At 71.4% G+C, this 81,800-nt stretch carries 40 protein-coding genes; 23 read left to right on the top strand and 17 right to left on the bottom strand.

Features of this window, described 5'->3' with window-relative positions:
• The 4 genes from AB0D74_RS45595 to AB0D74_RS45580 form a co-directional block, all read right to left on the bottom strand.
• The coding region (locus AB0D74_RS45595; protein ID WP_362600753.1) for an amino acid adenylation domain-containing protein at positions 1-5,258 on the bottom strand (5,258 nt) is incomplete at its 3' end.
• Positions 5,255-21,571, bottom strand: a complete 16,317-nt coding sequence (locus AB0D74_RS45590; protein ID WP_362600750.1) for an amino acid adenylation domain-containing protein — start codon at positions 21,569-21,571, stop codon at positions 5,255-5,257. The genes AB0D74_RS45595 and AB0D74_RS45590, both read right to left, overlap by 4 nt.
• Entirely contained in the window at positions 21,568-38,523 is a 16,956-nt protein-coding gene (locus AB0D74_RS45585; RefSeq protein WP_362600747.1) for an amino acid adenylation domain-containing protein, read from the bottom strand. Before AB0D74_RS45585 ends, AB0D74_RS45590 begins: the two co-directional genes overlap by 4 nt.
• A 220-nt stretch (positions 38,524-38,743) precedes the next feature.
• Positions 38,744-38,959: an MbtH family protein gene (locus tag AB0D74_RS45580; protein WP_362600744.1), complete on the bottom strand. Its 216-nt coding sequence runs from the start codon at positions 38,957-38,959 to the stop codon at positions 38,744-38,746.
• 360 nt (positions 38,960-39,319) lie between these two features.
• On the opposite strand from AB0D74_RS45580, the gene AB0D74_RS45575 reads away from it, so the two are divergent.
• The 4 genes from AB0D74_RS45575 (at position 39,320) to AB0D74_RS45560 (ending at position 43,996) form a co-directional block, all read left to right on the top strand.
• Positions 39,320-40,054, top strand: a complete 735-nt coding sequence (locus AB0D74_RS45575; protein WP_362600741.1) for an alpha/beta hydrolase — start codon at positions 39,320-39,322, stop codon at positions 40,052-40,054.
• A gap of 32 nt (positions 40,055-40,086) precedes the next feature.
• A complete protein-coding gene (locus AB0D74_RS45570) occupies positions 40,087-42,024 on the top strand; it encodes an ABC transporter ATP-binding protein (RefSeq protein WP_362600739.1) in 1,938 nt (645 codons plus the stop codon).
• Positions 42,025-42,113: 89 nt separating this feature from the next.
• Positions 42,114-43,007: an ABC transporter ATP-binding protein gene (locus tag AB0D74_RS45565; RefSeq protein ID WP_362600737.1), complete on the top strand. Its 894-nt coding sequence runs from the start codon at positions 42,114-42,116 to the stop codon at positions 43,005-43,007.
• Complete coding sequence (locus AB0D74_RS45560) at positions 43,004-43,996, top strand: transporter (protein WP_362600735.1); 993 nt, start codon at positions 43,004-43,006, stop codon at positions 43,994-43,996. Before AB0D74_RS45565 ends, AB0D74_RS45560 begins: the two co-directional genes overlap by 4 nt.
• A 138-nt stretch (positions 43,997-44,134) precedes the next feature.
• On the opposite strand, the gene AB0D74_RS45555 is transcribed toward AB0D74_RS45560, so the two are convergent.
• Entirely contained in the window at positions 44,135-45,022 is an 888-nt protein-coding gene (locus AB0D74_RS45555; protein WP_362600732.1) for a transcriptional regulator, read from the bottom strand.
• Positions 45,023-45,916: 894 nt separating this feature from the next.
• Here AB0D74_RS45555 and AB0D74_RS45550 point away from each other — a divergent pair.
• The 7 genes from AB0D74_RS45550 to dpgC all read left to right on the top strand — a co-directional run bounded on the left by AB0D74_RS45550 (position 45,917) and on the right by dpgC (position 55,729).
• Entirely contained in the window at positions 45,917-46,999 is a 1,083-nt protein-coding gene (locus AB0D74_RS45550) for a prephenate dehydrogenase (protein WP_362600729.1), read from the top strand.
• Positions 47,000-47,496: 497 nt separating this feature from the next.
• Positions 47,497-49,080: an MBL fold metallo-hydrolase gene (locus tag AB0D74_RS45545; protein ID WP_362600726.1), complete on the top strand. Its 1,584-nt coding sequence runs from the start codon at positions 47,497-47,499 to the stop codon at positions 49,078-49,080.
• The gene (hppD, locus tag AB0D74_RS45540; protein WP_362600723.1) at positions 49,068-50,111 is read left to right on the top strand and encodes a 4-hydroxyphenylpyruvate dioxygenase; all 1,044 of its coding nucleotides are present in this window, start codon (positions 49,068-49,070) and stop codon (positions 50,109-50,111) included. The genes AB0D74_RS45545 and hppD overlap by 13 nt, the downstream gene beginning before the upstream one ends.
• Entirely contained in the window at positions 50,108-52,531 is a 2,424-nt protein-coding gene (locus AB0D74_RS45535) for an aminotransferase class I/II-fold pyridoxal phosphate-dependent enzyme (protein ID WP_362600720.1), read from the top strand. The genes hppD and AB0D74_RS45535 overlap by 4 nt, the downstream gene beginning before the upstream one ends.
• 72 nt (positions 52,532-52,603) lie before the next feature.
• Complete coding sequence (dpgA, locus tag AB0D74_RS45530; RefSeq protein ID WP_362600716.1) at positions 52,604-53,770, top strand: 3,5-dihydroxyphenylacetyl-CoA synthase DpgA; 1,167 nt, start codon at positions 52,604-52,606, stop codon at positions 53,768-53,770.
• A gap of 10 nt (positions 53,771-53,780) precedes the next feature.
• Positions 53,781-54,446, top strand: a complete 666-nt coding sequence (dpgB, locus tag AB0D74_RS45525) for an enoyl-CoA-hydratase DpgB (protein WP_362600713.1) — start codon at positions 53,781-53,783, stop codon at positions 54,444-54,446.
• Entirely contained in the window at positions 54,443-55,729 is a 1,287-nt protein-coding gene (gene dpgC / locus AB0D74_RS45520; protein WP_362600710.1) for a (3,5-dihydroxyphenyl)acetyl-CoA 1,2-dioxygenase DpgC, read from the top strand. Before dpgB ends, dpgC begins: the two co-directional genes overlap by 4 nt.
• Before the next feature lie 78 nt (positions 55,730-55,807).
• Here dpgC and AB0D74_RS45515 read toward each other — a convergent pair whose 3' ends face one another.
• Together AB0D74_RS45515 and AB0D74_RS45510 are read right to left on the bottom strand one after the other, a co-directional pair.
• A complete protein-coding gene (locus AB0D74_RS45515) occupies positions 55,808-58,450 on the bottom strand; it encodes an FtsX-like permease family protein (RefSeq protein WP_362600707.1) in 2,643 nt (880 codons plus the stop codon).
• A complete protein-coding gene (locus AB0D74_RS45510) occupies positions 58,447-59,148 on the bottom strand; it encodes an ABC transporter ATP-binding protein (protein ID WP_362600756.1) in 702 nt (233 codons plus the stop codon). The genes AB0D74_RS45515 and AB0D74_RS45510 overlap by 4 nt, the downstream gene beginning before the upstream one ends.
• Before the next feature lie 213 nt (positions 59,149-59,361).
• Here AB0D74_RS45510 and AB0D74_RS45505 point away from each other — a divergent pair, with 213 nt between their 5' ends.
• Together AB0D74_RS45505 and AB0D74_RS45500 are read left to right on the top strand one after the other, a co-directional pair.
• On the top strand, positions 59,362-60,765 hold the full coding sequence (locus tag AB0D74_RS45505) for a histidine kinase (protein WP_362600704.1): 1,404 nt from the start codon (positions 59,362-59,364) through the stop codon (positions 60,763-60,765).
• On the top strand, positions 60,762-61,484 hold the full coding sequence (locus AB0D74_RS45500; protein WP_362600701.1) for a response regulator transcription factor: 723 nt from the start codon (positions 60,762-60,764) through the stop codon (positions 61,482-61,484). Before AB0D74_RS45505 ends, AB0D74_RS45500 begins: the two co-directional genes overlap by 4 nt.
• A gap of 106 nt (positions 61,485-61,590) precedes the next feature.
• Here AB0D74_RS45500 and AB0D74_RS45495 read toward each other — a convergent pair whose 3' ends face one another.
• Positions 61,591-65,151 (bottom strand): choice-of-anchor D domain-containing protein, encoded by a 3,561-nt coding sequence (locus tag AB0D74_RS45495; protein ID WP_362600697.1) that lies wholly within the window; start codon positions 65,149-65,151, stop codon positions 61,591-61,593.
• Between the two features lie 460 nt (positions 65,152-65,611).
• On the opposite strand from AB0D74_RS45495, the gene AB0D74_RS45490 reads away from it, so the two are divergent.
• Together AB0D74_RS45490 and AB0D74_RS45485 are read left to right on the top strand one after the other, a co-directional pair.
• Positions 65,612-66,445: a PIG-L family deacetylase gene (locus AB0D74_RS45490; RefSeq protein ID WP_362600694.1), complete on the top strand. Its 834-nt coding sequence runs from the start codon at positions 65,612-65,614 to the stop codon at positions 66,443-66,445.
• 182 nt (positions 66,446-66,627) lie between these two features.
• On the top strand, positions 66,628-67,698 hold the full coding sequence (locus tag AB0D74_RS45485) for an acyl-CoA desaturase (RefSeq protein ID WP_362600691.1): 1,071 nt from the start codon (positions 66,628-66,630) through the stop codon (positions 67,696-67,698).
• Positions 67,699-67,878: 180 nt separating this feature from the next.
• Here the strand turns inward: AB0D74_RS45485 and AB0D74_RS45480 are convergent, their stop codons facing one another.
• The 4 genes from AB0D74_RS45480 to AB0D74_RS45465 form a co-directional block, all read right to left on the bottom strand.
• Positions 67,879-68,631, bottom strand: a complete 753-nt coding sequence (locus AB0D74_RS45480; RefSeq protein ID WP_362600688.1) for an alpha/beta hydrolase — start codon at positions 68,629-68,631, stop codon at positions 67,879-67,881.
• Between the two features lie 209 nt (positions 68,632-68,840).
• Complete coding sequence (locus AB0D74_RS45475; protein ID WP_362600685.1) at positions 68,841-69,800, bottom strand: aminoglycoside phosphotransferase family protein; 960 nt, start codon at positions 69,798-69,800, stop codon at positions 68,841-68,843.
• Between the two features lie 55 nt (positions 69,801-69,855).
• Positions 69,856-70,080, bottom strand: a complete 225-nt coding sequence (locus tag AB0D74_RS45470; protein ID WP_362600682.1) for a hypothetical protein — start codon at positions 70,078-70,080, stop codon at positions 69,856-69,858.
• The gene (locus AB0D74_RS45465; RefSeq protein WP_362600679.1) at positions 70,077-70,712 is read right to left on the bottom strand and encodes a ParA family protein; all 636 of its coding nucleotides are present in this window, start codon (positions 70,710-70,712) and stop codon (positions 70,077-70,079) included. The genes AB0D74_RS45470 and AB0D74_RS45465 overlap by 4 nt, the downstream gene beginning before the upstream one ends.
• A 208-nt stretch (positions 70,713-70,920) precedes the next feature.
• Here AB0D74_RS45465 and AB0D74_RS45460 point away from each other — a divergent pair, with 208 nt between their 5' ends.
• From AB0D74_RS45460 to AB0D74_RS45445, 4 genes are all read left to right on the top strand, one after another.
• On the top strand, positions 70,921-71,505 hold the full coding sequence (locus AB0D74_RS45460; protein WP_362600676.1) for a sigma-70 family RNA polymerase sigma factor: 585 nt from the start codon (positions 70,921-70,923) through the stop codon (positions 71,503-71,505).
• Positions 71,502-72,257 (top strand): anti-sigma factor, encoded by a 756-nt coding sequence (locus AB0D74_RS45455; protein ID WP_362600673.1) that lies wholly within the window; start codon positions 71,502-71,504, stop codon positions 72,255-72,257. Before AB0D74_RS45460 ends, AB0D74_RS45455 begins: the two co-directional genes overlap by 4 nt.
• 163 nt (positions 72,258-72,420) lie before the next feature.
• Positions 72,421-72,696 carry a hypothetical protein gene (locus AB0D74_RS45450; RefSeq protein WP_362600670.1) on the top strand — a complete coding sequence of 92 codons (276 nt, stop codon included), beginning with the start codon at positions 72,421-72,423 and terminating at the stop codon, positions 72,694-72,696.
• Complete coding sequence (locus tag AB0D74_RS45445) at positions 72,686-73,588, top strand: YihY/virulence factor BrkB family protein (protein ID WP_362600667.1); 903 nt, start codon at positions 72,686-72,688, stop codon at positions 73,586-73,588. Before AB0D74_RS45450 ends, AB0D74_RS45445 begins: the two co-directional genes overlap by 11 nt.
• A 53-nt stretch (positions 73,589-73,641) precedes the next feature.
• On the opposite strand, the gene AB0D74_RS45440 is transcribed toward AB0D74_RS45445, so the two are convergent.
• Genes AB0D74_RS45440 through AB0D74_RS45420 form a run of 5 tightly spaced genes read right to left on the bottom strand, consistent with a single transcriptional unit; the run spans position 73,642 to position 78,029 of the window.
• Positions 73,642-74,451, bottom strand: a complete 810-nt coding sequence (locus AB0D74_RS45440) for a DUF1295 domain-containing protein (RefSeq protein WP_362600663.1) — start codon at positions 74,449-74,451, stop codon at positions 73,642-73,644.
• Positions 74,448-74,609, bottom strand: coding sequence for a hypothetical protein (locus tag AB0D74_RS45435; protein ID WP_362600660.1), 162 nt, complete (start codon positions 74,607-74,609; stop codon positions 74,448-74,450). Before AB0D74_RS45435 ends, AB0D74_RS45440 begins: the two co-directional genes overlap by 4 nt.
• Entirely contained in the window at positions 74,606-75,988 is a 1,383-nt protein-coding gene (locus tag AB0D74_RS45430) for a class I SAM-dependent methyltransferase (protein ID WP_362600657.1), read from the bottom strand. The genes AB0D74_RS45435 and AB0D74_RS45430 overlap by 4 nt, the downstream gene beginning before the upstream one ends.
• Positions 75,985-76,719 (bottom strand): DUF1365 domain-containing protein, encoded by a 735-nt coding sequence (locus AB0D74_RS45425; RefSeq protein WP_362600654.1) that lies wholly within the window; start codon positions 76,717-76,719, stop codon positions 75,985-75,987. The genes AB0D74_RS45430 and AB0D74_RS45425 overlap by 4 nt, the downstream gene beginning before the upstream one ends.
• Positions 76,716-78,029 carry an FAD-dependent oxidoreductase gene (locus AB0D74_RS45420; RefSeq protein WP_362600651.1) on the bottom strand — a complete coding sequence of 438 codons (1,314 nt, stop codon included), beginning with the start codon at positions 78,027-78,029 and terminating at the stop codon, positions 76,716-76,718. Before AB0D74_RS45420 ends, AB0D74_RS45425 begins: the two co-directional genes overlap by 4 nt.
• Positions 78,030-78,381: 352 nt before the next feature.
• On the opposite strand from AB0D74_RS45420, the gene AB0D74_RS45415 reads away from it, so the two are divergent.
• From AB0D74_RS45415 to AB0D74_RS45400, 4 genes are all read left to right on the top strand, one after another.
• The gene (locus AB0D74_RS45415) at positions 78,382-79,584 is read left to right on the top strand and encodes an Ig-like domain-containing protein (protein ID WP_362600648.1); all 1,203 of its coding nucleotides are present in this window, start codon (positions 78,382-78,384) and stop codon (positions 79,582-79,584) included.
• A gap of 250 nt (positions 79,585-79,834) precedes the next feature.
• Positions 79,835-80,173 carry an antibiotic biosynthesis monooxygenase family protein gene (locus AB0D74_RS45410; protein WP_362600645.1) on the top strand — a complete coding sequence of 113 codons (339 nt, stop codon included), beginning with the start codon at positions 79,835-79,837 and terminating at the stop codon, positions 80,171-80,173.
• On the top strand, positions 80,170-81,057 hold the full coding sequence (locus AB0D74_RS45405) for an NAD(P)-dependent oxidoreductase (protein WP_362600643.1): 888 nt from the start codon (positions 80,170-80,172) through the stop codon (positions 81,055-81,057). The genes AB0D74_RS45410 and AB0D74_RS45405 overlap by 4 nt, the downstream gene beginning before the upstream one ends.
• Positions 81,054-81,746, top strand: coding sequence for an amidohydrolase family protein (locus tag AB0D74_RS45400; RefSeq protein ID WP_362600640.1), 693 nt, complete (start codon positions 81,054-81,056; stop codon positions 81,744-81,746). The genes AB0D74_RS45405 and AB0D74_RS45400 overlap by 4 nt, the downstream gene beginning before the upstream one ends.
• The last annotated feature ends 54 nt before the right edge of the window (positions 81,747-81,800 follow it).

The raw sequence follows: 81,800 nt of genomic DNA, 5'->3' as shown, positions 1-81,800 counted from the left end.
CCAGGACCCACACCCATCAACGGCCCAAAAACCCCCGCCAGATTCCGCACCGCACCATGCCCGACAGCCACACCCTTCGGCCGCCCCGTCGAACCAGACGTATAGATCACATACGCAAGCCCATCCACGTGCCGGACACCCTCCAGTGATGAGCAGTCCGGTCCCCCGGCATCCGAGGACACCTCTACGTCCTCCAGCCACACCACCCGGCCATCAGGCACCTCCGCCAGCACCGGGCCGGCAGCCTCGCGCTGCGCCAGCACACAGGCCGCCCCACTGTCCGCCAGCAGATAGGCCACCCGATCCGCCGGATACTCCGGATCCACCGGCACATACGCCGCCCCCGCCTTCCACACCCCCAACACCGCAGCGACCATGTCCACCCCACGCGGCAGACACAACCCCACCACGCACTCCGGCCCAACCCCCAACCCCCGCAAATACCCAGCAAGCCGATCCGCCCGGGCATTCAACTCCTCATACGACACCTCGACATCCCCACACACCACCGCCACCGCACCCGGCGACCGCCCCACCCACCCCTCGAACAACTCCAACACCGACTCATCCGTGAACTCGACCCCGTTGTCGTTCCACTCCCCGACAACCCGTCGCCACTCCGACTCCGCAAGCACCTCCACCGCATGGAGCCGCACCTCCGGCGCGGCCACCACCTGCTCCAGCACCCGCACCCAACGCTCGACCAGCACCGCAGCAGACCCCGCGTCGAACAGATCCGTCGCCGCGCGCAGTGCCGCGCGCAGGCCGGCTGGGTCGCCGTGCTCGTCGTGCAACTCGACAGCCGCCAGGTCGAGGTCGAACTTCGAAACGGCCGTCGCGGACTCGGAGAGGCCAACCACCGGCGCCTGCGCGCGCGGCAGAGCCACGTCCGCGTTTTCCAGAGTCTGAAGGGTGAGCATGACCTGGAACAGCGGATGCCTGGCCAGCGAACGGACCGGCGCCAGCTCCTCCACCAACCGCTCGAACGGCACATCCTGATGCGCCAACGCCCCGAGACTCCGCTCACGCACCCGCGCCAGCACATCACGGAACGTCGGATCGCCACCCAGGTCCGTGCGTACCACCAGCGTGTTGACCAGGCACCCGACGAGGTCGTCCAGGCCGTCGTCCGTGCGGCCCGCCACCGCCGTCCCGATCGGAATGTCCTCCCCCGCACCCAACCGCGACAACAGCACCGCCAGCGCGGCCTGCAACACCATGAACACCGTCACACCCTCGGCCCGCGCCACCTCCACCAACCGCGCATGCACAGCGGCCGAGACCTCAAAGGGCACGGTGTGCGCACGATGACCGGCAATCGCTGGTCGCGGCCGATCGGCGGGCAACTCCAGCTCCTCAGGAACGCCGGCCAGAGCCTCACGCCAGTAGGCCACCTGACGGGAGACCACGCTGTCGGGATCGTCTTCGTCACCGAGCAACTCCCGTTGCCACAGCGCGTAGTCCGCGTACTGCACCGGCAACGGCGCCCACTCCGGCGCCCGCCCCCCACACCGCGCCGCATACGCCAGCGACAGGTCGCGGCCGAGCGGTCCCTTTGACCAGCCGTCGGTGGCTATGTGGTGGATCACGAGCACCAGGACGCAGGCCTCGGCACCGATGTCCAGCCGCCAGCCGCGAATCGGCAGTTCGCGCGCCAGGTCGAAGGCGTACTGCCCCCGTTCCGCCACGGCCGCCGCCACTTCGTCCGCCGACGCCGTCGCGAGATCAACGGCCTCGACGTCCCACTCCATCTCCGTTTCCGGGACTATGCGTTGGTACGGCTCGCCGTCCACCGCCGGGAACGTCGTACGCAGCACCTCGTGCCGCCCGATGACATCCCGTAGCGCTGCGCTGAGCGCATCCCGGTCCACATCCCGCGCCAGTGGCAGAACCATCGGGATGTTGTACGTCGGGCTCGGACCCTCCAGCTGCGCCAGGAACCAGAGCCGTCGTTGCGCGTACGACAACGGCACCCGCTCGGGCCGCACACCCACCGTCAGCCGAGGCCGTGCGGAACCACCGTCCTGCTCCGCCAGGTACGCGGCGAGCCCGGCGGGGGTCGGGGTCTGGAACAACACCCGGATCTCCACCTCCGCCCCCAGGAAGGCACGGATACGGGAGATCAGCCGAACGGCAAGCAGGGAATGCCCGCCCAGAGCGAAGAAGTCGTCCTCGACCCCCACCGACTCCAACCCCAACACCTGCGCGAACGCAGCACACAACGCCTCTTCACGAGCATCCGCCGCCGGACGGCTCACCCCACCCGACGCCGCATACTCCGGAGCCGGCAGCGCCTTACGGTCCAACTTGCCGTTCGAGGTCAGAGGCAGCGCGTCCAGGAGAACGACGGCGCTCGGCACCATGTACTCGGGCAGCCGCCCGGCGACAAACTCCTTCAGCCGGCCGCCGTCGACTTCGCTCTCCGCATCGGCCGGAACCGCGTAGGCCACCAGGCGCGTGTCACCCGGAACATCCTCACGAGCCACGACCACGGCCCGCCCGACCTCGGGGTGCGCAGCAAGGACGGTCTCTATCTCACCCGGTTCGATCCGGAACCCACGGACCTTCACCTGCTGATCCGCCCGCCCGGTGAACACCAGCTTCCCGTCCGTGTTCCACCGGACCCGGTCCCCGGTGCGGTACATCCGCTCGCCCGAGCCGTTCAGCGGATACGGGCACGCCACGAACCGTTCCGAGGTCAGGGGACCGTTCCCCGCGTAGCCACGCGCCAGTTGAGCACCCGCGACATACAACTCGCCTGTCACTCCTGTGGGAACCGGCCGCATCCACTCGTCCAGCACGAACACCCGTGTGTTCGCGACGGGTGTACCGACCGGCACGCCATGCCCGGACACGGAGTGCCGATCCAGGTCGGTGGTCAGGACGCCGATCGTGGTCTCGGTCGGCCCGTAGTGGTTGAACACCGCACACCCACCGGCGTCCACGAGTTCCCGCACCCACTCCGGCGAAGCAGCCTCACCACCCAGCACCAACGACTTCCGCGGCAACACCGACCCGACACCGGCCTCAACCGACAACGCGGCCAGATGCGACGGCACGACCTTCAGATGATCAATCCCCTGACCACGCACGTACGCAGCCACAGCCCCGGGGTCCACCACCGACTCCGCATCGAGAATGTGCAGCTCGCCGCCGGTGGTCAGGCTGGTGAACACCACCGTGTTGCCGAGATCCGTCACCTGAGCCTGCAACAACCCGTACCGCTCCCCCGGCACCCCCCAACCCAGCCGGACCGGCACCGACCCCACATAGTTCGCCAGGCCACCATGTGTGACCAACACGCCCTTCGGCCTGCCCGTCGAACCCGACGTGTACATCACGTACGCAGCCTGCTCCGGCAGGATCGACACCCCCACCGGCGCCGACGGCTCCAGAGCATCGAGCTGCTTCACCGTCCAGGGGTCGTCGAGCGCCACCACCCGCACCCGACCAGCAGGCAGATCCCCGACCACGTCCCCCGAGCCCAACAACAACACCGCGCGACTGTCCGCCAGCATGAACGCGATCCGCTCCACCGGCAGACCCACATCCACCGGCACATACGCCGCCCCCGCCTTCCACACCCCCAACACCGCCGCGATCATCTCCACACCACGGTCCAGAGCCAGCGCCACCACCGACTCCGCACCCACACCCTGCGCAACAAGGAACTGGGCCAGTCGGTTCGCCCGCGCATCCAACTCCGCGTACGACACCCCCACACCACCGGCAACCACCGCCACGCCACCCGGCGACCGCCCCACCCACTCCTCGAACCACCCCAACACCGAACCACCCGACACCACACCACCCGTGTCGTTCCACTCCTCCACCACCCGCCGCAACTCCACATCGGACAACAACCCCACCGCATGCACAGCACCATCCGGAGCCACCGCGAGCTGTTCGACCGTGCGGGTCCAGCGTGCTGCCAGGGAGTTCACCGACGGCTGGTCGAAGAGGTCGGAGGCGGCGTTGACCGCGCCACGGATGCCGGCGGGGCGGCCGAGCTCGTCGCGCAGTTCGCGGACGAGGAGTTCCATGTCGAACTTCGCCGCGGCCGTGGGCGAACCGACCGCGTCGGATGGAGTGGGGTTGCCGGGGCGCGCGTCGGTTCGCTGTGCCTGGGCCGCCCGGGGCAGGTCGATGGTGGCCTGCTCGACGTTCTGGACGCTGAGCATGACCTGGAACAGCGGATACCGGGCAAGGGACCGGGTCGGGGCCAGTTCCTCGACGAGCCGCTCGAACGGCACGTCCTGGTGTTCCAGGGCTTCGAGACTGCGCTCCCGGACCCGTGCCAGTACTTCGCGGAACGTGGGATCGCCGCTCAGGTCCGTCCGCAGTACGAGCGTGTTGACGAAGAAGCCGACGAGGTCGTCCAGGCCCTCGTCCGTGCGGCCCGCCACCGACGAGCCGATCGGGATGTCGGTACCGGCGCCCAGGCGGGACAGCAGCACCGCGAGCGCGGCCTGCAACACCATGAACACCGTCACGCCCTCGGCCCGCGCCAGCTCCAGCAGCCGCGCGTGCACATCGGCCGACAGGTTGAAGGCACTCGACCGGCCGCGGTGCGAGGCGACGGCGGGGCGCGGGTGGTCGAACGGCAGCTCCAGCTCCTCCGGAATGCCGGCCAGTGCCTTACGCCAGTACTCCACCTGACGGTTCATCAAGCTGTCGGGGTCGGCTTCGTCGCCGAGCAACTCCCGCTGCCACAGCGCGTAGTCCGCGTACTGCACCGGCAACGGCACCCACTCCGGCTCTCGCCCCTCACACCGCGCCGCATAGGCCAGCGACAGGTCGCGGGCCAACGGGCGCTTCGACCAGCCGTCGCTGGCGATGTGGTGCACCACCAGCACCAGGACGCAGTCCCCGGCCCGGTCGGTCGCCGCGTTCTGACCGGTGAGCAGCAGCGAGGCCCGGATCGGTACCTCGTGCGCCAAGTCGAAGGCATGGTGGGTGCGTTCCGTCACGGCGTCGGCCACCTCGGCCTGTGAGGCCGCCACGAGGTCCACGACCTCCAGCTCCCAGTCCAGCTCGACGAGCGACCGGATGTGCTGGTACGGCTCGCCGTCCGTGGCGGGGAACGTCGTGCGCAGCACCTCGTGCCGGTCCATGACGTCACGCAACGCCGCCGCGAGTGCCGCCCGGTCGGCGTCGCCGGCCAGCCGCAGCACCATCGGGACGTTGTACGTCGGGCTCGGGCCCTCCAGCTGGGCCAGGAACCACAGCCGCCGTTGCGCGAAGGACAGGGGGATCATGAACGTGCCTCCCTACGCATCGGCCGCAGCGCCGGACGTTCCGGCTTGGGCCGCCTCGGGTTTCGGAGGCCGACCGCCAGGGCGGCCGGTGTGGGGTGCTGGAAGAGCATGCGGATGTCGACCTCGGCGCCAAGAGCCGTCCTGATCCGCGAGATGAGCCGGATGGCCAGGAGCGAGTGGCCGCCCAGGGCGAAGAAGTCGTCCTCGGCGCCGACCGCCTCCACTCCGAGCACCTGGGCGAAGGCGGCGCACAGCGCCTCTTCGCGGGCGTCGGCCGGAGCGCGGCTGACCGCGTCGCTCGTCACGCGTTCCGGCGACGGCAGTGCCCGGCGGTCCAGTTTGCCCGCGCCGGTCAGCGGCAGCGCGTCCAGGACGACGACGGCCGACGGGACCATGTGCTCCGGTAGCCGGGATCGGGCGAACCGCCTTATGGATGACGCGAGTTCCTCGGCGGACCGGTTGGCCTCCGCGCCGTCCGCCGATGGCGCGGCGGGTACGACGTACGCGACGAGCCGGGTCTCCCCCGCGCTGTCTTCGCGCGCCATCACCACGGCCTGGCGAATCTCCGGGTGAGCGGCGACAGAGGCCTGGACCTCGCCGGGTTCGATCCGGAAGCCGCGGATCTTGACCTGGTCGTCCGCGCGTCCGGCGAACACCAGCCGACCGTCGGGAGTCCAGCGGGCACGGTCCCCGGTGCGATACATCCGCTCACCGGCCCCGAACGGACGCGCCACAAAGCGCTCGGCGGACAAGGACGCATTGCCCACGTATCCGCGCGCCACCTGGGCACCGGCGACGTACAGCTCACCCGTCACACCCGGAGCCACCGGCCGCAACCACTGATCCAGCACAAACACCCGCGTGTTGGCGACAGGGGTACCGACCGGCACCACACCACCAGCGACGATCTCCTCGTCCAGGACGGTGGTCAGGACACCGATCGTGGTCTCGGTCGGCCCGTAGTGGTTGAACACCGTGCACTCACCGGCGTCCACGAGTTCCCGCACCCACTCCGGCGACGCCGCTTCACCACCCAGCACCAGGGACTTCCGCGGCAACACCGCCTCCGCACCCACCACCGACGACAAGGCCGCAAGATGCGACGGAACCGCCTTCACATGATCGATCCGGTGATCACGCAGATAGCGGGCAACGGCATCCGCGTCCACCACCGACTCCGCGTCGAGAATGTGCAGCTCGCCGCCGGTCGTCAGACTGGTGAACACCACCGTGTTCCCGAGATCCGTCACCTGCGCCTGCAACAACCCGTACCGCTCCCCCGGCGCCCCCCAACCCAGCCGGACCGGCACCGAGGCCACATAGTTCGCCAGGCCTCTGTGTGTGACTACGACACCCTTCGGCCGACCCGTGGAACCCGACGTATACATCACATACGCGGGATGGTCGGGCAGCGCCCTGGTTCCGCCGTCCTCCGGCCTCGGTGGGGTGCCTGGCAGCTCGGCCAGGCCGGCGGCGGTCGCCGGGTCGTCCATCACAAGTACCGGCACGGGGCTTCCAGGGCCGGATCCGGGGAGGGCACGGGACACAGAGCGGGTGGCCAGGACAGAGTGTGCCCCGCTGTCGGCGAGCAGGTGTCCGATTCGCTCGGCCGGCTGCTTCGGGTCGAGTGGCAGATACGCGGCTCCGGCCTTCCACGCCGCGAGCAGGGCGGCCGTCACGTCCATGCCTCGGTCGGCGAGGATGGCGACCACGGACTCGGGGCCCGCGCCCTGGCCGACGAGGTGGCGGGCCAGGCGGTTGGCGCGGGCGTCCAGTTCGGCGTACGAGGTCTCGGCGCCGTCGGCGACCACGGCCACCGCGTCCGGGGTCCGCCGCGCCTGCGCCTCGAACAGGTCCAGCACCGAGGCATCGGTGAGCTCGGCCGCGGTGTCGTTCCATCGGTCGATCACCTGCTCACGCCGAGCGGTGTCCATGACGTCCACGGAGGCGAGTTCGGGGTCCGGGCCTCCCGCCAAGGTGATCGTCAGGGCGGCGGAGACGTTGTCGATCGCGGTGTGCACCAGGTCCGCGACCAGTTCGGCGTCCGCCGGTGCCGTCGCGCCGACGCTGAGGGCGAAGCCTCGGTCGCCCAGGTCACTGACGGAGACGCTGAGCGGGAAGTTGTCGTGCTGCTCGGTGGAGACCGCCCGGATCCCGAGACTGTCGTCCGCGTAGTCGTCGATGTCCTGGGCGCGGTCGTTGTGGCGGTAGTTGAAGAGGGACGTGAACAACGGAGCGTCACCCGTGACACCGCTGGCCTGCTGCGCCACCGCCAACGGCGCATGCTCGTGCGCCACCAGCCCCGCCAACTGCGCCCGCATCCCCGCAACCGCCGCCCGCACCCCCACACCCCGCGTCCGCACCCGCGCAGGCAACGTATTCATGAACAACCCCAACGCCCGATCAACCCCCGCACCACCACCCATCCGCCCCAACAACACCGTTCCGAACACCACATCGTCACGACCCGACACCGCCGCCAACACCCGCGCCCACGCCACATGCCACACCGTCGCCGCGCTCACCCCCAACTCCCGCGCCACCCGGCGCACCCGCCCAGCCACCACATCAGCGACCCGACAGTGCGCCCGAACCACCTCCACCCCGTCCCCGCGCACATCCAACAACCCGAACGGCGCCGTCGGCTCCGACACATCACCCAGCAACTCCGCGAAGAACCGCTCGTGTTCAGTACCGGAGACCCCGGAACGGGCCTGCGCGACGTACTCCCGGAACGGCACCGGCGCCGGCAACTGCGCCTCCTCGCCGCGCATGAAGGCACGCACCTCCTGCAACAACAACGCCATACCCGTGTGGTCCTGAACCAAGTGGTGCATCCGCAGCAACACCAACTGGCGACCACCAGCCGTACGCGCGGTGTGTACGTCCATCAACGGCGCCCTGGACAGATCCATCGACCTGCCCACCACACCCACCAACGCCGCGACCGGATCCGCTGAATCCTCCAGGTCCAGGTCCACCGACTCGATCCGCAGCTCCGCACGACGCCACACCACCTGCACCGGCTCCGCAACGCCCTCCCACACCACACCCGTGCGATACACATCATGCCGATCCACCACCCGCTGCAACGCCGCCGCAAACGACTCCCACCGCGCCACACCGTCAAACTCCAACACCACCACCGTCACATACGCATCCACACCACCCCCCGCCAACAGATGATGAAACAGCAGCCCCTCCTGCAACGGCGCCAAGGGATAGATGTCCGCCACGTTCCCCACACCACCCGCAACCGACGACACCACCCGCCCGATCTCCGCCGCCGACAGCCCCGCCAACGGCACCATCTCCGGCGTCACCACCGACACCCCCACCGGAACCCCACCGGCCGACACCTCGGTGCTGACCGGACCGGCTTCGCCGACAACCTCCGCGAGACCGGCCGGGGTCGGCGTCTCGAACAGCGCGCCCACCGATACGACGAGCCCGCGTACCCGCAGCCGTTCCACCAGACGCACCGCGAGCAGCGAATGCCCGCCCAGCGCGAAGAAGCCGTCGTCGACACCGACCGAGTCCACGCCCAGGACCTCGGCGAAGACCTGGCACAGCAGTTCCTCGCGGGCGTTCGCGGGTGCCCGGGAGGGGGTGTCGGTGGTGAACTGCGGCGCAGGCAGCGCCCTGCGGTCCAGCTTGCCGTTGGACGTCAGCGGCAGCGCGTCCAGCACGATCACCGCGGACGGGACCATGTACTCCGGCAGCCGTGCGGCAAGAAACTCCACCAGCCTCGCGCCATCGCCATCGCCATCGGCACCAGCACCGGGTACGGGTACGACGTAGGCGACCAGTCGCGTGTCTCCCGGCGCCTCCTCCCGTGCCACCACTGCCGTCTGCTCCACCTCCGGGTGGGTCAGCAGGGTCGCTTCCACCTCGCCGGGCTCGACGCGGAACCCGCGGATCTTCACCTGGTCGTCGGCGCGACCCGCGAAGACCAGCTGGCCGTCCGTGTTCCACCGGGCCCGGTCGCCGGTGCGGTACATCCGCCTGCCGGCTTCCCACGGGCAGGCCACAAACCGGTCGGCGGTCAGACCGGGTCGGTCCACATATCCGCGTGCCACACCGGCTCCGGCGACATACAGGTCACCCACCACACCCTCGGGTACCGGGTTGAGCCACCCGTCGAGCACCAGGGCGCGCACTCCGTCCAGCGGCCGGCCGATCGGCAGCACCGAGCCCACCGGCGCCGACACCGGTGTCTGGGTGGCACACAGCGTCACCTCCGTCGGCCCGTACAGATGCCTCACCCGTGTCCCCGGGCAGGCCCGCAGCACCTGGTCAACCGCCGTCGCCGGTACCACGTCACCGCCGGTGAGCACCTCCGTCGTCCCGGCGAAGCACTCCGGGTCCTCGCCCGCCAGCACCCGGAACAGGCCGGCCGTCACATGTACATGGGACGCCCCGCTCGCACGGATCAGCGCCCCGTCGACCCGATTCGCCGGAGCGACGATCACGCGAGCACCTGCCACCAGCGGCGCCCACACCTCGTACACCGAGACATCGAAGACATGCGGCGCGTGGAACAGCACCGACGACTCCGGCGACAGCCCCCAGCACCGGTCCGACACCAGCGCCGCCACATCGCCGTGGGTGACGGCCACACCCTTCGGACGCCCGGTCGAGCCGGAGGTGTACATGATGTACGCCAGTCCGTCCGCCCTCCGGTCGGTGGGCGGTTCGAGCTCCGCGGACGGCGCGACGTCCGCCACCTGGACGACGGGCAGCCCGCCGGTCCGGGAGGCGTAGGCAGGTGAGGTGAGCACGGAACCGGCGGCGCTGTCGGCGAGCATGAACGCGATCCGCTCCGCCGGATAGCCGGGGTCGATCGGTACGAACGCCGCCCCCGTCTTCCACACCGCGAGCAGGGCCACGATCAGGTCGACGCCGCGGTCGAGCAGTACGGCCACCGTCGATTCGGCGCCCGCACCCAGTGCCCTCAGCCGCCCCGCCACGCCGTTCGCACGCGCGTCCAGCTCGGCATAGGTCAACTCGGTGCCGTCGCCGCCGACCACCGCGACCCGCCGCGGTGCACGCGCCGCCCAGCCTTCGAACCGGTCCGCCACCAGGTCGGCCGCGGGCTCCACCGCGGTGGGGTTCCGCTCTCCCGTCACCCGCCGGAGCTCCGCGTCCGACAACACCTCGAGCCGCCGTACCGGCTCCCCCGGCGTGGCCACCACCTGTTCCAGCACTCGTGCCAACCGTTGTGCGACGCCCTCCACCGAGGGCGCGTCGAAGAGGTCGGCCGCGCCGCTCACCGACAGCCGCAGCCCGTTCGGCCGCTGCCGGTCGTCGCGGGTCTCCCTGGCCACCACCTCCAGGTCGAACTTGGACACGGCGGCCACCTCGCCCGCTCCGCCGCCGGGCCCGTCCGCCACCGGCAGGCGCGCCGAAGAGGCGGAGGCCGAAGAGGCGGAGGCCGAGGCCGTGTGGTCGAGGTGGTCGAGGTTCTGCAGGGTGAGCATCGCCTGGAAGAGCGGATGGCGGGCCAGTGACCGGGCCGGCGCCAGTTCCTCCACCAGCCGTTCGAACGGCACGTCCTGGTGGTCCAGCGCCTCCAGGCTGCGTTCGCGCACCCGCGCCAGCACATCCCGGAACGTCGGGTCACCGCTCACGTCCGCCCGCAGCACGAGCGTGTTCACGAAGAAACCCACGAGGTCGTCAAGCGCCTCGTCCGTGCGCCCCGCCACCGCCGAGCCGATCGGAATGTCCGCACCCGCTCCGAGCCGGGACAGCAACACGGCGAGTGCGGCCTGGAGCACCATGAACACCGTCACACCCTCGGCCCTGGCCAACTCCACCAGTCCGGCGTGTGTTTCGGCGTCCAGGTCGAGCCGGACGTTGTGGGCGCGGTGGCCTGCCACGGCCGGTCGCGGCCGGTCGAACGGCAGCTCCAGCTCCTCGGGGGCACCGGCCAACGCCGCGCGCCAGTAGGTCACCTGACGGGACAGCATGCTCTCGGGGTCGTCGGTGTCGCCGAGCAACTCCCGTTGCCACAGCGCGTAGTCCGCGTACTGCACCGGCAACGGCAGCCATTCCGGCGCGCGCCCCTCGCACCGTGCCGCGTAGGCCAGCGACAGGTCACGCGCCAGCGGTCCCATGGACCAGCCGTCGCTCGCGATGTGGTGCACCACCAGTACGAGCAGGCACTCGTCCGCGTCGGTCAGCAGCAGCGACGCCCGGATCGGCACCTCGGTCGCGAGGTCGAACGCGTACCGGGCCCGCGCCGCCACCATCGCCGACACCTCGTCCCCGTGCGCCCCGACGAGGTCCACGACCTCCAGGCCCCAGTCACCCGCCCCACCCGCCGCACCCGCCGCACCCGTCTGTGCCACCTCAGTCGGCGACAGGACGCGTTGGTACGGCTCGCCGTCGACGGCCGGGAACACCGTCCGCAGTACCTCGTGCCGTCCGATCACGTCACGCAGCGCCGCGTCCAGTGCCGCCCGGTCCACCGCGCCCGAAAGCCGCAGCACGCTCGGGGTGTTGTAGGTGCCCGCGCTGCCTTCGAGTTGGGCGAGGAACCACAGGCGCTGCTGTGCGAAGGACAGCGGCACCCGCTCGGGGCGCCGGCGGGGCGCGGCCAGGAGCGGCCGGGCGTCGTCTGCCGCCGACCGCTCCGCCAGATGCGTCGCGAGCCCGGCCGGTGTCGGCGCCTCGAACAGGGCGCGGATCCCGACCTCGGCGCCCAGCAGCACCCGGATACGGGAGGTGAGCCGGACGGCCAGCAGCGAGTGCCCGCCGAGGGCGAAGAAGTCGTCGTCGACACCGACCGACTCCACCCCGAGCACCTGCGCGAACGCCGCACACAGCAGTTCCTCGCGGATGTCGGCCGGAGCGCGGCCGAGGCCGTCGGCGACGTGTTCGGGGGCCGGCAACGCGGCCCGGTCCACCTTGCCGTTGACGGTCAGCGGCAGTGCGTCCAGCACTACGACCGCCGAGGGCACCATGTACTCGGGCAGCCGTTCCCGTACCAGCGTCCGCACGCCCTCGGCCAGGTTCCGCCGTACCGTGTCGGAGCCGTCGACCGGTACGACGTACGCGACGAGGCGCAGTTCTTCGGAGGAGTCGCCCCGGGCCACCACGGCGGCCTGGCGGACCTCGGGGTGTGCGGCGACAACCGCCCGCACCTCGCCGGGTTCGATCCGGAATCCGCGGATCTTCACCTGGTCGTCCGCCCGGCCGGCGAACACCAGTCGGCCGTCGGAGGTCCGGCGCACCCGGTCACCGGTGCGGTACATGCGCTCGCCGGAGCCGTTCAGCGGGTACGGACAGGCGCTGAACCGCTCGGCGGTCAGCGGGCCGTTCCCCGCGTACCCGCGGGCGAGTTGCACACCCGCGACGTACAACTCGCCTGTCGTGCCGGGCGGGACGGGCTGCAGCCACTCGTCGAGCACGAACAGCCGGGTGTTGGCGATCGGTGTGCCGATGTCGAGGGCCGCCCCCGCTGCCGCCCCCGCTGCCGCGTCTGCCACGGCCAACGGCTCGGACATGGTGGCGCAGACGGTGGTCTCGGTCGGCCCGTAGGCGTTGACCAGTTCGCGGTCGTGGGCCCAGCGCTCGGCGACCTGTGCGTCCAGCGCCGACCCGGCCGACACGACCGTACGCAGGGAGGTGTAGTCCGTCGTCCGCTCGATCGCCAGCACGGCGGGCGGCAGCGTCGCGTGGCTGACCCGCCACCGGGCGACAACGTCCACGAGCCCCGCACCGGGCGCCAGTTCGTCGGCCGGCGCGACGACGAGGGCCGCGCCCGCGGTCAGCGCCATCAGCAGCTCGGAGGTGGCCGCGTCGAAGCCGACGCTGGCGAACTGCAGTACGCGGCTGCCCTGTTGGACGCCGAGTCGGCGCGCCTGGGCCCGGGCGAGGTTCACGGCGCCCGCGTGGGTGAGGACGACTCCCTTGGGCCGCCCTGTGGAACCGGAGGTGTAGATCACGTACGCGGCCCGCTGCGGCAGGACGGCCCCGCCGCGTTCGGCGTCGGTCAGCGGTGTCGCGTCCCGGCCGGTGATCCCGCTCGCCACCTGCGGATCGTCCACCACAACACGGACCATCGCCTCCGCCGCCACCGCTCCGTCCAGCAGACCGGCACGGGCCCGGGAGGTCACGACATGCCGGGCGCCGCTGTCGGCGAGCATGAAGGCGAGCCGCTCGGCCGGCTGACTCGGATCGACCGGCAGATAGGCCGCTCCCGCCTTCAGCACACCCAGCAGGGTCGCGATCAGGTCGGCGCCCCGGTCCAGGACCACCGCCACCACGGACTCGGGACCCACACCATGGCCGAGCAGATGGCGCGCCAGCCGATTCGCCCGCGCGTCCAGCTCGGCGTACGACACGTCGACACCGTCACCGAGCAGCGCGGGCGCCTCCGGCGTACGGGCCGCCTGCGCCGCGAACAACTCGACCACGGAGAGCGGGAGGTGCGATGAGGTGTCGTCCTCCACCCCGCTCCACTCGGCCACCGCCTGGCGCCGCTCCGCGTCGGAGAGCACCTGTACGTCGTGCAGGCGCCGTTCGGGAGCCACGGCCACCTGGTCGAGTACCCACGCCCACCGCTCGGCGAGCGCGGCCACCGACTCGGCGTCGAAGAGGTCCGCGGCACCGCTGAGTGAGCCGCGCAGCCCGCCCGGGCTGCCGTCGGGCGCCAGCAGCTCGCGGGCGACGACGTCCAGGTCGAACTTGGACACGGCGGTCAGCGCGCCGCCCGCCCCGGAGATCCCGGCGACGACGGGGAGCCGGACGTCGGGAAGGTCGGCCGGGTGCTGTTCGTCGAGGTTCTGGAGGGTGAGCATGACCTGGAAGAGCGGGTGCCGGGCCATGGAGCGCGCAGGCGCCAGCTCCTCCACCAACCGCTCGAACGGCACGTCCTGATGCGCCAGCGCCTCAAGGCTCCGCTCACGCACCCGCGCCAGCACGTCCCGGAACGTCGGGTCACCGGAGAGGTCGGTGCGGATGACCAGGGTGTTCACGAAGAACCCGACGAGATCGTCAAGCCCCTCGTCCGTACGCCCGGCCACCGCAGACCCGATCGGAATGTCGGTACCGGCACCGAGCCGGGACAGCAGCACCGCGAGCGCGGCCTGCAACACCATGAACACGGTCACGCCCTCGGCCCGCGCCACCTCCACCAGCCGCGCGTGCACATCGGCCGACACCGCGAACTCACTGGCGTACCCACGATGCGAGACCACAGCAGGCCGCGACCGGTCGACGGGAAGCTCAAGCTCCTCCGGCACACCAGCCAAAGCGGCACGCCAGTAGGTGACCTGCCGGCTGATCAGGCTCTCCGAGTCACGCTCCTCCCCCAACAACTCCCGCTGCCACAAGGCGTAGTCCGCGTACTGCGCGGTCAACTCCGCCCACTCGGGCTCCCGCCCCGCACAGCGAGCCGCGTAGGCCAGCGACAGGTCACGCGCCAACGGGCCCTTCGACCAGCCGTCACTGGCGATGTGATGCGCCACGAGCACCAACACGCACTCACGGCCGGCACCCAGTTCCAACAGCCACCCACGGAAGGGAAGTTCGACGCCCAGATCGAATGGACGCCGTACCCGCTCCTCGATCTCCGCCGTCAGCCCGTCGTCCGGAACACCGCCGAGGTCCACGACCTCCAACTCCCAGGCGGACGCCAGCTCCTCGACGGGAACGATGCGCTGGTACGGCTCACCGTCCACCGCCGGGAACGTCGTGCGCAGCACCTCGTGCCGCCCGACGACGTCCCGCAGAGCCGCCGCCAGCCCGGCGCGGTTTGTGTCACCGGCCAGCCGCAGCACCATCGGGACGTGGTACGTCGGGCTCGGCCCCTCCAACTGCGCCAGGAACCAGAGCCTGCGCTGGGCGAACGACAGCGGAACCAGCTCCGGCCGCTCAACGGCCGCCCTCAGCGCGGGCCTGGCGGGACCACTCTCCTGTGCCGCGAGATGTGCCTCGAGCCCGGCGGGGGTCGGGGTCTGGAACAGCACCCGGATCTCGACCTCCGCCCCCAGGAGGGCACGTATACGGGAGATCAGCCGGACAGCGAGCAGGGAATGCCCGCCAAGGGCGAAGAAGTCGTCCTCGACCCCCACCGACTCCAGCCCCAGCACCTGCGCGAACGCGGCACACAACGCCTCTTCGCGGGCGTTGGCCGGTGGCCGGCTGCGGCCCACACCGGTGACGTACTCCGGAGCGGGCAGCGCCTTGCGGTCCAGCTTGCCGTTGGACGTCAAGGGCAGCCCGTCCAGGAGAACGACCGCGCTCGGCACCATGTACTCAGGAAGCCGCCCCGCAGCGAACTCCCTCAACCGCTCACCATCGACCTCGCCCTCCGCGTCCACCGGGACGACATAGGCGACCAAGCGCACATCCTCGCCGGCATCCGAACGGGCAACGACAACCGCCTGCGCGACCTCCGGATGAACGGCAAGAACGGCCTCGACCTCACCCGGCTCAACACGGAAGCCACGGATCTTGACCTGGTCGTCCGCCCGGCCCGCGAAGACCAGCCGACCGTCGGGAGCCCAGCGGGCACGGTCCCCGGTGCGATACATCCGCTCACCGGCCCCGAACGGACACGCCACAAAGCGCTCGGCGGACAACGACGCATTGCCCACATACCCGCGCGCCACCTGCGCGCCGGACACATACAGCTCGCCGGTCACACCCACCGGCACCGGCGCCAGCCACTCGTCGAGGACGAACACCCGCGTGTTGGCGACAGGGGTACCGACCGGCACCACACCACCAGCGACGATCTCCTCGTCCAGGACGGTGGTCAGGACACCGATCGTGGTCTCGGTCGGCCCGTAGTGGTTGAACACCACACACCCACCGGCACCGGCACCGACATCCACGAGCTCCCGCACCCACTCCGGCGAAGCAGCCTCACCACCCAACACCAACGACTTCCGCGGCAACACCGACCCGACACCGGCCTCAACCGACAACGCAGCCAGATGCGACGGCACTGCCTTCACATGATCGATCCGATGCTCCGCGAGATAACCGGCGACGGCTCGCGGATCCACGACAACATCAGCATCAAGGATGTGCAGCTCACCGCCGGTGGTCAGGCTGGTGAACACCACCGTGTTACCGAGATCGGTCACCTGAGCCTGCAACAGGCCGTAGCGCTCCCCCGGCGCCCCCCAGCCCAGCCGGCCCGGCACCGACCCCACATAGTTCGCCAGCCCGCCGTGCGTGACCACCACGCCCTTCGGGCGGCCCGTCGAACCCGACGTATAGATCACGTACGCAGCCTGCTCCGGCAGGATCGACACCCCCACCGGCGCAGTCGGTTCCAAAGCATCGAGCTGCTTCACCGTCCAGGGGTCGTCGAGCGCCACCACCCGCACCCGACCAGCAGGCAGGTCTCCGACCACGTCCTCCGAGCCCAGCAGCAGCGACGCACGGCTGTCGGCCAGCATGAACGCGATCCGCTCCACCGGCAGACCCACATCCACCGGCACATACGCCGCCCCCGCCTTCCACACCCCCAACACCCCAACCACCATCTCCACACCACGATCCAGAGCCAACGCCACCACCGACTCCGCACCCACACCCTGCGCAACAAGAAAACGAGCCAGCCGGTTCACCCGCGCATCCAACTCCGCGTACGACACCCCGACTTCCCCATGCACCACCGCCACCGCACCCGGCGACCGCCCCACCCACTCCTCAAACCAACCCAACACCGAACCACCCGACACCACACCACCCGTGTCGTTCCACTCCTCCACCACCGTCCGACGCTCCGCATCGGACAACAACCCCACCGCATGCACAGCACCATCCGGAGCCATCGCCACCTGCTCCAGCAGCCGCAGCCAACGGGTGTTGATCGCCGCAAGTGACGCCGGTTCGAAGAGGTCGGCAGCGACGGTCATCGCGCCGCGCAGCCCCGCGGGGCGCCCCTGTTCGTCGTGGGTCTCCGCGACCATCACGTCCAGATCGAACTTCGCCCACCGCCGGGTCGCCGACACAGGTTCGACGTGGACACCATCCATGTCGAGGACGGCCTCGACGGTGTTCTGCTTGGTCAACACCACCTGGAAGAGCGGGTGTCGGGCCATAGAGCGCGACGGAGCCAGTTCCTCCACCAGCCGCTCGAACGGCACATCCTGATGGGCCAGCGCTTCGAGACTGCGCTCCCGCACCCGCGCCAGCACTTCCCTGAACGTGGGCTCGCCACTGAGATCGGTACGGATGACAAGGGTGTTCAGGAAGCAGCCGACGAGGTCGTCGAGGCCTTCGTCCGTACGGCCCGCCACCGCCGAACCGATCGGAATGTCCTCCCCGGCTCCCAGCCGCGACAGCAGTACCGCCAACGCCGCCTGCAACACCATGAACACCGTCACGCCCTCAGCCTTCGCCAGCTCGGCAAGCCTGCCGTGGACTTCGGCCGGCACACGAAGCGGCAGGCTGTGCGCGCGGTGCGTGGCGGTTACCGGACGCGGATGGTCGAAAGGCAGCTCCAGTTCCGCCGGAATGTCGCGCAGGGCCTCACGCCAGTACGCCATCTGACGGGACACGACGCTGTCCGGATCGCCCTCGTCACCCAGCAACTCCCTTTGCCACACGGTGTAGTCGGCGTACTGCACCGGCAACGGCGCCCACTCCGGCGGTCGACCGTCGCACCGGGCGGCATAGGCGAGTGACAGGTCGTGCGCCAGCGGGCTCATCGACCAGCCGTCGGTGGCTATGTGGTGCAGCAGGAGCACGAGTACGTACTCGTCCGCGCTGGTCTGGAAGAGAGTGGCTCGGACAGGAATGTCCTGCGCGAAGTCGAGAACGTGCCGGGCACGCTCGGCGACCGCACTCACGACGTCGTCCTGCGACGCGGAGGTGAGGTCGACGTACTCCAACTGCCAGTGCAGTTCCTCGGGCGCCACTATCCGCTGGTAAGGCTCACCGTCGGCGGCCGGGAACATCGTGCGCAGCGCCTCGTGCCGGCCGATGACGTCCCGCAACGCCGTGTCGAGCGCCTCGGCCTTCAACTCGCCGGTCAGCCGCAGGACTACGGGCAAGTTGTACGAGGGGTTGGGGCCTTCGAGTTGGGCCAGGAACCACAGCCTGCGCTGGGCGAACGACAGCGGAACCAGCTCCGGCCGCTCAACGGCCGCCCTCAGCGCGGGCCTGGCGGGACCACTCTCCTGTGCCGCGAGATGTGCCTCGAGCCCGGCGGGGGTCGGAGTCTGGAACAACACCCGGATCTCCACCTCGACGCCCAGGAGGGCACGGATACGGGAGATCAGCCGCACGGCGAGCAGGGAGTGCCCGCCCAGAGCGAAGAAGTCGTCCTCGACCCCCACCGACTCCAACCCCAGCACCTGCGCGAACGCAGCACACAACGCCTCTTCGCGGGCGTTGGCCGGTGGCCGGCTGCGGCCCACACCGGTGACGTACTCCGGAGCGGGCAACGCTTTACGGTCCAGCTTGCCGTTAGACGTCAAGGGCAGCGCGTCCAGGAGAACGACCGCACTCGGCACCATGTACTCAGGCAACCGCCCACCGACAAAGGCCTTCACACCCGCCTCGTCAGGAACAGCCTCCACATCCACCGGAACGACATAGGCGACCAGGCGCACATCCTCGCCGGCATCCGAACGGGGGACAACGACCGCCTGCGCGACCTCCGGATGAACGGCGAGAACGGCCTCGACCTCACCCGGCTCAACACGGAAGCCACGGATCTTGACCTGATCATCGACCCGTCCGGCAAACACCAGCCGGCCCTCCGTGGTCCAACGGGCTCGGTCCCCGGTGCGGTACATCCGCTCGCCGGCCCGGAACGGACACGCCACGAAACGCTCGGCGGACAGCGGCGCACTACCCACATACCCGCGCGCCACCTGGGCACCGGCGACATACAGCTCACCCGTCACACCCGGAGCCACCGGCCGCAACCACTGATCCAGCACAAACACCCGCGTGTTGGCGACAGGGGTACCGACCGGCACCACACCACCAGCGACCGTCCCCTCGTCCAGGACGGTGGTCAGGACACCGATCGTGGTCTCGGTCGGCCCGTAGTGGTTGAACACCGTGCACCCACCGGCACCGGCGTCCACGAGCTCCCGCACCCACTCCGGCGAAGCCGCCTCACCACCCAGCACCAACGACTTCCGCGGCAACACCGACCCGACACCGGCCTCAACCGACAACGCAGCCAGATGCGACGGCACTGCCTTCACATGATCGATCCGATGCTCCGCGAGATAACCGGCGACGGCTCGCGGATCCACGACAACATCAGCATCAAGGATGTGCAGCTCACCGCCGGTGGTCAGGCTGGTGAACACCACCGTGTTCCCGAGATCCGTCACCTGAGCCTGCAACAACCCGTACCGCTCCCCCGGCACCCCCCAACCCAGCCGGCCCGGCACCGACCCCACATAATTCGCCAGCCCGCCGTGCGTGACCACCACGCCCTTCGGACGGCCCGTCGAACCCGACGTATACATCACATACGCAGCCTGCTCCGGCAGGATCGACACCCCCACCGGCGCAGTCGGTTCCAAAGCATCGAGCTGCTTCACCGTCCAGGGGTCGTCGAGCGCCACCACCCGCACCCGACCAGCAGGCAGATCCCCGACCACGTCCTCCGAACCCAGCAGCAGCGACGCACGGCTGTCGGCCAGCATGAACGCGATCCGCTCCACCGGCAGACCCACATCCACCGGCACATACGCCGCCCCCGCCTTCCACACCCCCAACACCCCAACCACCATCTCCACACCACGATCCAGAGCCAGCGCCACCACCGACTCCGCACCCACACCCTGCGCAACAAGGAACTGGGCCAGTCGGTTCGCCCGCGCATCCAACTCCGCGTACGACACCCCGACTTCCCCATGCACCACCGCCACCGCACCCGGCGACCGCCCCACCCACTCCTCAAACCACCCCAACACCGAACCACCCGACACCACACCACCCGTGTCGTTCCACTCCTCCACCACCGTCCGACGCTCCGCGCCCGTCAGCAGTTGCGCGTCCCGAAGGCGTCGATCCGGTGCCGCGACGAGTTGGTGCAGTGTGCGTGCCCATCGATCCGCGATGTACGCGACCGTGGCGGGGTCGAAAAGGTCCGCCGCCGCGGTCACCGCGCCCCGCAGGCCGGCCGGGCGTCCTCGCGCGTCGCGGGTCTCCGCGACCATCACGTCCAGGTCGAACTTGGCCGCAGGACGGTCCACCGGCAGTAACTCGACCTCAAGACCGTCGAGTTGGAGAGTTGCCTCACCCATGGCGTGCGTGGTGAGCACGACCTGGAAGAGCGGGTGTCGGGCCATGGAGCGCGACGGAGCCAACTCCTCCACCAACCGCTCGAACGGCACATCCTGATGCGCCAACGCCTCCAGACTGCGCCCACGCACCCGCGCCAGCACATCCCGGAACGACGGATCACCGCCCACATCCGTCCGCACCACCAACGTATTCACAAAGCAACCCACAAGATCGTCCAGACCCTCGTCCGTACGACCCGCCACCGCCGAACCGATCGGAATATCCGTACCAGCACCCAACCGCGACAACAGCACCGCCAACGCCGCCTGCAACACCATGAACACCGTCACACCCTCAGCCCTCGCCAACTCCAGCACCCGGGCGTGCACGTCCGCGGGCACGGCGAAGTCGTGCGAGTGCCCGCGGTGCGAGGCCACTGGGGGGCGTGGCCGGTCGGCGGGCAGGGCGAGCTCGTCGGGGATGCCGGTCAGGGCTTCGCGCCAGTAGTCGACCTGCCGGGAGACCAGGCTCTCCGGATCGTCCTCGTCGCCGAGCACCTGCCGCTGCCACAGCGCGTAGTCCGCGTACTGCACCGGCAACGGCGCCCACTCCGGCGCCCGACCGCCGCGCCGGGCGGCATAGGCGGTCGAGATGTCCCGGGCGAGCGGTCCGAGCGACCAGCCGTCACTGGCAATGTGGTGCAGCACGAGCACCAGGACGTGCTCGTCCGGTGCCGTGCGCAGCAACCACGCCTGGATCGGCACGTCAGTGGACAGGTCGAACGCGTACCGCGTCCGCTCGTCGATCGCCGCGGTCAACTCCTCGGCCGTGGCAGCGGTCAGATCGACCGTCCGCAACTGCCAGTCGAGCGAGTCGGGCTGAAGTATGTGCTGGTACGGCTCGCCGTCCGTCTCGGGGAACGTGGTGCGCAACGACTCGTGCCGGCCGATGACATCCCGCAACGCGGCTGCGAGCGTGTCCGGTGCCAGTTCGCCGGTGACACGGGCCACGGCTGCGCTGTTGTACATCGGGTTCGGGCCCTCTAGCCGGCCGAGGAACCAGAGCCGACGCTGCGCGAACGACAACGGAATCATCGGTCTTCCTCCATACGCATCGGCCGCAGTGCCGGCCTTTCAGGCCGAGTCGGCTGTTGGTCGAGTTCGTCGGCGAGTCCGGCGGGGGTCGGGGTCTGGAACAGCACCCTGATCTCGACCTCCACGCCGAGGAGAGCGCGGATACGGGAGATCAGCCGGACGGCGAGCAGGGAGTGCCCGCCCAGGGCGAAGAAGTCGTCCTCGACCCCGACCGACTCCAACCCCAGCACCTGTGCGAACGCGGCGCACAACGCCTCTTCGCGGGCGTTGGCCGGTGGCCGGCTGCGGCCTGCACCGGTGACGTACTCCGGGGCAGGCAGCGCCTTGCGGTCCAGCTTGCCGTTCGAGGTCAGGGGCAGCGCGTCCAGAAACACGACCGCGCTCGGCACCATGTACTCAGGCAGCCGCCCGCCGACAAAGGCCTTCACGCGCGCCTCGTCAGGAGCGTCCGCCGCGTCCGCAGGGACCACGTAGGCCACCAGACGTACATCCCCGGCGGCATCATCGCGAGCCACTACCGCCGCCTGGGCGACCTCGGGATGAGCAGCGAGGACGGCTTCGACCTCACCCGGCTCGATCCGGAAGCCACGGATCTTCACCTGATCGTCCACCCGCCCGGCGAAGACCAGCCGACCGTCGGGAGTCCAGCGCACCCGGTCCCCGGTGCGGTACATGCGCTCGCCCGACCCGTTCAGAGGGTGGGGGCAGGCGATGAACCGCTCGGCGGTCAGTCGCCCGTTGCCCATGTATCCGCGCGCCAACTGGGCGCCGGACACGTAGAGTTCGCCGGTCACTCCGGCCGGCACCGGCGTCAGCCACTCGTCGAGGACGAACACCCGCGTGTTGGCGACAGGGGTACCGACCGGCACCACCCCACCGGCGACCGTCTCCTCGTCCAGGGCCATGGTCAGGACACCGATCGTGGTCTCGGTCGGCCCGTAGTGATTGAACACCGCACACCCACCGGCACCGGCACCGGCACCGGCACCGGCACCGACATCCACGAGCTCCCGCACCCACTCCGGCGAAGCCGCCTCACCACCCAACACCAACGACTTCCGCGGCAACACCGCCTCCACACCCACCACCGACGACAACGCGGCCAGATGCGACGGCACAACCTTCAGATGATCAATCCCCTGACCACGCACATACGCGGCCACCACTCCCGGGTCCACCACCGACTCCGCATCGAGAATGTGCAGCTCACCGCCAGTGGCCAGGCTGGTGAACACCACCGTGTTGCCGAGATCGGTCACCTGAGCCTGCAACAGGCCGTAGCGCTCCCCGGGCGCCCCCCAGCCCAACCGGTCCGGCACCGACCCCACATAATTCGCCAGCCCACCGTGCGTGACGGCCACGCCCTTCGGCCGGCCCGTCGAACCCGACGTATAGATCACATACGCCAGACCGTCAGCGGCAACCCCACCCACGGGCGGACTCGGATCGGCAGCCTCAAGCTGCCGCATCGTCGACGGATCGTCGAGCGCCACCACCCGCACCCGACCAGCAGGCAGATCCCCGACCACGTCCCCCGAACCCAACAACAACACCGCACGACTGTCCGCCAGCATGAACGCAATACGCTCCACCGGCAGACCCACATCCACCGGCACATACGCCGCCCCCGCCTTCCACACCCCCAACACCCCAACCACCATCTCCACACCACGATCCAGAGCCAACGCCACCACCGACTCCCGACCAACCCCCAGACCCCTCAAATACCGAGCCAGTCGGTTCGCCCGCGCATCCAACTCCGCGTACGACACCCCGACTTCCCCATGCACCACCGCCACCGCACCCGGCGACCGCCCCACCCACTCCTCAAACCACCCCAACACCGAACCACCCGACACCACACCACCCGTGTCGTTCCACTCCTCCACCACCCGCCGCAACTCCACATCGGACAACAACCCCACCGCATGCACAGCACCATCCGGAGCCACCGCCACCTGCTCCAGCAGCCGCACCCAACGAGCGGCGATCGACTCCACCGACGTGGGCTCGAACAGATCCGCGGCTACCGTCACGGAGCCTCGTAGCCCGGCTGGGCGCCCCAGCTCGTCATGGGTCTCGCCGACCATGACGTCCAGGTCGAACTTGGCTGCCGGGCGGTCGATGGGGAGGAGTTCGACGTCCAGGCCTTCGAGTTCGAGCATCGACTCGCCCATGGCGTCGGTGGTGAGGACGACCTGGAAGAGGGGATGCCGGGCCATCGACCGCGACGGAGCCAACTCCTCCACCAACCGCTCGAACGGCACATCCTGATGCGCCAACGCCTCCAGACTGCGCCCACGCACCCGCGCCAGCACATCCCGGAACGACGGATCACCGCCCACATCCGTCCGCACCACCAACGTATTCACAAAGCAACCCACAAGATCGTCCAGACCCTCGTCCGTACGACCCGCCACCGCCGAACCGATCGGAATGTCCGTACCGGCACCCAACCGCGACAACAGCACCGCCAACGCCGCCTGCAACACCATGAACACCGTCACACCCTCAGCCCTCGCCAACTCCACCAGGCCGGCATGCACGTCGGCCGGTACCCGCAGCGGCACGCTGTGCGCGCGGTGGCTCGCCGTGACGGGGCGCAGTCGGTCGAAGGGCAGGTCCAGTTCCTCGGGAGCGCCCGCCAACGCATCGCGCCAGTAGTCGACCTGCCGGGAGATCAGGCTCTCCTCGTCGCCGTCGTCCCCAAGCAGCTCCCTCTGCCACAGCGCGTAGTCCGCGTACTGCACCGGCAAGGGCGCCCAGTCCGGCCGTTGCCCACGTCGGCGGGCCGCGTACGCCAGCGACAGGTCGCCGGCGAGGGGGGTCATGGACCAGCCGTCACTGGCGATGTGGTGGACGACCAGCACCAGCTGGTGCTCACGGTCGTCGACCTTGATCAGCGTGGCCCGAATCGGCACCTCGGTGGCCAGCGCGAACGCATAGCGCGCACGCGCGGCGATCACGGCATCCCGTTCCGCCGCCGTACCGGCGGTCAGGTCGAGACATTCCATCTGCCAGACCAACTCGGCGACCTGAGTGACCTGTTGGTACGGCTCTCCGTCAACGGTGGGGAAGATCGTACGCAGTGATTCGTGCCGGCCGATCACATCACGCAGCGCCGTGCCCAGCGCATCGGCGTCGAGGTCGCCGGTGAGGCGGAGCACGTTGGGTGCGTTGTACGTGGCACTGTCGCCCTCAAGCTCGGCGAGGAACCAGAGTCGCCGTTGCGCGTACGACAACGGCACCCGCTCGGGCCGCACACCCACCATCAGCCGAGGCCGTGCGGAACCACCGGCCTGCTCCGCCAGGTACGCGGCGAGCCCGGCGGGGGTCGGGGTCTGGAACAACACCCGGATCTCCACCTCCACGCCCAGGAGGGCACGGATACGGGAGATCAGCCGAACGGCAAGCAGGGAATGCCCGCCCAGAGCGAAGAAGTCGTCCTCGACCCCCACCGACTCCAGCCCCAACACCTGCGCGAACGCAGCACACAACGCCTCTTCACGAGCATCCGCCGCCGGACGACTCCGGCCCACACCGGTGACGTACTCCGGGGCAGGCAACGCCTTACGGTCCAACTTGCCGTTGGACGTCAGGGGCAACGCGTCCAGGAATACGACCGCGCTCGGCACCATGTACTCAGGCAACCGCCCACCGACAAAGGCCTTCACACGCGCCTCCTCAGGAACATCCTCCGCGTCCACCGGGACGACATAGGCGACCAGGCGCGCATCCTCGCCGGCATCCGAACGGGGGACGACAACGGCCTGCGCGACCTCCGGATGCGCGGCGAGAACGGCCTCGATCTCGCCGGGTTCGATCCGGAAGCCACGGATCTTGACCTGGTCGTCCGCCCGGCCCGCGAAGACCAGCCGACCGTCGGGAGCCCAGCGGGCACGGTCCCCGGTGCGATACATCCGCTCACCGGCCCCGAACGGACACGCCACAAAGCGCTCGGCGGACAGCGGCGCATTACCCACATACCCGCGCGCCACCTGCGCGCCGGACACATACAGCTCGCCGGTCACACCCACCGGCACCGGCGCCAGCCACTCGTCGAGGACGAACACCCGCGTGTTGGCGACAGGGGTACCGACCGGCACCACACCACCAGCGACGATCTCCTCGTCCAGGACGGTGGTCAGGACACCGATCGTGGTCTCGGTCGGCCCGTAGTGGTTGAACACCACACACCCACCGGCACCGGCACCGACGTCCACGAGCTCCCGCACCCACTCCGGCGAAGCAGCCTCACCACCCAACACCAACGACTTCCGCGGCAACACCGCCTCCGCACCCACCACCGACGACAACGCGGCCAGATGCGACGGCACCGCCTTCACATGATCGATCCGGTGATCACGCACGTACGCAGCCACAGCCCCCGGGTCCACCACCGACTCCGCGTCCAGAATGTGCAACTCGCCGCCAGTCGCCAGACTGATGAACACCACCGTGTTCCCCAGGTCCGTCACCTGCGCCTGCAACAACCCGTACCGCTCCCCCGGCACCCCCCAACCCAGCCGGCCCGGCACCGACCCCACATAGTTCGCCAGGCCACCATGCGTGACCACCACGCCCTTCGGACGACCCGTCGAACCCGACGTATACATCACATACGCAGCCTGCTCCGGCAGCACCGACACCCCCACCGGCGCCGACGGCTCCAACGCACCGAGCTGCTTCACCGTCCACGGATCATCAAGCGCCACCACCCGCACCCGACCAGCAGGCAGATCCCCAACCACATCCTCCGAGCCCAACAACAACACCGCGCGACTGTCCGCCAGCATGAACGCGATCCGCTCCACCGGCAGACCCACATCCACCGGCACATACGCCGCCCCCGCCTTCCACACCCCCAACACCGCCGCGATCATCTCCACACCACGATCCAGAGCCAACGCCACCACCGACTCCGCACCCACACCCTGCGCAACAAGAAAACGAGCCAGCCGATTCGCCCGCGCATCCAACTCCTCGTACGACACCCCCACACCACCCGCAACCACCGCCACCCCACCCGGCGACCGCCCCACCCACTCCTCAAACCACCCCAACACCGAACCACCCGACACCACACCACCCGTGTCGTTCCACTCCTCCACCACCGTCCGACGCTCCGCCGCCGACGCCACAGCGACCTCGTGCAGTCGCCGGTCCGGGGTCGTGGCGAGTTGGTTCACCACTCGTTCCCAGCGCACCGCGATCGCCTCCGCCGTGGCGGGGTCGAAGAGGTCGGCAGCGGCGGTCATCGAGCCCTGCAGTCCCGCGGGCCGGCCGTGGGCGTCGTGTGTCTCGCGGATCATGACGTCGAGGTCGAACTTGGCCACGGGCCGGTCGACCGAGAGGAGTTCGACGGCCACGCCGGGGATGTCGAGGGTGGCGTCGACGGTGTTCTCCATGGTGAGGACGATCTGGAAGAGGGGATGCCGGGCCATGGAACGCGCAGGCGCCAGCTCCTCCACCAACCGCTCGAACGGCACATCCTGATGCGCCAACGCCTCCAGACTGCGTCCACGCACCCGCGCCAGCACATCCCGGAACGACGGATCACCGCCCACATCCGTCCGCACCACCAACGTATTCACAAAGCAACCCACAAGATCGTCCAGACCCTCGTCCGTACGACCCGCCACCGCCGAACCGATCGGAATGTCCGTACCGGCACCCAACCGCGACAACAGCACCGCCAACGCCGCCTGCAACACCATGAACACCGTCACACCCTCAGCCCTCGCCAGCTCCACCAGCGACCGGTGTGTCTCGGCGGGAATGCTCAGCGGCATGCTGTGGCCGCGGTGGGTGGCGGTGGTGGGGCGTGGGTGGTCGAAGGGCAGGGCCAGTTCTTCGGGGGCGCCGTCCAAAGCGTCGCGCCAGTAGTCGATCTGGCGGGACATCAGGCTCTCGGGGTCGCTCTCGTCGCCGAGCAACTCCCGCTGCCACAGCGCGTAGTCGGCGTACTGGACCCGCAGTGGCGTCCACTCCGGCGACCGGTGGGCTCGCCGTGCCGCGTAGGCCGTCGACAGGTCGGCGGCCAGTGGGCTCATGGACCAGCCGTCGCTGGCGATGTGGTGGGCGACCAGCATGAGGCCGTACTGGTCGGCGCCGGTGTGCAGCAGCCACGCCTTGAAGGGCACTTCGTGCTCCAGGTCGAAGGCGTGCCGGGCGCGCTGGCGTACCGCCTGGGCCACGTCGTCCGCGGAGGCGCCGACGAGGTCCACCGGCTGGAGCGTCCAGTCGAGTTCCTCCAGCGGGACGACGTGCTGGTACGGCTCGCCGTCCGTGGCCGGGAAGACCGTACGCAGCGATTCGTGCCGGCCTACGACGTCCCGCAGCGCGGCACCCAGCGCGTCGGTGTCGACCGGACCGGTCAGTTGGAGTACGCAGGGTGCGTTGTAGGTGGAGCTGCGCCCCTCGAGTTGGCCGAGGAACCACAGTCGGCGTTGTCCGAACGACAGCGGGATCCGGGCCGGGCGCTCCGGGCGCTCCGCGCCGCTCGTGAGCGCGGGGCGGCGGGCGGCACCGTCCTGCCGGCCCGCGAGGTGGGCGGCGATGCCGGCCGGGGTGGGGGCGTCGAACAGCACCCGGATCTCGACCTCGGCGCCGAGCAGGACGCGGATGCGGGACATGAGCCGGACGGCGAGCAGGGAGTGCCCGCCGAGGGCGAAGAAGTCGTCCTCGGCACCGACCGACTCCAGCCCCAGCACCTGCGCGAACGCGGCGCACAGGATCTCCTCGTGGGCGTTCGAGGGGCCGCGGTCGCCCGCGCCGGTCCCGGTGGTCCGGTCGGGTGCGGGCAGGGCCTTGCGGTCGAGTTTGCCGTTGACGGTGAGCGGCAGGCTGTCGAGCAGCACCAGTGCTGCGGGCACCATGTAGCCGGGGAGGCGCTGTTTGAGGTGCGTGCGCAGGTCGTCGACGAGCTGGTCCGGGGCGTGGCGGCGGGGCCGGTCCGAGGTCTGCGGCGGTGTCGTCCGGCCCGCGGCGACCGCGCCCGGGCGGACGGCGTAGACCATGTGCAGTCCGGTGCCGGCGACGTCCTCGGCGGTGTCGTGGCGGACGTCGAAGCCGCGGTCGCGGAGCATGCCGACGACGTCGGCGAGCCGTCCGTCGACCTCGTGCACCTCGGCCACGATCTGGCGGACGAGCGGCCAGTGCTCCTCCTCGATGCCGCGCAGGACCTCCAGCTCGCTCTTCTCCGCGTCGATCTTCAGGAGATCGATCGCCGGGATCCCCTGTTCGCGGATGAGGTCGGACAGGGTGCGCAGTTGCACCTCGACCTGTTCGCCGCGCAGGCGCTGCGCGAGCATCTCGCGCATGAGCGAGTCGTCGGCGTCCCTCATCTCGGCCGCGTGTTCGTTGCGCAGGAAGCGTTGCAGGGTCTCGCGTTCGGCGGCCTCGTCCGCGAAGCGGCCGGAGAGGATCGACATCTGGGGGTAGTACGTGAAGGTGGCCGTCTCCGCGTGCTCGCCGACACCGCAGTTGGTGACGACGGCATCGACGTCGTTGAGTTCGGCGTTGATCCGGTACAGCGCGGCGAGTTCGGGGATGGGTTCGAAGGCGTGGATGCGGCTGGATGGGGCGACCTCGTTGACGTACATCGAGAACATGCCGACGTGGCCGCCGACGTCGATGACGCAGGCGTTCTCCGGGAGTCGGACGCCGAACTTGAGGTACTCGTTCTGTTCGAAGATCTCCCGGTAGAGGAATTCGATGTTGGTGCGGTTGTGGCCGAGTACGGTCAGGCCGTTGGGCAGTTCGTGGCGTTCCGCGGCGTCCAGGGCTCCCTCGTCGCGCAGGCGCAGCCAGGTCGCGATCCGGTCGGCGTTCTCCTGGTCGGGCGTGACGTAGCCGACGAGCCGGGGGCCGCCGGGCTGGTCGCCGCGTGGGACCACGGCCGCCTGCGCGACGCCCGGGTGTGCGACCAGTGCCGCCTCGATCTCGCCCGGCTCGATGCGGAAGCCGCGGATCTTCACCTGTTCGTCGGCGCGGCCGAGGTACTCCAGGGAGCCGTCCGCGGTCCAGCGGGCCAGGTCGCCCGTGCGGTACATCCGCTCCCCGGCGCCGAAGGGGCAGGCCACGAAGCGCTGTGCGGACAGGTCCGCGCGCCGCAGGTATCCGCGCGCCAACTGGTCGCCTGCGACGTACAGTTCGCCGACGGCGCCGACGGGGACGGGCCGCAGCCCCGCGTCCAGCACATAGGTCCGCAGGCCCGGAAGGCCGCGGCCGACGGGGCTGCCACCGCCGCCCGCGGCGGACCCGGCGTCCGGCGCGGCGGAGCCCGCGTCCAGCGCGAGATGGGTGACGTGCACGGTGGTCTCGGTGATTCCGTACATGTTCACCAGTGCCGGCCCGTCGTCGGCCGGCCGGCGTGCGTACCACTCCGCCAGGCGGCTCGGTTCCAGCGCCTCGCCACCGAACACGACGTAGCGCAGGGCGAGTCGGGCTCCGATGTCCGGCCGTTCCGCCTCGGCGGCCGTCAACTGGTAGAAGGCGGACGGCGTCTGGCTCAGTACGGTCACCCGTTCGCGGGCCAGCAGTTCCAGGAACTCGCCCGGTGAGCGGGACACGGAGAAGCCGACCACTACCAGTCGGCCGCCGCGCAGCAACGCGCCCCACATCTCCCACACCGAGAAGTCGAAGGCGAACGAGTGGAAGCAGCTCCACACGTCGTCGGGTCCGATGTCGTACACCTGGTCGGCGGCGGCGAAGAGCTGCACCACATTGCGGTGCGTGACCACGACGCCCTTGGGCCGGCCTGTCGAGCCCGAGGTGTAGATCACGTATGCCGGATGGTCCGGGGACACCCGCACCGAGCCGTCCTGCAACGGGGACGGGGTACCGGGCAGCCCGGCCAGGTAGGCGGCGGTCGCCGGATCGTCGACGAACAGCAGCGGAACATCGCAGACCGGGCCGGACAGCACGTTCTCCACCGACCGGGACGCCACCACGCAGTCGGCTCCGCTGTCCACGAGCATGAACGCGAGTCGCTCCGGCGGCTGTTGCGGATCGACCGGCAGATACGCGGCCCCGGCCTTCACGATGCCCAGCAGCGCCGTGACCACGTCCACGCCGCGGTCCATCACCACGGCGACCACGCATTCCGGCCCCACGCCCTGGCCGGCGAGGTGGCGGGCCAGCCGGTTGGCGCGGGCGTCCAGCTCGGCGTACGAAACCTCGGTGCCGTCGGCGACGACGGCCACCGCGTCCGGGGTCCGGCGGGCCTGCGCCTCGAACAGCTCCGCGAGCGAGGTGTCCCGCGCCGCCACGGGCGGGGCGTTCCACTCGTCGACCAGCTGCCGTCGCTGCCCGGCGTCGAGGACGTCGATCGTGTCGAGGCTGACCTCCGGGCCGCCTTCGAGGGCTGTCTCCAGGGCGGTGGAGAGACGGTCCATGGCCATGTGGACCAGGTCGGCGACGAGTTGCGGGGAGACCGGGCTCACGGCGTCGACCGCGAGTTCGAAGCCGTGGTCGCCGAGGTCGTCGACGGAGACGTTGAGCGGGTAGTTGTCGCGCTCCTCGACATACCGGGTGGTGACGCCCTCAAGTCCGTCGTTGGACTCGTTGTTGACGTCGTCGACCCAGAGTCCGCGGTCGTTGTGGCGGTAGTTGAAGAGGGCGGTGAACAGGGGGGTGTCCCCCGCGACCCCGCTGGCCTGCTGCGCGATCGCCAACGGCGCGTGTTCGTGGGCCACAAGACCGGCCAGCTGTTCCCGCATCGCGGCCACCGCGGCGCCGACGCCGACACCACGTGTCCGCACCCGGGCGGGCAGGGTGTTCATGAACAGGCCCAACGCCCGGTCGGCACCGGCTCCGCCACTCATCCGGCCGAGCAGTACGGTCCCGAACACCACGTCGTCCCGGCCCGACACCGCCGCCAGCACCCGCGCCCACGCCACATGCCACACCGTCGCCGGGCTGACCCCCAGGCTCCGGGCCACGCGGCGGACCCGTTCGGCCACCACGTCCGTCACCGGACGGTGGGCGCGCACCACCTCGGCGCCGTTGCCGTGCACGTCCAACAGGCCGAAGGGCGCGGTCGGTTCGGTCACGTCTGCCAGCAGCTCACGGAAGAAACCGGCGTGATCGGCGGTGGCGATGTCGTTGCGCGCCTGGGCCACGAAGTCCCGGAACGGGGCGGGAGCGGGCAGCTGCGCCTCCTCGCCGCGCATGAACGCGCGCACTTCCTGCAGCAGCAGCGCCATGCCGGTGTGGTCCTGGATCAGGTGGTGCATCCGCAGCAGCGCCAGATGCCGGCCGTCTGCCGTACGAGCCCTGTGCACATCCATCAGCGGTGCCTGGGCGAGATCCATCGACCGGCCCACCGCGCCCACCAGCGCGGCCACCGGGTCGGCCGGTGCCGCCGCGTCCAGATCCACGGTGTGGGTCCGCAACTCCGCGTGGCGCCAGACGACTTGGACCGGTTCCGCGATGCCCTCCCAGACCACCCCGGTGCGATAGACGTCATGCCGGTCCACGACCCGCCGCAACGCCTCGACGAACGCGTCCAGCCGCGGGGACCCGTCGAACTCCAGGACCACGACCGTCACATAGGCGTCGACTCCGCCCTCCGCCAGGAGGTGGTGGAACAGCAGCCCCTCCTGGAGCGGCGCCAGCGGATAGACGTCCGCCACGTTGGCCGCGCCGCCCTCGACCGTCGACACCACCCGGTCGAGCTCCGCCGCCGTCCGCCCCGCCAGCGGGACCGACTCCGGTGTGATCACCGTCGTACCCAGCGGCACGCCGCCCGCCGCCCGGGAACCCTCCGGACCGGCGGTCGCCACCAGCGCCGCGAGCCCACCCGGGGTCGGGGCCTCGAACAGGGCGCGCACGGTCGCCGCCAGCCCGCGCACCCGGAGCCGCTCCACCAGACGCACTCCCAGCAGGGAATGCCCGCCCAGCGCGAAGAAGTCGTCCTCGACGCCGACCGCGTCCACCTCCAGCACCTCGGCGAAGGCGGCGCACACGGCTTCCTCGCGGGCGTTCGCCGGGCCACGGGTCGCACCGTCCGCTCCGTCCGCGGTGTGCGCGGGAGCGGGCAGGGCGTTGTGGTCGAGCTTCCCGTTGACGGTGAGCGGGAGCCGGTCGAGGAGGACGATGGCGGAGGGCACCATGTAGTACGGCAGCCGGGCCGCCGCGTACTCCCGCAGTTCCGCCGTTCCGGCGCTCTCGGCTGTCTCCGTGACGACGTAGGCGACCAGCCGTTTCTGTCCCGGCTCGTCCTCCCGCACCACCACCGCGGCCTGCTCCACGCCCGGCGCCGAGCCCAGCACCGCCCGCACCTCGCCCGGCTCGATCCGGAACCCCCGGATCTTCACCTGGTCGTCCGCACGCCCCGCGAACAGCAACTGCCCGCGCGCGTTCCACCGCACCCGGTCCCCGGTGCGGTACATCCGCTCGCCCGCGCCCCACGGGCAGGCCACGAACCGCTCCGCGCTGAGCGCGCCCCTGCCGACGTAGCCCCGGGCCAGACCGGCACCTGTCACATACAGCTCACCCGCGACCCCGACCGGGACCGGGCTCAGCCAGTCGTCGAGGACGACCACACCCGTCGCGGTGATCGGCGTACCGATCACCGGCTCGTCGCCGGGTACCAACGCCGGCGATATCGTCGCCGCCACCGTCGTCTCCGTCGGCCCGTACCCGTTGAACAGCCGACGCCCGGCACCCCAACGCTCCACAAGCCGAGCGTCCATCGCCTCACCCGCAGAGATCAGCACCCTTACCGAACCCGCATCCCGCGCCGGATCCAGCACCGCCAACACCGCCGGCGGCACCGTCGCATGCGTCACCCCGAACCGGTCCAGCACCTCCTCCAAACCCGCCCCCGGCACCAGCACCCCACCAGGCGCCACCACCAACACCCCACCCGAACACAGAGCCATCACCCACTCCGCCACCGCCCCGTCAAACCCGATCGACGCAAACTGCAACACCCGCGCATCCACACCCGCCCCCAGCCGCTCCCGCTGCGCAGCCACCAGCCGGGCCACCCCACCATGCGTCAACACCACACCCTTCGGCCGCCCCGTCGACCCCGACGTATACGTCACATACGCACCGGCCAACGGCAACACAGCCCCACCACGCTCACCGTCGGACACCGCACCACCGTCGAAGGCCACCAGTGCACCCGGTTCATCGACGAGCAGCACGGGCACGCCCAGCTCCCCCGGCACCGCCCCGGCGCACTCCCGGGACGTCACCACACACACGGCGCCGCAGTCCCCGAACACGAAGCCCATCCGCTCCGCCGGAACCCGCGGATCGACCGGCACGAACACCGCACCCGCCTTCCACACCCCCAGCAGGACCGCCGCCACGTCGATCCCCCGCTCCAGCACCACACCCACCGACGAACCGACCCCCACCCCGGCGTCGCGCAACCACCGAGCCACCCGATTCGCCCGCACATCCAACTCGCTGAACGAGACCTCGATCCCGTCACCCACCACCGCCGACGCACCACCGCGCAGCGCCACCTGCTCCTCGAACAACCCCAACCCCGAAACCAGCCCACCCGCACCGGAGCCCAGCCCACCCCACTCCGCCAACCGCCCCCGCTCCCCCGCCACCAACACATCGGTGCCGTGCAGTGCGTGGTCCGGGTGGGCGGTGAGTCCGTCGAGCAGGTGGGCCCAGCGTTCGGCGATCGTCCGGGCCGTGCCGGCCTCGAAGAGGTCGGCCGCGGCGGTGAGGCCGCCGCGCAGTCCGGCGGGGGATCCATCGGCGTCGTATGTCTCGGAGACGGTCAGTTCGAGGTCGAGCCTGGCGGCGAGCACCAGGGCGTCGGCGGGTACGGCACCGCCGGCCCGGACACCGGGCAGGTCCAGTGCGGCTCGCTCGACGTTCTGGAGGGTGAGCATGACCTGGAAGAGGGGGTGGCGGCTCATCGACCGGCTCGGCGCGAGCTCCTCGACCAGGCGCTCGAAGGGCACGTCCTGGTGGGCCAGCGCCTCGACGCTGCGTTCCCGCACGCGGGTGAGCACGTCGCGGAAGGTGGGGTCGCCGCTCAGGTCGGTACGGAGGACAAGGGTGTTGAGGAAGTAGCCGACGAGGTCGTCCAGGTTCTCGTCCGTGCGGCCGGCCACCGCCGAGCCGATGGGGATGTCCTCGCCCGCGCCGAGGCGGGAGAGCAGCACGGCGAGCGCGGCCTGGAGCACCATGAACACGGTCACGCCCTCGGCCCGGGCCAGTGCGACGATCCGTGCGTGCACGTCGGCCGGTACGGTCAGCGGCGCTATGTGGGCGGCATGGTCGGACACCGCCGGGCGGGTCCGGTCGAACGGCAGCTCCAGTTCCTCCGGTATGCCGTCCAGCGCCGCCCGCCAGTAGCCGACCTGCTGGGCGAGGATGCTGTCCTGGTCGTCCTCGGCGCCGAGCAGTTCGCGCTGCCACAGCGCGTAGTCCGCGTACTGGACCGGCAGGGGCGCCCACTGCGGCGCACGTCCCGCCCGCCGTTCCGCGTAGGCGAAGGACAGGTCGCGGGCGAGGGGACGCATGGACCAGCCGTCGCTGGCGATGTGGTGCACGACGAACAGCAGTACCGCCTGGTCCGTGCCGCTCTCGGGGGCGCCGGCAGCCGCCGGGCGGTCGTCGGCGCTGAGACGCAGTTCGCCGAGGCTCGTCTCGACGAGGTCCGCGGACACGTCGTCGCCGGGTTCCGCGTCGGTGGGTCCGGTCTCCAACAGCCAGGCGCGGATGGGGATTTCGCGGGAGAGGTCGAAGGCGTGGGCCGCCTTCTCGCGGACGGTCTCGACGAGGCCGGGGCCGTTCGCCGTCCGCAGGTCCACGGTTTCCAGGTCCCAGTCGAGGTCCCACAGGTTGACGACCTCCTGGTGGGGTTCGCCGTCGATGCTGGGGAAGACCGTACGGAGTGTCTCGTGCCGGCCGATGACGTCCCGCAGTGCGGCGGCGAGTGCGGCCCGGTCCAGGTCGCCGGTCAGGCGCAGGGCGACGGGCAGGTTGTAGGTGGGACGGGCGCCTTCGAGGCGGCCGAGGAACCACAGCCGCTGCTGTGCGAAGGACAGCGGTACGTGCGGCATGCGCCTGCCGGCGGTGAGGGCGAGCCGGGTCCGGCCGGCACCCTGCTGGTCGAGGTGGACCGCGAGCCCGGCCGGGGTCGGCGCCTCGAACAGCGCGCGCACCTGTACCTCGGCACCGAGGAGTACGCGGACGCGTGAGATGAGGCGGACCACCATCAGGGAGTGGCCGCCCAGGGCGAAGAAGTCGTCGTCGACGCCGACCGAGTCCACGCCCAGGACCTCGGCGAACGCCCGGCAGAGCAGGGCTTCACGGACATCGCCGGGCTGCCGGACGGACCTGTCGCGCAGAGCCTGTTCCGGTGAGGGCAGGGCCTGGTGGTCGAGTTTGCCGTTGACGGTGAGCGGGAGCCGGTCGAGCGGCACGATCGCGGAGGGCACCATGTAGTACGGCAGCCGCTCGGCCGCGTACTCCCGCAGCCCCGCCACAACCTCCGCCGTTCCCGGCGTCCCCGCCGTCCCCGCCGTCCCCGCCGTCCCCGCCGTCCTCGGCGTCTCCGTGACGACGTAGGCGACCAGCCGTTTCTGTCCCGGCTCGTCCTCCCGCACCACCACCGCGACCTGCTCCACCCCCGCGGCCGAGCCCAGCACCGCCCGCACCTCACCCGGCTCGATCCGGAACCCCCGGATCTTCACCTGCTCATCAACCCGCCCGGCGAACACCAACTGACCATCGGCGGTCCACCGCACCCGGTCACCCGTCCGATACATCCGCTCACCCGCGACGAACGGACAGGCGACAAACCGCTCCGCAGTCAGAGCGCTCCTACCGACATAACCCCGAGCCAGCCCGGCCCCCGTCACATACAGCTCCCCGACCCCACCCGCGGGCACCGGCCGCAGCCAGTCGTCGAGCACGACCACACCCGTCGCCGTGATCGGCGTACCGATCACCGGCTCGTCGCCGGGTACCAACGCCGGCGATATCGTCGCCGCCACCGTCGTCTCCGTCGGCCCGTACCCGTTGAACAGCCGACGCCCGACACCCCAACGCTCCACAAGCCGAGCGTCCATCGCCTCACCCGCAGAGATCAGCACCCTTACCGAAGACGCATCCCGCGCCGGATCCAGCACCGCCAACACCGCCGGCGGCACCGTCGCATGCGTCACCCCGAACCGGTCCAGCACCTCCTCCAGACCCGCCCCCGGCACCAGCACCCCACCCGGAGCCACCACCAACACCCCACCCGAACACAGAGCCATCACCCACTCCGCCACCGCCCCGTCAAACCCGATCGACGCAAACTGCAACACCCGCGCATCCACACCCGCCCCCAGCCGCTCCCGCTGCGCAGCCACCAGCCGAGCCACCCCACCATGCGTCAACACCACACCCTTCGGCCGCCCCGTCGACCCCGACGTATACGTCACATACGCACCGGCCAACGGCAACACAGCCCCACCACGCTCGGCATCGGACACCGCACCACCGTCGAACCCCGCCACCACACCCGGCTCGTCCACCACCAGCACCGGAACGCCCAGATCCCCCGGCACCGCCCCCACACATTCACCCGACGTCACCACACACATGACATCCGCGTCCCCGAACACGAACCGCATCCGCTCCGCCGGAACCCGCGGATCCACCGGAACAAACACCGCACCCGCCTTCCACACCCCCAACAGCACCACCGCCACATCAACCCCACGCCCCAACACCACACCCACCGACGAACCGACCCCCACCCCGGCGTCGCGCAACCACCGAGCCACCCGATTCGCCCGCACATCCAACTCACCGAAAGAAACCTCACCCCCCTCACCCACCACCGCCAACGCATCCCCGCCCAACCCCACCTGCTCCTCGAACAACCCCAACCCCGAAACCAGCCCACCACCCACGCCACACCCCAACCCGCCCCAACCCACCAACCGACCCCACTCCCCCGACACCAACACATCGGCGTGCGCGAGGGGTTCGTCGGCGGCGGCGCTGTTCAGCCACTCCAGCGCCCGGCGGTACCGCAGCTCGGTCTCCTCGTCGCGCTCGGTGGCGGGGACGTGGTGGACGGAGACGGCGCAGTCGCCGAAGCGGGGGGCCGGGTGCGCGGGGAGGAGCTCGGCCTCGATGTCGTGGAGGGGGGTGCCGGCGTCGAGGCCGAGGTCGCGCAGCATGTGGTCGTAGGGGAAGCGTCGGTGGCTCAGTGCGGAGCGCAGGGCGTCGACGCTCGCGCGGACGAGGTCCTGTGCGGTCATCAGCGGGGTGAGCCTGACGCGTACGGGCAGGACGTTCTGGGCTCCGGTGGCTGCCTGGATCCGGGGGAGGACACCGATGACGACGTCCTCGTCGCCGGTGAGCCGGTGCACGGTCAGGGCGACGGCCGCGAGGGCGGTCGCGTCGGTGCCGGCGGTCACTCGCAGCCGTCGTCCGGGGTCCGTGGGCTCGGTGAGGCCGGCGAGCGAGCGCGCCCAGTAGCGCCTGTCCTCCTCGTACGCGGGGGAGTTCGGGTAGTCGGCCGGGGTGTCCGGGCGGTGCCGTGGCTCGAAGGGCTCGGGGGGCTCTGTGTCCGTGGTGAGGGCGGCGTAGTGTGCGGCGACCCGGTCGCGGAGGCGTGCGGCGTCGCGCGCGTCCTCGACCAGGCGGTGGCTGCGCCGGTACCAGAGCACGTGGTCCGGGCCCAGGACGTAGAGGGTCTGGGCGGTGAGCGGGCGGCCGGTGCCGGCGGGCGGGGGCGGGGTCCGCAGGTCCTCGCGCATGTCGCGCTCGGCTGCCGCGCGCGGGTCGGGCTCGGTGCGCAGGTCCGTCAGGCGGACTGCGGCGGGGGTGTCGCCGGCGGGGTGGCTCCGGAGGCGGTCGGTGGCTTCCGCGGACGTGGTGCGCAGGGCCCGTAGCAGCAGGTCCGTGTCGAGGCTGCCGCGGATCTCGACGTATTCACCCGTGTTTCCGGTCGTGCGGTCCGCCATCCCGACTCGAGACACAACGATTCCCATCTCCCGATCGATTCACTGACTTGCACCACCGGACGCCACGGGTGGCGGAATTGGGCGGCCACCGGGCGGTGTGAAAGGCGGATCCGCGTGCACCGGCGGCTGTTGCGGACGGCTCGCCAGGCCGTCCGCCTCGCCTTGTGCGCGGTTCTGCTGCCCGCGGTTTTGTTACCCGCGGTTCTTCTCCGTCCGCGATTTACGCGCGGTCCTTCTCCATGGCCTCGATGAGGCTCTTCGGACGCAGGTCGGTCCAGTTCTTCTCGACATAGTCGAGGCATTCCTGGCGTCCGGCCGCGCCGAACGCCTTGGTCCATCCCTCGGGCACGTCTGCGAAGACCGGCCAGAGCGAGTGCTGTCCTTCCTCGTTGACCAGGATCAGATAGCTCGCGTCGGGATCTTCGAAGGGGTTCATGGCAAGCCTTCCTCTCGGACCGTGGTGACCAGTGGATTCGCGGCCCCGATGACGAGGGGACATCTCCCTGGCCGAATTGACCGGGCGACTCGATGCGCAACTCTCGTCGGCCGAAGCCAGGATGACAAGGGCGCTATCCACTGTCCAACAGGCCCTTCACCACGGCTGTTCAACTGGCGCAAGGCAGCGGTTGAACACCGTCGTTCTGTGTTCACCAGGTCGCTGGCATAGTGTGCGCGTGTCCCGACGACGGCATCTCCACAACGCGCGGATCGGGAGGCCATCTTGCCTTACCTCCAGAGCAACGGCATCCAACTCGCCTATTCGGTTTCGGGGTCCGGTGTCAATGTCCTGCTCATCATGGGATCGGGTGCGTCGGCGCGTGTCTGGGAGATGTACCAGACGCCTGCGCTGAACGCGGCCGGATATCGGACCTTCGCATTCGACAACAGGGGTGTGGCGCCTTCCGCGACACCGCCCGGGAAATACTCGCTCGACGATATGGTCGCGGACACCGCGGGTCTGATCCGGGCCCTTGAGCTCGGTCCGTGTCACCTCGTCGGGGTGTCCCTCGGCGCGTTGATCGCCCAGGAACTGGCGTTGTCGCAGCCCGAGTTGGTGCGGACCGCGGTGCTGGCCGCGACGAAGTCCCGTTCCGATCGAGCGCGTCGGGCGCAGGACGCGGCGGGCCGGGCGTTGCGGGAGAGCGGTCTCGAACTGCCGCGCGAGTACCGGGCGGTGAAGACGGTGTTCGACATGCTGTCGCCCGCGACCGTCGACGACGAGTCCGCCGTGGCGGCGTGGCTCGACCTGTTCGAGTACTCCGGCGACGGTGAGGCCGGCGGGCAGGCCTGGATCGACACCGGACGGGACCGGCGTGCGGAGTTGGCACGGGTCACGGTGCCGTGCCGGGTGATCACGTTCACCGATGACCGGATCAGTCCGCCGCATCTGGGCGCGGAGGTCGCCGAGGCCATCCCGGACTGCGACCTCGTGGAGCTGTCGGACTGCGGCCATCTCGGCTATCTGGAGCGCCCGGAGCCTTTCAACCAGGCGGTCATCGAGTTCCTCGACAAGCACAGTTCGCTCGGTTGACCGCAGCCGGGCCCCGATCGGAAGGAAGTCCCATGGCGATGATGGGCGGCCCGGAGCCCCTCGGTCCCCGGCGTATGAGGTTCAACGACGAGTCCATCACCCGGCAGCAGATCAAGCCGGGCACGGTGCGCAGGATCGTCCCGTACGCGCTGCGGCATCGCGGCGCGCTGACGGCGATGCTGCTCGCGACCGGGGTGGACGCGCTGATCACGGCGTCCAGTCCGGTGCTGCTGAAGCTGATCATCGACGAGGGCATCATGCACAAGCGCCTGTCGTTGGTGGTGGGCCTGTCGCTGGCGCTGGTGGGTCTGGCGCTGGTGGACGCCGGGGCGATCTACTGTCAGGCCCTGTTCTCGGGCCGGATCGGCCACGGCCTCGTGTACACGCTGCGTACCCAGGTGTTCCGGCACGTGCAGCGGCAGCCGGTGGCGTTCTTCACCAGGACCCAGACGGGGTCCCTGGTCAGCCGGCTCAACACGGACATCATCGGGGCCCAGCAGGTGGTCTCCTCGGTGCTGTCCCAGTCGGTGTCCATCGTGCTGACGATGGCGCTGGTGGTGTCGGCGATGTTCTATCTGTCCTGGCAGATATCGGCGGTCGCGCTGCTGATGATCCCGATCTTCTTCCTGCCCGCGAAGGTGTTCGGCAAGCGGGTGCAGCGGCTGGTGCGGGCGGCGATGGAGCAGGACGCGGCCATGGGCACGATCATGAACGAGCGTTTCAACGTGGCCGGCGCGATGCTCTCGAAGCTCTACGGCCGTCCGGTGCAGGAGGCCGAGGCCTTCGACGGCCGGGCGTCGAAGGTGCGCGACCTGCGGGTCACGCAGGACGTCTACGGCCGGATGTTCTTCATCGCCACCACGCTCCTCACCGCCTGCACGACGGCCCTGGTGTACGGGCTGGGCGGCAGCCTGGTCATCGACGGGGTGCTGCAGATCGGCACCCTGGTGGCGCTGACGACGCTGCTGTTCCGGCTGTACGGTCCGATCAACCAGCTGACCAGCATCCAGCGCAACATCATCTCGGCGGTGGTCAGTTTCGACCGGGTCTTCGAGGTGATGGACCTCAAGCCGCTGCTGGAGGAGCGGGCGGACGCCCGGGCGCTGCCCGCGGCCGGCGAGGTGGCCCCGGACATCGAGTTCGACGGGGTGTCGTTCCGCTATCCGACGGCGGAGCAGGTGTCGCTCAGGTCGCTGGAGTCGCTGGAGCGGCGCGTGCCGGAGAAGGCGGACGACTCGTGGATCCTCGACGACGTGTCGTTCCGTGCGCCGGCGGGTCAGCTCACCGCTCTGGTGGGCCCGTCGGGCGCGGGCAAGAGCACGATCACCCACCTGGTGCCGCGGTTGTACGACGCGTTGGAGGGGGCGGTCCGGATCGGCGGGCAGGACGTGCGGGAGCTGACGTTCGCGTCGCTGCGCGAGCAGATCGGCGTGGTGACGCAGGACGCCCATCTCTTCCACGACACGATCCGCACGAACCTGCTGTACGCCGATCCGGACGCCACGGACGCCGAGTTGGAGGAGGCGTGCCGGGCGGCGCGGATCTGGGAGGTGATCGACGCGCTGCCGAACGGCCTCGACACCGTGGTCGGCGACCGGGGTTACCGGCTCTCGGGCGGCGAGAAGCAGCGCATCGCGCTGGCCCGGGTGCTGCTCAAGTCGCCGCCGATCGTGGTGCTCGACGAGGCCACGGCGCATCTGGACTCGGAGTCGGAGGCGGCGATCCAGCAGGCGCTGGCGAACGCGCTGAGCGGCCGTACCTCGCTGGTGATCGCGCACCGGCTGTCCACGATCCGGCACGCGGACCAGATCCTGGTCGTCGACGCGGGCCGGGTGCGGGAGCGGGGCACGCACGACTCGCTGCTGGCGGCGGGCGGGCTGTACGCGCAGCTGTACCACACGCAGTTCTCCCGGCAGGCGCCGAACGGTGCGGGCCGCCGGCTCGAAGTGCCGCTGCCGGACCCGTCCTGACCGGCCCGCGCCGCCTGTTCGCCCCCACGTTTCCCCCATTCCCCCACGCGCAGTTCCCCCCACGGTTCCCCCACAGGAGAGGTGATCGGATGTCCCTTGCGATCGAGGCGGACGGCCTCGGGAAACGGTACGGCCGGCGGTCGGCGCTGTCCGGTGTCGACCTGCGGATACCGGCAGGCCGGGTGGTGGGCCTGGTCGGTCCGAACGGCGCGGGCAAGTCGACGCTGCTCGGGCTGACCTGCGGCCTGGTCGAGCCGTCCGAGGGCCGGATCTCGGTGCTCGGCAGGCGGCCCGGCAGCGGCGCGGAGCAACTGGCGCGCGTCGGGTTCGTGGCCCAGGACACCCCGGTCTACGGGAACCTGACGGTCGCGGAGCATCTGCGGCTGGGCGCGAAGCTCAATCCGCGCTGGGACCAGGAGCTGGCCGAGGGCCGGATCCGGCAGATCGGGCTCGACCCCGGTCAGCGGGCGGGCCGGCTCTCCGGAGGGCAGCGGGCGCAGCTCGCGCTGACCGTCGCCGCGGCCAAGCGCCCCGAACTGCTCGTGTGCGACGAGCCGGTGGCCTCGCTCGATCCGCTGGCGCGCCGCGGGTTCCTGGAGAACCTGATGGAGTTCGTCGCCGATCTCGGTGTCGGGGTGGTCCTGTCCTCGCATCTGCTGGGCGACCTGGAGAAGGTCTGCGACTACCTGGTAGTGCTGGCCGACGGCCGGGTCAGACTGACCGGCGAGGCCGACGACCTGGTCGCGATGCACTACCGGTTGTCGGGGGGCCGTGAGGAGCTGGCGGAGCTGCCGGCGACGGCGGAGGTCATCAGGGCCGAGGGTTCGGGCGACGAGAGCTCGCTGATCGTCCGTTCGCCCGGCCCGGTGCCGTACGCGGTGCGGGCGGAGCACCTGGATCTGGAGGACATCATCCTCGCGTACCTGGAGCGGGCCGCGAGCCCTTCCGCCGTCTCGTCGCAGCCCTCGGAGGTCCGGCCATGACGTGGCTCACCTGGCGTCAGTTCCGTGCCCAGGCCCTGACCGCCGGGGCGGCGCTCGCCGCCTTCGCGGTGGTGCTGGTGGTGCTCGGCCTGGAACTGCGCGACCGGTACGACGAGGTGGTGGCCGGCTGTGCGGCCCGGCACAGCTGCGCGACCGCCCGGGACGCGTTCCTCGGGCAGTACGACACGCTGGTGTTCCTCGTGAGTGTGGTGCTGCTGGCGGTGCCCGTGGTCATCGGGATCTTCTGGGGCGCTCCGTTGGTCACCAGGGAGCTGGAGGCGGGGACGCATCGTCTGGTGTGGAGCCAGAGCGTGACGCGCACGCGCTGGCTTGCGGTGAAGCTGGCGGTGCCGGCGCTGGCCGCGGTGGTGTTCACGGGCGCCTTCAGCCTGCTGCTGACCTGGGCGGCCAGTCCGTACGACGAGGTGGACGGCAACCGTTTCGCCGCTCTGTCGTTCGGCTCGCGCAACATCACGCCGCCGGCGTACGCGGTGTTCGCGTTCGTGCTGGCCACGCTCGTCGGGCTGCTGGTGCGCCGTACCCTGCCGGCGATGGCCGTCGCCCTGGCCGTGCTGGTGGCGGTCCAGGTGGCGGTGCCTTTCCTCGTCCGCCCGCAGCTGCGGGAGCCGGTGACGACGACGGAGGCGCTCAGCGCGCAGACGGCCGGGAACGGGCGGGTCGATCTCGGCGGGAAGCAGGTGCAGATCCTGGACTTCGTGATCGCGGGGGCGTGGGTGCTGGACTCGGCTCACACCCTGCTCGACGCGGCGGGCAAGCCGGTGCGGACCGATCAGGTCAAGAGCTGTATGACCGGGGACCGGGCCCGGGACGTGGCCTGTCTGGCGGGGAAGAACCTGCATTTCGAGGTGACGTATCAGCCGGCCGGGCGCTACTGGTCTTTCCAGTGGACGGAGTTCGCCGGTTACGCGGTGGCCGCGGGCGCGCTGGCCGCGTTCGGGCTGGTCTGGATCCGCAGGCCGATCCTGTGAGCGGGGGCGCGGGCCCGGTCCCGTGACGTGTACGTCGCACGGCGGGCAGCGGGCGGCAGTGGACGGACTTCGGCGCCTGCCCCGGTCGGTGGACCGGGGCAGGCGCCGTGTCGTGTGCGCGGCACCGGGTTGCGGTGCTCAGCCGCAGGCCGCCTCCCCGCATGCGGTCTCGCGGTTCAGGGAGCGTTCCCGCTCCTCCAGTTCCTTCGCGAATCCCTGCCAGGTCTCGGCGTACTGCCGGGCCAGCTCGGCCACGAGGTCACCGCAGTGCGGCGGCACCACGGAGCTGAGTTCGGACCACTCGGCGGGGCCGATGGCGTTCTGCTGGAGCAGGCGGAGCAGGTGACGGCCGCCTTCCTTGTGCCGTAAGGACGGGTCCCGCATCAGCTTGTCGAGCAGTGGCCCCGGCAGGCGTCGCTGCCGGGGCACCCGCGACATCCGGGGGCCCGGGAGGTCCTGCACCGCGGAGGTGTCAGCCGGGTCCGGTTCCTGGTCGGACTCCGACCCGTCCTCGGGCCACTCCGCGGGGTGCGGTACGGGTGGCAGGGGGGCCGGTGGCAGACCGGAGTTGAGGCGTTTGCGTACGTCGCCGGCCGTCGCGGGTGAGATTCCGGCCAGTCGTGCCACCTCGCGCAGCGATGTCTCCGGCCGTTCGGCCAGTACCGCCGCGGCCCGTAACCGGCCCTCCAGGCTGTTGAGCGGGCGGACCCTGCCGTCCCGGCCGACGCGGGCGTCCACCTGTGGCAGTGCGTCGGCGGAACGGCGTCGGATGGCCGCGACGGTCTTGGCGCCGAGGCCCGCGGACCGGGCGATGGCGCGGTCCGACAGGTGCGGGTGGGTGATCATGATTTTCGTGGCGGCGGCTCGCCGGTCGGCCTGGGAGAGGGGGAAGCCGTGTGTCACGTTGGCTTCGACGGCTCGCAGGAAGGCGTCTTCCTCGGTTCCCTCGAAGAACTCGACCTCGATGTCCTGCCGGCCCCGCCACAGGGTGGCGAGAATCCGGTGCATCCCGTCGATCACGCGCATGGTGCGCCGGTCGACGAGGATGGGTGGGAACGGCGTGTCGACCTCGGCGAGTCTGGCGATGTGCTCCTTGTCCTGCCCTTCCGTGCGCGGCGACTCTCCGGGGCGCAGGGACGAGATCGGGACGGTTTCCGTGTTTTTGCTCCAGATATTCGATCGTGTCTGGGACCTGACTCTCTCTGTTCCGTCAGAATTGACAGCCCGGGGTTCACCGATGTTTTTCGGTGGCCCAGCAATCAATGGATCCATGTATCCCCCGTATGGTTTCCGTTGAACAGCTGTGACCCGTGTGGCGCTGATCGTCGACCGGGCCGGCTGCCGGAATACCGAGCCGCGGGACAGGGCGCTCCGGCCGGGACGGAAACCGCGTCCGCGGCCCCTGTGCGTGCTCGGCACTCGTGGCGCTGCGGGCCCTCTGCAAGAGACCAGTCCCCATCTTCATCAGTCGCCACGGCACTGTCGAGACTCTCGACCGTAGCTGACAAAAGGTCTAGACACCTGCCGTCCGGCCCGGTCCGCACCGGCGTCTCGACACTTACCAGGTCCGCAGCCGGGGACGCGGGAACACCCTCGCCGACCGGGCCGCCGCACGACAGGGTCGGGACCCGAACCTTCACAGCGCATTCTCATTCGGATAAGCGGATGCTCTAATTCCATGCATGGGGTGCCGGGCGCCGGGAGTGAATGTGGACATGCCGAGGACGCCCGGCAACCATGGATACAGGACCATGAACCGGAGTTTGTGGTTCAGCTGAGGACGGTGTCATCCACGGAAATCGACGGCACTTCGGACTTTCGTCCCGGCTTCGTTCCGCCTTCGTTCCGGCTCGCGTTCCCCACGGAAACCGACGAACCGAACGGGCGCCGTCCCCCTTCCCGGAAACGGACACACTCGCCATGAAGACCGCCCTGGTGATCGGCACCGGCCTGATGGGCACCTCCGTCGCTCTCGCCCTGCGCGCGCACGGCGCGACCGTGCACCTGCGGGACACGGACGCCGGCGCCGCGCGAACCGCCGCCTCCCTCGGCGCCGGCACCGTCGCACCGCCCGGGGAGCCGGTCGAGCTCGCGGTGCTCGCGGTGCCTCCCGCCCTGGTCGCCGGTGTGCTCAGCGACGTGCAAGGCGAAGGGGTGGCACGGCACTTCACCGACGTGGCCAGCGTCAAGGCCGGGCCCCGCATGGACGCGCTCGCCCTCGACTGCGACACCGTCCGCTATCTCGGCGGCCATCCGATGGCGGGCGGCGAGCGCAGCGGCCCGCTGGGCGCCCGGGCCGACCTCTTCGAGGGCTGCACCTGGGTCCTGACCCCCACCCCGGACACCGGCACCGACACCCTCAACACCGTGCTGGAGCTGGTCTCGGCGTGCCGGGCGGTGCCGGTGGTGATGGCGGCGGACGCCCACGACCGGGCCGTGGGCCTGGTGTCGCACCTCCCGCACGTGGTGGCCGGTCTGGTCGCGGACCTGCTGGCCCGGGCGGAGGAGCGCGAGGTGCGGCTCGCCGGGCCCGGGGTGCGCGACCTCACCCGGATCGCAGCCGCCGACCCGGAGCTGTGGGTGGACATCCTCGGCGCCAACTCGGCCGTCGTGGCCGACCTGTTGGAGACCCTGACGGAAGGCCTGGCGGACGCCGTCGCCGGACTGCGTGCCATGGCCGCGACGGACGAGGCCAAACGTGCCGACGGCACCCGGGCCGTGGCGGGGCTGCTGCGCCGGGGAGTGGCCGGCCGGGCCAGGATCGCCGGCAAGCACGGCGTGCACCCGGCGCCGTACGAGACCGTGACGGTCCGTATCGGCGACCAACCGGGCGAACTGGCAAGGCTGTTCACCGATGCCGGCCGGGCCGGGGTGAACATCGAGGACGTCTCTCTGGAGCACTCGGCGGTGCAGCCGACCGGCCTGGTGCGGCTGAGCGTCGCCCAGGGGGCAGGGGCCGGGCTGGAGGAGTCGCTGCGTGCCCGCGGCTGGCCGCCGCACTGACACCGCCGCACCGACCTGGCGCGAGGTCTTTCCACGCGGGAGCGAATTGCCGATTCCCGAGGAGTACGTACGTTCCGCACCGGTCGTGGAATTCCGCTGCGCACACCGGGAGCCGCGCCGCGGTTCGCGCCGCCCGGGCGGGAACGGCTGCCCGAGAGGCGTCGGGCCGGGTTCCGAGTTCGTGCGGGTAACGGCCGGACGGCACGGAACCGCGGCGGGCCGCGGAAAAGATCCGCAGGCTCCGGGCGGCACCGCCGAAGTCCCGCGAGCGCCATGGCCGGACCGGTCGGCCGACCCCCGCGGACCGGCGGGAACAGTCCCGTCCGGCCCCTCCTCCTTTTCCTCGCCGAGCGGTGTTCAACTGTGTTTCCGCCGCAGTTGAACACCGCTCGGCGCGTCTTGTTCCCCGAGCCGTATGCGGGCCATAGTGCTGCGCAGAGAACACGGAATCACCGGCTGGGAATTCTGTTCCTTCTTTGCGGGAGGTAGGCACCTTCATGCCCGACGAGCAGCTGTTTCTGCGGTCGAAAGCAATAATCGAGCCGCTGGTCGACCGTTTCTACGGCTGGTTTCACACGGTGGCTCCTGTGCAGGCCGCGATGAATCTGGCCTTTCTTCAGGTACCCATGCTCGAATCCTATTTGCAGTCGCCGCAGGTGCATGTCGCGGCGAGCAGCAATCCCGAGCTGCGCGGCGGATTCTTCGTCAACATCCCGGAGGAGGCCAGCTCCCAGGTCGCGGAACTCCTCGACGAGATCAAGCGCGAGCGGGCCGGCATGCTGCGGTTCGCCGAGGCGATCGCGGAGGGCCAGGAGCTGCTGCGGACCAACGCCACCGGATACGACCTGACGCCGCTGTACCCGAAGCTGCCGCCGGAGCTGGGCGGCCTCGTGGAGCTGGCGTACGACACCGACAACCAGGCGGCGCTGCGGTTCATCGAACCGCTCGTCTACCAGAGCCCGGTCTACATGGAGGACCGGCAGTCGGTACAGCTCTCGCTGGAGCCCGGAGTCGAGCGGCCGTTCATCCTCAGCACACCGAGGCTGCCGTCGCCCGACGTACTGGAGCTGAAGATCCCCTTCCGCCACCCCGGCCTGGAGGAGCTGTTCCGGACCCGGGTCCGCCCGACCACCCTCGGGCACCTGCGCGAGGCGCTGGGGCTGGACGACGCGCAGGCCGCGCAGCTGTCCGGGCTGCTCGCCCCCGAGCCGAGCCTGGCACCGGACCGGCACATCGAGGCCGGCGGCCGGATCCGCTACCTCGGCCACGCCTGCCTGCTGCTCCAGACCCCCGGCGGCGCGGTCCTCACCGACCCGTTCATCAGCGCCGACGGGGACGCGGACGACCGCTACACCCTGGACGACCTGCCGGACTTCATCGACCTGGTGCTGATCACCCACGGCCACCAGGACCACATCGTGCTGGAGACACTGCTGCAACTGCGCGGCCGGGTCGGCACGGTCGTGGTGCCCCGCTCCTCGCGCGGCAACCTGGAGGACCCCTCGATCGGCCTGTACCTCAAGCACCTCGGGTTCCCGGTGTTGGAGGCGGACGACTACGACGAGTTCCCCTTCCCGGGCGGCAAGGTGGTGGCCACGCCGTTCCTCGGCGAGCACTGCGACCTCGACATCCGCAGCAAGTCGACCTACTGGGTGGACCTGGCGGGCCGGTCCGCGTTCGTCGGCGCCGACTCCTCCGGCATCGACCCCGCGCTGTACCGCTATGTGCGCCGCCACCTGGGTACCGCCGACTACGCCTTCCTCGGCATGGAGTGCGACGGCGCCCCGCTCACCTGGCTGTACCAGGCGCTGCTCACCAAGCCGGTGACGAAGAAGATGAGCAGCTCCCGCAAGCTGTCCGGCTCCAACGCCGAGCAGGCGGCGGCGATCATGACGGAGCTGGGCGCCGGCGAGGCGTACGTGTACGCGATGGGCGAGGAGCCCTGGCTCGGACACGTCATGGCCACCACGTACAACGAGGACACCTACCAGATCAAGCAGATCGAGGAGTTCATGACCTGGTGCGCGGACCACGGCATCAAGTCGGGGCACCTGTACGGTCAGCAGGAATGGCGTTGGTGACGATGGCCGGGACGGACATCGCGTACATCGAGCTCTACACCAGCAACAAGAAGGCGGTCGTCGACTATCTCGTCACCGCCCTGGGCTTCGTACGGACCGCCGACACGGTGGCCGTCGACCGCAGTTCCGCGCTGCTGCGGCAGGGCTCCGTGCAACTGGTCGTCACGACCGGTCCCGCGACCTGGGGTTTCCTGGACGCGCACGGCGACGGCGTCGCGGACATCGCGTTCGCCTGCGACGACGTGCCCGGGGCGGTACGGGCCGCGGTGGCCGCCGGGGCCCGGCGGTCCGCCTCGGCGGCGGGCGCCCCGGTGGTCTCCGGCTTCGGCGGGGTCGCCCACACCCTGCTGCCCGCGGACGCGCCCGGCGACGGACTGCCGCCGGGCCACAGCTGGGTCGCCGTACCGGACGCGGTGCCGGACCCGGCCGGGCGCGCCCGGCACATCCGGCTCCTGGACCATGTCGCGGTCTGCGTCGAGGGCGGCACCCTGGACACCTACGCGGACTTCTACCGGGACGCCTTCGGGTTCTCCCGCTACTCCTCCGAGTACGTGGACGTCGGGGCGCACGCGATGGACTCGATCGTGGTGCGCGATGCCTCCGGCCGGGTCACGTTCACCTTCGTCGCCCCGGACCTGTCGAAGGGCACCGGCCAGCTCGACGCCTTCCTCGAACGCAACGGCGGCCCCGGCGTCCAGCATCTGGCCTTCCTGGTCGACGACCTCATCCCGGCCGTGGCGGACTTCCGCACGCGTGGCATCGAGTTCCTGTCGGTCCCGGACACCTACTACGACGCGTTGCTGGAGCGCCTGCCCGGACTGCGCGACGAGATCGACGAGTTGCGTTCCGCGCAGGTGCTGGCGGACCGCGACGAGTGGGGCCACCTGCTCCAGCTGTTCAGCCGCTCCCCCTACGAACGCAACACGCTCTTCTACGAGTTGATCCAGCGCCGCGGCTCCCGTGGGTTCGGCAGCGCCAACATCCGCGCGCTGTACGAGGCCGTGGAACGCGACCGGCTGGCCACCGAATGACGTCGCCGGCCGGCGAGCCGGGGCCGCTCACCCTGGCCGACTACGCGAGGCGGGCCCAGAGCCGGATGGCCCCGGGCGTATGGGACTTCGTCACCGGTGGCGCCGGGGACGAGCGGACGCTGGCCGCGAACACGGCGGCGTTCGACCGGGTGCGGCTGCGTCCGCGTGTGCTCACGGGCGCGGGCCGGCCGGGTCCCGGCACCCGGGTGCTCGGCCGGGAGTGGGCGGCGCCGGTCGGCGTCGCCCCGATGGGCTATCACACCCTGGTGCACCCGGACGGTGAGGTCGCCACCGCGGCGGCGGCCGGGGCGGCGGGCGTGCCGCTGGTCGTCAGCACCTTCGCGGGGCGCACCTTCGAGGACATCGCCGCCGCCGCGGGGGCACCGCTGTGGCTGCAGCTGTACTGCTTCCGCGACCGTGCCACGATGCGGGCCCTGATCGAGCGGGCCGAACGGGCCGGCGTGGAGGCTCTGGTGCTGACGGCGGACACCCCGCGTCTCGGCCGGCGCCTGCGGGACCTGCGCGGCGGCTTCCGGCTGCCGCCGGAGATCACGCCGGCCAACCTGTCCGGCACCGGCTTCGCCTCCCCCGCCGACCACGCCCGCGAGGCCTTCGACCCGGGGCCGGACTGGACGGTCCTGTCCTGGCTGCGGTCCGTCAGCGCGCTGCCGGTGCTGGTCAAGGGCGTGCTCACCGCCGAGGACACCACGCGGGCACTGGCCGCCGGCGCGGCCGGGGTCGTGGTCTCCAACCACGGCGGCCGGCAGCTCGACGGCGCGCCCGCCGCCCTGGAGGCACTGCCGGAGGTCGCCGCGGCGGCGGCCGGCCGGGTCCCCGTGCTCCTCGACGGCGGCGTGCGGCGCGGCGCGGACGTGCTCGCGGCGCTCGCGCTGGGCGCGGACGCGGTGCTCCTGGGCCGCCCGGTGCTGCACGGCCTGGCCGTGGCCGGCCGGGACGGTGTCGCGGACGTCCTGGGCATCGTGGCCGAGGAGTTGGGCGACGCGATGGCGCTGACCGGCCTGGCGTCCGTGTCCGACGCGGGGCCGGACCTGGTCGCCGGGGGCGCTTCCGCGTCCGTACGGCGCCCGCGGTGCTCCGTGGCCGCTCCCCCGGCCCCGGCCGCGGACGTCGTGCTGGCGCGGGAGCACCTGCACGCCAGTGTCCGCGATCCGCTGCTGGACACCATGAACTTCCTCAACGAGATCACGCACCGCTATCCGCGGGCCGTCTCCTTCGCCCCCGGGCGCCCCTACGACGGTTTCTTCGATCCGGAGAGCATCTTCGGGTACATCCGGCGTTACATGCAGCACCTGGAGAAGGCGGGCTGGTCGGCCGAGCGGATCCGTGACGCGCTGTTCCAGTACGGGCCGACCGGCGGTCAGATCCGTGAGCTGGTGGCCGAGTCGCTCCGTCTCGACGAGCGGATCGACGTGCCGCCCGAGGCGATCGTCGTGACCGTGGGCTGCCAGGAGGCGATGCTGCTCGCGCTGCGCGCGCTCATCGCCGGACCCGAGGACGTGCTGCTGGTGTCCAGCCCCTGCTACGTGGGCATCACGGGCGCGGCACGGCTCCTGGACATCGAGACGGTCGCGGTCGAGGAGGGACCGGACGGGTTCCGCTGTGCCGACCTGGCGACCGCGATCGGGGCGGTGCGCGCCCGCGGTCGCCGTCCACGGGCCTTCTACGTCGTCCCCGACCACTCCAACCCGTCCGGCGCCACCATGCCGGCGGCCGAGCGGCGCGAACTGCTGCGGCTGGCGGCCTGCGAGGACATCCTGATCCTGGAGGACAGCCCGTACCGGTTGGTCAGTCCGGGTCCGCAGCAGCCCACGCTCAAGGCGCTGGACCGGCAGCGGCGGGTCGTCCAGCTCGGCTCCTTCGCCAAGTCCCTCTTCCCCGGCGCCCGCGTCGGCTACGTGGTCGCGGACCAGCCCGTCGTCGACCGGGACGGCGGCACCGGGCTGCTGGCCGACGAACTGATCCGGATCAAGAGCATGGTGACGGTGAACACCTCGGCGCTGAGCCAGGCCGCGGTCGCCGGCATGCTGCTGTCCGCGGGCGGGGGCGCCGCCGCCCTCAACACCGAGACCGCGGCGCACTACGGCGCGGCCATGCGGGCCACGCTCCGGCAGCTCGACGTCTGTCTCCCGGAGCCGCGGCGCACCGCGCTCGGCGTGCGCTGGAACCGGCCGAGCGGCGGGTTCTTCCTGACCGTCACCGTGCCCTTCGCCGCCGACAACGCGGCGCTGACGCGGTCGGCCGAGGAGTTCGGCGTCATCTGGACGCCCATGTCCTACTTCTATCCGCAGGGCGGCGGGGAGCACGTGCTCCGGCTGTCCGTCAGTTATCTCACCCACGCCGACATCCGTGAGGGAATCGCGCGACTGGCGCGGTTCATCACGGCCACGGCCCGCACCTGAAAGGACGACGAGAGTGACCGACGTCGTACGCCGTCCGCGCAGCAAGCCCCGTATGTGGGGGTGGACCTACCGATGACCACCACGAGTACCCCGCCCGACGCCCGGCCGGCGCCCGCGGCGGTGGAGCCGCACGGCAAGCACACCCTGACACCGGCCCGGATCATCGGCGCCGGCACCGCCGTCGCCGGGAACGCGTACGGGCAGCGCGAACTGCTCGGCCTCTTCGGCATCACCGACCCCCGGACCCGGTCGGTCTTCCTCAACAGCGCCATCGAGCGGCGCTTTCTCACCCTGCCCCCGCGCGACGGCACCGGGGCCTTCGGCACCGAGCCCCAGGGGCAGTTGCTGGCCAAGCACAAACGGCTGGCCCTCGACATGGGCGCCAGGGCCGTACGGCGGTGCCTGGACGACGCCGGTCTCGCCCTCGCGGACATCGACCACCTGTGCTGCGTCACCACCACCGGGCTGCTCACGCCCGGGGTCAGCGCGCACCTGATGCGGGAGACCGGCATCAGGGCCGGCACCAGCCGCATGGACGTGGTGGGCATGGGGTGCAACGCCGGGCTCAACGCCCTCAACGCCGTGGCCGCCTGGGCCACCGCCCATCCCGGCCGGGTGGCGGTGCTGCTGTGCGTGGAGGCGTGCTCGGCCGCCTACGTCATGGACGGCTCGATGCGCACCTCCGTCGTCAACAGCCTCTTCGGTGACGGGGCCGCCGCCATCGCGCTGAGCGCCGACCCGCCGGACGCCGCGGGACCGCCGTCCGGCGGTCTGCCGGCCGTGCCCGGCGCCTCGGCGGGACCCCGGCTGCTGGGCTTCGCCAGCCACCTCATCGACAGCGCGATCGACGCGATGCGCTACGACTGGGACGACGACCAGCACAAGTTCAGCTTCTACCTGGACCCGGACATCCCCTACGTGGTCGGCGCGAACGCCGAGCAGGTGGTGGACCGCCTGCTCGCGGGCGAGGGGCTGCGGCGCAGTGACATCGGGCACTGGCTGGTGCACTCGGGCGGGAAGAAGGTCATCGACGCCGTCCGGGTCAACCTCGGACTCACCCGGCACGACCTGCGGCACACCAGCGGCGTGCTGCGCGACTACGGCAACCTGTCGAGCGGTTCCTTCCTGTTCTCCTACGAGCGGCTGGTGCGCGAAGGCGTCGTGCGGGCGGGCGACTTCGGGGTGCTGATGACGATGGGACCCGGCTCCACGATCGAGACGGCACTGGTCCAGTGGTGAGGAGAATCCGGTGAACGACTATCTGAGGGTGCACATCGACGGCGGCCGGCCACCGGGCGCCGACACCGTCGCGGCGGTGGGCGCCGTGTGCGACGCGGCCGAGGACGGCGGGGCCCGGGGCCCGGTCGTCCTCGAACTGACCGGCACGCCCGGCTCCGGGTGGGCGCAGGGGATGACGGTCGGCCTCGTCAGCAAGTGGGAGCGCGTGCTGCGCCGGCTGGAACGGCTGCCCGCGGTCACGGTCGCCGTCGCCGACGGGGCCTGCGGGGGCGTCGCCCTGGACGCGCTGCTCGCCACCGACCTGCGGGTGGCGACCCGCTCGCTGCGGCTGCGGCTGCCCGCCCTGGACGGCGTGACCTGGCCGGGCATGGCGCTGCACCGGCTGGTCCAGCAGACGCCCGGGATCGCGGCGATCCGCCGGGCGGCGCTGTTCGGCACCCCGATCGACGCGGCGGAGGCGCTGGCCCTGCACCTGGTCGACGAGGTGACGGACGACGTGGCGGGCGCGGCGGCGGTCGCGGCAGGCCTGGCGGCCGGTGTACCCGGCCCCGAACTGGCGATCCGCCGCCAACTGCTCCTCGACGCGGGGACCGTACCGTTCGAGGAGGCTCTCGGCGCCCATCTGGCGGCCTGCGACCGGGCGTTGCGGCTCGCCGCGGCGGAGCCGACCGCATGACGACCGCCCGGGACGGCTCCGGCCCTCGGGCGGGCGGGGCCGCACTCGCCGCGGACCGTGCGGCGCTGCGCGGGCGGGCCCGGTCGGATCCGGCGCACGCCGACGAACGCCGGTCGGTCCGGGCCGAGTTCCTCGCCGTGCACGCCGGGGCCGTGTACGCCGAGGCCACCGCCGGGTACACCCGTCGGCTGCGGCCGGCCGAGCTGGCCGAGGCGGCCGGGGCGGCCTTTCCCGGGCTGCTGCCGACACCGGCCGAGCTGGCCGCGGACCGGCGGCTGCCGCAGGCGCTGAAGGAGGGCCACGAGATCGACCTCGGTATCTTCTTCAGCGCCGTCCTGCATGCGCCGGCCGCGGGCGGCCACCTGCTGGAGACGATGCTCCGGCCCACGCCCCGCGCGCTGGCTCTGCTGCCCGCGTACACGGCGTCGGGCACGGCCGACCTCGGCTCGGTGCGCGTCGAGCGCCGCGACGGCGTGGCCAGGCTGACCCTGTGCCGTGACGACTGCCTGAACGCCGAGGACGAACGCCAGGTCGACGACATGGAGACCGCCGTCGACCTCGCCCTGCTCGACCCCGCGGTGGACGTGTGCCTGCTGCGCGGCGGTGTCATGACGCACCCGCGCTACCGGGGCAGACGGGTGTTCAGCGCGGGCATCAACCTCAAGTCCCTGCACGCCGGGGACATTTCGCTCATGGGTTTCCTGCTCCGCCGTGAGCTGGGCTACCTCCGCAAGATCTGGGGCGGTCTGCACCCGGACGGGGACGGCCACTGGCCGCCGGCGGTGCGGGCGAAACCGTGGGTGGCGGCCGTCGACGGGTTCGCGATCGGCGGGGGCATGCAACTGCTCCTCGTCCTCGACCACGTGCTGGCCGCGTCGGACGCGTATCTCAGCCTCCCGGCGGCGCAGGAGGGCATCGTGCCGGGCGCCGCCAACTTCCGCCTCACCCGGTTCACGGGACCCCGGCTGGCCCGCCAGATCATTCTGGAGGGCCGTACGATCCACGCCACCGACCCGGAGGCGCGCCTGCTCGTGGACGAGGTGCACCCGCCCGGGGACCTGGACCGGGCCGTCGAGGACGCCCTCGACCGGTTCCGCGGCCAGGCGGTCGCCGCGAACCGCAGGATGCTGAACGCCGCCGAGGAGGACCCGGACGCGCTCCGCCGCTACCTCGCGGACTTCGCCCTGGAGCAGGCCCGGCGCCTGTACAGCACGGACGTACTGGCCAAGGTCGGCCGCTTCTCCGACCGGCGCGCGGACGACAGGTCCGGCCGGCAGGTCTGAGCCGCGCGTGAACGCCCGGGCGGTACCGGATGGATCCGGTACCGCCCGGGCGTTCGTGTGCCGGGTCCGCCCCGTGTCTCACTCCGTGCGCAGCGCCCGGGCCGTCCCCGTACGCGCCGCCCAGCCGGCCGGCAGCAGGGCGCCGGCCGCCGCGATGACGACGCCGCCCAGGGCGAGCAGCGCCAGCAGTCCCGGACCGTAGACGTCGATGTCGGCGGCCGGGATCTCGGCGCCGGTCGACCGGCCCATCGCCGGCATGACGAAGTGGTGCAGCGCCACGCCCAGCGGTACGCCGACGGCACCGGCCACCAGCCCGGTCGCCGTCACGGAGACGAGCACCATGGTGACGGTCTGCCGGGGTGTCATCCCCAGCGCCTTGAACACCCCGAGGTCGTGGACGCGTTCGCGGGTGTCGAGCACCACCGTGTTGAGCACGCACAGGCAGGCCACCACCACGAGCATCGCCGTCAGCATCGCGATCAGCGACTGCATCACCACGATGACGGTCGAGGAGCGGTCGTCGTCGCTGCTCGTGGCCACCCCGCCGATGGTCTTCAGCCTGGCGTTGAGCCCGTCCACGTAGTCGCCCTTGTCCGTGCCCGCGGCGAGCCTGACCGTGAAGTGGTCGGGCTTCACGTCGGGCACGAGCTGTGTCACCGACGCGGCGTCGGTGCGCACCGCCATGCCCTGGTCACCGAGGTCGAAGATCTCGCCGACCAGCTTCAGGCGCGCGCTGTGCCCCTGGTCGGTCAGCGTCACGGTGTCCCCGATCTTCGCCCCCGTGGCCTGGAGGAAACGGGCGGGTGCCACCGCCTCGCCGGGTGCGGAGAACCAGCGCCCCGACAGCATCCGCTGCCCGCTGTTCGCGGCGTCGCCCCGGTAGACCACCAGGGGTGAGCCACCCTTGACACCTGCGACGCTGACCTGCGTCTTGGCGGTGCTGAAGTACGACCCGGTGCCGGACTGCGCCCGGATCGCGGCGGCCACCTCGGCGGGGTCGGCGGGCTTCACCTGGGTCTGCGGACCGGTCGCGGACCCGGGGTCACCGCGGCCCCCCTGGTCGTCGCGGGCGGTGGGACCGGCGTCCGCACGGGAGCCGTCCTCGGTACGGGAGCCCGTCCCGGACGCCGTGCCCTCGGCACCGCGGGTGGGCGCCTCGCGGTCGCCGGCGCCCTGGCGGGCCGGGGCGCCGGGCCGTCCCACGGTGCTGACCGTCACGTCACCGACCGAGTCCGGGTTGCCGTCCGTCTGGATGGCGAACAGCGAACTGCTGAGGCCCACCGCGAAGGTGACCGCCAGCGCCCCGAAACCGACGGCGGCGGCGGTGGTCGCCGCCCGCGCGGGACGCGCGAACGGAGTGGCGAGGCCGAGGCTGACCGGGCGCGGCACCGGCAGCCGGGTCAGCAGCCGCCGGACGGTGCGCCCCCGTCCCTCCCGGGGGGTACGGCCGACGTTGATCGCCTCCGTGGTCCGCAGCCGGGCGGCCCGCAGCGCCGGTCCCAGCGCGGCGAGGACCACCAGCGCCAGCGCCGCCAGGGGCACCAGGACGTCGATCCACAGCGGGATGAGCAGGGAGGTCGTGTCGTACGCGGTCTCGACCTCGTTCAGCATCGGCACGGCCAGCAGGTTGCCCACGACCACGCCCAGCAGGGCTCCTGCCGAGGCCGGGATCAGGGCCTGTGCGACGTAGGCCCGGCCCACCTGTGCCGGGGTGAAGCCGATGGCCTTCAGGATGCCGATGCGCCGGGTGGCCGCCGCGACCGCGCCGCTGACCACGATGGAGATGATGAGGACGGACATCGCCAGGCCGATGAGCGCGAACGCGGTCACGAACGGCACGAACGCCGAGACGTTGTCGTCCGCGATCTGCTTGACGTCGAGCCAGGACTGCGCGCCGCGCAGGGCCCCGGCGGGCAGTCCCGCGGAGACGGCCTTCTTCCCCGCGGCGACCTCCGCCCTGCTGTCGGCGTGGTCGAAGCGGTACAGCATCTGGTAGCCCAGGCCCGTGCCGGAGCCGGCCAGTTCGCGCAGCTGGGCCGGCAGCGTCCAGGCGTCGGCGCTCTCGCCGACGGACTCGGCGATGCCGGACACGGTCAGCTCCGTCTTGCCGCCCGGCCCGGTGACCTCCAGCCGGCTGCCCACCGTCACGCCCGGGGTGCGCGCACTGGTGTCCAGGACGATCTCGCCGGACTTCGCGGCCCACGTGCCCTCGACGAGCGTCACCTTGTCCACCGGCTGGTCCGCCTGCGCGCGGCCGACCACGGTCAGCGGCGGCGGGGTGATGCCCAGGGCCCCGCCCGTGGCGCTCTGCACCCGCAGCGAGGCCATGGGGAACGGACCGGCCGCGGCCGCCACGCCGTCGGCGTTCCCGGTCGCCGCCAGCTGCGCCTGCGAGACCTTCGTCCCGTCGAACTCCGCGCTGAGATGGGCTCCCTGCTGTTTGCCGAACGCCTGGTCGAAGGGGCCCTGGGAGGCGACGAGCAGCCCGGCGCCGAGCACCGAGGCGGCCACCGCGAGCAGGGTCGTCAGCACCATCACGACGGTCTGCACCCGGCGCCGCCCCACACCGGCGCGCACCACTCTGCCGAGCGCACCGCCCCCGCGGGCGCCCCGGGCAGGCCCCGTTCCGCGGGACGGGCCGCCGCCGTCGGGCGCGGGCACGGCCGAGCCGGGTTCTTCGAGTCGGGTGCCCGCCCGGCCCGACGGCCACGGGGCGCTCATCGGCTCACCCGCGGAAGACCGTGCGTCGTGTCCCGGGCGACCTGTCCGTCGACCAGTTCGACGGTGCGGGTGGCGCAGGCCTTGGCCAGCGCCAGGTCATGGGTGACCAGCACGATCGTCAGCCCGTCGTCGTTGAGCTCGCGCAGCAGCGTCTGTACGTCCGCCCCGGACGCCGAGTCGAGTGCGCCGGTGGGTTCGTCGGCCAGCAGCAGTGCCGGACTGTTCATCAGCGCCCTGGCCACCGCGACCCGCTGCCGTTCACCGCCGGAGAGCCGGCCGGGGTAGGCGTGCGCGTGGCGGGCGATGCCGAGCTGGCCGAGCAGTTCGTCGGCGCGGGCGGCGGCCTGGGCCCGGGGCATGCCCGCGAGCTGGGCCGGCAGCAGCACGTTGTCGGCGACGGTCAGGTCGTCCAGCAGGTTGAAGAACTGGAAGATCATGCCGATCCACGTCCTGCGGTACTTCGCGGATCCGGCCTCGTTCAGCTGGTCCACCCGCACCCCGGCGACGGTCACACTGCCCTCGGTGGGCCGGTCGAGGCCGGCGACGAGGTTCAGCAGCGTCGACTTGCCGCTGCCGGACGGGCCCAGCACGGCGACGGCCTCGCCCGGCCGCACGTCCAGCGACAGCCCGGAGAGCGCGGGCGGGCCCTCGTCGTACGCCTTGCTCACGTCGCGCAGCTCGATGAGCGGGTCGGTCAGGTCCCTCACGGCTCCTCCAGGGTTGCCGGGTCTCTTGTCGTACCGACGAAGCTAGGTGCGGGGGGTCCGGTGCCGCGTCCGCCGCTGTGCCGAAGATTCCTACCGTGTCCGGGGGAGGTCCGGCCGTCTCAACCCAGCGGCCTAGTCCACAGGCTGAGTCGTCCCCGCACGCAGACGGATCCCGGGCCGGCGCCCGGTTGACACAATGGCCCGGTGAATGGAGCCAGGCGGATCGTCCGATGGTGGCCGGCCCTCGTGCGGGGGCTGCGCGCAGGCGTCGTCCAGTCGTCCCGAGGGGGCAGGTGGTGGCGTTCCGCCGGTGCGCTTCCCCGGCACTCGCGCTGGATCTGGATCGCGGATCTGCTGATCGCCGCGGTACTCGCGGTGGGCACGGTCTCCGCCGATCTCGACCGCTCCACCTACGACAACCGGCCGCAGGTGCCGCGCGTCTCGGCATCGGCCTCCGACACAGGCACAGGAACAGGGACAGGGACGGGCACGGGCACCGACACGGGCTCCGGTGCGCCGTCCCGGCCGGACCTGTCCGGCGACCAGAACCCCGAGCCGCGGCAGGGGACCGAGCGGAAGCTGCCTCCCGCCCGGCCGTGGGAGCTGGCCCTGGGCGTGCTCTGCGCGGCACCGCTGGCACTGCGCCGGCGGTATCCGCTGGCCGCCTTCTGGGCCGTGCTGGCCGCGACCTGGGGCTTCCACCAGGGCGACATCACCGAGGACGCGCAGGTGTTCGCCTTCGCGAGCGCGCTGATCGCGGCGTACAGCGCGGCGATGTACAGCCCGTACCGCGCACCGGCACTGGCGAGCCTGGCGCTGGGCGGCACCGCGTTCGGTGTCCTGTCGCTGATGCCGGAGATAGACCGTGGCCTGATCCCGGTCCTGGTGCTGCTGCCGGTGGCGCTCGCCGCCAACGCGGTGCACGTGTGGCAGCAGCGGGGCCGCGCCCAGCAGGAGGCGACCCGGCAGGCCGTGGAGCGGGAACGCGCCCGCATCGCACGCGAGTTGCACGACGTCGTCACCCACAACGTCAGCATGATGACCATTCAGGCCGGTGCGGCGCGCAAGACCCTCGACGTCTCCCCCGACCAGGCCCGCGAGGCGCTCAAGGCCGTCGAGGCGGGCGGCCGGGCCGCGCTGGCGGAGCTGCGGCACGTCATGGGTCTGCTGACGATGGCCTCCGACGGACCGCAGCCGGCCGCGACCGCGGATCTGGCGCCCCAGCCGGGCCTCGGCCAGCTGGCCGAACTGACCGGGCGGGTGCGCGACACGGGCACCCGGGTCGAGGTGTCCGTCACCGGCACCCCGGCCGCGCTTCCCGCGGGGGTGGATCTCGCCGCGTACCGGGTGGTGCAGGAGGGGCTGACCAACGCCGTCAGACACGCCGCGGGTGCCACGGTCACCGTGCGCGTGGAGCACGCCCCGGGCGAGGTACGGGTGGCGGTCGAGGACACCGGCGGGCAGCGCGGCTCACGGATCGCGGGCAGCGGCCGTGGCCTGATCGGACTGCGCGAACGGCTCGCGGTCTACGGCGGTACGCTGTCCGCCGGCAGCCGCCCGCACGGAGGCTTCGCGGTCCTGGCGGTCATCCCGGTGGAGGTCGAGTGAGTACCGAGACGCAGCGCGCCGCCGACGGTGCGGGACCGCCCCGGGTGGTGATCGCCGACGACCAGGCGCTGGTCCGCACCGGCTTCCGGATGATCCTGGCCGCGGACGGCATCGAGGTCGTCGGCGAGGCGGCCGACGGCGACGAGGCCGTGGCCACCGTCCGGCGGACGCTCCCCGACGTCGTCCTGATGGACATCCGCATGCCGGGTACGGACGGCCTGGAGGCCACCCGCCGCATTCTCGGCCCGGAGGCGCCGCCCAGCCCGCCCCGGATCATCATCCTCACCACGTACGACCTCGACCAGTACGTCTACGGGGCGCTCGCCGTGGGCGCCAGCGGGTTCCTGCTCAAGGACGTCACCCCGGAGTACCTGGCCGCGGCCGTGCGCCTGGTCCGCTCCGGGGACGCGCTGCTCGCGCCGTCCATCACCCGCCGTCTGGTGGAGCGCTTCGCCCAGCCCGCGGGGCGTACCACCACGCTGCACCGCGACCTGTCCACGCTCACCCGCAGGGAGCTCGAGGTCCTGGAGTCCCTGGCCCGCGGCCTGACCAACGCGGAGCTGGCCGCCCGTCTGCACCTGAGCGAGGCGACGGTGAAGACCCACGTGACGCACGTCCTCGCCAAGCTCCAGCTCCGCGACCGCGCCCAGGCGGTCATCGCCGCGTACGAGACGGGGCTGGTCACACCGGGTTCCATGGACCTTCCGCCGTCGAACTGACCGACCGCCGCCCGGAGCCGGTGGGCGCTCCTCCGGTCGGGTCGCCTTCGGTGGTCGGTGCCGCCGGGCGCGCTGACGATCGCGCCCGGCGGCACCGTGGGGTGGATCAGGTGTTCCACACCTGGAACTCGGAGATCTGGCCGGCGGGCCAGCCGTCGTTCGCCGTGATGTTCACCCGGAAGTACCGCTGGGTGGTCGCGGCGAAGGTGAGGGTGACGGTGTTGGCGGTGGTGGGGTCGAAGGTGTATGTGGCCGACGGCTTGACGGTGGTGAAGGAGGAGCCGTCGGTGCTGCCCGACAGGGACAGCGTCTGGTTGCGGGCGCCCCACGTCGCGGGGAGCTGGAGGACGACGCGGCTCGCGCTCTGCGCGGAACCGAGGTCCACCTGCACCCACTGCGGGAAGGCGTTGCCGGCGCTCTCCCAGTAGGTGCCCTGGTTGCCGTCCGTCGCGTTCGACGACGGGTAGACGTCGGTGTGGCTGGACTCGGTGGTGGCCGCTCCGGCCGCCAGGTTCCTGCTGGCCGTGCCGGCGCCGGTGCCGGTCAGCGCGACCGTGGTCGTGCCGTTCGACGCGTTGCTGGCCATGCTCAGATCGCCGGTGCGGGTGCCGGACGCGGTGGGTGTGAAGGTGACGGCCACCGTGCAGGAGGCCCCGGCCGCGATCGACGTCCCGCAGGTGTTGGTCTGCGAGAAGTCGCCGGTGACGGTGACGCCGGAGACCGTCGCGGCGGCGGTTCCGGTGTTGGTCACCGTGACCGTCTGCGCGCTGCTCGCGGTGTTGAGGGCCTGGGTGGGATACGTCAGTGCCGCGGGGCTCGCCGACAGGGTCGCCGGGGAGGAGCCGCCGCCGCTGGGGAACACCTCGAACTCCGACAACTGGGCCGCGTTCCAGCCGGTGTTGGCGGTGATGTTCACCCGCACGTAGCGCGCCGTGGCGGCGCTGAACGTGATGGTCGCGGTGTTGCCGTTGGCGTTCGGGTCGAAGGTGTACCCGGCCGACGCCTTGATCGTGGAGAAGCTGGAGCCGTCCGTGGATCCCTGCACCGACAGCGTCTGGGTGCGGGCCGACCAGGCGGTCGCGGGCGGGAGCTTGAGCACCACCTTGCCGACGCCGTAGTTCTGGCCGAGGTCGACCTGGGCCCACTGCGGGAACGAACCGTTCGTGCCCTCCCAGTACGTCGAGGCGTCCGGGTCGGTGAGGTTGGAGGCGACGTACGGGCCGTTGCTCGAACTCGCCGTCGCCGGACGCCCGGCGGCGATGTCGGTGGTGCTGTCGATGCCGCTGCCGGACAGGGCGACGACGGTCGGGCTGTTGTTGGCGTTGCCGGTGACGGTCAGGTTGCCGGTGCGCGAGCCTCCCGTGGTGGGCCTGAAGCCGACGGTCACCGTGCAGGACGCGCCGACCGCGAGGGAGGAGCAGTTGTTGGTCTGGCTGAAGTCACCGGTCGCCGTGACGCCGGAGACGGTCGCCGAGGTGGTGCCCGAGTTGGTCACCTTCACCGTCTGGGTGGCGGCCGGGGAGCCGACCACCGTGGCGGCGAAGGCGAGGCTCGCCGGGTCGGTGTTCAGCACGGGCCCCGGCGCGGTGCCCGTGCCGGAGAGGGTGACGGTGTCGGTGACCCCGCCCGCGTTGACGGTCAGGGAGCCGCTCCGGCTGCCGGTGGCCGTCGGGGCGAACTTCACGCCGACGGTGCACGAGCCGTTCGCCGCGATCGACGAGCCGCAGGTGTTGGTCTGGGAGTAGTCGCCGCTGGTGGAGATCGACGAGACGGACGCGGCGGAGTTGGTCGGGTTGGAGACCGTCACGGTCTGCGCGTCGCTGGTCGAACCGGTGGGCACCGAACCGAAGTTGAGCGCACCCGGGGTGGCCGTGACGCCTTCGGACGGGTACGGCGGGTAGACCGGGGCCGGCCACCCTCCACAGTACGGGGTGCCGCTGATACCGGAGTTGCCGCCGCCGTCGGTCACCGTGAAGCTGCCGGCCGAGCAGCTGTACACCGGCGAGGTGTAACCGACGCCGGTCGCCGTGACGTTGGTGAACCTGGCCGCGCCGCCGGTCTGTTCCTGGAGCGCGAAGGTTCCGGTGCCGGCGATGGTCACGTTGGTGAGGTTGACCCCGCTGATGGTGCCCTCGACCCACTGGACCGCTTCGTAAGGGCTCTGCTGGATCAGCGCGTTGGTCACGTTGACGGGGCCGGTGATCGCGCCCTGGCTGCCGTCGAACCACAGCGCGCCCACGCCGAACTGCCAGTTCGGGTCGAGGCTGCCGTCCCGGACCATGGTGTTGTCGGAGAGGGTGGTGGTGCCGACCGGTGTCGACGAGAAGCGCTGCCCCACGTGGATGCCGCCGCCCTGGGTGATGCCGGAGTCCACCACCCGGTTGCCGCTGACGGTGTTGTCGTGACCGCCGTAGATCGCGATGCCGTTGGCGAGGATCTGCAGGGACACGGTGTTGTCGGAGACGGTGTCGTTGGCGTCGGCGCCGACGGCGGAGTCCGCCCAGGTGGCGATTCCGTCGTCGCCGGTGTTGCGGATGTCGCTGTTGGTCACCTTGGAGTTGGTGACGGCGCCGTGGAAGTTGATGCCGTCCGCGGTGGTGTCGCGGATGCGCATGCCGCTGAACGTCAGCCCGTCCATCGGCCCGTCCATCCAGGCGCCGACCTTCATGTGGTCGATCCACAGGTTGGCGACGGTCGAGTTGCTCATCGCGCCGCCGATGCCGTTGACCTGGGCGCTGTCGTCGCGCTCCTGCACGTTGCCGAAGATCGCGAAGTTCTGCAGGTGCACGCCGGTGCTGGCCGAGGGCGCGGAGTTGCCGTAGAAGCCGGGTGCCGTGCCGGTGACGGTCGAGTACCACATGCCGGCGCCGGCGACGGTGACGTTGTTGACGCTGATGTGGCCGGGGATGTCGTAGGTGCCCGGCGGGATCCACACCGTGCCGCCCGGTCCTGCCGCGCTGATCGCGGCGTTGAACGCGCCGGTCGCGTCGGTCGCTCCGGTCGGGTCGGCGCCCTTGCTGGTCACCGACACCGCTCCCGAGGGTGCGGTCAGGGCGGCGCCGACCTGCTCGAAGTCGGCGAAGTCGATCGTGTACGAGGAGGCGGTGTCCCCCGCGTCGACCTGGAGCTTGAAGGTCGTACCCGCCGGATAGGTGGTGGAGAAGAGCCGGTGGGCCTCGTCGTAGAAGTGGTGCGGGTTGCTGCCCGGGGTGTTGGTGAACGGGTAGCTGCCGTAGTACCAGCTGTAGGCGTTGGTCAGGGTGAAGTCGGGCTGCTTGACGCCGTTGACGTACAGGGACAGCGCGGCGGTGTAGACCGAGCCGCCCGAGGTGTCGGGGATGCTGTACCGGAAGTTGATCGAGTTGGTCGCCACCGGCGTGGTGAAGGTGACGTACTGGCCGGTGCCCTGGAGGGTCGTCGCCTTGCGGTACGACGCCTCGTCGGCCAGCTGGCCCTGGGTGTAGCTCGGCCCGATGTTCGTGCCGTTGGTGGCGGAGTTCTCCGCCTGCACCTCGACGTACGGCAGGCTCGCGCCGCTGCCGCCGGTGGCGGCGGTCGCCGCCGCGGCCGGCTGGACGGCCAGCGCGAAGACGCAGCCGACCGCCAGCATCGCGGTGCTGACCGCCCAGACGAGGGCTCGTCTCAGCTCTCTGACGGAATGGAACACGTACCACTCCTTTCATCGCGGAATGCCCGAACTGTTCCGCCGACACCGCCAGGGGCGGGAGGGGAGACGGAGGGTGGTGATGACGCACGGGGGACCGTAATGACGTCGACATCCTCGCGCAATAACCCGACAGAAGATTGCAACAATAAAAATTTGGCATGCAAGATCTCGTGAGACTCCTGCCAAGGTGGACAATGCGCAGCTCAGTGCCCTCGAACGCCCGGTGGTCACGAGGTGGTGCCCTGGGCGGCGGGAACAGCCTGCCCGGCCGGTGCTGTTGCACCGGCCGGGGGACCGGCACCGCACGGGTGGGGAGACGCAGACCAGAGAGGCGTCCGCGCCTGCGTGACCCGGTGCCCTCGGATCCGCGGCACATCCGGTGATCTGCTATTCAGGGACGCCTGCCCAGGCACCCGCCGCGGACTCGCGCCGAGACCTTGTCACACAGGAGGAAAGTTTCATGAACGACCGGCCCTTGACGCTGATGGCGGTACACGCCCACCCCGACGACGAGGCCACCGGCACCGGAGGCGTCCTCGCGCGGTACGCGGCGGAGGGCATGCGCACGGTCCTCGTGACCTGTACCGACGGCGGTTGCGGCGACGGGCCGGGAGGTGTCAAGCCGGGGGAGCCCGGCCACGACCCGGCGGCCGTCGCCTCGATGCGGCGCCGGGAACTGGAGGCGAGCTGCGAGATCCTGAAGATCAGCCACCTGGAGACGCTGGACTACGCGGACTCCGGAATGATGGGCTGGCCGGCGAACGACGCCCCCGGATCCTTCTGGCGGACACCCGTGGAGGAGGGCGCCGCCCGGCTCGCGGAGCTCCTGCGGCGCTACCGGCCCGATGTGGTCGTCACCTACGACGAGAACGGCTTCTACGGCCACCCCGACCACATCCAGGCCCACCGCATCACGATGGCGGCGCTGGCGATGACCGAGCCGACCCCGAAGGTGTACTGGACGACGGCTCCGCGTTCGATGATGCAGCGGTTCGGGGAGGCCATGCGCGAGTTCGGTGCGGACGTACCGGAGCCGGACCCCGAGGAGGCCGCCGCGATGGCGGAGATCGGACTCCCCGACGACGAGATCAGCACCTGGGTGGACACCACCGCGTTCGGCGGCCAGAAGTTCGACGCGCTGGCCGCGCACGCCAGCCAGGGCGAGAACATCTTCTTCCTCGGGATGGGCCGGGAGAAGTTCACCGAGCTGATGGGCGTGGAGACCTTCGTCCGGGTCCAGGACACCACCGGCGCGGCCCTCCCCGAGAACGACCTCTTCGCCGGACTGCGCTGACCCGCCCGCCCGCGGGTCCTTCGTGCCGCACCGGCCCCGCACCGGCCCCGGAGCGGCACGAAGGGCCAGGTCAGCGGTGCGGAAAGGGGTGGTAACCCCCCGGAGCGCCGGAGGCGGTCCCCCTGCGGATCCGGTGGCTGGCCAGCTGTCGGCGCGCAGCGGCCGTGCCCAGACTCGGCGGCATGACGTTCTCCATCGACGCTCCCGTCGCGGCCGGGACGGCCGCCGCCCCTGCGCCGGCCTCCGGTCCCGGCAGCGACTTCGCCAGGCTCTCCCGACGCATCGGCGAAGCGGGCCTGCTGGACCGGCGCCCGGGCTACTACACCGTGCGGCTCGGCCTGGTGGTCGCGGCACTGCTGGGTGGCGCGGCGGCCTTCCTCGCGCTCGGCGACACCTGGTGGCAGCTGGCCCTCGCCGCCGCCATGGCCCTCGTCTTCGGCCAGGTGGCGCTCGTGGCACACGACCTGGCCCACCGCCAGGTCTTCCGCAGGCGCCGCCCGAGCGAGACCTGGGGCCGGCTCTTCGGCAACCTCGCCATCGGCATGAGCTACGGGTGGTGGATGAACAAGCACACCCGTCACCACGCCAACCCCAACCACGAGGAACTCGACCCGGACGTCGCGCCGGACATCCTGGTGTGGTCCACCGACCAGGCGCGCACCAGCAGCGGCCTCGCCCGGCTCGTCGGCGGCCACCAGGCCTTCCTGTTCTTCCCGCTGCTGACCCTGGAGGGTTTCAACCTGCATGTGTCGAGCGTGCGGGCGCTGCGCTCGCCGTCCATGAAGAACCGGGTGGCGGAGGGCGTGCTGCTCCTCCTGCACTTCGCGGCCTACCTGTCGGCGCTGTTCCTGGTCCTCTCCCCCGGCAAGGCCGTGGCGTTCCTCGCCGTGCACCAGTGTCTGTTCGGCGTCTACCTCGGCTGCACGTTCGCCCCGAACCACAAGGGCATGCCCACCTTCACCGGCGACGAGCGGCCCGACTTCCTGCGGCGCCAGGTGCTCACCTCCCGCAACGTGCGGGGCGGCCGGTGCACGGACGTGCTGCTCGGCGGGCTCAACTACCAGATCGAACACCACCTGTTCCCGAGCATGCCCACCCCTCACCTGCGCCGCGCCCAGGTGATCGTGCGGGAGTACTGCGCGGAGATCGGTGTGCCGTACCACGAGACCGGGCTGCTGCGGTCCTACCGCGAGGCGCTCGCCCACCTGCACCGGGTGGGAGAACCCATCCGGCGCGGGCGCAAGGCGTCCTGACGGTGCGGACGCGGGGACGGGCGGCCGGGTACCGCCCGTCGAGGAGGCCGGGGCCTGTCCTCGACGAGCGGCATCCCGGCCGGCACCGCCTGCCTGCCGCCCGCCTACCGCCCGCCTACCGTCTGTCTATCGCCTGCCTGCCGCCCGCTCAGCGTCTGCGGCCGGCCCGACGGCCCGGCCTCACCGCAGGTGCCGGGCGAAGAACCGGTTCCCGTCCTCCAGCTCGAACCACGGGGTGCCGGTGTGCCCGCCGAGATTGGCGTGCAGTGTCTTCTCCTTGCTGCCGAAGGCGTCGAACAGGTCGAGCGCCCGCTGCCGGGGGTTGCCCTCGTCGTCCCACTGGAGCAGGAGCAGCAGGGGCACGGTGACCTGGCGGGCCTCCGCGCGCTGGGCGCGGGGCACGTATCCCCCGGCGAAGAGCCCGGCGGCGGCGATGCGCGGCTCGACCGCCGCGAGGCGGATGCCGACGGCTGTCCACCCGGAGTACCCGACCGGGCCGGCGATCTCGGGCAGCGCGAGGAGGGCGTCCAGAGCGGTCCGCCATTCCGGGACCGCGTTCTCGACCAGCGGGCCGACGAACGACTCGAAGATCTCGTCGGCCGGCTCGCCGGCCTTCATCGCGCGGCGGAGGTCGGCGCGGGCCTGCTCGGCGGCGGCGGAACGGGGCCGGTCGCCGCACCCGGCGGCGTCGATGGAGGCCACCGCGTAGCCGTACGCCGCGGTCTTGCGGGCCCGGGCCACCAGCCGGGGCTCGTTCCTGGGCAGGCCGTTGTTGTGGGCCATCAGGACCAGCGGGGCCGGTGTGGCGGATTCCGGTGTGTCCGATTCCGGTGTGGCGGACTCCGGGGTCCACAGGGTGCCGGGGATCTCGCCGAGGGTGAATGCGCGTTCGAGGACGCCGTCGTCGAGACGCTGTTCGGAAGTGAAATGCATGGTCGTGCCTTTCGGGAGTGCGCTGGAACGGCGCTCCCGGACGACCTATCGCCCGACCGCGACCCCGGAGGGGAGCACCCATGTCGATACAGCGTTCACGGGTACCACCTCCTCGTCTCTGGCACGGCCTCCGGAAAGGTAGCAGCGGTCGCCGCGGCCCGCCAACGGGTTTTCGCGGCGCACGGGGGGGGCCGCGCTCCGGCCCCGGCTCAGCCCAGGGTGTCCAGCAGGGCGGCGACGTAGGCGTCCAGCCGCCCCTCCACCGTCCGCGTCGTCAGTTCCGTCCTGCCCGCCTCCTGCCACGGCCGCGCCACCCACCGCACCTGCCCAGCGAACCCCAGAGCGTCCAGCAGCCGCCAGTACAGCCGTTCCCTCGCGGTCGCGGCCGGCACCCCGCCGGCCTCCTCGTACGCCTCGGCGAACCGCAGGCCCCACGCCGGGCCGTGCAGCATCGCGAGATTGGTGGAGCAGTGCGCCACGTCGAGATCCGCCGGACCCCAGCAGGTCTGCACCCAGTCGACGACCCCGGTGATCCGGGGACCGGCCAGGCCCAGCGGCACGTCGAACAGCACGTTGCCGGGGTGGAAGTCCCGGTGCAGGAACCGCCCTTCGTAGGGTGGCGGCGGCTCGCGGATCACGTCCGTCGCCGCGGCCCAGGCCGCCGCGTCGGCGCCGTCCGGCGGGACGACGGCGTCGGCGGTCGTCCACGCCCGGTACTCCCGGGGACGCCGGGCGGGCCGCAACGCGTGGATCGCCACGAGTTGTCGGGCCAGCAGGGGGACGCGCGCCTCCAGGCCCCGGTCGTCGAGGACCGTCCGACCCGGCAGATGCGTCATCAGGAGTGACGGGTACTCGCAGTGCGCGGCGGTCGCGTCGACCGCGACCGGTCCCGGGGCCGGCACGCCCGTCCCCGCGAGCAGGGCGAGGGCGCCGGCCTCGCGGTGCAGCAGGTCCTCGGCGAGCGTTACGAACGACGGGTCGACGAAGGTCCGCAGCACCAGGTCACGGGTGTCCCCGTCCCGGGTGCCGATGGTCAGCCGGCGCATCTCGGCGGTGATGCCCCCGTGCAGTGCGCCGGTCGCGACGACCCGTTCACCGGCCGCCAGATGCCGGCCCACCCAGGCCAGGGCCAACGGCCGGACCGCCCCTGCTTCGTCATGGTCGGACACCGTGCCACCCCATCATCCGGGCGGCGGCACCGGCAAAGGGTTTCCGCGCCGGGGCCTACGGTTCGCTTCTCGCGGGCCGCAGGGCGGCGGCGCCCGCCCGCACCATCGCGGCCAGCGGTGACCTCGCCCTTTGCACGAGGTCACGCGGCAGAGCGGTGTCGAGCTCGACGGTCACCCGGACGTACCGGGTGTGCAGCCGGGTGACCTCGACGAGACGCGGTACGACCGCCTCCGGGCCGCGCTGCAACGCGGCACGGTAGGTGTCCTTGCGCTGGTTCATGCCGTGTCCTGTCGCTTGACGAGTTCTTCTGCGAGGTCCATGTACGCCGAGCCCTTGGCCGCCACCGGGCTGCCGAACGACTGGGCGTAGAGGTCGAGCCGCGGGATGTGGGTGGACAGCACGTCGAAACCCCGCTCGGTGAGCGCTTCCCGGGCGTCGGCGTCGGGACCCGTGCGCGTGGCGTCGGCCCGGTTGGTCCGGTTCAGCAGAACGGCGGCGTGGGCCGGCTGGGCGCGCAGGGACTGCACGTCGCCCATCTCGCCCCCGATGGGTGCCATGCGGTCCAGCTCGATGGGGGCCGGAGTGACCGGCACGATCCATTCGCCCGCGTATCTCATGATGCTGCGGGCGATGTGCGCGTGGTCCTCCATCTGCGGGGCGTCGAACACGACGGCCCGCCGCTCGCCCAGGAAGTCGTTCACGCGCCGGTGCACATCGCCCACCGGAAGGGCGACCACGGGAAACGGGAAGCCGCCCGCCAGTTCGCTCCAGCGCAGCGCGGAGGACGCGGGGTCACTGTCGACCAGCAGCGGTGGGATGCCCGACTCGTGCAGCGCGTGGGCCAACCAGACCGCGCTGGTCGTCTTTCCCACCCCGGGCTTCAGGTTCACGAAGGCGTAGCTCAGCGACACACGGGCCAACGTAGGGGCGCGAGCGACCGCCGACCGTCGACTCGGGGCACAGCGTGCCGTCGTTCACCCTGCGGCGCCGGTGAATCATTCGGATGGGCCAGTACGGATCTCCTGCCGCCATCTGTGGGTTTCGTCGTCAGCGCAACCAATCCACGGTCCCGACGAGAACGGATTACGCCCGGACAAGTCCCGACCGTGGAGGCCCTCGGTGAAAGAAGCGGTGAATATCGGCTCGAACCCCTCGAACCGGCCTGGCCTGGAGGAGTTGGTGGGCCGGGTGGCGCTCGGGGACGAGGAGGCGTTCGCCGGTGTCTACGACTCGGTGGCGGGTCCGGTCCTGGGTGTCGTGCGTGCCGTGCTGCGTGACCGGGCGCAGTCGGAGGAGGTGGCTCAGGAGGTCCTGGTGGAGGTGTGGCGGACCGCTCCCCGCTACCGGTCCGACCGCGGCACGGTCATCAACTGGATCCTCACGCTGGCGCACCGCCGGGCGGTGGACCGGGTGCGCTCGGTGGACGCCGCGGTCGCCCGGGACCACAGGGCCGCGCTGCTGGCGCGGGTGCCCGAGTTCGACGAGGTGGCCGAGCACGTCGAGGCGCGGCTGGAGCGGGAGCAGCTGCGCCGCTGCCTGCGCACCCTGACCGAGCTCCAGCGCCAGGCCGTCACCCTGGCGTACTACCGGGGGCTGACCTACCGAGAGGTGGCGGAGGCGCTGGCGCTTCCGCTGGGCACCGTGAAGACCCGGCTGCGCGACGGGCTCATCCGGCTGCGCGACTGCCTGGGGGTGACCGCGTGACGACCACCACCGATCCGCACCGGCTGACGGGCGCCTACGCCCTGCACGCCCTGTCCGACGAGGAGAGCGCGGCGTTCGAGCGCCACCTGGAGGGCTGCGAGACGTGCCCGCAGGAGACGGCCGAACTGTGCGCGACCGCGGCCCGCCTGGGACTCGCCGTCGCCGTGGCGCCCGCTCCGGCCATGCGTGAACAGGTGCTGCGCCGCATCACCGCCGTCCGGCAGGAGACGCCCGGCAGAGTTGCCCAGTCCCTGTCCGTCCGGTCCGGCCCGCGGGCCCGGGCCCTGTCCAGGTGGGCGCTCGCCGCCTGCCTCGCGGCGGTCGCGGCGCTCGGCGGGACCGCCGTGTGGCAGCACCAGCAGGCCGTGGAGGCCCGTGACCGGGCGCGGCACGCCACAGAGGCGACGGACGCGATCGCCGCCGTACTGGCCGCGCCGGACGCGGAGACCCGGGCCGCCGTCCTCACGGGTGGCGCCACCGGCACCGTCGTCGTCTCCCGCGGTCAGGACCGGGCCGTGTTCGCCGTCTCGGGGATGGCCCGTCCGCCCGGCGGAAAGGTCTACCAGCTGTGGTTCGACGACGACGGGACCATGCGGTCCGCGGGCCTGATGGACCCCGGTCGCAGCGACCAGGCCGTCCTGCTGCGCGGTGCCGTCGACGGAGCGTCGGGCGTGGGCGTCACCGTCGAACCCGCCGGCGGCTCCGAGCGGCCCACGTCTGCCCCGCTCGCCCTGCTGGCCTTCCCGGGCTGAACCGGAGCCTCGGACGCGGCGGACCACGTGCACGGCCCTCTCCCGCCGGAGCCCGCCGACGAGGAGTCCGCGGCCCCGGCCGAGGCCCGGGTGGAGTAGCGCGTCCCGGCACGGGCAGAAGCGGATCCGAACGAGAGGTGGACGGGTAGCGGTGGACGGGTACATGAGCACGCCGTTCGTAGGCATGATCGCGGGCACGGCCCTGGCGTTCGCCGGCCGGTTCGGCAGGTTCGGAGCCTTCCTGCCGGTGGGCGCGCCGAGCCGGTGGGCCGAGGGCGGCGGGTGGACGCCCCCCGCCGTCACCGCGTCGATCGCGCTGACCGTGCTGCCCGCCCCGCACGGGATGATGGCGGAAGCCACGAGTGCGGCAGAGCCGTACACGACACACGCAAGGATCCGTCTGAGTGCCGCCTCGCACCGCACGCCGCATGTCCGCTGAGCCGTACACCGGCCGAAGCCGCCGCACCGCCGCCTGGTGGCCGCCCGCCACGTGGTGGCCGGCGCTGCGGCGCACGCCGGTGTCGCTGTGGAACGACGACATCACGGACTACGCGGCGGCGCTGACGTACTACGCGATCCTGACCGTGCTCCCCGCCCTGCTGGCGACGGTGCTCGCCTTCGGTCTGATCAGCCCGGACACGGCCGAGGAGTTCATCAGCCACGTCACCGCCTACGCCCCGGCCGACTCCGGTGCCGACCTGCACACCGCGCTCGCCCACGCGCTGGACACGGACGGGACGGCCTGGCCGCTGCTCGTGACCGGCACGGCCAGCGCACTGTGGTCGGCCTCCAGCTATCTCGCCGTGTTCCGCCGGGCCCTGCACCGCATGCACCGCGTCGAGGACCGCCGCTCGACCTGGCGCAAGGCACCCCGCATCGTGCTGACCGCGCTCCTGCTGCTCGGTCTGCTCCTCGTCGGCTCGCTCGCCCTGCTGCTGACCGGCCCGCTCGCGGAGGCCGTCGGCCGTTCCTTCGGCATGGACACCACCGTGGCGTGGGCGTGGAGTCTGCTGCGCTGGCCGGTGCTGCTGTGTCTGGTCGCCCTGCTGGTCGTGGTCGTCTTCCACACCGGTCCGGCCGCCGCGCGCCCGCGCCGGCACAGCCTGCCCGGCGGCGTCCTGGCCGCCACGCTGTGGCTGGCCGTCTCCGCGGGCTTCTCGACCTACGCCACCACGCTTGGCGCCTACAGCAGGCTGTACGGCTCGCTCTCGGGCATCGTCGTCTTCCTCGTCTGGCTCTGGCTGTCCAACCTGGCCCTGCTCACCGGAGCCCAGTTCGCCGCGGAACTCGCCGCTCCGGACGGTGCGGGGCGCCCGCCGCGGAGGCCGTAGCGGACCCCGACTGGTCAGCCGCGCCGCGGGCGCCGGACGGGTCAGCCGCGCCGTCAGGACCGGGTGCCTCGCGGCGGGCGGGGGAAGAAGCCGCTGGTGCGGGCCCGGTAGGCGGCGTACCCGGGCCGGTCGGCCATGTGCCGTTCCAGCAGCCGTTTTCCGCTCCCCCTGGTCAGCAGCAGGCTCATCACCACCGGCGACACCACGGACACCGCGACCGCCGCCGGGGAGTCGCAGGCGAGCAGGAACAGGCCCCACCACACGCAGAAGTCCCCGAAGTAGTTGGGGTGCCGGGTCCAGGCCCACAACCCCTGGTCCATGATCCTTCCCCGGTTGGCGGGGTCGGCCCGGAAGCGGGCCAGCTGGGCGTCCCCCACCGCCTCGAAGCCGATCCCGACCGCCCACAGCGCCGTACCGGCCCAAGTGAGGGCGGCGGGCGGGCCGGGCACGTACTGCGCGGCCTGGACGGGCAGGGAGACCAGCCATACGAGGGCGCCCTGGAGCAGGTAGACCATGCGGAACGCGTACGCGTTCCGGCTGCCGGGCGCCTTCGCCAGCAGCGCCTCGTACCGCGGGTCCTCGCCGTGGCCCCGGCCCCGGCGGGCGATGTGCACCGCGAGCCGCAGCCCCCAGAGCGCCGTCAGCGACGTCGCCAGCAGGCGTCGTACGGCGTCCCCGTGCCCGGCGGAGGCGGCCAGGGTGACCACGGCCACCGCGGTGAACCCGATGCCCCACGCCACGTCCACGATCCGGTGGACGCCCGTGCGCAGTGCGACGGCGAAGGTGACGAGCATGACCGCGAGGGCCGCGGCAGCGGCCCAGGCGAGGTTGAGCGCGAACGCGCTCCACGGGAACCCGCTCACGGCCGGTCCAGCCCTTCGTACCAGGCGGGCGTGGGCACCGGCGGCCCGCCGTCACCGCCGGGGCCTGGCCGTACGCCCGGGATCCGGTCCACGCCCGTCCGGCGTCTGCTGCGCCGGCACCCGGCCGCGCGGCCGGACGGTCCGGTGTCGGTGGTCATGGGGCGGGGTCCTCCTTGCTGAACAGGTACTGCTGTACGTCGAGGTAGCCGGCCCGGAACCCGGCCTCGGAGTAGGCCAGGTAGAAGGTCCACAGCCTGCGGAAGACGTCGTCGAAGCCGAGCGCCGTGACCTCGTCGGCGCGCTCGGTGAACCGCTCGCGCCACAGCCGCAGCGTCTCCGCGTAGTGGGCGCCGAAGGCGTCGCGGCGGGCCGGGCGCAGCGCGGTGTGGTCGCGGACGGTCTCCTCGATCGCCCGGGTGGACGGGATGAGGCCGCCGGGGAAGACGTACTTGTGGATCCAGGTGAAGGTGGAGCGGCTGGCGAGCATCCGCTCGTGCGGCATGGTGATGGCCTGGAGTGCCACCCGTCCGCCCGGTGCCAGCCGCTTGTCCAGGGTGCGGAAGTACACCGGCCAGAACTCCGCGCCGACGGCCTCGATCATCTCCACGCTGACGATCGCGTCGTACTCCCCGCGAGCCTCGCGGTAGTCGCACAGTTCGACGGCGACCCGCTCGGCGAGACCGGCCTCGTGCACCCGCCGCCGGGCCAGGTCCCGCTGTTCCCTGGAGAGGGTGAGCGAGGTGACCCGGGCGCCGCGCGCGGCGGCCCGCAGGGCCAGTTCGCCCCAGCCGGTGCCGATCTCCAGCAGCCGGGTGCCCGCGCCCACGCCGGCCAGGTCGAGCAGCCGGTCGATCTTGCGGTGCTGGGCTGCGGCGAGCCGGTCCCGGCTCGCCGGGAAGCCCCGGAAGAGGGCGGCGGAGTAGGTGAGGGTGTCGTCGAGGAAGAGGGCGAACAGGTCGTTGGACAGGTCGTAGTGGCGGCTGATGTTGGCGCGGGAGCCGTCGGGGGTGTTGCGCTCGGCGGGGGGATGGCGCGGTGCCCACAGGCCGCGCAGCCGTTGCAGCGGGGCCGGGACCAGTTGGGCTGCGTGCCCGGCGAGGACGGTGAGGACGGCCACCAGGTCGGGGGCGTCCCACTCGCCGGCCAGATAGGACTCGCCGAACCCGACCAGGCCGCCGGTGCCGATCCGGGCGTGGAAGGCGGCCGGGTCGCGCACCTCGATCAGCGGCCCGCCCAGCCCGGCGTCCGCGGCACCGGCGAACCGGGCCCGCAGCGGCAGCCGGCCGAGGGCCCGCCGGACGAGGGCCGCGGTGACGGCGGTACGGGCCCGGGAGGCGGCCGGTACGGCGGCGACGTCGGGCCAGTGGGCGGCATCGACGGCGGCGGTGACGGGGTGCTCGGCCGGGGTGACCGGGGATCCTTCAGAGGTGACCGCGGATCCGTCAGGGGTGACCGGGGGTCCATCGGGGGTGACCGGGGGTCCGCCAGGGGTGACCGGGTGCTCGTCGGGGGAAGTGCGGGACTCTGCTGTCCTCATGTCGCTTTCTCCGGGGTGCGGTGTCCGTGGCGGGGCTGGACGGGCAGTCCCCGCAGGTAGAGGCGGATGCCGTGGACGCGGATCGCGGCCGACACGGCGAGGGTGGACCAGGGGTGGCGCAGCGCCAGCCGCAGCAGGGCCGCAGGGGTGGCCGCCGCACGGCGAGTGCCGCGGACGGTCGCGGTGAAGGCCCGGCCGTCCTCGCGGTCGAGGTGCACGGTCAGGCTGAGCCGCTCCCCGGGCGTCGGCAGCCGCATGCGGTAGCGGCCGTCGACGGGGAAGAACGGCGAGACGTAGAACTCCTTCCCGGTGCGTGCGGTCCCGGACGCGTCCGGCCGCAGCAGGTAGCAGTGCCGTCCGCCGTAGGTGTTGTGCACCTCCGCGACCACGCAGCGCGGTTCCCCGCCGGGGCCGTGACACCAGTACAGGGTCAGCGGGTTGAACACGTACCCGAAGACCCGCGCGTGGGTGAGCATCAGGACCCGGCCGCCGTCCAGGTCCATGCCGTGACCGGCGAGGAAGTCGTCCAGACCGCCCCGGATCGAGGGGTGGTCGCCGGCGAAGTGGTCGCGCGGGTCGAAACGGGCCAACGGCCTCAGGAGGAGCGGCAGTCGGGGCGGATGCTCCGGATCGATGAGCCACATGTAGGTGCGGTGCCGCAGCCCGTACCGCAGGGGGGTCGTGCGCGTGTGCGCGATCCGGCAGGTGTAGAGGGCGGGTACGGCGTTCACCAGCGCACCCCCAGCGCCTCGGCCGCTTCGACGCCGGAGCGGCAGCCGTCCTCGTGGAACCCCCAGCCGTGGTAGGCGCCCGCGAACGCACAGACAGCGCTGGTCAGTTCGGGCAGACGCTGTTGCGCGGCCACCGACTCCGGGGTGTAGACGGGGTGTTCGTAGACCATGCGGGCCAGCACCCGGCCGGGATCGACGCGGTCCTCGCCGCCCAGGGTGACGATGAACGTCTCGGCGGCGTCGAGGCGTTGCAGCCGGTTCATGTCGTAACTGACCTGCACCCGGCCGGAGTCGGCGGAACACGACGGCATGAGGTGGTTCCAGGAGGCGCGGGCGCCGGGGGCGCGGGGCAGCAGCCGGGTGTCGGTGTGCAGCAGGGTGGTGTTGCGGGAGTAGCGGAACGCGCCCAGCACGTCACGTTCCCGCCTGGTCGGATCGGCGAGCAGCCGCAGCGCCTGGTCCGGGTGGACGGCGATGACCACGGCGTCGTACGGCTCGGTGGTGCCGTCCCCCGTGGTGACGTCCACGCCGTCGGCATGGCGTCGCACGGACCGTACGGGCGTGCCGGTGCGGACCTCGCCGACCTGCTTGGCGATCCGGTCGACGTAGGTGTGCGAGCCGCCGCTGACCGTGCGCCACACCGGTGAACCGCTCACCGCGAGCATCCCGTGGTGCTCCAGGAAGCGGAACAGGTAGGCGGCCGGGTAGCGTTGGGCCGTGACGGCGTCGCAGGACCACACCGCCGACACCAGCGGCGTCGCGAAGTGGGCGCGGAAGTAGGCGGAGAAGCCCTCCCGGTCCAGGAACTCCCCCAGTGTCCAAGCCTGTTCGCCGTCACGCGCCAGCAGCCGGCGGGCCGCGCGGTGGAAGCGGGGCACCTCGGCCAGCAGCCGCAGATAGGGGCCGCGCAGGAGGCTGCGGGGCTGGGCGAAGAGTCCGGCCGGGCCGCGGGCACCGGCGTACTCCAGGCCGCACCCCTCGCACCGTACCGACATGCTCATCTCCGACTCCTGCGTGGGCACCCCGAGTTCGTCGAAGAGCCGCAGCAGCCGCGGGTAGGTGCGCCGGTTGTGCACGATGAAACCGGAGTCGACGCGGTGCACCCGCCCGTCGTGCGGCGACGTCAGCTCGTGGGTGTGCGCGTGTCCGCCCAGCCGGTCGTCGGCCTCGTACAGCGTGACGTGGCCGGCGGCGCTCAGGAGGTACGCGGCGGTCAGTCCCGACACCCCGGACCCCACCACGGCAGTGCGCTTCACGCGCCCCGGCGGGCCGACCGAGCCGTACGGGGCACCCCTCGCCGTCCGCTCCATCACTGCCCTCCTGTCCCGCCCCTCGCGATCGGGGGCCCGTGCGTAATCCGGAGCAGCTCGGGCGGCGGATTGGCCGCGCGGTGAAATGCGCCGGGGACGTGGGGCGCACGGACAACCGGCCCGGTCGGCCGTGCACGGCCGGGCGGCAAGCACCGCGCAGTCAGCGACGCCCAGGGCATCGCGAGGGCGTGGAATTCACCACAATTCATCCCTTCGGGGCGGGTGAATAGGTAAAAATGCCTCTTTGGTGCCAGTTACCTCCTCCGGGGACCAGCTCCGGAGATCTCAATGACCAGCGGCATGGGAGAAGCGTTTGATCACGCCAAGTAAGCGACACGTCGGACTGACGGCCATGACCGGTGCACTCGGCGGCGTCCTCGCACTCACGGCCCTCGGCGGTACCAGCAACGCCGCCACCGGCGGCGACACCGCCGGGACTCAGCCCGCATCGCATGCGCCGCGAGACAAGGCGGGCACCCAGGACGCTTCCGACGCCCGAATAAAGATCACGCCCGGGCAGGGTGCCTACGGCGTCGGAACCGACAAACCCGTCAAGGTCACGGTCAGTAAGGGCACCCTCACCAAGGTGACCATGACCGCCGTCGCGACCGGTGCCGAGATCCCGGGCACCCTGTCCGCCGACGGCACGTCCTGGCAGTCGAACGGCCGGCTGGAGCGGGCTACCAGGTACCAGGTCGCCGCCGATGCCGAGGACGCCAAGGGCCGCTCCGTCATCGGGAACGCCACGATCACCACGGTCTCCCCGGCCAACGACTTCATCGGGCACCTCTCCCCCGAGGACGGCTCGACCGTCGGCGTGGGCATGCCGGTGTCGATCTCCTTCGGCAAGGCCGTCGGCGACAAGGCCGCCGTGGAGTCGGAGATCCAGGTCAGCTCCAGCAGCGGGCAGCGGGTCGTCGGTCACTGGTTCGGCGACAACCGCCTGGACTTCCGCCCCGAGAACTACTGGAAGCCCGGTTCCACCGTCACCGTCGAGCTCGCCCGCAACGGTGTCCGGAAGACGGTCACGTTCAAGATCGGCCGGAGCCAGATCAGCACCGTCGACGCCAGGACGAAGCAGATGACCGTCGTACGCGACGGCAAGAAGATCAAGACCATCCCGATCTCGTCCGGCAGCGCCGAGCACCCGACGTACAACGGCCGGATGGTCATCTCCGAGAAGTTCGGTCAGATCCACATGAACGGCGCGAGCGTCGGCCTCACGAAGAAGGACGGCAAGCCCGCGTACGACATCGACGACGTACCGCACGCCATGCGCCTGACCGCCTCGGGCACCTTCATCCACGGCAACTACTGGGGTGCCGACTCGATCTTCGGCAGGGTCAACACCAGCCACGGCTGCGTGGGCCTGAACGACGTCAAGGGCGGCGGCGACGCCAAGCAGCGCGCCGCGTGGTTCTTCGACAACTCGATGATCGGTGACATCGTGATCGTCAAGAACTCCGCGGACAAGACCGCGCTTGCCCCGGACAACGGCCTCAGCGACTGGAACATGCCGTGGACCGAGTGGGTCTCGGGCAGCGCGACCGGATGACCTGGGCGGCCCCGTAGGGGCCCTGATCCCCCCGACTCGCACCGGGGGTCGCCGACCCCCGTTCGAGTGCGGCCGTTCGGGCCCCGGCAGTCGGTGAAACGCACCGCGTCGTCACTCACCCGAAGAGAGCAATCACAGAGCGTCGTCCCCTTGTCCCCATTGGCCCGTGCTCCATTCGGAGTTGCGTCCGCACGAGGGACATGTGGCAGTGGGAGTCGTGTCCTGCCGGATCTCACCCTCAGGAGGAGACATGGGCACGAGGACCGACGGCCGACCGGCCGACAAGCTGAGCGTCGTCTTCACCGTCCGAGTGATCGAGGGCGGTGAGCAGGGCTTCCTGGAGCTGTACGACCAGCTCCGTGAGTCCGTCGCCCGGACCCCCGGCCACATCGTCGAGAGGCTGGGAGCGCCCGTGGACGACTCCCGGCAGTGGGTCATCACCAGCGAGTGGCAGACGGCCGAGCACTTCTTCGCCTGGCAGCAGAGCGCGGAGCACCGCGCGCTGGTGGCTCCGCTGCGCGAGTGGGTCGACTCGACACAGTCGCTGCGGTTCCGGGTCGTCAAGGAGACCCAGGGGGTGACGTCATGACGCGCACCTCCGACGGCCCCGTCGCCGTACTCGGGCTCGGCACGATGGGCTCCGGTCTGGCCACCCGCCTCCTCGACCGGGGCATACAGGTCCGGGTCTGGAACCGTACCGCGGAGCGGGCCGAGCCGCTTGCCGAGGCAGGCGCCTTCGTGGCCGCACACCCCGCCGACGCCGTCGCGGGCACGAGCGCCGCCATCTGCGTCGTCGCCGACGGCGAAGCCCTCGGCTCCCTGCTGCACGGACCCGACGGCGTCCTGTCCAGGGGCCCCTACCCCGGGGTCCTCGTCTGCGCCAGCACCGTCTCCCCGGACGAGGTCCTCCAGATCGCCGGGGACATCCCCTCGGTCGTGGACGTCGGCATGCTCGGCAACCGGGACCATGCCCGTGACGGCGAGCTGCGGCTCTTCGTCGGAGGCGAGGAGCAGGCCTTCGACGCCTGCCGCCCGCTGCTGGAGGCGCTGGGCAAGGAGGTCGTCCATCTGGGCGCACTCGGTTCCGGCATGCGGATGAAACTGTGCCTGAACCTCCTGATGGGCATCGAGGTGCAGGCCCTGGCCGAGGTCACCGAACTGGCGACCGCCTGCGGCCTCGACCGGCAGCTGTTCCTCAAGACCACGGCGGGCAGCGGTTTCGCCTCTCCGGTCATGGCGTTCAAGTCGAGGCGCCTGGGTTCCGGCCGCTTCGACGAGCCGGACTTCCGGCTGCGGCTGATGGCGAAAGACCTCATGCTCGCTACCAAGCAGGCGGCGGCAGTCGGCCTGAGCCTGCCGCTGGCGAGCGCCGCGGCGGAGACCCACGTCCGTGCCATCGAGCAGGGACTGGGCGACCAGGACTGTGCCGCGGTCACCCGCGCACTCACACCGAAACCGGGTAGCGACACGTGATCATCGACATCCACGGGCATCTCTCCCCGCCGGAGGCGGCCGAACGCTTCCCCATGCCCCCGAGCCTGACCGACGTCGACGGCATGCTCGCCGCTCGCGCCGAGGCCGGCATCGACCTCACCATCATCGGCAGCCCCGTCGGCGCCGGAGCGATGGCGCGGGTACCGGGCGTGGACAACTACGCGCAACCACGAGACCGGCTGCGCAGTTTCCACGCCTGGATGTCGGGGCTGATCGCCAGGTTCCCCGACCGGTTGCGCGGCTATGTGTACGCCAACCCGTTCGGCGACGACGATCACCTCGACGGGGTGCGGGAGACCCTTCAGGACCCGGCCTTCGTCGGCCTGATCACCACGTCCAGCGTCCACGGGGAGCTGCTCGGCTCCCCGCGCGCCGACTCCTTCTTCGCGCTGGCCGCGGAGGCGGGGGTGCCGGTCCTGGTACACGCCCCGGCCGAACCGGTCGGCACGGAACGGGTCGACGAGATCGGTTTCGTCGAGCAGATCGGCCGGTTCGGCGACGTCACCATGGGCATGGCCATGATCGCCTTCGCGGGGTGGCTGGACAAGTACCCGGATCTACGGCTCATCGGCGCGACCGGCGGCGGCGCGATGGCGCTGCTGCCGGAGCGCCTGCAGACGGCGGCGCGCCCCCGGCACTGGGCCGGGCCGAGGCCGCCGGTCTGGTGAACAAGACCCCCGAGGCGTTCAGCGAGGCCGTCGAGGAGGGCAGCGACGTCTCCC

Origin of the sequence: Streptomyces sp. NPDC048278, assembly GCF_040652195.1 — a bacterium.
Classification (GTDB): Bacteria; Actinomycetota; Actinomycetes; order Streptomycetales; family Streptomycetaceae; genus Streptomyces.
This window is presented reverse-complemented; position numbering and strand designations above follow the sequence as displayed.

What these genes read in the sequence shown, in the direction of transcription:
- AB0D74_RS45590 (WP_362600750.1), bottom strand. Translation starts at nt 21,571, where the DNA reads ATGATTCCGTTGTCGTTCGCGCAGCGTCGGCTCTGGTTCCTCGGCCGG.
- AB0D74_RS45585 (WP_362600747.1), bottom strand. Translation starts at nt 38,523, where the DNA reads ATGGCGGACCGCACGACCGGAAACACGGGTGAATACGTCGAGATCCGC.
- AB0D74_RS45580 (WP_362600744.1), bottom strand. Translation starts at nt 38,959, where the DNA reads ATGAACCCCTTCGAAGATCCCGACGCGAGCTATCTGATCCTGGTCAAC.
- AB0D74_RS45575 (WP_362600741.1), top strand. Translation starts at nt 39,320, where the DNA reads ATGGGATCGGGTGCGTCGGCGCGTGTCTGGGAGATGTACCAGACGCCT.
- AB0D74_RS45570 (WP_362600739.1), top strand. Translation starts at nt 40,087, where the DNA reads ATGGCGATGATGGGCGGCCCGGAGCCCCTCGGTCCCCGGCGTATGAGG.
- AB0D74_RS45565 (WP_362600737.1), top strand. Translation starts at nt 42,114, where the DNA reads ATGTCCCTTGCGATCGAGGCGGACGGCCTCGGGAAACGGTACGGCCGG.
- AB0D74_RS45560 (WP_362600735.1), top strand. Translation starts at nt 43,004, where the DNA reads ATGACGTGGCTCACCTGGCGTCAGTTCCGTGCCCAGGCCCTGACCGCC.
- AB0D74_RS45555 (WP_362600732.1), bottom strand. Translation starts at nt 45,022, where the DNA reads ATGCGCGTGATCGACGGGATGCACCGGATTCTCGCCACCCTGTGGCGG.
- AB0D74_RS45550 (WP_362600729.1), top strand. Translation starts at nt 45,917, where the DNA reads ATGAAGACCGCCCTGGTGATCGGCACCGGCCTGATGGGCACCTCCGTC.
- AB0D74_RS45545 (WP_362600726.1), top strand. Translation starts at nt 47,497, where the DNA reads ATGCCCGACGAGCAGCTGTTTCTGCGGTCGAAAGCAATAATCGAGCCG.
- hppD (WP_362600723.1), top strand. Translation starts at nt 49,068, where the DNA reads ATGGCGTTGGTGACGATGGCCGGGACGGACATCGCGTACATCGAGCTC.
- AB0D74_RS45535 (WP_362600720.1), top strand. Translation starts at nt 50,108, where the DNA reads ATGACGTCGCCGGCCGGCGAGCCGGGGCCGCTCACCCTGGCCGACTAC.
- dpgA (WP_362600716.1), top strand. Translation starts at nt 52,604, where the DNA reads ATGACCACCACGAGTACCCCGCCCGACGCCCGGCCGGCGCCCGCGGCG.
- dpgC (WP_362600710.1), top strand. Translation starts at nt 54,443, where the DNA reads ATGACGACCGCCCGGGACGGCTCCGGCCCTCGGGCGGGCGGGGCCGCA.
- AB0D74_RS45515 (WP_362600707.1), bottom strand. Translation starts at nt 58,450, where the DNA reads ATGAGCGCCCCGTGGCCGTCGGGCCGGGCGGGCACCCGACTCGAAGAA.
- AB0D74_RS45490 (WP_362600694.1), top strand. Translation starts at nt 65,612, where the DNA reads ATGAACGACCGGCCCTTGACGCTGATGGCGGTACACGCCCACCCCGAC.
- AB0D74_RS45485 (WP_362600691.1), top strand. Translation starts at nt 66,628, where the DNA reads ATGACGTTCTCCATCGACGCTCCCGTCGCGGCCGGGACGGCCGCCGCC.
- AB0D74_RS45480 (WP_362600688.1), bottom strand. Translation starts at nt 68,631, where the DNA reads ATGCATTTCACTTCCGAACAGCGTCTCGACGACGGCGTCCTCGAACGC.
- AB0D74_RS45470 (WP_362600682.1), bottom strand. Translation starts at nt 70,080, where the DNA reads ATGAACCAGCGCAAGGACACCTACCGTGCCGCGTTGCAGCGCGGCCCG.
- AB0D74_RS45450 (WP_362600670.1), top strand. Translation starts at nt 72,421, where the DNA reads ATGAGCACGCCGTTCGTAGGCATGATCGCGGGCACGGCCCTGGCGTTC.
- AB0D74_RS45445 (WP_362600667.1), top strand. Translation starts at nt 72,686, where the DNA reads ATGTCCGCTGAGCCGTACACCGGCCGAAGCCGCCGCACCGCCGCCTGG.
- AB0D74_RS45435 (WP_362600660.1), bottom strand. Translation starts at nt 74,609, where the DNA reads ATGACCACCGACACCGGACCGTCCGGCCGCGCGGCCGGGTGCCGGCGC.
- AB0D74_RS45430 (WP_362600657.1), bottom strand. Translation starts at nt 75,988, where the DNA reads ATGAGGACAGCAGAGTCCCGCACTTCCCCCGACGAGCACCCGGTCACC.
- AB0D74_RS45420 (WP_362600651.1), bottom strand. Translation starts at nt 78,029, where the DNA reads ATGGAGCGGACGGCGAGGGGTGCCCCGTACGGCTCGGTCGGCCCGCCG.
- AB0D74_RS45415 (WP_362600648.1), top strand. Translation starts at nt 78,382, where the DNA reads ATGACCGGTGCACTCGGCGGCGTCCTCGCACTCACGGCCCTCGGCGGT.
- AB0D74_RS45410 (WP_362600645.1), top strand. Translation starts at nt 79,835, where the DNA reads ATGGGCACGAGGACCGACGGCCGACCGGCCGACAAGCTGAGCGTCGTC.
- AB0D74_RS45405 (WP_362600643.1), top strand. Translation starts at nt 80,170, where the DNA reads ATGACGCGCACCTCCGACGGCCCCGTCGCCGTACTCGGGCTCGGCACG.